Origin of the sequence: Nocardia takedensis NBRC 100417 (genome assembly GCF_000308695.1) — a bacterium.
Taxonomy (GTDB): domain Bacteria; phylum Actinomycetota; class Actinomycetes; order Mycobacteriales; family Mycobacteriaceae; genus Nocardia; species Nocardia takedensis.
In genome coordinates, this window is sequence record NZ_BAGG01000093.1 from 172,588 (window position 1) to 285,080 (window position 112,493).

Below are 112,493 nucleotides of genomic sequence, written 5' to 3' on the forward strand. Positions count from 1 at the left end.
GACCAACAGCGCCAGGGGAATCGAGACGACGAACCAGATGGCGAGAATCAGCAACACTGTAAACATGGCGTGAGGTCCTCCACAACAGTTGGGGGTAGTCCTCTGAGGGGACGAGTACCCGAATGTCGCCGAGGCCACACGCGTGACCCCGGGTCGAACGGAAACCGCCTGCTGCCTCCTCTCTCGCGTTCGTCGTGCTCCTGTCACTCCTGCGTATATCTCCCGCAACCGCCGAAACGCAGCGGCTTCCGCCGGTTCCGGGTGTCGCCGCACCGCCGCACCGCCGCACCGCACCACCCTCACCACGAGGCGGGTGGCACCGCGATCACCGTCAGCGAACCCGGCGCGATCTCGGTGAAACCCGCGTCCCGTACCGCCACCGCCGTGCCCGCGGACACCAGGTCGGTCAGCGCGCGCCACCGGTCACCGTCGGCGTCGCGGACCGCGCAGGCGAAATCCGCTGCCGCCCACCGCCAGGCCGCCTCCGCCGAGACCGCGCCCGCCAGCAGCATGCTCGCGTGCCCGACCTGCGCGGCGGTCTTGCCCAACGTCATCCCCAATGCGGCGTTCACCCACAGCACCGGCAGGTCGGAGGCGGGTGGCCCGGGTTCGTCGTGTTCCAGATCGGTGCCGCCGATCTGCAACCGCTTGATCCGCGGGTCCACCGCGCCGACCGGGCCGGGCACCAGAGCCCGGGCCTGCGCGCCGTCGACTTCGACCGTCACCCCGTCCACCTCGTTGGCCGCCACCCACTGCGCACCCCGCGCCCGCCGCGCGACCTTGCGGATGCGCGACCGCTTCCAGCGCAGGTAGCCCGCCGCCCAGACACCGCCGGGACCGACCCGCTCGTCCAGGCACAGAGCGACCACCGACGACGCCGCCGCGGCCAGCAGCGCACTGCGCGCGGGCGGGTCCGCCTTGGGCAGATGCAACACCATCGGCATGGCCAACACCGCCGCCGGATCCGCGGGATCGCCCAATCCACCGTAACCGCGCGCCAATTCGGCGTGCCGCACCCGGAACCCCGCCGCCCGATCCGCCTCTGTCATCGCCGCCGCGCCGCCCTCGACACCGCTGTCCTCGCCGCTCACGCACTCCACCTCGATCATCACCGGGAACCACCGCGCGAACCCCTGCCGCGCACCCACCATCACAAGCGGACCCATCCTCCGCCGCATTCCCAGCCCCCACCCCGCCCCTCCCCTCGAGTCACCATCGCGCGGCCACGGGTAATCATGGAGCAACCGCGCGGGACGCGGGGCGGTTTCGCCGCCGAAAGTCCGCGAAACGCCGCCTACGACGCGCGAACGTTCACCGTCAGCTCGTAGCGCGGAGTCGCGCCGTCGGGCTTCGCACCCGGCCGGAGCTCGGTCAACACCAGTTCGGTGGTGCCGTTGCGGGCGGCGCGGAAGGCCCATTCGGAGACGCCGGGCTCGCCTTGCGTCGGCTCCGGTCGGTAGTACGGGTCGCCGACCTGGGTCAGAATCCCGACGTCCACCCGCTCGATCCCCCACACCGCCCCCGTCGAGGGATCAGCGGGCAAACGCACCACGAGCCGTTGGTTCACCACCATGTCCAGGGCGGTGCCGTCGGCGAAATAGTCGACCGTGACGCCCGCGGGCGGTTCCACCGGACCGCCGGTCCTCGCCTCGGGACCGCTCTCGACGGAACTGAGCACCGACTCCGCCCGCGAGGCGGAATCCGAGTCGTCGTTCCCGCAGCCGAGCACCGTCGCGCCGACCAGCATCACCAGCAGGACTTTCCGCATCGCGCCTCCGATCGCCGGACCTTCGCTCGTAATGTCCGAGCACAGCAGGTCCCGACCGTCACCGGCGGGGCGACACGCCGATCAGCTGCCGACCAGCGGCACCCGGCGCACCCCGCCGTCCTTGGCGTCGGCGGCTTCGACCTCGTCGCGGGTCACCCCGAGGATGAACAGCACCGCGTCCAGGTACGGATGCGACAGCGCCGCGTCGGCGACCTCGCGCAGCGCGGGTTTGGCGTTGAAGGCGACGCCCAGGCCCGCCGCGTTGAGCATGTCGATGTCGTTGGCGCCGTCGCCGACCGCGACGGTCTGCTCCATCGGCACGCCTGCCTCGGCCGCGAACTTGCGCAGCGCGGTGGCCTTGTAGGCGCGGTCGACGATCTCGCCGACCACGCGGCCGGTCAACCGGCCGTTCTCGATCTCGAGGGTGTTGGCCTGCACGAAATCGAGTTCGAGTTCGTGCGCGAGCGGTTCGATGACCTGGCGGAAGCCGCCGGAGACCACGCCGCAGCGGTAGCCGATGCGGCGCAGCGTGCGGATGGTGGTGCGCGCGCCCGGCGTCAGCGCGATCCGGTCGGCGACCTGCTCGATCACCGATTCGTCGAGCCCTTCGAGGGTGGCCACCCGCTGGCGCAGCGATTCGGCGAAATCGATCTCGCCGCGCATGGCCGCCTCGGTGACCTCCCTGACCTGGTCCTCCACGCCCGCGTGCGCGGCCAGCATCTCGATGACCTCGCCCTGGATCAGCGTGGAGTCCACGTCGAACACGATGAGTCGTTTGGCCCGGCGGGCCAGGCCCGCGCGCTCGACGGCCACGTCGATCTGTTCGGCGACCGCCACCTCGGCCAGCGCGGTGCGCAGGCGGGAGTCGGTGTCCGCGCCGGTGTCGGTGGCCGTGACCATCAACTCCATCCCCGTGACCGGGTAGTCGGCGACGCCGCGGATGGTGTCGATATTGGCCCCGAGCGCGGCCAACTGCCGGGAGACGGCGCTGAAGGCCCGCGCGGTGACGGGACTGCCCAGCACCACGACCGCGTGCGTGGACAGCGGTGGGCGGCCGATGCGCGCGTCGACCTCGACGTAGACCGCCATCCCGACGGTGTTCATCGCCTCTTCGAGTTCGTCCTGCAACGATTCGGGATCGCCGGGGCAGGTGACGAGCACGCCGAGGGTGAGGTGGCCGCGGATAACGACCTGTTCGATGTCGAGCAGGCTGACCTGGTGGCGCGACATCGCGGTCAGCAGGACCGAGGTCACGCCGGGCCGGTCCGGCCCGGTCACGGTGACGAGGACGATGGTGCCGGTCAAGTCGATGTGCTCCAAGTCTGTACCGCCCTCCTGTGCCGCGTCGCCGTTGCCGCTACCGCCGTGGGGCTTGCTACCTCATCACATGAGTGTGCACCCGCCGGATGACCAGCGGGTGCACACTCGTCGCGAGAATCCTAGTGGGCGTGCCCTACTTGGCGGCGACCGCCTTCTCCTCGGGCGCGTGCGCCTTGGTGCCCCAGCCCACGTGCGCCTCGGCGCGCATGCGCTCGACCATGTGCGGGTAGTGCAACTCGAAGGCAGGCCGCTCGGAGCGGATCCGCGGCAGTTCGTAGAAGTTGTGCCGCGGCGGCGGGCAGGTGGTGGCCCATTCCAGCGAGTTGCCGTAACCCCACGGGTCGTCCACGGTGACCACTTCGCCGTAGCGGTAGCTCTTGAAGATGTTCCAGATGAACGGCAGCATCGAGGCGCCGAGCACGAACGCGCCGATGGTGGACACCGTGTTCAGCGTGGTGAACCCGTCGGAGGGCAGGTAGTCGGCGTAGCGGCGCGGCATACCTTCCGCACCCAGCCAGTGCTGCACCAGGAACGTGGTGTGGAAGCCGATGAAGGTGGCCCAGAAGTGCCACTTGGCCAGGCGTTCGTCGACCATGCGCCCGGTGATCTTCGGGAACCAGAAGTAGATGCCCGCGAAGGTGGCGAACACGATGGTGCCGAAGAGCACGTAGTGGAAGTGGGCGACCACGAAGTAGGAGTCGGTGACGTGGAAGTCCAGCGGCGGGGAGGCCAGGATGACGCCGGACAGACCGCCGAAGAGGAAGGTCACCAGGAAGCCCAGCGACCACAGCATCGGTGACTCGAAGGTCAGCTGGCCGCGCCACATCGTGCCGATCCAGTTGAAGAACTTCACGCCGGTCGGCACCGCGATGAGGAAGGTCATGAACGAGAAGTAGGGCAGCAGCACCGCGCCGGTGGCGTACATGTGGTGCGCCCACACCGCGATCGAGAGCGCCGCGATGCCCAGCGTCGCGTAGACCAGGGTGGTGTAGCCGAAGATCGGCTTGCGGGAGAAGACCGGGAAGATCTCCGAGACGATGCCGAAGAACGGCAGCGCGATGATGTAGACCTCGGGATGGCCGAAGAACCAGAACAGGTGCTGGTAGAGCAGGATGCCGCCGGTGGCCGGGTCGTAGATGTGGCCGCCCAGGTGACGGTCGTAGGCCAGGCCGAACAACGCGGCGGTCAGCAGCGGGAACGCCAGCAGCACCAGCACGCTGGTGACGGCGATGTTCCAGGTGAAGATCGGCATGCGGAACATGGTCATACCGGGCGCGCGCAGGCAGACCACGGTGGTGAGCATGTTGACGCCGCCGAGGATGGTGCCCAGACCGGAGACCGCCAGGCCCAGGATCCACAGGTCGGTGCCCACGCCCGGGGAGTGCAGGATGTCGGTCAGCGGCACGTAGGCCGTCCAGCCGAAGTCCGCGGCGCCGCCGGGGGTGACGAAGCCCGCGGTCGCCATGCTCGCGCCGAACAGGTACAGCCAGTAGCTGAAGGCGTTCAGGCGCGGGAAGGCGACGTCGGGTGCGCCGATCTGCAACGGCAGCACGATGTTGGCGAAGCCGAAGACGATCGCGGTCGCGTAGAACAGCAGCATGATCGTGCCGTGCATGGTGAACAGCTGGTTGAACTGCTCGGGCGAGAGGAACTGCAGGCCCGGACGCGCCAGTTCGGCGCGCATCAGCAGCGCCATCAGGCCGCCGATGAGGAAGAAGCTCGTCGCGGTCACCAGGTACATGACGCCCAGGACCTTGGGGTCGGTGGTGGTCACCATCTTGTAGAGGAACGAGCCCTTCGGCCCGGTGCGGGCCGGATACGGTCGAGTCGCTTCCAACTGAGGGACTGGTCTGGGCTCTACCGCAGTCACTGATCCTCCTGAAGATGCCTGTAGGTCACTCCGCAGGCTCCGCTGATCGGATCCGTTCCGTGACCGGAACAGACGACAGTTCGCTTGCGCTGTCTGTGATCGTAAACCGTGCGACCTCGACGGTCCGCACTGGTCCTACTCTCTGTCGTATTTCGTTGATGCCACCACGGTATCGGTTCGTGGGCCGATCCGGGCGCGGGCACCGATGAGTTCCGGTGCGCTCGGCCGTCTCCACCGGTAGCAGTACCCCACCACCTGCGAGGAGACAACCCCCATGAGGAGACAGCGATGACGCGACCGCAGCCCGGCGACCCGGTCTGGGTGGAATTGTTCACGGGCGATGTCGAGGAGAGCATCGCCTTCTACACCGAACTGTTCGGGTGGACCGTCGAACGCGGCGGCCCCGAATTCGGCGGCTACCTCACCTTCCGCGAGGGCGGCAAGGTAGTCGCGGGCGGCATGGGCAAGACGCCCGAGAACACCGACGGCCCCGAGCAGTGGACGGTCTACCTCGCCGCCGAGGACGCGAGTCGGACCGTGAGCGCGGCCGAGCGGGCGGGGGCGCAGGTCGTGGTGCCCGCCATGCAGGTCGGGGACCTCGGCGTGATGGCGATCCTGGGCGATCCGGGCGGTGCGGGCGTGGGCGTGTGGCAGGCGCTGGACTTCGGCGGCATCGAGACCGAAGCCCTGGTCGAGGGCGGTCAGTGGCGCGATCACGACGGCGCGCCGTCCTGGTTCGAGTTGCATTCGCGCGACTACGACCGGGTGCTGACCTTCTACAAGGAGGTCTTCGGCTGGCAGGACACCTTCGCCATGCCCGAGCAGGACGGCTTCCGCTACACCACCATCCACTCGACGAGTCCGATGCGGGGCGGGGTCTTCGACGCCTCGGTCCTGCCCGCCGACGCACCGGGCGGGTGGACGGTCTACTTCGGCGCGGACGACGTCGACAAGTCCGTGGCCAGGGTGGTCGAACTCGGCGGTTCGGTCATCGCACCGGCCGAGAACACCCCGTACGGCCGGATGGCCACCGTGGCCGATCCGCGCGGCGTGCGCTTCAGCCTCGGCGGCGATCCCTCCTGATCCCGCGGACCCGCGGGCGCGTGACCTGGCGGGCGGGTGCGGCCTCGGCCGGCACCGCCCTGGTCGCGAGCCCGCGGGCGCGTGACCTGGTGTGCCCGCGGGTTGCCCGGTGGTCGACGCGGCCCGAGCCCCGGCACGCGTCCGCCGGGATGCTCGCCCCGTAGGGCACGCCGGGCGGTGCGCGGCGGCAATGTACCCTCTCCCGCATGTCGGTGAGCGCGCGCGTCCGCATCCGAAACATCTCCTGCGCCTTCCGCCACGGCGCCGCCGTGGCGACAGCGGTCTGCACCGCGCTGCTGGTCACCGGATGCGGTGACCGCCACGACGACGCGAGCACCATCGTGCGCACCACGACGACGATCGCGGGCGCGGGCGTGGTCGGTCTGGAACGCGACACCGCGCTGGCCTGCCCGCTGCCCAGCGCGCCCGATCCGGCGGGCCAGACCAGCGTCACCCACACCGCGGGCGTCACCGAGGTGCCCGCCGACCCGCGCCGGGTCGTCGTGTTGACCACGTCCGCGCTCGACGCGGCCTGTGCGCTGGGGTTGTGGGAGCGCGTGGTCGGCGCGGTGAGCTCCGACGGCCCGCGTCCGCATCCGATGTATCTCGGCTACGGCGTGACGACCATCCCGAGCGTCGGCGTCGGGGCGCCCGATCCGGCGCGCATCGCGGATCTGCGCCCCGACCTGATCCTCGGCGAGACGGCCACGGGCGCGGCGGATTTCGCGACCTTGCAGGCGATCGCGCCGACCGTGCTGGTCGGCACGTCGACCAGTTGGCAGGCCCAGTTCACCGCGTTCGCCGCGGGAATGAACCGCCGCGACGCCGCCGCGACCGCCCTGGCCGGCTACCGCGAACAGGCCCGCGACGTCGGCATCGCGATCGCCGCGAGTCAGAGTCAGGCGTCGGTGCTTCGCTTCACCCCCGACGTGATCCGCATCCAGGGCGAGGACAGTTTCGCGGGCCAGATCCTCGCCGACACCGGGGTGCGCCGCCCCACGGCCCAGCGCGGGCCGTCCACCGACATCGATATCGAGGACCTGGCCACCGAGGCCGAGGGCGACATCATCTACGTCGACTTCGCGGGCGAGGACGGCAAGGAATACGGCGAGCAGGTGCTGCGCGGGGACGACTGGAAGGCACTCGGCGCGGCCTCGGACCGCCGCGTGTTCGCCGTCGAGGACTCGGTCTGGCACGGCAACGGCCTGACCGCCGCCCGTGCCCTGCTGGTCGACCTGCAGGGCACGCTCAACGGCTACGTCACCGACTAGACCGGCACCGCGGGCTTCGACTGCTCGTCCTGTTCGGTGCGCGGGCGCGCCAGCGCGCTGGGCCACCAGATCCGGTCGCCCACGTCCAGGGTCAACGCCGTCACCAGAATCGCGCGCACGATGATGGTGTCGAGCAGCACGCCCACCGCGATCACGATGCCCATCTGCGCGAAGGCCACCACCGGCAGGGTCGCGAACACCGCGAAGGTGCCCGCCAGCACCAGACCGGCCGAGGTGATCACCCCGCCGGTCGCCGCGAGCCCGATCAGCGCGCCCGCCTTGGTGCGGTGCTTGGCCGCTTCCTCGTGGACCCGCGACATCAGGAAGATGTTGTAGTCGATGCCGAGGGCCACCAGGAAGACGAACGCCAGCAGCGGGAGTCCGGCGTCCGCGCCACGGAAGCCGAGCAGGTCGAAGATCCACCGGCTCAGGCCGAGGGCGGCGAAGAACGACAGCACCACCGTGGCGGTGAGCAGGATCGGGGCCAGGATCGAACGCAACAGGATCATCAGGATCACCATGACGATCGCCAGCACCAACGGCACGATGATCCGGTTGTCGTGCGACACCGCGCGTTCCACGTCGAGCAGCACCGCGGTCTGCCCGCCGACCCGCGCGCCTGCGTCCACCTCGTGCACCGCCGCGCGCACCCGGTCGATGGTGGCGTCCGCGGCGGCGCTGTCGGGCGGATCGGACAGCATGCCCTCGAAATAGACCAAGCCCTCGCGCGGGACCGGCGGTGTCACCGAGGCGATGCCCTGGCTGCCGCGCACCGCCGCCACCAGCGCCTCGGTGCGGGCGGCCGAGCCGATGACGATCACCGGGTTGCCCGTGCCCGCGTCGAAATGCCGTTCCAAGACTTCGGTTCCGTCGACCGCCTCGGACTGTCCGACGAAGGAGTCCTTGTTCGCGATGCCGTCGGATTCCAGGCCCACCGCGCCCAGGGTGAGCGCGCCGAGCACGACGGCGGTGACGATCCAGACGGTGCGCGGCCTGCGGGCCACGCCGAAGCCGATCCGCGCCCACACACCGGATTCGGTGTGGTCGGCGGTGCCGAGGCGGGGGTGGCGCGGCCAGAAGATCCAGCGTCCGGCGATGACGAGCAGTGCGGGCAGCAGGGTCAGCATCGCCAACAGCGCGATCGAGATGCCGATGGCGCAGACCGGCCCGATGCCCCTGGTGGAGTTCATCTCCGCGACCAGCAGCGCCAGCATCGCCACGATGACGGTGACGCCGCTGGCCAGCACGGCGGGGCCCGCCCGGTGCAGCGCGACGGCCATCGCCTCGTGTTTGTCGTCGTGGCGGCGCAGTTCTTCCCGATACCGCGCGACCAGCAGCAGCGCGTAGTCGGTGCCGGCGCCGAAGACCAGGACGGTGAGGATCGCCTGGCTCTGGGCGTTCATGGTGAGCCCGAGTTTCGTCGCGCCGTAGACCGCGCTCTGCGCGACCACCAGCGCGAATCCGGCCGCCAGCAGCGGCAGCACCCACAGCATGGGGCCGTAGGTGATCACCAGGATCACCACGACGACACCGGCGGCGGCGTAGAGCAGCAGACCGTCGATCCCCTCGAACGCCTCGCCGAATTCGGCGGCGAAGCCCGCGGGGCCGGTGGCGTGGAAGGACAGTCCCTCGGGTCGTTCCCCGGCGGCGGCGCGGATCTCGGCGACGACCTCGGCGAGCCGATCCCACCCGTCCGAACCCATCTCGATGGGCGCGACGATCTCCACGGCCTGCCCGTCGTCGGACTGCACCGGGCCGAGCACCTGATCGGCGACGACGTGGTCGACCTGTTTCAAGCGCGTCGCGTCGGCGGCCACGGCGAGGCGGTCGGCGTCGGTGATGCCGCCGGGACGTTCGTAGACCAGCACGACGGGCACGTGGTCGCTGTTGCCGAAGGATTCGGCGAGTTTGTAGGCCTGGGTGGATTCGGCGCTGTCCGGCAGCCAGTTGACGCTGTCGTTCTCCTGCGCGCCGCTGAGGCTGCCCGCGAAGGAACCCAGCGCGACCAGCGCGAGGACCCACACGACGAGCACGACCCACTTGCCGCGCCTGCCGGTCAGGGCGCGGGCCGCGCGGCCGAGCGGATGGGTCATGTCGGGATCGGTTGGTGCGGACATCGCCTTGCCCCCTCGTGCTGATGCGGTACGGCGGTATCGTACGTGCGCGCGCGGCCGGAAGGGTGAGTGAAGTCGAGAGTGTGAGGTAGCCCTTACTCAGGTGGGGGCGCATCGTTTTCGGCAAACTTCGGGCGATCCGCGGACACGGCCGGTCCCGCGCGCGCCGAGCCGAACCCCGTGGCGCACAATGGGTTGCCCCGAGCACCTCGACGCACCGCTGTCGACGGGGGTTTGCCCCGGGCGTCAACACTAGGTGTTGGGTTGGTCTGCGAGTCGACCCACAAGGAGTAGTGTTCGGGGCGACGGACCCGCCGGCGCGGGGATTCCGCGAGGACGACGATTCGGGCGTCAGGAACTACTCGGGCGAGAACATCTCGGGCGAAAGGGTGTGGAGGCAGGATGAAGCTCATCGATCGGGTTTCGGCCATCAATTGGAATCGGGTGCCCGACGAGAAGGACGCCGAGGTCTGGGACAGGCTCACCGGCAACTTCTGGCTGCCCGAGAAGGTCCCGGTCTCCAACGACATCCCGTCCTGGAACACCCTGACCCCGGACGAGAAGCAGCTGACCATGCGGGTCTTCACCGGACTCACGCTGCTCGACACCATCCAGGGCACCGTCGGCGCGGTCAGCCTGATCCCCGACGCGCAGACCCCGCACGAAGAAGCGGTGCTCACCAATATCGCGTTCATGGAGTCGGTGCACGCCAAGAGCTACAGCTCGATCTTCTCCACGCTGTGCTCGACCCGCGAGATCGATGACGCGTTCCGCTGGTCGGAGGAGAACCGCAACCTGCAACGCAAGGCCGAGATCGTCCTGGGCTACTACAACGGCGACGATCCGCTCAAGCGCAAGGTCGCCTCCACACTGCTGGAGAGCTTCCTGTTCTACTCCGGGTTCTACCTGCCGATGCACTGGTCCTCGCGGGCCAAATTGACCAACACCGCCGACATGATCCGGCTGATCATCCGCGACGAGGCCGTGCACGGCTACTACATCGGCTACAAGTACCAGCGCGGGCTGGAACTGGTCGGCCAGGCCGAACGCGACGAACTCAAGGACTACACCTTCGAGTTGCTCTTCGAGCTCTACGACAACGAGGTCGAGTACACCCAGGACCTCTACGACGAGGTCGGGCTCACCGAGGACGTCAAGAAGTTCCTGCGCTACAACGCCAACAAGGCGCTGATGAACCTCGGTTACGAGGGCCTGTTCCCCAAGGACGAGACCGAGGTCAACCCGGCGATCCTGTCGGCGCTGTCCCCCAACGCCGACGAGAACCACGACTTCTTCTCCGGTTCCGGGTCCAGCTACGTCATCGGCAAGGCCGTCAACACCGAGGACGAGGACTGGGAATTCTGAGTCGGCGCCGGCGTCCGGGCGGCAGGCCGCCGGGTCCGCCGCCCGGACGAACGCCACCGCCCGGACCGGACGGCGGACTGCCGGCCGAACCGCTCGCGGACCGCTCCCGACGCCGAGGGTGAGATCCACCGCGAGATCGCTGTGAGGTCGCAGGCCGCCCGGGATCGGGTCAGATGCCGAGGACGATCTTGGCGGTGGTGAAGTAGATGATCAGGCCGGTGGCGTCGACCAGGGTGGTCACCATCGGGGCCGACACCACGGCCGGATCGATGCGGAACTTCTTGGCCAGCAACGGCATCGTGCCGCCGATGGTGGCGGCCCACCCGCAGATCAGCACCAAGGTGATGCCGACGACGACGGCGATGCGCGGCCCGACGAACAGCGCGCCGATCAACACCCCCGCCGAGGCCAGCATCGCGCCCAGCACCAGACCGACCCGACATTCCCGCCAGATGACCCGGAACAGGTCCGACCCGCGGACCTCGCCGACCGCGACCGCGCGCACACAGGCCGTGGCGGCCTGCGCGCCCGCGTTGCCGCCCGCGCCGATCAGCAGCGGAATGAACAACGCCAGGTGCGCGGCCTGTTCCAGGGTGCCCTGGAAGAAGTCGGTGACGCTGACGGTGAGGGTGGCCGCGAGCAGCAGCAACAGCAGCCACAGCGCCCGGTAGCGGGCCAACTGGAACACGCCCGCCGCCATGTAGTGCCCGGCCCACGGCGCCGAACCCGCCTGCTTGGCGACGTCCTCGCTGTCGGCGGCCTCGATGACCTCCACCGCGTCGTCGATGGTGAGCAACCCGACCAACCTGTCCTCGCTGTCGACCACCGGCAGGTTGAGGTCGTTGGTCTCGCGCATCAACCGCGCGGCGCGCTCGGCCGAATCGGTGGCGCGCGCGAAAGCCGGTGCGGTGACCACCAATTCGGACACCCCGGTCTCGGGCGTGCTCAGGACCAGTTCGCGCAGTTCCACCACGCCGATGAGCCTGCGTCCGGCGTCGACCACCGGCAGGGTGTAGACCGTCTCGGCGTTGCCGCCCTTGGCGCGCACCGTGAGCAGCGCGTCGGCCACCGTCAGATTGCGTGGCAGCGCAACGACTTCCGGCGTCATGTAGAGCCCGACCGAGCCCTCGGGGTAGCCGAGCAGCGCGGCCGTCATCCGGCGTTCGCGCGGGCTCAGCCCGGCCAGCACCTTCTTGGCGACCTTGGCGGGGGCCTCGTGCAGCATGCGTGCCCGGTCGTCGGGGGCCATGCCCTCCACGAGGTCGCGAAAAGTCTGGTCCCGCAAGCCTTCCAGAATCTGCTGCTGGTCGATGGGTTCGAGTTCCTCGAACACCGCCAGCGCTTTGTCCTTGGGCAGCAGACGGAAGGCCACCCCGGCGCTAACCGCGTCCATGCGGGCCAGTTGATCGGCGATGACGTGCGGCGCGCGGTCGCCGAGCCAGTCCAGCGCGGCGTCGACACGATGGGTTTCGACGATGTCGCGCAGCGATTCGGACAGCGTCGGACGTACTTCGATGAGATCGGTCTGCGACATGGGTGATCCTCAGCACACGGCGGGTGAACAGGGGTGATCGATGACGACGTCACACCGCGAGGCACCACTCGGGACCGGCCGCGACCACGGGCGCGGGAGGAGGAATCGGTCAGGACGAAGGAGCGGTGCCGCGCGGCCTTCGACTGGGAGGTTCACTGCGCATGGCATCCACCTCCTGATCACCGCTGGACGGGCACACCGCCGCAGACTTCCGAATGCGCGCTTCCGGACCCGGGCGCACAACTTCCTCGTGCAGGATACATGCCTACCGGCCACGATTCACACACGCGGGAGCCACGAACCGATTCCGGGGCCGATCTTCATCCCCCGTGCACCCGCCCGACACCCCGCACCGGAACCGCCGCCACCTCGGCCCGCACACCGGGCGCGGCGATCGGTCCGAACGGCAACGGCGTCGGCTCGCGATGTCCACGACCACCGCCCAGGCACCGCGCGCAGGTGTGCAGGAGGGTTACACGCAGCGGGCGTCGAACCGTTGTCCGCGGCGACCGGAGACGGAACAGTTCAGCCCGAGGACGCACGAACCGAGGGAATGCGAGGACGACGAGATGGACACCACCGATCAGTCCCGTTCCGGTTCGCAGGCCGTCCACCGAGCCCGGCGGGTCGAGCACCTGTTGATTCACACCGCGCTGGTTCGTCGCCGCGCGATCGACCTGATGCGGATTCCGCACGGGATCTGTCGCCGCTGAATCCGTGACGCGCGCTCGCGCGTCGTCGAGTACCTCGCGTCGAACGCGAGTCCCCCACCGGGAAATCGTTCCCCACGCTCGTTCCGGCGTCGGCCGCGGCTGTCCGCGGCGCGCCTTCTCGAAGGAAGATCCATGTCCCCCACCGCATCCACGCGGCGTTTCCACCGTATCGCCGCCGCGGCGCTGTCCGTCCTCGCCGGCCTGTCCGTGCTCACCGCCTGCGGCAATTCCGGCACGACCACCACCGCCGACGGCAAGACCGTGCTGCGCTACCAGGGCACCACCGGTCAGGTCACCCCCGTCGAACTGGCCGAGGACCTCGGCTACTTCAGCAAGATCGCGCTGCACTGGGAAGGCGACACCACCAGCGGTCCGGCCAACATCCAGGCCGCCGCCACCAACCAGGTCGAATTCGGCAGCGCCTTCAACGGGGCGGTGGTCAAACTGATCTCCGGTGGCGCGAAGGTGACCTCGGTCCTGAGCTCCTACGGCGCCGACGAACTGTCCTACACGGGCTACTTCGTCCTGGACGGTTCGCCCATCAAGAGCGCGCGCGACCTGATCGGCAAGAAGATCGCGGTCAACACCCTCGGCGCGCACCACGAGTTCATCACCCGCGAATGGCTGCACCAGCAGGGCCTGAGCGAGGACGAGATCAAGCAGGTCCAACTCGTCGTGGTGCCGCCCGCCAACACCGAGGACGCGCTGCGCAAGGGACAGGTCGACGTGGGCACCCTCGGGTCGGTCTTCCGCGAGACCGCCGTCGAGCGCGGCGGCATCCACCCGCTCTACACCGACAAGGCGATCTTCGGCGAATTCGACTACGGCACCTACGTCTTCCGCGACGACTTCCTGGCGAAGAACAAGGACGCGGTGGCCGATTTCGTGCAGGGCACCGCGCGGGCGACGCGCTGGTTGCAGGTGACGCCGCGTGAGGAGGTGGTGGCCCGTTTCCGCACCATCATCGAGAAGCGGCAGCGCAACGAGAACCAGGACCTGCTGAAGTACTGGCGCAGCCCGGGCATCCCGGTGCCGGGAGCCGTGGTCGCGGACAAGGAATTGCAGATCTGGATCGACTGGCTGGTGCGCAACGGCGAGCTGAAGCCCGACCAGTTGAAGGCGGCCGACCTGTTCACCAACGAATTCAACCCCTACGCCAACGGCACCTATCCTCCCGCCGGCGGCCCGAGCGGTGAGGCGGTCGCGAAATGAGCACCACGACGGCGAAACTGGCCCTGAACGGGGTGCGTAAACAGTTCTCCGTGCGCGGCTCCGACGAGCGGTTCACCGCGTTGGACGACATCACCATCGACGTCCGCGAGGGCGAATTCCTGGTGCTGGTCGGCCCCAGCGGTTCCGGCAAGTCGACGCTGCTGGACCTGCTCGGCGGGCTCAGCGAACCCACTGCCGGGCAGATTTTGCTCGACGGCGCGCCGATCACCGGCCCCGGCCTCGACCGCGGCATCGTCTTCCAGCAGTACGCGCTGTTCCCGTGGCGGACCGCACGGGCCAACATCGAGTTCGGCCTGGAAGCCAAGAAGGTGCGGCGCAAGCAGCGCCGCGAGATCGCCGACCGATACCTGGATCTGGTGGGGCTCAGCGGTTTCGGCGACCGCTACCCGCGCGAGCTGTCCGGCGGCATGAAGCAGCGCGTCGCGATCGCGCGCAGCCTGGCCTACGACCCCGAGGTCCTGCTGATGGACGAACCGTTCGCCGCGCTGGACGCCCAGACCAGGGAGTCGCTGCAGGACGAACTGCTGCGCATCTGGCGGGCCACCGGCAAGACCATCCTGTTCATCACCCACGGCATCGACGAAGCGGTCTACCTCGGGCAGCGCGTGGCGGTGCTGACCTCGCGACCGGGCCGCGTCAAAGCGGTCCTCGACGTCGACATCGACCGGGACGGCGGCGTCGACATCCGCTCCACCGAGACCTTCCGCGCCTACCGGCACGAGATCTGGACCCTGCTGCGCTCCGAGGTCGAGCGCGCGCAGGGCCTGGAACGCGCCGCGCTCACCGATCCGTCCGCCGTCGAATCCCGCACCGAGAGGCCGGTCCATGTCTAGCGCAGTGGAACTCATCGACAAGCCCGCACCCGCGATCCTCCGGAAGCCCGAAACGCACACTCCCCCAGTGGAATCAGTGCCACGGTCGCCGGTCGCTGGCCGATACGCGGCCCTCGCCGTCCGGGTCGCCTGGCGAGTGGTCAAACCGCTGATCGCCATCGCCGCCTTCCTCGCGCTGTGGGAGGTCGCACCGAAGATCGGCCTGGTGGACGAGGTGTTCCTGCCGCCGTTCTCCACCGTCGCGCAGGCATTCGCCGACCTGGTCGCCAGTGGCGAGATGTGGACCCACGTCTCGGCGAGCCTGAGCCGGTCGGTGAGCGGATTCGCCATCGCCTTGGCGATCGCCGTGCCCCTCGGCATCGCCATCGCCTGGTACAAGCCGGTCGCCGATCTGCTCAACCCGATCCTGGAACTGTTCCGCAACACCGCCGCGCTGGCGTTGCTGCCGGTGTTCGTGCTGATCCTCGGCATCGGCGAGACCTCCAAGGTAGCGCTGGTGGTCTACGCGAGCACGTTCCCGATCCTGCTCAACACCATCACCGGTGTCCGCACGGTCGACCCGCTGCTGGTGAAATCGGCCACCTCCCTGGGCCTGAGCCCGCTGCGACTGTTCCAGAAGGTCATCCTGCCCGCCGCGATCCCGTCGATCTTCACCGGTCTGCGCATGGCCGCGGCCAGTTCGATCCTGGTGCTGCTCGCGGCCGAGATGGTGGGCGCGCGCGCCGGTCTCGGCTACCTGATCACCGCCGCCCAGCAGAACTTCCAGATCCCGAACATGTACGCGGGAATCCTGGCGATCTCGCTGCTCGGCCTGTCGTTCAACGGTCTGCTCGTCGCCCTGGAACGCCGCTTCTCGCGCTGGCGCGTCGACGCGAACAACTGATCCCCTCGCACAAGGAATACGGAACCTCATGTCCCCAAGGCAATTCCACCTCAACGCGTTTCTCATGGGCGTCGGCCACCACGAGGCCGCCTGGCGGCACCCGCGCACCGACGAACGCGCGGTGCTCGACGTCGCGCACTTCCAAGAACTGGGCCGCATCGCCGAACGCGGCAAACTCGACTCGGTCTTCTTCGCCGACGGTCTCGCGGTCGGACCCAATATCGCCCGCAACACCCTGGCCGTGTTCGAGCCGGTGACGCTGCTGTCGGCGATCGCGTCGGTCACCTCCCGCGTCGGCCTCATCGCGACCGCCTCGACCAGCTACAACGAACCGTTCAACCTCGCCCGCAAATTCGCCTCGCTCGACCACATCAGCCACGGTCGGGCCGGCTGGAACATCGTGACCTCGGCGGGCGCGGACGAGGCGCTCAACTTCGGCTACGACTCGCTGCCCGAGCACGCGCGCCGCTACGATCGGGCCACCGAATTCGTCGAGGTGGCCGTGAAGCTGTGGGACAGTTGGGAATCCGGGGCCATCGTGCTCGATCCCGAACGCGGCGCCTTCGCCGACCCGTCGAAGGTGCACACCGTCGACCACGCGGGCGAGCGGTTCACCGTGCGCGGACCGCTGAACTCCCCGCGCAGCCCGCAGGGCCGTCCGCTGCTGGTGCAGGCCGGATCCTCCGAGGACGGCAAGGATTTCGCGGCCCGCTACGCCGAGGCGGTGTTCACCGCGCAGCGCACCCTCGCCGAAGGGCAGGCGTTCTACCGCGACCTGAAGTCCCGGCCGGCCAAGTACGGGCGCGCGGCCGACGACCTGAAGGTGCTGCCCGGACTCGTGCCCTACATCGCCGACACCGAAGAGCAGGCGTTGGCACTGGAACAGGAGTTCACCGACCTGATCTCCCCCGACTACGCGCTGGGCCAACTGTCGCGGATGCTCGGCGTCGACCTGACCGAACACGCCCTGGACGGCCCGCTGCCGCCGCTGCCCGAGGTCACCGACTTCGAGGGCGGCAAGAGCCGGTTCACGCTGGTCAAGGAATTGGCCGAGAACGAGAACCTGACCGTGCGGCAGCTGATCGGCAAATTGGGCGGCGGACGCGGCCACCGGTCCTTCGCGGGCACCCCGACCCAGATCGCGGACGAATTGCAGAGCTGGTTCGACAACGGCGCGGCCGACGGCTTCAACATCATGCCGCCGTACCTGCCGGGCGGGCTCGAGGACTTCGTCGAGAAGGTCGTGCCGATCCTGCAGGAACGCGGACTGTTCCGCACCGACTACGAATCCGACACCCTGCGCGGACACTACGGCCTGGACCCCGTCCCGGGCCGCGACGCCGAGATCCGCGCCGAAGCGAGCGCATGAGCCGGGGCACGACACCCGAAACCACTGACAGAAGGGTGACATCATGACCGAAATCGACGTTCTCGTCCTCGGCGGCGGTCCCGCGGGAACCTGGGCGGCGCTGAAGGCGGCCACGACCGGCGCGTCGGTCACGTTGGCGGACAAGGGGTTCTGCGGCAGCAGCGGCGCCACCGCCGCGGCGGGCACCGGAATCTGGTACGTGGAACCGGAGGCGGAACTGCGCGAACGGGCGATGGCCAGTCGAGAAGCGCTGGGCGGCTACCTCGCCGACCGCGAGTGGATGGCCCGCGTCCTGGATGAAACCTACGCGCGGGTAGACGAATTGGCCGACCAGGGCCGCTACCCGTTCCCGGTCGGACCGGACGGGCGGTCGCGCCGCACGGGCGTGCAGGGGCCGGAATACATGAAACGCCAACGGCTGCGAGTGCTGCGCGCGGGCGTGCGGGTCTTGGACCACACCCCGGCGCTGGAACTGCTGCGCACCGCCGACGGCAGCGTCGCGGGCGCGCGACTGCACCGACTGGCCGACGGCACGCGCGTCGACATCGCGGCCCGCGCGGTCGTCCTGGCCACCGGCGGCTGCGCGTTCCTGTCGAAAACCCTCGGCTGTGACGTCAACACCGGCGACGGCGCGCTGATGGCCGCCGAAGCGGGCGCGGAACTGTCGGGGATGGAATTCTCCAACGCCTACGCCATCGCGCCGGAGTTCACCTCCGTCACCAAGACGGCCTACTACGGCTTCGCCACCTTCTACCAGCGCGACGGCGCACCGCTGGAAGGGGCGTCGAGCAAAGGCGGACGGTCGGTGATCGCCCGGACCCTGCTCACCGAACCGGTCTACTGCACCCTCGACCGCGCCGACGCCGACCAGCGGCGGGCCATGCGCCTGGGTCAGCCCAACTTCTTCCTCACCTTCGACCGACTCGGCATCGACCCGTTCACCGACCGGTTCCCGATCACGCTGCTGCTCGAGGGCACCGTGCGCGGCACCGGCGGCATCCGGGTCGCCGACACCGACTGCCGCACCGGCGTGCCCGGCCTCTACGTCGCGGGCGACGTCGCCACCCGCGAACTGATCTGCGGCGGTTTCACCGGCGGCGGCAGCCACAACGCGGCGTGGGCGATGTCCTCGGGCAGTTGGGCGGGCGCCGCCGCGGGTCACTACGCCCAGCGACTCGGCCGCGGCTCCGGCGAGCGCAAGCGCGTCGGCGCGGGCGGTGTGGGCCTGCGCCCCACGGGCACCCGCGACGCCGCCCTCACCCACACCGAGATCATCGCCGCCGTCCAGCGCGAAGTCCTGCCCTACGACAAGAACTACCTGCGCCACGGCGACCGCCTGCGCCCCGCCCTCGCCGCGCTCGACGAGGTGTGGCGCTCGGCGCGCGACGGACTCGACCACACCGGCGCCGACCCGTCGAAGGTGCGCTCGGCCGCCGCGATGACCGCGCACGCCCGCTGGATGTACAACGCCGCGCTCGCGCGCACCGAATCGCGCGGCATGGCCCGCCGCGAGGAGTACCCCGACCTCGATCCGGGCCAACACCACCGACTCGTCGTCGGCGGCCTCGACGAGATCTGGACCGCGCCGGAACCGGTGTTCCTGGCCGGGAAACAGCGGGTGTCGGCATGATCGAGGTCGTCTCCGCCGAACGTTGCATCGCCTGCGACAAGTGCGTCGAGGTCTGCCCCACCCACGTGTTCGACCGGGGCGCGGACGGCATCCCGCTGCTAGCGCGCCGCTCGGACTGCCAGACCTGCTTCATGTGCGAGGCGTACTGCCCCGCCGACGCGCTGTTCGTGGCCGCCACCACCACACCGCTGCCGCCCGAGGACCCGCAACTCGACCAGGACTACCTCATCGAGCACGACCTGCTCGGCAGCTACCGGGCGAAACTGGGCTGGGGCGGCGGCCCGCTGGGCGCGCGGTTCGCCATCGGCCCGGAACTGCCCTAGCGCCCGGCTCGCCTACCCTCGGAGTCGGGGACGGCCCTGGTTCGTGGATGCCCGACCACCGTCCACGAATCAGGCCGCGCGCAATCCTTGACCGGGACAGCGGCGACGGCGACAGTGTTCGCGGCCCACGCCGCCGACCGGCGCGGCCCCGGGCCACCACCGCGCTCGAGACCACACTCGGGCCGACACACGAGGAGATAGCTGTGCGCTTCGGCATTTTCGTCCCGCAGGGTTGGCGGCTCGACCTGGTCGGCATCGACCCGGGCGAGCAGTGGGCGGTGATGCGCGGTCTGGCCGAACGCGCCGACGCGAATCCGGCCTGGGAATCGCTGTGGGTCTACGACCACTTCCACACCGTCCCGGTGCCCACCGAGGAGGCCACCCACGAGGCGTGGACACTCATGTCGGCCTTCGCCGCCGCCACCTCGCGCATCCGACTCGGTCAGATGTGTACCGCGATGAGCTATCGAAACCCGGTCTACCTGGCCAAGGTCGCGGCCACCGTCGACCTGATCTCCGGCGGACGCGTCGAGATGGGCATCGGCGGCGGCTGGTACGAACACGAATGGCGCGCCTACGGCTACGGCTTCCCCTCCGCGGGCGACCGCCTGCGCCGCCTCGACGAAGGCGTGCAGATCTTCCGGCAGGCGTGGACGAAGGGCGAAGCGACCCTCGACGGCAAGCACTACCAGGTCGACGGCGCCATCGTGCGCCCGCTGCCGTTGCAGGACGGCGGCATCCCGCTGTGGATCGCGGGCGGCGGCGAGAAGGTCACGCTGAAGATCGCCGCCAAGTACGCCCACTACACCAACTTCAGCGGCGCCCTGGACGAATTCGAGCGCAAATCCGGTCTGCTGCGCGAACACTGCGCGAACGTCGGCACCGACTACGAGGCCATCGTGCGCTCCTCGAACTTCAACGTCGCGATCGGCGCGACCGAAGCCGAGGTGGAGCAGCGTCTGTCCGCCATCGCCGCGCGGATGACCCCGTTCCTGGGCGCGGAAGCCGCCGCGGCCTACGTGGACAACACCTACCGCGGCACCGCGGCCGTCGGCACCCCCGAACAGGTCGTGGAGAACCTGCGCGAGGTCACCGACCTCGGCCTGGCCTACGGCATCTTCAACTTCCCGGAAGCCGCCTACGACACCTCGGGCATCGAACTGTTCGAGCGCGAAGTCATCCCGGCGCTGAGCTGACCGGACCGACCCGCCTGCCGGTGCGCCTCACCGCCAGGCGGGTCGGGCAGTCTTGTGCCAGCGGTCGACGTTCTCGTCGGTGATCCGCTCCTGTGAGCGCACCATCATTCGTTCCAGCACCGCCATGCGCTGCCGCTGCACCAGAACTTCGCGCAACGCCGCACGCACGGTGTCCTGCGGCGTCCCGGTGCCCAACAGCGCGCCGACCACCGCCAGCACACCCTCGTCCACCTCGACCGTCACCTCGGACATCGCACACCTCCCGCACACCGCCCCCCTACCCGGAATCGTAGAACCTCGGGCATATCGCCCGCAGCGGAAGGTGTCTCGAACGAAGAACGGCCTGGTCGGCTGGGTTAGGCTGCGGGAGCCGCGACGGCCCGACAACGGAGGGAGACCGGATGAACGCGTGGCCGAAGGTCGCCTTCGCCGACGCCTTCGTGGTCGAATCCGCCGGGCGAGGGGGCCTGCCACGCTCGCGCTACCTCCCCGCGGGCGTGCTGCCCGTAGTGGACCAGGGTCGCGCCGACATAGCCGGTTACACCGACGACCACGCGCACGGATATCGCGGCGACCTGCCCGTCATCCTGTTCGGCGACCACACCCGCCAGGTCAAATACGTCGACTTCCCGTTCGCGGTGGGAGCCGAAGGCGTCAAAGTGCTGCGGCCACGTCCCGCTTTCGACCCGCGCTACCTGTTCCACGCGGTGCGCGCGCTGCCCCTGCCACACGCGGGCTACGCGCGGCACTTCCGTTTCCTGGAACGAGCCGAGATCCCCGCACCGCCGCCCGACAGCCAGCGCGCGATCGCCGCCGCCCTCGACCGGGTCGACGGCCTGCGCGCCGACCGCCGCCGAAGCCTCACGCTCACCGACGATCTCGCGCGATCATTGTTCGCCGATACCGTCGGCAACCCCGATTCGTGGCCGCACGCGCGACTGGACCAAGTCGCCGACCTGCTCTCGGGCGGCACACTGCCCGCCGGAATTCCCTTCACCGGACAGGACGGCGGCTACCTGCTGCTCAAGGTCGCCGACCTGAACGCCCCCGGCAACGAGACCGCACTCGGCTCGGCGCGCCTGTGGTCGCCCGCCCCCGGCACCAGCGCCACCACCTGCCCGGCGGGCTGTCTGGTCCTCCCGAAACGCGGCGGGGCCATCGCGACCGACAAGAAACGGATCACCGCGCGACCCGCCGTCCTCGACCCCAACCTCATGGGCGTCCGACCGCACGGCGTCGACCTGCGCTACCTGCACGCGTGGTTCCGCGAACTGGATCTGTCCCGGCTGGCCACCGGCAGTTCCGTACCGCAACTGAACAAGAAGGACCTCGCGCCGCTCTCGATTCCGCTGCCCCCGCCCGACCGGCAACGGCGCTTCGCCCGACAGATGATGGCACTGGACCGCGCGGCCGCCGAAGCCCGCGCGCACCTCGCCGAACTCGACGCGCTCGCCGAGTCCGTGCGCGAACGCGCCTTCGAGCACGGCTGGGCGAGTCCCCGCGCCTGACCGCCTACCAGGACGCCCCGATGCCCTGTTCGGTTCCATCGAACAGGGCATCGGGGGCGCCTATTCGCGTTCGACACCGTAGAAGTACAGCAAAGGATCTTCAGCTCGCGTTTGTGTCGCCGCACGCGAATTGCGGACCCCTCGGGAGGGTCAGAGCATGCAGCTGACGCAGCCTTCCACTTCGGTGCCTTCGAGGGCCATCTGGCGCAGGCGGATGTAGTAGAGGGTCTTGATGCCTTTGCGCCAGGCGTAGATCTGGGCTTTGTTGAGGTCGCGGGTGGTGGCGGTGTCCTTGAAGAACAAGGTCAGCGACAGGCCCTGGTCCACGTGCTGGGTGGCCGCGGCGTAGGTGTCGATGATCTTCTCGTAGCCGATCTCGTAGGCGTCCTCGTAGTACTCGAGGTTGTCGTTGTCCATGTAGGGCGCGGGGTAGTAGACGCGCCCGATCTTGCCTTCCTTGCGGATCTCGATCTTCGAGGCGACCGGGTGGATGGAACTGGTCGAGTGGTTGATGTAGGAGATCGAGCCGGTGGGGGGCACGGCTTGCAGGTTCTGGTTGTAGATGCCGTGTTCCATGACCGAGGCTTTGAGCGCGCGCCAGTCGTCCTGGGTGGGGATGTGCACGCCCGCGTCGGCGAACAACTGCCGCACGCGTTCGGTCTTGGGCTCCCACACCTGATCGGTGTACTTGTCGAAGTATTCGCCGCTGGCGTACTTGGATTCGGGGAAGCCGCCGAAGTAGGCGCCGCGCTCGATGGCGATCAGGTTCGAGGCACGGATGGCGTGGTAGACGACGGTGTAGAAGTAGATGTCGGTGAAGTCGATGCCTTCTTCGGACCCGTAGTGCACGCGTTCGCGGGCGAGGTAGCCGTGCAGATTCATCTGCCCGAGCCCGATGGCGTGGGATTCGTTGTTGCCCTGTTCGATCGAGGGCACCGAGTAGATGTGGGTCTGGTCGGAGACGGCGGTGAGCGCGCGGATCGAGGTCTCGATCGTGCGGGCGAAGTCCGGGGAGTCCATCGCCTTGGCGATGTTGAGCGAGCCGAGGTTGCAGGAGATGTCCTTGCCCACCCGGGCGTAGGACAGGTCCTCGTTGAACACCGACGCGGTGGAGACCTGGAGGATCTCCGAGCACAGGTTCGAGTGGGTGATCTTGCCCGCGACGGGGTTGGCCCGGTTCACCGTGTCCTCGAACATGATGTACGGGTAGCCGGACTCGAACTGCAATTCCGCGATCGTCTGGAAGAACTCTCGCGCCTTGATCTTCGACTTGCGGATGCGCTTGTCGTCGACCATCTCGTAGTACTTCTCGGTGACGTCGATATCGGCGAAGGGCTTGCCGTAGATGCGTTCGACGTCGTAGGGCGAGAACAGGTACATGTCCTCGTTCTTCTTCGCCAACTCGAAGGTGATGTCGGGGATGACCACGCCGAGCGAGAGGGTCTTGATGCGGATCTTCTCGTCGGCGTTCTCCCGCTTGGTGTCGAGGAAGCGGTAGATGTCGGGGTGGTGGGCGTGCAGGTAGACCGCGCCCGCGCCCTGACGCGCGCCGAGTTGGTTGGCGTAGGAGAAGGAATCCTCGAGCAGTTTCATGATCGGGATGACCCCGGAGGACTGGTTCTCGATCTTCTTGATCGGCGCGCCGTGCTCGCGGATATTGCTGAGCAGCAGCGCGACGCCCCCGCCGCGCTTGGACAGTTGCAGCGCGGAGTTGATCGAGCGCCCGATGGACTCCATGTTGTCCTCGATGCGCAACAGGAAGCAATTGTGCACCACCGCTCCGCGAATGGTGTACGTATGCGTCCCCTCGACGTGGAGATTGTAGACCTTCTCGGGCCGTTCCTCGGTGATCTCGATCTCGCGGATGCCATAGACGTGACGACCGTGGACGACCTGGTAGGTCGTGCGCTTCGACCCCTTGCGGCCGACGTAGTTCCGGAGATTCTTGTCGACATCGAAGATGAACTCTTCATTCGTCCCGGGAAGCCCCGGCACGAAGAGTTGGCCCGTGAGGTTCCCGGCCTGATTGACGTACTGACGGACCGTGGTGACCACGCCCAATCGCCGGGCGATCAGCTGTATCTGATCGATCAGTGACGGATTCACCAGATCGAGCATCATCCCTCCCGTGGTGACACAACCGTCACCACGGAACAATCCGGCGAGCAGACCCCGTTGGAACTCCTCGTCTGCCGTCAGGACATCGTGGGAGAGCAGCTTCGTCCCGTAGCCGGTGCCGGCCAATGACAGGAGTAGCGATGCGATGATCTTGCTGTTGCAGATCATTCGGACCGAATTGTCCGAGAAGCTCTGGTTCAGGCTGAGATTCGTGGCGAATACTCGCTTGAAGGCTTCCGCCAAGTCGTTCTGGAATACGGTCTCGTGTGCGCCGAGGGTGAAGTGGACCCCGGAGGAAACCACCTTTCCCTGGCTGGAGCGCTTGGACACGTGACCCTCGGCCACATACCAGCCGAGGATCAGTCCGAGATCGTAGGATTCCTCGACCGTTCGCTCGACCGAGACGAAACCTCGACGATGGCGTTGCTTGTTGCGATGCTTGGCATCCACATTCACCTTGTGGATCAGTCCGTCGACCTCTTCGTAGGTTCCCTCACCCACGTGGTCCATCAGGTCGAACGTGCGTCGCTCTCGCGTGGCCAGCGGGGCGGCGGTCACGATGAAGTCCGAAGGATGCACGTCACGAGCGGCCAGCCAGACGAATCCATTGAACGGGTCGGCGCCGTCTCCCTCGATCAGGGTGTCCACATCGCGAGTGGTCCACACCAGAATCGGATGCTCCGGGGTGCATCGAATGGGCACCTTGTGCCCGAAATGCGAAATCGAGATCAGGGCTTCGCTGTTCGGGTTCTCCACGACCTCCTCGACGGTGGCGAAGGAACCATCGTGCGACAGCACACTGTCACCCGGCCGCAATGATTCGATCGCGCGAGGTCCGTCGACGGTGTCCACAGGAGTTCCGGCCGGGAAGCAGCTCACCGGCTCGCCGCGCTGCTTCTTGCCGGAGTTGAGGAAGGTGGGGGTGGCGGGTTGGAAGCGGCCGTCGATGATCTCCTCGACCAGTCGGGTCGCCAGCAGTTCGTCGCCGTCGGCCAGGGTGAGCGCGACCATGACCACGCGGTCCTCGAAGCGCTCGAGGTAGCGCTTACCGTCGAAGGTCTTGAGGGTGTAGGAGGTGTAGTACTTGAACGCGCCGAGGAAGGTGGGGAACCGGAACTTCTTGGCATAGGCCTGCTGGAACAGCTTCTTGATGAACGGACGGTCGTACTTGTCGAGGACTTCGGCCTCGTAGTAGTTCTCGTCGACCAGGTAGTCCAGCTTCTCGTCCAGGTTGTGGAAGAAGACGGTGTTCTGGTTGACGTGCTGCAAGAAGTACTGGCGCGCGGCGGCGCGATCCTTGTCGAACTGGATCTCCCCGTTCGGACCGTACAGGTTCAGCATCGCGTTGAGGGCGTGGTAGTCCAGGGCCTCGTCGGAGTCGACACTGCGAGCCGCGGGCTGCTCTAGACGAGCTGACTTTCCGGTCGGCGCTGTCGTTGCTGTTGCCAAAACAATCCCAATCCCTCTCGGACGCGTTCGACGTCCTGCGCGGTTCCCATCAATTCGAAGCGATACAGGTACGGCACCCCGGCCTTGCGCGAGATCACCTCGCCCGCGGCGCAGTAGGTGTCGCCGAAGTTGGTGTTCCCCGCGGCGATGACCCCGCGCAGCAGGGCCCGGTTGTGCGGGTCGTTGAGGAACTTGGCGACCTGGCGCGGCACGAACTCCTTGTCGGCGCGCTCACCCCCCAGAACGTGCCGACCGCCCCCGTAGGTGGGGACGATCAGCACGTAGGGTTCCTCGACGCGCAGCGAATCGGCGGTGTGCAGCGGTATGCGAGTCGCCGGGAGTCCCAGCTTCCGCACGAAGCGGTGCGTGTTCTCCGAGGCGCTGGAGAAGTAGACCAGCGCGCCGGGGGCGGCGTCGGCGGGTGGCCGCGCGGGCGTCGGATCGTTCACGACTGCCTCCCTCCCCCGGTTCGGAAGGCGAACCGGGCGGTCAGGCCGCCACGGTCGCCAGAGACTTGATGCGGTCGGGCCGGAAGCCGGACCAGTGCTCCTCGCCGGCGACGACGACCGGAGCCGAGAGGTGACCGAGCGCCATGACGTAGTCACGGGCCTCGTCGTTCTCGGAGATATCGATGACTCGGTACTCCACCCCGGCCTTGTCGAGCGCCTTGTAGGTGGCATTGCACTGGACGCAAGCGGGCTTGGTGTACACGGTGACGGTCAATTGATGTCCCTCTCTCCCTATGCCTGATCCACAGCCTGTGATCCGTATGCCGATCGTTTCGAGCGACCCCGCGGGCCGCTGGCGATACATGCTCCGACGTACGCTGCGCAAACTCCTGGATCCGGTGCGGAAAGCCCTGCTCAGCTCCGCGGAGCCGGTCGGTTTCCCGTGTGCTCCGTACCCGTCTTCCAGTGCTCAAGACACTACACCTAGTGGGCGACAGATACCTACAACACGAGATGTTGCGAGTCACAAAGAAGTAATTCCGGTTCGGTAAGTACCAGGACAGTCGATTCGCAAGCCGACACCAGCGTGTCGCAGATCACAATTTCGTGTCGTAGCGTCTTCTCAGCAAACACTCTGGGCTCCCCCGTCACATCCGCCTCCCGATTCCCTCCCGCAGCACTTCGGACACCCGCGCGACACCTGCGCGCCACGTGATCCGGGGCGCACGGAGACTACCCGGCGCGCGCCGCGATCCCCCAAACGCCGACGCCCCCGCTTCCGCGAGGGACGTCGGGGGCGTGCGGGAGGGGTGTCGGTTCAGGCGGAGACCAAGCGCGCGCGGGCGGCCTCGACCAGTTCGGCGACCGCGGCGGCGAGTTGGGTCAGGGCCTCGGCGTCCTCGCGGGGGTGGGCCTCGGCGAAGCGCTCGCCCACCCCGCCGAAGTGCACGGTGGCGTTCTCGACGACGGTCGCGCCCGCCACGCCGAGCGCCTTGACGGTGTCGCCGTGCGCCCACTTGGCCGCGTTCGGGCTGATCGAGGCCGACAGCACCGCCACCGGACGCTCCTTGAGCGCGCCCGCGCCGTAGGGACGCGAGGTCCAGTCGATGGCGTTCTTGAGCACCGCGGAAGTCGTGCCGTTGTATTCGGGGGTGACCAGCAGCAGTCCGTCGGCGGCGGCGACGGCGTCGCGCAGGGCCTGGGCGGCGGCGGGCACCGACCCCGGTACGTCCAGGTCCTCGTTGTAGAAGGGGATCTCGGCGAGGCCGTCGTAGATCGTGACCTCGACACCCTCGGGGACGGTCTGCACCGCGGCCTCGGCCAGTTTGCGGTTGATCGAGGCGGCGCGCAGGCTACCGACGAGTGCGAGGATGCGAGGCTGGCTCATGACGACTCCTGATGTACTGGTTGCGGTATCCGAACTCTGATCCACACTAACCGGACTGCGGTCCGATTCCATTCCCGGGAAAGCCTGAGAGACCTGTGGCATACAGCACACCCGCACCGAGCGACCCCACATCGGCCCGGTCCCTGCTGCGCATCGGCCCCCCGACCGGCGGCACGGAACCCGTCGAACGCGCCGACGCCGCCCGCAACCGACGACTGCTGCTCGACGCCGCCCAACAACTGGTCCGCGAACAAGGCGTCGACGGACTGACCATGGACGCGCTCGCCAAACGGGCAGGCGTCGGCAAGGGGACGGTGTTCCGCCGCTTCGGCAACCGCTCCGGTCTCATGCGCGCCCTGCTCGACCATTCCGAGCGGAAGTACCAGGAGGCGTTCATCTTCGGTCCACCCCCGCTCGGCCCGGGCGCGCCGCCGGTGCAACGCCTGGTCGCCTTCGGCCGCGCCCGACTGCTCGACATCGAGGTCGAGGGTGAACTGCACCGCGAGGCCGAGATCAGCGAGGCGGGCGACCGCTACACCGGCGCGCCCTACACCCTGCTCAAATCGCATGTGCTGCTGCTGTTACGCGAAGCGGGGGTCGAGGGCGATCCGGTCCTGCTCGCCGACGCCTTGCTCGCCCCGCTGGACGCGCCGCTGGTGATGTATCAGATGCGGGTTCTCGGCTACGCCCGCGACCGGATCGGTGACAACTGGGCGACGGTCGTAGCGCGGATCGTCGGGGGCGCGCACCAGTAGAGTGGGCTGCCATGGCCAGCCCTAGCGAATCCTCCCCGGCATCCGACCTCCGCGCGCAGATCATCGCCGAACTGGGCGTCCAGCCATCGATCGATCCGAAGCAGGAGATCATCCGCCGCGTCGAATTCCTCAAGGACTACTTGCGCGCCACGCCCGCACAGGGTTTCGTGCTCGGCATCAGCGGCGGCCAGGACAGCGCGCTGACCGGTCGGCTGTGCCAACTGGCCGCCGAGCAACTGCGCGCCGACGGCGGCGAGGCGACGTTCGTGGCGGTGCGCCTGCCCTACGGCGTGCAGTCCGACGAACTCGACGCCCGGATCGCGATGCGCTTCGTCCAACCGGACCGTTCGGTCGTGGTCAACGTGCGTCCCGGCGTGAACGCGGTGGCGGGCGAGGTCGCCTCGGCGCTGTCGGTGGACAAGTTGCGTGATTTCGTGCGCGGCAACATCAAGGCGCGCGAACGCATGGTCGTGCAGTACGCCCTCGCCGGACAGGAGAACCTGCTGGTGGTCGGCACCGACCACGCGGCCGAGGCGGTCACCGGATTCTTCACCAAACACGGTGACGGCGGCGTCGACCTGACCCCGCTGACCGGTCTCACCAAACGTCAGGGCGCGGCGCTGCTGCGCGAACTCGGCGCGCCCGAGAGCATCTGGAGCAAGGTCCCCACCGCCGATCTCGAGGACGACCGTCCGGCGCTGCCCGACGAGGAGGCGCTGGGGCTGCGCTACGCCGAGATCGACGCCTACCTCGAAGGCGAGGAGGTCACCGCCGAGGTGGCCGCGAAGGTCGAGGAGATCTACCTGCGGACCCGGCACAAGCGCACGGTTCCGGTGACCCCGCTCGAGACTTGGTGGCGCTGAGTCCGTCACGCTCCCGCCACGGCCGACTCGACCTCGGTCAGCCTGCGCAGCAGGAAGCGCCGCGCCTGCTCGTTGTCGGTGGATTCGGCGGCGCGCCGGTAGCATTCGGCCGCTTCGGCCGGTCGACCCGCGCGCCGCAGCAGGTCCGCGCGGGTGGCCCACACCAGGTGCGAACCCGCCAGGCGCGGGTGGTCGGCGACGGCGTCCAGCGCGGTCAGGCCCGCCGCGAAGCCGTCGCGGAAGCCGATCGCGATCGCCCGGTTGACGCGCGGGACCGGTGAGTCGGTGAAGCCGAGCAGTTCGTCGTAGCCCGCGACGACGGCGGGCCAGTCGGTGTCGGCCCAGGTCGGGGCGAGGGCGTGGGCGGCGGCGATGCGCGCCTGGGCGAGATAGGGCCCGGTGCGGCCCGTCTCGGCGGCGGCGATCAGGCGGCGCAGGCCCGCCTCGCGGACCGCGCCGTCCCAGCGGGCGCGGTCCTGCTCCTCCAGCGGAACCAATTCCCCCGCGGGCGAGCGGCGTTCGGCGCGGCGGCTGTCGTTGAGCAGCATCAACGCCAGCAGCGCCGTCACCTCGGAGTCGTCCGGGAGCAGGCCGCACAGCAGTCCGCCCAAGCGGATCGCCTCGTCGCACAGGTCGTCGCGGACGGCCAGCGGACCGGCGGTGGCGAAATACCCCTCGGTGAACACCAGGTAGACGCAGGCCAGCACGGCGGGCACCCGTTCGGGCAGCAGGTGGGCGGGCGGAACCCGCAACGGGATCCCGGCCTGGCGGATCTTCGTCTTCGCGCGCGAGAGACGTTGGGCCACCGTGTGTTCCGGTTGCAGGAAGGCGCGGGCGATCTCGGCGGTGCGCAGGCCGCACACCCATCGCAGGGTCAGCGCCACCCGCGATTGTTCGGACAGCGCCGGGTGGCAGCAGGTGGTGGTACATGTCGCCATCCTTTCCGGGTGTCGGAGGGGACTCGCTCACCCCTCTCTACCAGGACGACGAACGGCCCGCGCCGTTCTCCACATCGCGGGCCGAGGAATTTCCGACGAGTTCGCTCAGCCGCCCGCGAACGGCGGCAGCACATCCACGCGCGGGGTCAGCGCGGCCTTCGGGTCGCGGGTGAGTTCGTCGCCGACCAAGTAGGCGCACACGTTGAGCATGGAGTCCAGATCGGGCCCGTAGGCTCCGGCGAGGGTGACCCGCAGATCCGCGATGGTCGCGCCGGAGGGCAGGTCGAAGGTCTCACGGTCCTTGCCGACCGCGTCGGCGATGGCGGCGAAGTAGCGGATCTCAACCACCGATGGCTCCCATCGTGCGTTCCGGGGGGACGAAACCCGCGGCGTCGATGCCGTGCCCCGCCCATTTGTTCCACATCGCCCCGCGCCAGATCTCGGCGAGTTCGTCGTCGTCGGCGCCCGCACGCATGGCCTCGCGCACGTCGAACTCCTCGTCGCTGAACAGGCACGAGCGCAGCATGCCGTCGGCGGTCAGGCGGGTGCGGTCGCAGCTGTCGCAGAAGGTGCGGGTGACGGTGGCGATGATGCCGACGGTGGCGGGCCCGCCGTCGACGGCCCAGCGTTCGGCGGGGGCCGACGGGTCGGGGCGGCCGACCTCGGTGAGCGAGAACCGCGCGCCGAGCACGTCGAGCAGTTCGGCGGCGGTCACCATCTCCGCGCGCGCCCAGCCGTGGTCGGCGTCGAGCGGCATCTCCTCGATGAAGCGCAGTTCACAGCCCTCGGCCAGGCACCAGGCCAGCAGATCGGCCGCACCGGAGAGGGTTTCGCGCATGAGCACCGCGTTCACCTTGACCGGCGCGAGCCCGGCCTCGTGCGCGGCGCGAATGCCCGCCAGGACCGAGTCGAGGCGATCGCGGCGGGTGAGGCGGGCGAAGCGCAGGCGGTCGACGGTGTCGAGGGAGACGTTGACCCGGCCGAGGCCCGCGGCGGCCAGCGCGCGGGCGCGATGGGCCAGCCCGACCCCGTTGGTGGTGATGGCCAGCGGTGTCAGCGGCACGCGTTCGTGGCAGCCCGCGATGATCTGTTCCAGTTCGCGGCGCACCAGCGGTTCGCCGCCGGTGAAGCGGACCTCGCGCACCCCCAACTCGCGGACGGCCAGCGCGACCAACCGGACGATCTCCTCGGCGGTCAGCAGTTCGTGCTTGGGGATCGGCGGCAGACCCTCCTCGGGCATGCAGTAGGTGCAGCGCAGCGAGCACTTCTCGGTGATCGAGACGCGCAGGTCACGGGCCACGCGCCCGAACCTGTCCACGAGCAGCGGAGTCGCGGGCCGTCCGTCGAGCGAGGGGCGGCCCGATCGCACGGTGGGAATGCCCATCTCGACCAACGTCACCCCCCCATTATGACCATGCCACCCCCGTCCGCCGTGGGCACGCCGCGCCATTGGCGGGTCGGCGATCCTCACGAACGCGCATGTCAGGCGGTGAGTTATCGGTGGGCGACACGGTGCGGGGCGCGGCGATCGGGCGGATAGGCTGGCCGTTATGACTTCCCGGCCCGCCCGCGCCTCGGCACGGTCCGTCGATGAGTATCGCGCCGTCATCGACGGACTGCTGACACCGCTGGCGGACCGACCGGTCGAATCGGTTCCGGTGCCCGAGGCCCTGGGCCGCCTGCTCGCCGCCGACACCCGCGCGCCGGTCGACCTGCCGGTGTTCCGCAATTCGGCCATGGACGGCTACGCCGTGCGCGCCGACTCGGTGGTGGTGGCGCCGGTCACGCTGCCGGTGCGCGGAGTGGTCGCGGCGGGCGATCCCGGACTCGAGCCCCTCGCGCGGGGCACGGCGGTCAAGGTCATGACCGGTGCGCCGCTGCCCCCGGGCGCGGACTGCGTGATCCCCGTCGAGGACACCGACGGCGACGACGCCGCCGTGACGGTGCGGCGCGGGCGCACGGCGGGCGAATTCGTCCGGGAACCGGGCACCGACGTGCGGGCGGGCGACCGACTCGTGGCCGCGGGCACGCTGCTCGCGCCCCGGCACATCGCCGCGCTGGCCGCGGTCGGACTCGCCCAGGTCGACGTGCGCGTCACGGTCCGCGCGGCCGTGCTCAGCACGGGTGACGAACTCGTGCCCGCTGGTCAGCCCCTGCGCCCCGGCCAGATCTACAACTCCAACGGGATCGCGCTGGCCGCCGCGCTGCGGGCCGACGGCGTCACCGTCGTCTCGGTCGCGCACAGTTCCGACGACCCGGCCGTCTTCGGCGAACTGCTCTCCGCCGCAACGCGATCCGCCGATCTGGTGCTCACCACCGGCGGGGTGTCGCAGGGCGATTTCGAGGTCGTCAAGGAGGTGCTGGGCGCGCGCGGCGGCACTTTCGGCTCGGTGGCGATGCAGCCCGGCGGACCGCAGGGGCTGACGGTGCTCGACGGAGTGCCGGTGCTCAGTTTCCCGGGCAATCCGGTGAGCACGATGGTCTCCTACGAGGTCTTCGCCCGCCCCGTCCTGCGCGCGCTGGCCGGTCTGCCGCCGGTGCCCGAGTACGACACCGTGCTGACCGAGCCCATCCGCTCGCCCGCCGGACGCCGCCAATTCCTGCGCGGACGGCGCACCCCCGCGGGCGTGGAATCGGTGTCGGGGCCGGGTTCGCACCTGGTCGCCGGGATGGCCGCGGCCGACCTGCTCATCGACGTGCCCGCCGAAGCCACCGAGCTGCCCGCGGGCGCGCCGGTGCGCGTGCGGGAGCTGTGAGAGGCTTCGCGCCGGATCGTCGAATTGTGCCAGGGTGGAAGATATGAGTGAGTTGTCGCATGTCGACGGCGAGGGCCGAGCCCGCATGGTCGATGTGAGCACCAAAGCCGAGACCGCGCGGATCGCGGTCGCCGCGGGGGAACTGCGGACCACGGCCCGGGTGATCGCCTTGGTCCGCGCCGAGGACATGCCCAAGGCCGATGTCCTGTCCACCGCCAGGATCGCCGGGATCACCGGCGCGAAGAAGACCTCCGAACTGATTCCGCTGTGCCACCAATTGGCACTGTCCTCGGTCAAGATCGAATTCGGTTTCACCGAGGACACCATCACCATCGAGGCGACCGCGAAGACCAAAGGCCCGACCGGCGTCGAGATGGAGGCGCTGACCGCCGTGGCGGTGGCAGGCTTGACCCTGCACGACATGGTCAAGGCCGTCGATCCGACGGCGACGATGAACAACGTGCGGTTGCTGGCCAAGGAAGGCGGCAAGCACGGGCACTGGGAACGGCCGGTGCCGGAGCCCGCCTCGGCCGTGGACGAGATCGTCGGGGTCCCGACGGCCGAATTCCTCGACACCGCCGGTCTCGACACCGCCCCGGGCGACGTCGCGGCCCCCAGCGCGAACCCTGTCCCGAACGACGACGCGGCCGGCGCGGACCTGGACGACGAGGAGATCCGCGCGGGCGAGGACTACCCCGAGGACGCACCGCTCCGCACCGCGGCCGTAGTCGTCGCCTCGACCGGCGCCGCGGCGGGCACCCGCGCGGACACCACCGGCCCGACCCTGGTGGAATGGCTTGCCGGACTGGGTTTCTCGGTGCGCGGACCGCTGGTCTACGCCGATGCCGACATCGCGATCGGCCTGGCCGACGCCCTGCACCTGTCGCCGTCGCTGGTCGTCACGACCGGCGGCACGGGCGCGTCGCCGACCGACGCCACCCCGGAAGCCACCTTGGCCGTGCTGGACCGCGAACTGCCCGGCGTGGCCGAGGCGATCCGGCAGCGCGGCACGGCGAAGTTCCCGCTGGCCGCGCTCAGCCGCGGAGTCGCGGGGTTGGCCGGACGGTCGGTGGTGGTCAATCTTCCCGGATCGCCGGGCGGCGTCGCCGACGGAACGGCGGTGTTGGAACCGCTGCTCGATCACTTGATCGCGCAGGTGGCCGGAGGCGGAACGCATGACCATTCGTGAGGACGCGCTGGTGCGCGTCGCCCGGATCAGCGATCGGGCGCTGGACCCGACCGAAGTCGAGTCGGCGGTCAGCGGCCCCGAACACGGCGCGGTGGTGGTGTTCACCGGCAAGGTGCGCGACCACGACGGCGGCCAGGCGGTCAGCGCCCTGGAGTACTCCGCGCACCCGGAGGCCGAGCGGTTCCTGCGCACCTGCTGCGAGCAGGTCGCGGCGACGTCGCGACTGCCGGTGGCGGCCGTGCACCGGGTGGGTCCGCTGACCATCGGGGATCTGGCGATCGTGGTCGCGGTCGCCGCCCCGCACCGAGCCGAGGCTTTCCGCGTTTGCGCGGAATTGGTGGATCGCATCAAACTGGAGGTGCCGATCTGGAAACGTCAGCAATTCACCGATGGATTGTCCGAATGGGTCAATGCGTGTGGTCATTGACCATTCCGTGACGTGATTCCGGTGCCGGATCGATACGGTCGGGCTAGCGTTGCCGCCCGAGGTGTTCGTCCGGTCGTGCCGCAGGAGGACGCGTGGGAACCGATCAAATATCGCTGCACCGCTTCGTGATCTCGCAACTCAGCGCGGCCGGACTGGATCGGGAGAAGTTGATCCGGGAAACGGGTCTACCCGAGTGGACGTTGGCCGACGGCGAGGTGCACCTGCCGTCGCAGACCTTCTCCCGACTGTGGGAACTGGGCGAACACGGACTCAACGATCCCAACGTCGCCCTCGAGGTGGCCCGGCGCTACGAACTGCCCAGCCTCGGCCTCTACGACTACCTGTTCTCCACCGCGCCCACCGTCGGGGCCGGTCTGGCGACTTGCGGTCCCTATGTCGCGGCGGTCACCACCAACCACCGCTTCGACCTGATCGCGGACAACGAGCGCGAGACCAGCCTCTACCTGGAGATGATCGACGGCGAGGGCCGCGGCCGCGACATGACCCAACTGTGGGGCCTGTCGGCGGTGCTGAGCCGGGCACGCCGCGCGCTGGACGGCCCGTTCGCGCCGGTGCGGGTCTCGCTGCGCCAGCGCGCGCCGCAGCGCTGGGACACCTTCGCCGAGGTCTTCGGGACGACCGATATCGAATTCGAGGCGGACAAGGACGCGATGACCTTCCGCGGCGAGGATATGGACCGCCCGCTGCGCACCGCCGATCCGGTGCTGGCCGTCGTCCTGCGTCCGCTGGCCGACGCGCTGCCCCCGCCCCCGCCGCTGGCGGGCGCCTGGCCCAAACGGGTCGCCGACGCGCTGGCCGAGGCCCTCGACGACGGCGACGCCGGTCTCGATCAGGTCGCGCGCCGCTTGGCGACCAGTCCGCGCACCTTGCAACGCCGGTTGATGGAGGCCGGGACCACCTGGCGCAAAGAACTCGACCGGGCCCGCGACGTCAAATTGCGGCAGGCCACCCTCGCGGGTCCGCTGAGCCGGGCGCGCCAAGCGCGTCTGCTCGGCTATTCCGACGCGGGTGCGGTGCGACGCGCGGCACGTCGTTGGGCCGCGGCCGACCCCGCCGGGCACGCCGAACATCACCACTGACGGCACCCCGGAAGCGAACCCCCTCAGACCCGTAGGAACGTGGCGGCGATCCGCCAGAAGGTCGCGTCCTCGATCGTGCGAAAATCCCAGCTGTCGGCGATGTCGCGGGTCGCGGCGACGATGGCCGGAACGTCGAAATCCTCGCGCGTCGCGGTTCCCTTGGCCTCGAGAGCGGCGATGACATACGCCGTCGCGCTCTCACAGGTTTCGGTCACGGCTTTCTCCCATCGGTCACAGAACTGAACAGCGAATTCGGTTCTCGGGCCCCGACCCGGCGGCGCGCCTGCGCGACGGCTCCGATGTGGGCGTCGGCGCGGCGGACCTGATGTCAGTCTTGTTGTCCGGTCGCGGCCGGCAAAGCGCCGAACGCGCCGGCTTCGGCGCAAACGCGCCAATCCCGCCGAATGGACACGGTGAGGTCACGACGCGCGGGATCCGCTAGTGCGGCGTGTACCGCCAGACGCCCAGCATCGCAGCGGATTCCAGCGGGCGCTCGCCCGTGTGCACCGTTTCGCCCAGTCGCGCCGTCGCCTTGTCCTCGGCCATTCCCGCGCCGATGAGAACCAGGCTGCTGACCCGCTGTTCGCCGCGCCCCCACGGACCGGGTTCGAAGACGATGTGGCGGCCGACCAGGTGCACGACGAAGCGCCGACGTTCCTCGGCGACGTCGAAGGCGACAACGCCTTTGGCGCGGAACAGGCCGTCGGGCGGGTCTTCGAGGAATTCCACGAAGCGGCGCGGATCGAGCGGCTCGGCGCTGGTGAACGAGACGCTGGTGTACTCGTCGTGCAGATGGGCGTGGTCTTCGTCGCCGCTGTCGTGGTCGTGCAGCAGGTCCTCGAAGCTCAACTGTTCGGCGACGGTACTCGACGCGCGGGTCGGCGGATCGAACAGCAGGCCCGGGTCGACGCGCCCGAAACTGGTGGCGTAGACGGGCACTTGGCCGATCTCGGCGGCGAGTCCGGCACGCAGATCCGCCAGCTCCGCGGGCGGCAGCCGGTCGGCTTTGTTGAGCACCACCAGATCCGCCAGGCGCAGATGGCCGCCGAGTTCGGGATGACGGGCGCGACTGGCCGGGAACTGTTCGGCGTCCACCACTTCCACCAGACCGCCGTAGCGGAGGCGCGGATTGTCGCTGGCGAGCACCATCCTGATCAGATTGCGCGGTTCGGCCAGTCCGCTGGCCTCCACCACGATGACGTCGATGCGGGCCTTGGGCTGGGCCAGCCGCTCGAACAGGTCGTCGAGTTCGTTGACGTCGACCGCGCAGCACACGCACCCGTTGCTCAGCGAGACCGTCGCGTCGACTTGGCCCGCCACCAGCATCGCGTCGATGTTGACGGCGCCGAAGTCGTTGACCACCACCCCGATCCGGGTGCCGCGGTTGTCGCGCAGCAGGTGGTTGAGCAAGGTCGTCTTCCCCGAACCGAGGAAGCCGGCCACGATCAGCACGGGAATCTGCTCGGACACGCCGACCACCCTAACGGGCGGAGCCGGACACCCGAGGGGGTGTCCGGCTCCGCGCGCCCGGGCGGGGAGGCGACCTATTCCTTCGGCCCGAGCACGGCTCCGGCCAGGGTGTAGGCCAGGTTGATCAGTTCCGCGGAGATCGCGTCCTCGCCCAGGCCCAATGCCTTGGCCAGCGGCAGCAGCAGATCGCCGATGGTCGCGAGCAGGGCCGGGTCGGCCGTGCCCGGTGTGTCGGTCCCCGGCGTGGCCTGCTTGCCGGGGGCGGTGCGGAACTGGCTCGGGGTACCCGCGCCGGGGGTCGTGGCACCGGGGGTCGCAGCCTGCGGTGCGGCGGCGGGCGAGTCCTGGGCCGACCCGGAGGCCGCCGGATTCGCGGTCAGCAGGTAGCCGACCACACCGGTGGTGAGGGCGATCGCGTGCCGTAGTTGACCGTCCGGGGATTCCAGGACCGCGGCGTCGGCGGGATCGGTGCCGTTGCCCATCTCCAGGAAGACGTTGGGTACCCGGGTCAGGGCCGGGCCCGCGATGTCGTTCCTGGTCTGCAAGCCGTCCTGGACGCCCGCGTAGTTCGCGGAGTGGAAACCGGCCTGCACGTAGGCGTCGCGCACCGCGCGGGTCGCGGCCAGGCCGGCACCGGACTGCACCCGGTCGGCTTCGGCGTCGGGGATCGGCAGTTGCGGCACGATCAGGTGGAAGCCGTTCGAGCCGGCGGGCGCGCCGTCGGCGTGGATGCTGACCGCGACGGCCGCGCCCGAGGCGTTGGCGGCGGCGGCCCGCTCGTTCACGCAGCCGCCCCAGCCGTTGTCGTCCTGGCGGCTGAGCACGACGCGCGCGCCGAGGCTCTCCAGCGAGGATTTGACGAGTTGGGCGACGTTCCAGGTGATCGTGTGCTCGGGGATGCCGTTGAGGGTGGTCATCCCGGTGGTCTGGCAGTCCTTGGTGCCGCCGCGGCCGTTGTCGACCTGGCGGGCCAAGTTCTCCCCGTGGCCGGAGCCCTGGTGGCCGGGGTCGAGGAAGATCGTCCGTCCGGCGAGTTTGGTGGACATGTCCGGCGCGGCCGGGTCGGCGTGCGCGGCGGCGGGCAGGACCGCGGACGCGGCGACCACGACCGCGGCGGTGACGGCGGCGCGCAGGCCGGTCTTGATACTGGTTGTCTTCATGTGCGGTGTCGGCGCCCCGGAACGGAGCACCCCTCCCTTCCCATAAGTAACACCAGACCCAGAAGTCGACTTTCGCAACAGGCGGACTCGTGTGCAAGCCGCGTGATCGAACCGTTAGTGCACTGAAACGCAGGTCGCGCCCGATCGGGCGCCCGTCGGAGGCTCCGGGGCGGCCGGAGCGACATCCGAGGGAAGGATAGACGCCGTCACCGTCCGCCGTCCCGCTTTTACCCCAACGCGCTTTCGGCTTCAATGTGACGAACATCTCTGATTCACCAGCGACGGGCACGTCGGCTCTGGTAGACACAGCCGCACGGAGAACGTGATCTCCCCCGGTCACCGCACGGTCGGCGACCGATCGCAACGGCGCGAGGAGAGGACCACGGTATGCGCGCGGTCGAATTCGCAGCCGCGGCGGCCATCGCCGCCGCGCTCACCCTGCCCGGTACCGGACCCGCGGCGGCCGCACCCGCCACCGCCATACCCGGCGACGGCGTCTATCTGGTCGGCATCGACATCCAGCCCGGATGGTACGAATCCGCGGGAACGCCCGACCCGGCGAACGGGTGCGACTACCGACGGCTGTGGAAAGTCGAGGGCGACAACACCGACATGAACTACATCATCGGCAACGACTTCACCCGCGCGAGCCCGGTCCGCGCGCAGATCGACCCGACCGACGTCGCCTTCCGCACCGTCGGCTGCGGGTCGTGGCGGATGATCCCGGCGCCGCCGCCCACCCCGCTGTTCCAACTCTGGCTGCCGCCCGCCCGCTGACCGTTCACCCCGCGCCCGCCGCTCGCTAGGGTCGGCCCATGACGAGGACCAGGATTCTGATCACGGGGGCCAGCGCGGGGCTCGGGGCGCAGATGGCGCGGGTGTTCGCGGCCGACGGGCGCGATCTGGCGCTGTGCGCGCGTCGACTGGACGCGCTCGAGGCGCTGCGCGCGGAACTGCTGTCGGCGCACCCGGGGATCACGGTCGCGGTCCGCGCGCTCGACGTGGACGACCACGACGCGGTGCCACGGGTGTTCGACGAACTGCGCGCGGAGTTGGGCGGACTGGACCGGGTGATCGTCAACGCGGGGATCGGGAAGGGCGCGCGGATCGGGACGGGGCGGGCGCGGGCCAACCTGGCGACCGCGACCACCAATTTCGTCAGCGCGCTCGCGCAGGCCGAGGCGGCGACGCGGATCTTCCGCGAGCAGAACTCCGGACATCTGGTGCTGGTGTCCTCGATGAGCGCCGTGCGCGGGCTACCCGGACCGAAAGCCGCCTATTCGGCGAGCAAAGCCGGCTTGGCAGCGCTGGGCGAGGCGCTGGCGGTCGACTTCGCGGGCACCCCCCTCGCGGTCACGACGCTGCTGCCCGGCTTCATCGCCACCGACATGTCGGCCGCGGCGGGCGACGCCAAGTTGGTCGTGCCGCTGGAGAAGGGGGTGGCCTCGATGGTCGCCGCGATCGAGAAGGAACGCGCGCGGGCCTGCGTGCCGGGGTGGCCGTGGCGGCTGTTCGATGTGGTGCTGCCCCGACTTCCGCGCGCGGCGATCGCCCGCCTCGGCTGACGGCGAACTCGCGGCGAATTACACGGCAGAAATTCAGAGTGGAATTGTCGCGCATGTCACAAAAATGGAAGCTGAAAGTTAGCTCGATGTCCGAGTTAACGATTTCCTAACGCGATTCACTTCGATTTGACGCATTCCTTGCGGGGTGTGTTACCTCCTCGTAATACGGGGCGACCAGTCTTCGTACAGGTTCATTCCACGAACCGCGCCGGCTAGCGCCCACCCGGGCCGAGAGGTGCTCCACCCGCTGAGGAAAGTGTTCGAGTACATGAAGCTCCAGAAGTTCGCCGCTACATCTGCCCTGGTCATCGCCGCTGTCGGCATCACGAGCGCTACCGCGTACGCCGAACCCGCCCCGGCGCCCGCCCCCGGTTCGACCATCCAGACCGAGGTCATGCCCGGCATCCACTACACCGCCAACATCGTGGACAGCTCCGTGGTGCTGAAGACCGACGCCGGATCGCTGACCACCCAGGGCAGCCAATTCCAGGTGTTGGACGGGCAGGGAAATCTGGTTGCCGGAATGCCGCTGACCTACCTCAAGGACGGTAAGGAATGGCCGATCGCCGCCCAGATCGACGGAAATACGGCGACCTTCACCCCCAGTGTCGACCCCGCTGACGCCAAGCCCGCGACCATGTTGCAGCCGGTCGCCGCGCAGGAGATCGGCGGCGCCGACTTCAACACCGCGCTGAGCACCGCGGCCACCCAGTTCGGTCTGGCCACCGGTATCGGCACCCTCGTCGGCACCGTGATCGGCGCCTCGCTGGGTTGTGTGGCGGGCGCGATCATCGGCGCGCCGCTGGTCGTGCCGACCTTCCTGGCGGGCCCGCTCGGCCTGTGCCTGACCGGCGCCGCGGTCGGCATCACCTTCGGCGCGGCCGCGGGCATGATCGCCATCGGCGTCCCGGTCGGCATCGCCAGCGCCATCCAGTTCTACAACGCGGTCTACGGGGCCTGATCCCCCGCGATGCCCGGCGTGCGACTTCGGTCCACGCCGGGCATCCCGCTTTAAGGCCTCTTTAAGTCGCTGTCAAGGCCCCCAGGGCATGGTTTGTCTCAGCCCCGGGAGGCCTGCCCCAGGAGGGGGGAGCAGGACCCGGGGCGCTCGCGTTAGGATCGCACCCGCCGGCCGGAAGGGACACCATGCAGATCCACGCCTATCCCACCGACGCGCGGGTCCCGGTGGATCTCGCCGAAGCGCATCGGGTCACCGAACGCCATCTCACCGATCCTCGCGATCTCCCCGTCGGAATCACCAGGGTCGTCACCGAATTCGCGGCGGGCTTCACCGTGGTCGCCGTCCGGCACGCGAAACCCGATCTGCCCGAATCGTTTCCGCCCTCGGTCGTGCACGGGTCGGTGTGCGTGATCGACCGGGACACCGGCGCGGTCTCCTACTGGCCGACCTATCCCGCCGAGGTCGTCGCCGCGATGTACACCGAATTCCTGCGCACCGGCGAACTCGTCGTCGCGACCGACTGGCCCGATCCCGACGCCCCCGAGCAGACCGCCGCGCCGGCCGACCCCGCGAGCGAAGACCTGGTCATCGACTACAGTCTGCGCGACTGACTCCGCACGAAGTGCTCGCTTTTCGATCGGATTCCCGAAACCGCTGGTCGGCGCGGTCGGTCACGGGTGACGGAAGTAGTTGACGATCATCCTGGTCACGCCGCGCACGAATCGGTCGCGCGGGATGTCGGGCCGATCGAGCAGGTAGCGGACGGTCAGGTGTTCGACCGTGCGCACCAGCAGCCACGCGGCGGTCTCGGTCTCGACGTCGTCGCCGGGGGTGAAACCGCGCAGCGTCAGCGCGGCGCGGGTGAGTTCGCCGATCTGTTCCTCGAAGGCCACGACGGTGTCGCCGACGCTGAGCCGAGGGGTCTGCTCGATGACCGCGCGCAACAGCTCGGGATGATCGCCGAGCGCGTCGAGCAGCACCGAGATCGATTGGCGCACCGCAACTTCCGGTGACGCGGTGAGGTTGGCCACGACGTGCGCGCGCACCCGGTCGGCGACCTCGTTCTGGTAGCGCTCGATGACCGCGCCGATGACGGCGTCCTTGTTCGGGAAGTACTGGTACAGCGAGCCGGGGCTGATGCCCGCCTCCTCGGCGATGCGATTGGTGGAGGCGCCGTCGTAGCCGTGCGCGATGAGCACGCGCTGACCCGCGTCCACGATGCGGCGGACCATCTCTCGCGACCGCTGCTGGCGCGGAATCTTGCGCAGGTCCGGGCGGGATCGGGCGGACATGGCGGTCAGAACGCGAATTGAATGCGAGCGAATATTCGTGTCACCATGCGATCCATGGTGACACAGCAGCCGACCGAATCCGCATCCGCGCAGGTAGCGGGGCTATCGAGCGAAAGTCCACACCCCTACGACTACTACTATCGCGAGGGGATGGCGTTGCGTCCGCCGCCGTCGCGCGCGGTGCCCTCGCCCCTGTGGTTGCCCACGCGCCGGGCGATGCTCTCGCCGTGGCTGGAGGTGCGCGAGACACCGGTGTCCACACCGCGATCGCGGCTGATGGCCGATCACCTGTGGCAGGGCGACGAACCCATGGACGCCGTCGTGGCCGCCTTCGGGCGGGTGGGCGGTGCGGCGGGCCGCGAAATGCTCGATCGCGCGCTCGCGCACGGCATCGAGACGGTGCCCGAGGCGCCCGCGGAACTGGTGGCGCTGTTCGAGCGACTGGACACCCCGCCGTCCTGGTACGACGCGCGGATCTGGGAACGGGGGCGGCGACTGTGGATCAACGCCTCCACCGCGGGCAAGCTCGCGATGGTCACCCAGGATTTCATGGGCACCTTCGTGGGGGCGGAGGTCGCCTCGGCGACCGGGGCGACCGCGCGCTACCTGCGCGACCCGTATCGCCGGAATCTGGAGACCACCAACTGGTTCCGCACCATGACCGAGTCCGAGGCGCTGGACCGCTGGTCGCGGACCTTCCAGGACACGGTCCGGGTGCGACTGATGCACTCCCAGGTGCGCGCCGGGCTGCGCAAGTCGTGGGGCACGGCGCATTTCGCCGCCAACGGCAATCCGATCTCCAACGCGACGATGATGGGCGCGGCGGTGACCTTCGGCCTGACGCCGCTGTGCTTCGACCACGCCAACGGCAGGCGCGCGCGTACCGAGGATCTGGACGCGGTGATGCACTACTGGGCCTACATAGCCCACGTCTTCGGGGTGACCGAGGAGTTGATCCCGCGTACCGCTCTCGAGGGCATGCAGATGGTGGACTTCATGGTCGGCACCGCCGGGGTCGCCCCGGAGTGGACCGAGAAGTTGGCGCGCGCGGCCACCGCCTCCTTCGGTGGCGAGCGCCGCCGCGACCGGATCGCGGTGCTGGCCACCGCGCCCGCGTTGGGCGCGATGGCCGCGCTCAGCAGTCCGGAGCTGGTCCGGCAGTTGTTGCGCGGCACGTCTTTACAGGATGTGCCGCTGCGTCCCTGGCTGGGGATCGCGACTCGGATCGCCCGACTGGAGGTGCGCCTGCGCGCGCTGACCGACCGACTGCCGCTGCGTGAGGCGCGACTCGCGCGCAGGGCCCGCCGTGACGATCCGGTCTGGCGGTGGCAGGCGTGGCTCGCCCGACGGTCGGCGGCCAAGGCGGGCGTGTACGGCACGCCCTACGACCAGCACGACGGCTCCGCGAGCGGACAGGTGAGCAGGCGTCCCGCGCGCTGACGCGCCCGCTCACTCCACCGGGAGGTGGCGGATGGATTCACCGCCCTTGGCGTGGTGCAGGCGTCCCAGACGGCTGTCGAGCAGGTGCGCCAAGGCGTCGGCGGCGCCGGTGTAGGCGTCCTCGACCGTGTCGGCGCGGTGGGTCACCGCGAGCGGGGGTTGACCGGTGGCGCGCGCCTCGAGCACGCACTGCTTGTCGTCGGGGCCGCCCTTGTTCGCGTTCTGATCGCTGAGGTGGGCGTCCACCCGGGTGAGCTGGGGCTCGAAGCGCCCGAGGACGTCCTCGACCCGCTCGCTCGCCCGCTGGATCAGGTCTTCGCCGCCGTGGATGTTGCTGTCGGTGTTGATCTGGACCCGCACGCGTATCTCCGTTCCGTAGGTGGCTCGCGGTGACCGAGTACCCCGCGTGATCGAGTTCTCACGCGAAGATCACCCGGGTTCAGGCTTTGGCGGGCAGCACCGATTCGGGCGTGTCGAGGGAGGGCACCTCGGTGCCGCGCAGCGAGGTGCCCGCGGTCTCGCGCAGGAACGACCAGGCCACCAAGCCGATCAGCGACGCGCCGACCATGTAGAGCGCCGGGAACAGCGACCATCCGGTCGATTCGATGACGGCCTCGTTGACCAGCGGCGCGGTGCCGCCGAAGGCCGCGGTGGAAACGTTGTAGGCCAGGGCGAATCCGGCGTAGCGCACGTGGGTGGGGAAGATCGCCGGGAAGGTCGAACTGATGGTGGACAACTGCGGCACGTAGAGCAGGCCCAGCACCACGAATCCGACGATGGCCCACACCGTGCCCTGCCCCATCAGCCAATACATCGGCACCGCGAGGACGGCCAGGCCGACCAGCGAGATCAGCCACATCGGCCTGCGCCCGACCCGGTCGGACACCCCGCCGAAGAACGGCAGCACCAGCATCATGACCACTTGGCCGATCAGCATCATGGCGGTCGTCGCCGACTCGCCCATGCCGATGGTCTTCTCCAGGTAGGTCGGCTGATAGGTCAGCAGCGTGTAGTTCACGACGTTGAGCGCGACGACCAGACCGGCCAGGGTGAGGGTTTCGCGGCGGTAGGTGGTCAGCAACTCGCGCAGGCCCGAGGGCGGACGCGGTTCCTCGGCGACCTCCTCGAAGACCGGGGATTCGTCGAGGCGGGCGCGCAGATACCAGCCCGTCAGGCCGAGCGGGACGGCGAGCAGGAACGGGATGCGCCAGCCCCAGTCGTGCATGGCGTCCGAGCCGAGGGCCAACTGGCAGGCCAGCACGACCGCCGAGCCGCCGACGAAGCCCGCCAAGGTGCCGAATTCCAGGAAGCTGCCGAAGAATCCGCGTTTGCGGTCGCTCGCGCATTCGGCCAGATAGGTGGCCGCGCCGCCGTATTCGCCGCCGGTCGAGAAGCCCTGCACGACCCGCAGCGCGATGAGCAGGATCGGCGCGGCGACGCCGATGCTCGAGTGGGTGGGCAGCAGGCCGATCGCGCCGGTCGCGGCGGCCATGAGCAGGATCGTGGTGGCCAGGACCACCTTGCGGCCGACCCGGTCGCCCAGCGGCCCCCACACCATGCCGCCGAGCGGGCGCAGGACGAACGAGACCGCGAAGCCGAGCATGGTGCCCAGGGTGCCGAGATCGCCGGGGAAGAAGGCGTCGGTGAGGTAGGTGGCGGTGGCCGCGTAGACGCCGTAGTCGAACCATTCGGTCGCGTTGCCCATGGCCGAGGCGGCGACCGAGCGACGCAGCGGATGCGGCAACTCCGCGGATTTGTCGGCCATGTGCGTTTCCTCCTCCGGCCCGCCCCCGCGGACCTCGTTGGTTGCGGCCGGACCGCGGAGGCGTTTCCCGTTTACCGACACGAAACGGACCGATACCCGGTTTCGCGCCGCCGCAAACCCTCGGTGCGGCCCGTACGCCGAGTTCGCACCGCGCGCCACCTGCACAGACGCGACGCATTGTGATCCAGGACACACTACCCTGCCGAGGCAGCGATCGCGCCGGTCCGTCCGATCAGAGCGGTGTCACATACGCGCCGGAGATCCCGCCGTCGACGAGGAACTGCGAGGCGGTGATGAAGGAGGCGTCGTCACTGGCGAGGAAGGCCACCGCCGCGGCGATCTCCTCCGGCGCGGCGAAGCGGCCCAGCGGGATGTGCACCAACCTGCGGGCCGCCCGCTCCGGATCGGCGGCGAACAGTTCGCGCAGCAACGGGGTGTCCACCGGTCCCGGACACAGGGCGTTGACCCGGATGCCCTGCCGGGCGAACTGAACGCCCAGTTCGCGACTCATCGCCAGGACGCCGCCTTTGGAGGCGGTGTAGGAGATCTGCGAGGTCGCCGCGCCCATCACCGCCACGAACGACGCCGTGTTGATCACCGAACCGCGCCCCCGCTCGAGCATCCGCTCGATGGCGTACTTGCTGCACAGGTAGACCGAGGTCAGGTTGACCTCCTGAACCCGACGCCAGGCCGCGATGTCGGTGGTCAGGATCGAATCGTCCTCCGGCGGTGAGATTCCCGCGTTGTTGAAGGCGATGTCGACCCCGCCGTGGGTCTCGGCGGCGGTCGCGAACAGCGCCCGCACCTGCTCCTCGTCGGTGACGTCGACCTCCACGAAGGTGCCCGAGACCTCCTGGGCGGCCGCCGAACCGGCCGCGGCGTCGATATCGGCGACGACGACTTTCGCGCCCTCGGCGGCGAACCGGCGCACGGTGGCCAGACCGATGCCGCTGCCGCCGCCGGTCACCACGGCGACTCGATCCTGTAAGCGCTGCAACGCCTCTCCTTCCGGAACGGGGACAGATCAGGTGGCGAGGAAAACGTTCTTGGTCTCGGTGAAGGCCAGCGCCGCGTCCGGGCCGAGTTCGCGGCCCAGCCCCGACTGCTTGTAGCCGCCGAACGGCGTCCAGTACCGCACCGAGGAGTGCGAGTTGACCGACAGGTTGCCCGCCTCCACCGCGCGCGAGACCCGCAGCGCGCGACCCAGATCGTTGGTCCAGATCGAGCCGGACAGACCGTAGTCGGTGGCATTGGCCAGCGCGATCGCCTCGGCCTCGTCCTCGAACGCCACGACGGCCACTACCGGTCCGAACACCTCCTCGGTGAGGAGGCGGTCGCGCGGGTCCTGCGGCAGCACCACCGTCGGCGGATACCAGAAGCCGGGCCCCGACGGCGCGGTACCGGTGAAGGCGATCCGGGTGTCCGGTTCGACGAAGGCGGCGACCCGGTCGCGGTGCGCGGCGGAGATCAGCGGCCCCATCTCGGTGCTCTCGTCGGCGGGATCGCCCACCCGCACACCGGCGACGGCCGGTTCGAGCAGTTCCAGGAAGCGGTCGAAGACGCCGCGCTGCACCAGGATTCGCGAGCGCGCGCAGCAGTCCTGGCCCGCGTTGTCGAAGACGCCGTAGGGCGCGGTGGCCGCGGCCCGTTCCAGGTCGGCGTCGGCGAAGACGATGTTGGCGCTCTTGCCGCCCAGTTCCAGGGTGACCCGCTTCACCTGCGCCGCGCAGCCCGCCATGATCTGCTTGCCGACGCCGGTGGACCCGGTGAACACCACCTTGCGGACGGCCGGATGGGTCACGAATCGCTGTCCGACCACCGCCCCGCGACCGGGCACGATCTGCAACACCCCTTCGGGCAGACCCGCGCGCAGGGCCAGTTCACCCAGTCGCAGCGCGGTCAGCGGGGTCAGTTCGGCCGGTTTGAGCACGACCGTGTTGCCCGCGGCCAGGGCGGGGCCGAAACCCCACGCGGCGATCGGCATCGGGAAGTTCCACGGCACGATGATCCCGACGACGCCCAGCGGTTCCTGGAAGGTGATGTTCACCCCGTCCGCCACCGGAATCTGGCTGCCCGACAACCGTTCCGGCATGCCCGCCGCGAAATGCAACACGTCGCGGACATTGCCCGCCTCCCAGCGGGCGTTGCCGATGGTGTGGCCCGCGTTGCGCACCTCGAGGCCCGCGAGATGTTCCAGGTCGGCGTCCACCTCCTCGGCGAAGCGGCGCAGCAGGCGGGCGCGGTCGCCGGGGGCCAGCGCGCGCCAGGCGGGGCCCGCCGCGACGGCACGCGCGATGGCCGCGTCGGCCGCGGCGTCGTCGGCGAGTTCGACGTGGGTGAGCACCGCCTCGGTCGCCGGGTCGATCACCGGTGCCGTCGTCATCGATTCCGCTCCTCTGTTCGGGTCTCGGTTCGGGCGCGGGCCGCGCCGACCAAGGCGCGCATCAACCGGTCGTCGGCGTCGTCGGCCTCGGGATGCCACTGCACCCCGAGCAGGAAGGTACCGCCGTCGGCGTACTCGACGCCTTCGACGGTCCCGTCGGCGGCGTGCGCGGTGGCCGCCAGGCCCGCGCCCAGCACGTCGATCGCCTGATGGTGGTGGCAGTGCGCGGTCAACCCCGGCCCGACGACGCCCGCGAGCGCACTGCCCGGCGTCGTGCGGACCTCGACGGGGGTGAACGCACCGGGACCGCCGGAATGCCCCTCGTGCCCGACCCGGTCCGGCAGGTGCGCGATCAGGGTTCCGCCGAGGGCGACGTTCACCAGTTGCAGACCGCGGCAGACGGCGAGCACCGGCAGTCCGGCCGCCCGCGCCAGCCGGAACATCTCGAACTCGGACTCGTCGCGGTCGGGGCGGGTGTAGCCGAGGGCGGGATCGGCGACCCCGCCGTAGCGGGCCGGATCGATGTCCGCGCCGCCGGTCAACACCAAGCCGTCGAGACGCTCGAGCAGTTCCGGGCGGGCCGGGCCGACCGGCGGCAGCAGCACCGGGATGCCGCCCGCGCGGCGGACCAGCGCGACATAGCTGTGGTGCAGGACCGCACTCGGGGTGTCCCACGACCCGAACACCGTGCGCTCGACATAGGTGGGCAGCCCGATGACCGGCCACGGCGCGGACCGGTCACAGGCGTTCGAAGCCACGCACGCGCTCCCAGTCGGTGACGGCGGCGTCGAACGCCGCGAGTTCCACGCGCGCCGCGTTGCGATAGTGGTCGACCACGTCGTCGCCGAAAGCGGCGCGCGCGGGGCGGGATTCGCCGAACAGGTCGGCGGCCTCGCGCAGGGTGGACGGCACCCTAGGTCGCTGTGAACGGTAGGCGTCGCCCTGGAATTCCGGTTCCAGCGGCAGCGCGTGGTCGATGCCGTGCAGTCCGGCGGCGATGACGGCCGCGACCGCCAGATACGGGTTCACGTCACCGCCCGGTATCCGGTTCTCCATCCGCAGCGACTCACCCGCCCCGACCACCCGCAGCGCGCAGGTGCGGTTGTCCACACCCCAGGCCAGTGCCGTCGGCGCGAAACTACCCGCGACGAACCGCTTGTAGGAGTTGATGTTCGGGGCCAGCAGGTAGGTGAATTCGCGCAGACAGTCCAGTTGGCCCGCCAGGAAGTGGCGCATCAGCTCCGAAGTGCCCGCGGGCCCGTCGCCCGCGAAGACCGGCGCGCCCTCGGTGTCGCGCAGACTCAGGTGGATGTGGCAGGAATTGCCTTCGCGTTCGTTGTATTTCGCCATGAAGGTCAGGCTGCGACCTTCCTGCGCGGCGATCTCCTTGGCGCCGTTCTTGTAGACGCTGTGGTTGTCGCAGGTGATCAGCGCTTCGTCGTAGCGGAAGGCGATCTCGTGCTGTCCCGGATTGCACTCGCCCTTGGCCGACTCGACATACAGTCCGGCCCCGGACATCTCGTTGCGGATGCGGCGCAGCAGCGGTTCCAGCCGTGCGGTGCCCAGCAGCGAATAGTCGACGTTGTACTGGTTGGCCGGGGTGAGACCGCGGTAGCCGCGGTCGAAGGCCGCCTCGTAGCTGTCGTCGAAGACCAGGAATTCCAGTTCGGTGCCGACGTAGGCGCGCAGTCCGCGTTCGGCGAGCCGGTCGAGTTGGGCGCGCAGCACCTGCCGCGGCGAAACCCGCAGCGGTTCCCCCTCGGGCCGCACCCGCTGCACGTCGCACAGGACCAGCGCGGTCCCGGGCCACCACGGGATCCGCCGCAGCGTGGCGAGGTCGGGGCGCAGCACCAGGTCGCCGTAGCCGCTGTCCCAGGAGGAGTCGCGGTAGCCGTCGACGGTGTTCATCTCCACGTCGACCGCGAGCAGGTAGTCGCACGCCTCGGTCCCGTGGCCGAGCACTTCTTCGAGGAAGTAGCGCGCCGAGCAGCGTTTGCCCTGTAATCGACCCTGCATGTCGGTCATCGCGACCAGGACCGTGTCCAGTTCGGCCGACTCGATCTGTTCGCGCAACTGCGCGGGCCCCAGCATCCCCGTGCGCATCAGCGGCCCCTCTCGGCGTCACAACGGTGCCAACGCTAGATCACATCGCGGCCGCACGCCCCCGGACACGCGAAACCCGCCGGTCCCCGCACCGGACGGACGCGGTGCGGGCGGCGGCGGGTCGAGGGGCTCGGCGGGTCAGAGGACGTGCCAGGCCTGCAACAGGTAGGTCACGTTGCTCGCGATGTTGGTCACGACATTGGCCAGGTCGAGGGCGGCCGAGCCGAAATCGATGAGGTCGTTCACCGGATTCCTCCAGGGGGTATAAAGCTATTACCGGGAAATAACTCGACGCCCACCGAACGAGTTCGGTGGGCGTCGAGTGAAAGTCTGGCTATTGCTCAGACCGCGGCGTGACTCAGAGGTACGCGCCACACACGGGCCACGCGCCGGGGCCCTGGCCTTCCAGCACGTTCTCGGCCACGCGGATCTGCTCCTCGCGGCTGGCGTTCTCCGGCGAGCCGGAGCCGCCGTAGGCCGCCCAGGTGCTCGGGGTGAACTGCAGGCCACCGGAGAAGCCGTTGCCGGTGTTGATGCCCCAGTCGCCGCCGCTCTCGCACTGGGCGACAGCGTCCCAGTTGTTGCCGGAAGCGGAAGCGTTACCCGCGGTCAGGCCCAACGGGACGGCGACGAGCGCGCCGACGATGGAGGCGATGCCGAGGGTACGGGTGCTGATGTTACGGATATGCGACATGCGAGATATTCCTGCCTGCGCCCTGCCGACCCGATGCGGTGGAACTTCGTCCGGGTCCCTGCCCCCAGGTTGTGTCGGGGATTCTCGAACCGCGGGGCAGGTTTACGGTGTTCGGCGATTCGAGTGTGGAGTCCAAGCTCGGTTATCCGGGCTGAGAACGACGGTAACGGAACATTCGCGATAGATCACGCCCCGATAACGAGCACGCCGACTTGACCGCACGGTCAGAAATCCACCATCGACGCAGTTCGTCTGCCGGATTCACTGAATGACATTTCTGTCGTTATACCGCCGTTATGTGAAGGAGATCACGGTGAAATAGTGACCCCGGTCGCGTTCAAGGCCCCGCCGGAGGGGGAACGCGGGCGCGCGGTGGCCCGCCGCGGACCCCCTTGCGCGCCGGCGGCCGACCCTGATCCCATAGCGGCGACGCTCTACACCTCGGAGGCCCCGTGCTGTCGCTGCAAGAGATATCGGACCGGATGGAGATCCAGGACCTCATGGTCCGCTACTCCCACGCCGTCGACACCCGACAGTGGGATCTGCTCGACGAGGTGTTCACCGCCGACGCCCACATCGACTACTCGGCGATGGGCGGATCGGCGGGCGACCTCGCCGCGACCAAGGACTTCCTGGCCCAGGTCATGCCGACCTTCCCGGCCTTCCAGCACCTGGTGACCAACTCGGCCGTCACGATCGAGGGCGACACCGCCACCGCGCGCAGCATCTGCCACAACCCGATGCTCGCGCCCGGCCAGGACGGCGCGCAGACCCTCATGCTGTGCGGGTTGTGGTACCTCGACACCTTCGTCCGCGTGGACGGCGCGTGGCGGATCGCGCGCCGTGTCGAGGAGAAGAGCTACATGTTCCTGGTCACCGGAGTCTCGGCCTGATCGGGGACCGCCGGTCTCGTCAGCGCCTGCGCAAGGTGATCGGCACCCCGTCCTTCGGGTACGGCAGCGCGCTCATCTGCCACGGCATCTCGTAGTCCGCCGGGAAATCCCAGTCGTAGTGGCACAGCATCGTGTGCAGCATGGCCTTGACCTCGTACATCGCGAAGTACATGCCGATGCACTTGTGCACGCCCGCACCGAAGGGCATCCACGCGTATCGGTGCGACTTGTCCTCGCGACGGTCGGGCCCGAACCGATCGGGGTCGAACTTCCACGGATCGGTCCAGTACTCGGGCAGGAAGTGGTTGGCGACCGCGCCGAGCATGACATTGGTCCCGGCGGGCACGTAATACCCGGCGATCTCGGTGTCCTTGACGGCTTTGCGCATGATGAACGGCACCGGCGCGATGATCCGCATGGACTCCTTGATGACCAGATCCAGCGAGGTCAGGCCGTCCAGCCCGGCGAAGTCGAGCCGGTCCGCGCCCAGGGCCAGCGATTCCTCGCGCGCCCGCCGCTGCCACTGCGGATGCTTGCCCAGGAAGTAGGAGGCCACCGTCGCGGCGGTCGTCGAGGTGTCGTGGGCGGCCAGCAGCAGGAAGATCATGTGGTCGATGACCTTCTCGTCGCTGAAGCGCTGCCCCTCCTGGCTCTCGATGTGACACAGCACCGAGAAGAAGTCCGTGCCCTCGTCGGCGCGTTTGGCGGGCAGCATGTTCGCGAAGTACGCCTCGAGTTCACGACGGCCGCGCAGTCCGGCCTTCCAGCGACTGCCCGGCGCGGGGAACCGGATCGGTGACTCGGCGGCCAGCAGCATGGCCGTGAACGCCGCGGCCAGCCGGTCGGCCTCCGGCCCGAGTCGCACGCCCATGAACACGTCGGCGGCGATGTCCATCGAGAGTTGTTTGATCGAGGGATACAGCTTGATCGGCGCGCCGCCCCACCGCCCGATCCGCTGGTCGACCAGTTCGGCGATGCGGTCGAAGTAGCTGCGCAGCCGGGCGGGGGTGAACGCCTGCTGCATGATGCGCCGGTCCATGCGGTGCTCGTCGAAGTCGAGCAGCAGCAGTCCGCCGTGGAAGAACGGGTCGATGAGGTCCTTCTGCCCGGTGACGAAGGCGCGGTCGCGGTTGGACAGGATCGAGTCGATCGCCTCGCCGCCCGCGGCCAGCACCATGTTGCGGCCGAAGCTGCGGCTGTAGGCCATCTTGCCGAACCGCTGGACCACGTCGAGGGTGTAGGCCGAGCCGTAGTGCAGCGCCTGGATGGAGTCGCCGATCCAGGGCAGTCCGCGTCCGCCGGGCACCGCGGCCAGCCCGCTGCCGGGCGGTGGCGGGGCGAGGATGCCGCGTCGCTGCGGTAGATGCCGCACGGCACGGTCGAGCAGGCCGTTCGGCATCTCGACCAGTGTTCCGTTCTCGGGGAACCGGGACTTGCGGGTGTGGAGTGCCACCATGGCAGTTCTCCTCTATCGGTGAATCATCGGACACCGTCCCGACACGCGGATTCGGTGTGGTCGAGCAGCAGCGGCACCAGATGCCCGCGCGCGAAGGCCCTGGCCTGGTCGGGACCGTCCAGCGCGATGCCGCGCGCCGGGGTGAGCAGGAACGACAGCACGACGCGGACCGCCAGTTCGCCGACGGCCTGCAATTGGGCGGGCGTGCGATCCTCGAGCGCGTCGCGGGAGAGTTGGACCGCCAGGAACGCGGCCCCGGTGTCGATCAGCGCGCCCGCGTCGGTGGTCAGATAGGGCAGCAGCGAGTCGGGTTCGATCTGCATCAGCCGGTTCAGCAGCACGTTCGCGCCGAGGTAGGCCGAGGAGAACACGAAGCCCTCGACGAGTTTGTCGGGCATCGGCGCGAAGCGGGCCATCTCGGCTTCCAGGGCGGTGAGGAAACGGCCCATCTCGCGCAGGATGACGGCTTCGACGATGTCGTCCTTGCCCTGGAAGTACCGGTAGAGGGTGACGCGCGCCAGCCGGGAACGGCGGGTGATGTCCTCGACGGTGGTGCGTTTGATGCCGACGGTCTCGAACTGGGTGAGGGCCGCGTCGAGGATGCGCTCCGCGGTGCCCGCGGGAGCCGGTGCGCCCGCGGAGGTGACCGCGCGCGCGAGCATGCCATCGTGCGCCATTGCCAACTCCCATCCCGTCTACCAGGGGAATGGAACAAACATACGTCCGCTGTCTCGTCGTTCTGGGCGTTTTCGCGAAATTGGTGTGAGGTAGACCACTCGAAGATTCATTGTGCACAATTTAATTGCTGACTACCGTTGGCTCCGACAGCGAAAGCAGCACAGTCGAAGGAGACGGAGATGAACGTCCTCTACACCGCCGAGGCCCTCGCCACCGGTGACGGCCGCAACGGACACGCCCGCACCACCGACGGCCGCGTCGACGTGGACCTGGCCGCCCCGAAGGAACTCGGCGGCAGCGGTGAAGGCACCAACCCCGAACAACTCTTCGCGGCCGGCTACGCCGCCTGCTTCCACTCCGCGCTGCGCCTGGTCGGCAAATCCGCCGACGCCGACATCAGCGACTCCGCCGTCGGCGCCAAAGTCGGCCTCGGGTCCAACGACCAAGGCGGCTTCGAGCTCACCGTGACCCTCGAGGTCACGCTGCCGCACCTGTCCCGCGAACAGGCCCAGTCGCTGGCCGACAAGGCCCACGAGGTCTGCCCCTACTCCAACGCCACCCGCGGCAACATCGCCGTCGACGTCGTCGTCGCGGAGGACTGAGCATGCGCGCGGTCACGATGGAATCCTTCGGCGAACCGAAGGACGTGCTCGCCGCCGCCGAACGGCCCGCGCCCGAACCCGGCGCGGGCGAGGTCCTGCTCGAACTGATCCTCGCCCCGATCCACAACCACGACCTGGCGACCGTGCGCGGCGTCTACGGTTACCGCCCGCCGCTGCCCGCGATCCCCGGCACCGAGGCGGTCGGCCGGGTCGTGGCGCTCGGCCCGGACGTCACCGCCGTGACGATCGGTCAGCGGGTCAGCGTGTCCGGCATCCACGAGGCGTGGGCCGACCGGTTCCTGGCGCGCGCCGACAAGGTCGTGCCGCTGCCGGAGGAGGTCACCGACGAGACCGCCGCCCAACTGCTCGCCATGCCGTTGAGCGCGCTGATGCTGCTCGAGGACCTACGCCTGGAAGCCGGTGACCGCATCGTGGTCAACGCGGCCAACGGCGCGATCGGGCGACTGCTGAACGTGCTCGCCCCGCAGCGCGGCGTGCACGTGGTCAACCTGGTGCGCGGCCCGGCCTCGGTCGAGGCGCTGACCGCCTTCGGCGCGAAGACCGTCTACGACACAGAGGCCGAGGGCTGGCTCGACCAAGCCCGTCGCGACGCCGAGGACGCGCCGATCGCGCGCGCCGTCGACCAGATCGGCGGCCCCGCGGCCGACCACCTGCTGTCGCTGTTGGCTCCCGGCGGCGAGTTGATCTCCTTCGGCGCGCTGTCCGGCAAGCCGATCACCCTCAACCCCGGCCCGCTGATCTTCAAACAGGCCGTGGTCAAGGGCTTCTGGGGTTCGCGGCGCGCCGAGAACACCTCCCCCGCCGACCTCGGACGGCTGATCCGCGAACTGGTCACCCTCGCCGCGGACGGCACATTGACCCTCGATGTCGAGGAGGTCTACCCGCTGGACTCGGTGGCCGAGGCCGTCACGGCGGCCGAGCGGCGCGGTCGCGCGGCGAAGATCGCGCTCGCCGGCCCCGCTCGCTGAGCCGAAACTCGAACGGCCCGCACGCGTTTCGACGCGCGCGGGCCGTTCGAGTGCGGGCCGTTCGGCGGTGCGACGCGGCGGAGCGCCGTCCGCCGTGACGGTGGTCAGGGCTCGAGAACGACCTTGCCCGGTCCGCGTCCGTGCTCCATCTCCCGCTGCGCGTCGGCCGCGTCGGCCAGCGCGAAAACCCGTGCGGGACCGGGCAACCGGAATTCGCCCGCCGCCACCCGCGCGGCGACCTGTTCGGCGAGCGCGACCGGGCGCGGGCCCGCGCCGGTGCTGGAGAAGGTGACGCCGAGTTCGGCGGCGGCCGGATCGGCGATGGTGACGATACGGTCCACCCCGCCGCGCAGGTCGATCGCGTCGGGCAGCGCTCCGCGGCCTGCCGCGTCGAACACCGCGTCGACCCCGGGGACCAGTGCCCGGACCCGGTCGGCGAGGCCGGGGCCGTAAGTGGTGGGCAGCGCGCCCAATTCGGCGACCAGGTCCTGATTGGCCGGCGAGGCGGTGCCCACGACCCGCACCCCGTCGGCGGCGGCCAGTTGGACGGCCATCGAGCCGACCGCCCCGGAGGCGCCGGTGACCAGCAGCGTCTGCCCCGCGCCGAGGTCGAGCATCTCGAGGACGCGGGCGGCGGTGCTCACCGCGACGGGCAGCGCCGCCGCGTCGGCCCAGCTCAGCTTCTCCGGTTTGCGAGCCAGGGCGACGCCGAGCGTGTATTCGGCGTACCCGCCGGAGCGCACCCACCCGAACACCTCGTCGCCGACGGCGAATCCGGTGGCTTCCGGGCCGAGCGCGTCCACGACGCCCGCGATCTCGCTGCCGGGATACTGCGGGAACCGCGGTTCACCGAAAACCAGTGCGCCGGAACGGATCTTCCAATCCGCCGGGTTGACGCCCGCCGCCCGCACCGCGACGCGGATCTCCGCGCCCGCGGGTTCCGGGGTCGGCACGTCGATCGGTTCGAGCACCTCGGGGCCGCCGTAGGCGGAGAACGCGATGGCGCGCATGGCACCTGCCTTTCCTGGCCGTCGCCGGATGGTCGAGATCAACGATAGGCGAATCCGTCGCGCGCCCGGACACCGCACACAATCGACCAAGCAATTGCTTGGTATGGTCGGGAGACAGGTCGAGCGGAGGTGGGCGATGGACGACTTCGGGCGCCGCGGCGGCGCGGCGCTGGTCCTCGGGGCCAGCGGCGGTCTCGGTCGAGCCGTGGCCGGGCTGCTCCTCGAACGCGGCAGCGACCTCGCCCTGACCTACCACCGCGACCCTGCCCCGCTCGACCCGCTGCGCGCCGCCGCCGAGACCGCGGGCCGCACCGCGCGCGCCTGGCGACTCGACCTCACCGACGCCGAACGGACCGCCGAGGTGGTCGCCGAGGCCGCCGCCGCGCTCGGCGGCCTGCACACCCTGGTCTACGCGGCCGGACCGCACGTGCCGATGGTGCACCTGAGCCGCGTCGCCCCGGCCGACCTGGATCGGCAACTGCGCGTCGACACCGCCGGATTCTTCGCCGCCGTGCACGCGGCACTGCCCTATCTGCGCGCCACGCACGGGTCGGTGGTGGCCGTGACCACCGCCGCCACCACCAGATTCGCGGTGCGCGACGGACTCTCGGCCGCGCCCAAGGCCGCCGTGGAGACCCTGATCCGCGGCATCGCCGCCGAGGAGGGCCGCTTCGGCGTGCGGGCCAACTGCGTGGGTCCGGGCATGACCACCGCGGGGATGGCCGAACGGTTGATCGGCAACGGCGACCTCGACGAACGCGCCCTGGACACGGCGCGCGGCAACATCGCCCTGCGCCGCTTCGGCGACGCCGCCGACATCGCCGAGGCCGTCTGTTTCCTGGCCAGCGACCGCGCCGGCTACATCACCGGCCAGAAACTCGACGTCGACGGCGGCTACGGGGTGTAGGCGGGACAGTCACCGCGTGTCCGCTCGGTGATCGGCGACCGCGCGCCGATAGTGGGTCCGATGGCTACCGACGAGCACGAGACGAAGCCCGCGCCCGACCTGCCGCTCATCGCGATCGGGGTGCTCAGCGTGGCGGGCCTGGTGGGCTGGGCCGCTCTCGGCTCGGACGGCTTCGAATCCGCCTCCGACGCCGCGTTGCGCTGGGTGATCGGCAATTTCGACTGGTTGTTCGTGGTCGCCGCCGACCTGTTCCTGGTGCTGTGCGTACTGATCGCGGTCAGCCGCTTCGGCCGCATCCGCTTGGGCGCCGACGACGCCGAACCGGAATTCGGCAACCTCGCCTGGATCGCCATGATGTTCAGCGCGGGCATGGGAATCGGCCTGATGTTCTACGGGGTCGGCGAACCGCTGCAACACTACGTCGACCCGCCGCCCTCGACGGGCGTCGCACCGCGGTCCGCGGCCGCCGCCAACACCGCGTTGCAGTTCTCGCTGTTCCACTGGACGTTCATGCCGTGGGCGATCTACGGCGTGGTCGGACTCGCGTTGGCCTACGCGGGTTTCCGCAAAGGCCGCGGCAACCGACTCTCCGCGGCCTTCGTGCCGCTGCTCGGCGAACGCGGGGCGGCGGGATGGCCCGGCAAGGCGATCGATCTGCTCGCCGTGTTCGCCACCGTCTTCGGCACCGCGACCAGCCTCGGACTGGGCGCGTTGCAGGTGTCGAAAGGACTGAACCTGACCTTCGGCACCCCCGACAGCGTCACCGTGCAGTTGATCGTCATCGGGGCGCTCGGGGCCGCGTTCGTGGCCTCGGCGTTCTCCGGTCTGCACCGCGGCGTGAAATGGCTGTCCACGGTGAACGTGGTGCTGGCCGCACTGCTCATGGTGTTCGTCTTCGTGCTCGGCCCGACCGTGCACGTCCTGGACACCATCCCCGCCGCGATCGGGGACTACCTGTTCACTCTGCTGCCCATGTCGACCAGGACCGCCGCCAACGCCGACCCGGACTGGATGGGCCGGTGGACCATCTTCTACTGGGCGTGGTGGATGTCGTGGGCGCCGTTCGTCGGCACCTTCATCGCGCGGATCTCCAAGGGCCGCACCGTCCGCGAGTTCCTGATCGGCGTGCTGCTGGTGCCCAGCGGTGTCACGGTGCTGTGGTTCTGTGTCATGGGCGGCAGCGCGATCCGGGTCAGCGCCACCGGCGCCGCCGATCTGACCGCCGACGCCGCCGACGCGGAAGCCGCGCTGTTCGGCATGCTCGACGCCCTCCCGCTCGGCGCGCTCACCTCGCTGATCTCGGTGGTGCTGATCATGCTGTACTTCATCACCAGCGCGGATTCGGCGTCCCTGGTGATGGGCTCGCTGACCAGCGGCGGATCGCTGCACCCGCCGTCGTGGCTGGTGGTCACCTGGGGCGTCTCGATGGGCGCGGTCGCGGCGGTGCTGCTGGTCGCGGGCGGCCTGGACTCGTTGCAGACCGCGACGATCCTGGTCGCCCTGCCGTTCGTGCTGGTGATGGTGGCGCTGTGCTGGGCGCTGGTCAAGGAATTGCGTGTCGATCCCGGTGCGGGCAAACGGCCCGGCACAGCACCGCACGGCCTGCGCGACGCGGTGCGCACGATGGTCGGCGAGGAGATCGGCGAGCGCGCAGCACAGGCGAAGCGACGCACCGACTCCTGATCGGCGCCACGCCCTCGACCGGGCGGGTCGCGCGGACAGCGGGTATCGTCCGAACGGTACGTGGCCGTACTCGCCCGTGCTGTTACCGCCGCCCGCGACGCCCGGGGCGGGCCGCGAGACGGCGTTACCGATTCATCGAAGATCACTGAGAAGGAGCGCGCTTTGGAGGTCCTCGAGTCACTGCGTGGCGATGCCGACCCGGTCGCCCACATCCACGCCCTCGTCGGACAGCGCTTCCGCATTCTCGCGCCGTACCGGGTCGGCCGCGAGAAGGTCAGGGAATACGCCCGCGCGGTGCAGAACTTCCATCCGACCCACTGGGACGAGGACACCGCCGCCGCCTACGGCTACCCGGCCCTGCTCGCCCCGCCCACCTTCACCTGCCTGCTGATGGGCGGTGTCCAGCAGGCCATGACGGATCTGCTCGTCGGCCTGAACCTGACCACGACGGTGCAGACCGACCAGGTGATGAACTACCACCGGCCGATCCTGGTCGGCGACGAACTCACCAGCAACATCTCGCTGCACTCGTTCCGGCGGGCCTTCGGCGGCGACATGATCGTCATCGAGAACCTGATCACCAACCAGCACGACGAGGTGGTGCTCACCGCGCACACCTCGGTGATCTCGCGCGCCGACGCCGAGGCCGAGGACACCTCGATCCTGGACCGGGTCGCCACGATCGGCCGCCAGGATTTCACGCCGCCGGTGGAGATCGAGCGGTGGAGCGCGCCGCTGCCGATCCCCGATCCGGGGCCGGCCGGGCCGCGCGGACGGACCGTCGACTCGGTCGCGGCGGGCGAGGATCTGCCCGGCGACACGGTCCGCCTGACCCTGGGCGATCTGGTGAACTACGCGGGGGTCTCCGGTGACCCGAACCCGATCCACTTCCATTCCGAGACGGCGCGACTCGTCGGTCTGGAACACGGCGTGGTCGCGCACGGCATGCTGACGATGGCGCTGGGCGCGGGCTACGTCACCAACTGGCTCGACGATCCCGGTGCGCTGGTGCGGTATTCGGTGCGGATGACCAGCCCCGTGTACGTCGGCATGGACGACCGCAGCAACGTCGAGTTCCAGGGCCGGGTCAAATCCGTCGACCGCGAAGCGGGCACCGCGACCATCGCGCTGACCGCCACCCACGACGGCAAGAAGATCTTCGGCCGCGCCACTGCCGTGGTCCGCCTGGGCCGAACCGCTTCGGCCTGAACCGGATTCGTCGCGCCCCGGCTCAGGCCGGGGCCACCGCGGCGAGCGGGTCGGTGGTCGGCTGCGGCGATCCGCCCGCCGGTTCGAGGGTGAGCGCCAGGGTGTCGGTGGGTTGGTAGGCGGTCACCAAGGCGGGCGCACCGGTGGCCACCGTATCCAGCACACCCGCCGAGCGCGGCGTGCCGTCCGGCGGGATCAGCCACAGCTGATAGGCGCGTCCCGGGCCGGGGTCGGCGACCTCGTCGAACGTCACGCCCGCCGCGGCCAAGCGCTCGGAGGTGTAGACGGTCAGCGTTCCGCCGGTCGCGACGGGCACGGTCCGACTGCGGGTGTCCGGTTGCTCGAGGACGATCTCGGCGGTGACGGTGTCATCGCGTTCCTCGGTGCGGTTCGCCACCACCGCGACCGTCGCGCCGACCGCGACGACCACCGCCGCCGCGGCGGCCGCCACCAGCCATCGGCCGCGGCCCGCACGCGGGGCGGGGCGGGCGGGCAGCGGTTCGGTGCCGGTCCGGGTGCGCGGATGCTCGGCGACCGTCCGCAGCACCGCCGCCTCCAGGTCCGCGGGCGGGGGCACCGCGTCGACCACGGTCATCGCGGCCAAGGTCTCGCGCAGGGCGCGCACGGTCGAGGTGAATTCGGCGGCGGTGTCCGCGTCCGCCGCGCGCAGCGAGTTCTCCACCGCGCGGCGTTCCAGATCGTCCAGCGCGTCCAGCGCGTACGGAAAAGCCATGTCCGGGAGGTCTCGCAGATCTCCGCTGGTCATTCGATGCCACCTCCCGACAAACAGCCCGCCAACCGTTTGAGCCCGTCCCTGATCCGGCTCTTGACCGTGGGCAACGGGATCGACAGGTGGTCGGCCACCTCAGGATAGGTACGCCCACTGTAATAGGCCAGGGCGACCGCCTCGCGCTGACGCTCGGTCAGCGTGCCGAGGCAGTCCAGCACCGCCTGGGTCTCGGCCCGTTGGTCGACGGCCTCGGCGACCACGTCGTGGTCGCGGCCCAGATGTTTGTGCCCGTAGGCCAGGTCGCGGCTGCCCGCGGCCTGTTCGCGGCGCACCCGGTCGACCGCGCGGCGGTGGGTGAGCGTCATCAGCCAACCCATCGGGCTCGACAGCGCCGGGTCGTAGCGATCCGAGAGCGTCCACACCTGGAGGTAGACCTCCTGGGTGATCTCCTCGGCGGTGGCGTGCGCGCGCAGGATGCGCACCGCGAGCCCGAACACGCGGTGGCTGGTGGCGCGGTAGAAGTCGGTGAAGGCATCCCGATCGCCGGTGGAGATCGCGGTCAGCTGGTCGACCAGGACCCGCGTGTGCTCGGCGACCTCACCGGAGCGACCGTTTCCACAGGCGGGCCCGGCCCCATGGTCGAGGCGGACGATCGGATCGTCCGGTTCCTCGGTCATCCGCGCGGCTCGAACGGGCCGCGGGACGAACGGGACACGGGGCAGATCGGCAGCGGAAGCACGTCGAACTCGACTCCTGACGAGGGTGGGGGTCTCGCGTCTGATCGGCTGTCACGTTACGCGGTGCGCGCCGCGCATCGGCTCCGAACGGCCGTGCCGCGCGGCGTCCGCAGGTCAGGCGACCCGACTCGCGGCGGGCTCGGCCAGCGCCTGTTCGCGCAGCTTCTTGAGGGTCCTGGTCAGGATGCGCGAGACCTGCATCTGCGACACCCCGAGGCGGTCGGCGATCTGGGCTTGGGTCCGGTTCTCGAAGAACCGCCACACCAGGACCTGCCGTTCCCGTTCGGGCAGCGCCGCCAGCAGCGGACGCACCGCGAGCGCGTCCTCGAGCAGTCGGTAGGAGGGCTCCTCGCGGCCGAGGGTGTCGGCGATCGACGGGCGGGTCTGCTCGTCGGAGGAGTTCGACGTCGCGTCCAGGGAATTGGTCTGGTAAGCGTTGGCGGCCATGATCGCCTGGGTGACCTCGACGACCTCGAGATCGAGTTCGGCGGCGATCTCGCGGGCGGTGGGCATGCGCCCGAGCTTCTGCGAGAGCGCTTCGATGGCCGGGCGGACCTGCGCTTGGACCTCTTTGGCTCGCCGGGGCACGCGTAAGGCCCAGGTCCCGTCGCGGAAGTGGCGACGCACCGAGCCCATGATCGTCGGCACCGCGAAGGACAGGAACGACGCGCCGCGTTCGACGTCGAAGCGGTCGACGGCCTGCACCAAGCCCAGCCGCGCGACCTGGAGCAGGTCGTCGAAATCCTCACCGCGCCCGGAGAACTTGCGGGCGATGTGCTCGGCGAGCGGCAGGCAGCGCTCCACGATCTGGGTGCGCACGCTCGCCCGGTGCGGGTCGTCGGCGGCGAGTGCGGCCAACTTCTCGAACCACGGTTCGATGTTGTCGTAGCTGGCGGTCCCGAACACGTCCCGTGACGTGTCGTCCGCACCTGTCGTCGTCCTGCTCATCCGAAATCCCTCGCTCCATCTCGGTTCGGCGACGCCCGGATACCCGGGCGCACACCATCGACACCCCCGAATTCCGAAAAATTTCGATCGGGTCGCGGAACCGGGTCGCATCCGCCCGGAAACGCACCGCCGCGGCCCGCCCGGGTGTGGAATGGACCCCATGAAACGGACCGCGATCATCCTGGGGAGTTGTGTCCTGGCCGCGCTGTCGGCCCTGGCCGCGCCGCGCGCGCACGCCGCCGACACCTGTCCCGGCGCCGGACAGCCGACGATTCCCGCCGCCGCGATCCCCGGCGCGCTCGAGGGGCTCACGGTCGACGCGCGCGGACGCGCCTTCACCACCGACCTGACCGCGGGCCGCGTCTACCGCATCGACGCGCCGGGTGCCACGCCGGTCGTGGTGGCCACGGTGCCCAGCGGCGGGGCCGGCGGGCTGGCCTGGACACCGGACGGGCGACTGCTGGTCGGTTACGGCGCGGACCCGCGGGTCTTCCAGGGTGACGCGCTGCGGGCCGCGGGCATCGTCGCGGTCGATCCGGACACCGGCGCGCTCACCCCGTACGCCTCGGGCCTGAGCGCCGCCAACGGACTGGACGTCGCAGCCGACGGAATCGCCTACGCCACCAACGACTTCGCGAGTTTCGTCGGCCGGGTCTACCCGAACGGCGCGGTACAAGCCGACTGGACCCGCTTCCCCAGCGCGAACGGCGCGGTGCTCGGCGGCGACGACGCCTACCTCTACGTCTCGCGCACCTTCAGCGATCCGGGCGTGAGCCGCATCCCGATCGCGAATCCCGCGGCCCCGCAGTCACTGCTGGACCTGCGCGGCGCGGACGCCCTCGGCGCACCGGACGGGTTGACGCTGGACTCCGCCGAACGGCCGGTGGTGCCGCTCAACCCGTCGGGGCAGATCATCCGGATCGACGCCCCGCAGCGGTATTGCGTTCTCGGCGGCGGCAATCCGGCGACCAGCGTGCTCACCTACGGGCGCGGCGACACCGGTTTCTCGGCGGGCCGGTTGTTCGGCGCGACGTTCACCGGGCAGGTCTACGAGATCCCCGGCGGATTCGACCCGAACGCCCGCACCGCGACCCCCTGACCGCTCAGGAGGGCGCGGTGATCCTGGTGATGGCGACCGTGCCGTCGCCCGCGGCGGCCACGGTGACGAACTGCCGGTAGGTCCGCACCACCGAATCGGGGCGCGATTCGGTGATCACCACGTCGAACCGGCCGTCGGCCAACGGCGTGATCAGCACGCAGTGCTGGGTGCCCGGCGGCACCGAGGCCGCGCCCGCGCCGATCACCTCGGCCGTGGGCAGCCCCGCGTCCGGGGTGGTGAGCATGCGCGCCCGCTCCCCCGACCGGCTGACGTAATAGGCGTGCTGGAAGGCCAGGATGACCTCGGGCCCGTTGGCGTTGGAGCCGACCCCGTTGCCGCGCACCACTTGTTCGGTGCGGGTCGGTTCGCAGCCGGGACCGCCGCCCAGGATCGGATCGGCGGCGGTCGCGGCCTGGCGCGGCGCGGTGCTGACCGAGGTGTAGACCAGGACCACCGCGACCGCGGCCACCGAACCGACGACGGCGGCCGACCCGACGAGCACCGAGCGGGTCCGGTTGCGGCGCGGGGGCGGGCGGCGGCGCTTGCCGTTGCGCAACGGCGGCAGCGTGCGCGGCGGCGGCAACGCCCCCGATGCCGGTAGCATCCCCGGCCACAGCGGAGCCGCGGCGGCGGCCGTGCGCCGTCGACCCGCGGTGCCGGTGCGCAGCGCTCCGACGACCCGCCGTGGTTCGGACGTGTTCGACGACATCATGAGTTCGCCGCACCCCCTTTGCCGGCGCCCCGAGGGCGACTCCGGGCTCCACTTCAATGCTGTTGGGCTCTAACAACATTGCATACCCCACGGATTATGGCTCGCGAATGGCCCAGGAGCCACCGCTCGGCCGGGCCAATCTCCCCGCTCGGCGTGTCCCGCGAATCCGGTTCCTCGGCGGGTCTACTCGCCGCGACGGGCCTTGGCGCGCCGTTTGCCCTCGTGCATCGCCTGTACCCGCGCGACCGGGATGGTGTGGCCCTCGGCGACCAGATCGTCCGGAAGTGTCTGCGGCGCGGGCAGCGACGCGGCCCACGGATCGTCGCCCGCCACGAGCGCCGGCGCGCTGCGGACCGTGAAATCGGCGGGCACGACATCATCGAGATCGGCCCATGCCACCGGGAACGACACCGTCGTCCCCGGCCGGACCCGCGGGCTGTAGGCGGTGACGACCGTCGCGCCGCCGGCCCGGGTGGAATCGAGGAAGACCTTGCCGTGCCGGTCCTCGAGGAGGAACGCCGTCGTCGCGAGCGCGGGGTCGAGGCGTTCGGCGCGGGCGGCGACGGCCCTGGTCGCCGCGGCGGCGTCCTCGATCGGCACCCCCGGCACGAGGGGGACGATGATGTGCACGCCCTTGGATCCACTGGTCTTGACCGCGCCGTCGAGTCCGTCGGCGTTCAGCGCGGCGCGGATCAGGTGCGCGGCCCGCACGGCGAGCCCGAAATCCGCCTCCGGCGGGGGATCGATGTCCAGGACCAGATGGGTCGGCCCCTGGTCGTGGTCGGCGAGCAGCAGCGTGGTGTGGTACTCGACCGCGCGCTGGTTGCCGAACCACAGCAGCGTCGGCAGATCCTCGCACAGCGCGTAGGAGATCTCCCGCCGCGAGGTGTCGGCCCACAGGTTCACCCGCCGCACGAAATCGGGCGTGTACTTCGGCAGATTCTTCTGCACGAACGGTTCCTGACCCGGCCGCACCCGCACGACCGACAGCGGGCGTCCGGTCAGCGTGCGGATCATCGGTTCGGCGACCGCCTCGAGGTAGTCGAGCAGATCCCGCTTGGTGGCCTGCGCCCCGTCGAACAACGACTGATCCAGATTGGTCAGCTCGACCCCCGACCGAACCTCCGCGGCGCCCATGCCCCAACCCTGCCCGTCGCGCACCGCGCGGTCAACGCCGACGCGTTCGGGGCTCATCCGAGCGGCGATCTGATCCGAATCAGAAAGGTAGACACCTACCCCTAGGAAATGAGATCCCATGACCGATCCGAAGTCCGGCAAGCACCGCCGCCGCAGCCCACGGCGCACCGCTTCCTTCCTGGTGGCGGGTGCGGTGCCGGTGGCCGTTGCGATAGCGGCCGCGCCGGCGTTCGCCACACCCGGCGGGACCGCGTTCGTCGTCGACGAGGAACCGGCCGCGCCCGCGCCCGAGAACGCCGCGCCGCCGGTCACCACGATCCGGGTCGGCGACATCGAGGTCGGTAGGCCCGATTTCGTCCCGCCCGACATCGCCCAGCAGATCAACGACACCGCGCAGGGCATGGAGGACCAACTCTCCGACGGCCTGGACGCGGCGGGCGTCGACCACGCCCGGTCGGACCGCATCGCCGAGGACGTCATCGGCGCGGCGGCGATCGGCGCGAGCGTCGGGTCGACGCTGTCGAGCCCGATCGCGGCGACCAGCGCGATGATCGGCGCGGCGACCGGCGTGATCGTCGGTTTCCCGTTCCTGCCCATCGGTCTGGTCATCGGCCCGGTGGTGTGCGGGGCGATCGGCTACGCCGTGATCGCGGCCCCCGCGATGGCGATCGGCGCGGGCATCGGCGGCGTGGTCGGCGCGATCGAGGGTGCGATGGCGCCGCTGCCCGACCAGGGCGCGCCGCAACCGGGCGCACCGGCGGTCTGAGCGGGCCGGTCCCGGGTCGCGACGACCGGGACCACCCGATCAGCGCGGGGTGACGGTGGTGGGCAGACTCGCGAAGCCGCGGTTGTTGGAGGAGTGGATGCGTACCGCCCGCTCCTCGTCGATCTCGTAATCGGCCACCGACGCGACGATCTCGCGCAACGCGACCCGCAGTTCCAGCAGGCCGAGGTTCGATCCGAGGCAGTGGTGGCGACCGCTGCCGAACACCAGCGAGGCCCCGGTGTCGCGGTCCAGGTCGAATCGGTCGGGTTCGGCGAAGACCTCGGGGTCCCGATTGGCCGATCCGGTCAACAGCGCGATGCGGGCGCCCGCGGGCACCGTCACCCCGTGCAACTCGAATTCCTCGGTGGCCGTGCGCGGGTGCAGTTGGTTGGTGGAGTCCCAGCGCATCGACTCCGCGATCCAGTCGTCGATCCGGCCGTCGAGCGCCTCACGGCGCTGGTCGGGGTGCTTGGCTCCCGCGTACCAGATATTGCCGAGGGTGAGCATCGTCGTCTCGATGCCCGCGCCCACCAGCAGGATCAGCACGCCGACGATCTCCTGCGGGGTGAGCTTGTCCTCGCCGTCGGCGGCGGCGAGCAGACCGGAGAGCAGATCGTCGCGAGGGTCCTCGGCACGGGCGATGGTCAGCTCGGTGTAGTAGCCGACCATCGCGCCGATCGCCTGCATCGCCTCGGGCCGCAGGTCGGTCGACTCCTCGTCGGTGTACATGATCTCCATGCCGAGCCTGCGCAGCATGTCCCGGTCGGCCTCCGGCACACCCACCAGTTCGGAGATCACCTCGGTCGGGAACGGGCCCGCGAATTCCGTCATCAGGTCGAAGCTGCCGCGCTCGACCAGCGGAGCCCACAGTTCCTTGGCCAGCGTGCGCAGCCGCGGTTCCAGCCCGAGCACCCGGTTCTGGGTGAACGCGCGCACCACCAGGCCGCGCATCCGGGTGTGCTTGGGCGGGTCCATGGCGACGAAGGAGAACATCTGCTCGGCCTGCGGGCCCCAGAACGCCGGTTCCATGCGTAGACCGTTGGCGCTGGAGAAGCGGGTGGAGTCGCGCAGGGCCGCGAGGATGTCGGCGTGGCGGCTCAGTGCCCAGAAATCATCGGTTTCGTTACGGAACACCGGGGCCTGTTCGCGCAGCCTGGCATAGTACGGGTACGGATCGCGGTGGACATCGAAATCATAGGGGCTGTACTGCAACGGCACGATACGGCCTTCCGTGGAACACGAGTCGGGCTGACACGACGACATTAGTCGAGAAGAATTGAGGGCGTGGTGAACTCGGAATCAGCACGGGAGCGTTTCGACATCTCGAAACCGCATCCCGCGCGCCGCTACGACTATTGGCTCGGCGGCAAGGACAATTACCCCGCTGACCGGGAGTCCGCCGACGCCGTCGCCGAGGGATTTCCCACGGTGCGCCTGGCCGCGGTGGAGAATCGCAGTTTCCTGCGGCGAGCGGTGACGTTCCTGTCGACGGAAATGGGCGTACGGCAATATCTCGACATCGGCGCCGGACTGCCCACGGCGGGCAACGTGCACGAGATCGCCCAGGACATCGCGCCGGAATCGCGCATCGTCTACGTCGACAACGATCCGATCGTGCTGCTGCACGGCCGCGAACTGCTCGACAGCTCCCCCGAGGGCGCCACCGCCTACGTCGACGCCGACCTGCGCGAACCCCGCCAGATCCTCGACGCCCCCGAACTGCACGAAGTGCTGGACCTGAGCAAGCCCGTCGCCCTGATGCTGGTCGCGGTCCTGCACTTCATCACCGACAACGACGAGGCGTACCGACTGGTGCGCACCCTCTACGAGGCGCTACCCAGCGGCAGCTACGTGGTGCTCTCGCACGGCACCAACGATTTCCTGACCGCCGAGGACCTGGCCGAGAGCGACGCCGCGAACCTGCGCAGCGGCGTCCCGTTCCGGCTGCGCTCGACCGCCGAGTTCACCGCGTTCTTCGACGGACTGGACCTGGTGCCGCCCGCGATCACCTCCGTCATCCACTGGCGACCGGATTCCTGGCGTCCGCATCCGCGCGCCGAAGCGGTGTCGATGCTCGCGGGTGTGGCCCGAATCCCCTGAGGGTCAACGAATCCCGGGTGTGCGCGGATCGTCGCCGACGCAGCCGAGTACGAAGCAGCCCGGCGGCCAGTCGGCCACCGGCCTGCCCAGCGGCTGACCGAGGCAGCTCACCGGCCCGCACCCCGGATAGGCGTCGGGCCCGATCCCGAACGCGGCCAGCGCGGCCGTCGGATCCGAGATCATCGGATCGGCGAGGGCGACATCGGGTTGGCGGACGTAGGGGCCGGGATCGGCCAGCGTCGGGTCGCGGAAGGCGGCCGCGGTGGCGCGCAGCATGTCGTGCGGGAAGGACACCGAACCGCCGGGCACCGTCACCCCGGTCCAGCTGACCAGCAGCCCCAGACTCGGGACGATGAAATTGTCCTGCCGCAGCATCCCCGACATCTGCACCGCGTCGGCGGGCAGTCCGGGGAACAGCGCCGCGCAACCGGGACCGTTGACCACGAACAGGAATCCGTAGCACGGGTTGGCGGCGGTGGGTTCGGTCGCGCGGGCCAGGTAGTCGGCGGACAGGACCTGCCGCTCGCCCCATGCGCCGCGGTTGAGCACGAGCAAGCCGAGTTTGACGAAATCGTCGGGCGGCAGCAGCAGGTGGGCGTACCCGTAGGTGTTGCCGCTGCGGTCGCGCGCCCAGTGGTAGTGGTCGGCGTCGATCCCCAACGGGGAGAACAGTTCCCGCTGCGCGAACTGTTGCAGATCCTCGCCGATCGCGCGTTGGACGACGTAGGCGAGCAGGTCGACGGCGCGCTGACTGTAGCGCCAGACGGTGCCCTGCGGATGTTCGATCGGCATGGCCAGCGCCTGCGCCACCACGTTCGGGTCGAGGCCGACCAACCCGGTGACGCCCTCCGAGGCGACCGCCACCTTCATCCCGGAGGTCTCGGTCAGCAGACTGCGGACGGTGATCGCGCGGTGTGCGTCGTCGCCGAGTCCCTCGGGCAGGTAGTGGCCGATCGGATCGTCGAGCGCCAGGTGACCGCGGTCGACGGCCAGTCCGGTCACCAACGACACCACGCTCTTGGTGACGCTCCACATGTTCCACGCCTGGCCGCCGGTCTCCGCGCTGCGCGGACCGCTGGCGATCAGACAGTTGTTGCGCACCACCCGCACGGTGCGCCGGGTCGGGTCCGAGGCGAAGGCGACCGCGGCCCGCAGGGCGGCGGCGTCGAAGCCGACCTCCTCGGGCGTCGCCGTCTCGAGGTCCTGCCCCGCGCCCACCGCACAGGTCCGCAAGGGCGGCGGGGCCGCCGCGCTCTCGCCGGGGTCGACGAGCCCCCCGAAGGCCATCACCGCCGCCGCGATCGTCGCGACGGCCCTGCCCACACCACGAAAAACCACCCAGTCCTCCGCTCTCGACGCGCTCACCTGCGACATCGAGTGGAGATCGGGGCGCATTACGCCCGCGCGGCCCCCCAATCACAGTGGCGGGGATTCCTATGGCAGGCGGTCAGTCCCGGTGCGCGGCGTCGTACCAGCGGTACGGAACAGTCCAGTCCCACCGGACCTCCTCGGCCTCGGCCTCCTCGCGCAGGCATTCCTGATAGCAGTGCATCGAGCCGCCGACGGTCGCTCCGTACAGCAACAGGCCACGGCGCACATGCCGCCAGAGCGGACGTAGAGAGATACGTCGCCACATCGCCGACCTCCTCGACCTCGGTGCGGTCACGATACCGGCGCGGCACAGCGCGCGTACCGGAATCGCAACGATCGAGGGCGGAAAGAATCAATTGATTCGAAATCCCGACGCGCCGCGCTCCGGTGGCCGATAAAGTCACCCACGATGCGCCCATTCGAAAAGCCGAGTTCGATCCGCGACGGATCACTCGTCCCCCAGAGGATCCGATGCATTCGGTGAGGTAGGAGACGCATCGCCCTACACAGCGACTCCGGTCGCGGAAAGGGGTTGATATGAGCGTCGCATTTCCACGCATTCGGGCCGCCCGGTGGATCGCCTCCGCCGTCCTCGCGGTCGCGGCACTGTCCTCGACAGCGGTCGCCCAAGCCGAACCACTGTGGCCGGGTGGTCCCGACATCCCCGGCGTCCCCGCACTGCCCCCCGTCCCGGCCATACCGGGGTTGCCCGTTCCGCCGCCCGCCCCCGTCTACGCCCCTTGTTCGGCCGACGCGCGGTTCTGTCTGCGTCTGTCCACCAACGAGGGTTGGTTGATGGAGGACGGCAAGGTCACCTACGGGCCGACCCCGATCTCCCACGGCCGACCCGGTTACGAGACACCGCCGGGCCGCTTCCGGGTGGCGTTCAAGCGCGAGGACCACTGGAGCACGATGCACAACGCTCCGATGAAATGGGCGGTGTTCTTCAACGGCGATATCGCGACCCATATCGGGCCGATCGAAGAACAGTCGCACGGGTGTATCCGAATGACTCCGGAAGGCGCCGAGGCGACCTACAATCACCTGTCCCCGGGAGATGTCGTCGAAGTCGTGGAATGATTTCCGCAATTTCCGGAACACCGTGACCGGATCGAATCCGGCGCGATACCGGAAAGCGGTTCCGCCACTATTTCCCGAGAATTCCGCAATTCCCGTGGAAAGGAGCAGACCGTGCGCCGCGCCCGTTGGCTGATCGTCGTGCTGCTGGGCGCGGCCACGGCCTGCGGCGCCGAGGAGACACCGGTTCCGCCCGAAGCGCCCCCGGGACCACCGCCGGTCCAGGCCGTGGTTCTCACCATCGACGGCGCCGACTACAGTCGACTGCCGCCGATCACCCCCGGCGCGGTGATCACCGTCGTCAACAACGATCTGGTGCGCCACAGCGTCACCAGCGGGCGTCCCGGCCTGTTCGACGAGCAGATCGAACCGGGCGCCTCGCTGACCTTCCTGGCACCGGAGGAGATCGGTTCGCATCCCTTCCACTGCCGCTACCACGCCTTCATGGAAGGTTGGCTCAGCATCCGCTCCTGATCCCGGAGCTATGGTGGACCCGTGGGCGTTTTCGGAGAGATGTTCCCCGGCAAGAAACTCACCGACGAGAGCGGCGAGTCCGGCGACGGGCAGCCCCACCGCCCCGCGGTGGAACTCGACCTCGACGCCGGTGTCATCCGCCTGTCCGCCCCGCCCGAGGGCGACCCGGAACCCGATCCCGAGTAGCCACCGGCCGATGCCAGGCCCGCCTCCCCCTCGCGACCGCTGGACCAGGGACGCCCCGACCGAACCGGTCAGCACTCAGGTCGACGCCAAGGCCGCGAGTTTCGCGGTGAGCACGGTGCGTTCGCGGTCGTTGCCGCACAGCGTTACCGCGCGTTCCAGTTCGGTGCGGGCCTCCTCCGGCCGACCGAGGCGGATGAGCAGTTCGCCGCGCACGCCGGGCAGCAGGTGCGAACCGGCGAAGGCCGATTCGGCGGCCAAGGCGTCGACCAACGGCAGGGCGGCGGCCGGGCCGCGGGCCATGGAGACGGCGACGGCCCGGTTCAACGCGACCACCGGTGACGGGGTCAACCGGTCCAGCGCCTCGTAGAGCAGCACGATGCGCTCCCAGTCGGTCTCGGCGACCGACGGTGCGACGGCATGGCATTCGGCGATGGCGGCCTGCAAACCGTAGGCCCCCAACCCGCGTCCTTGCTCGATCGCCTTCGCCAATGCCGCGCGGCCACGCGCGATGGCCGCGCGGTCCCAGCGCCTGCGGTCCTGGTGCTCGAGCAGGATCGGTTCGCCGTCGGGGCCGGTGCGGGCGGGGAACCGGGCGGCGGTCAGTTCCAGCAGCGCCAGCAGACTCAGCACCTCGGGTTCGGTCGGGACCAGATGCGCCAGGACCCGGGCCAGCCGCTGCGCTTCCCCGGCCAGGTCGAAGCGGATCAGCTCACCGCCCGAACTGGCCGAGGAGCCCTCGGTGAAGATCAGGTAGACGACGCTGAGCACCGAGCCGAGGCGAGCCGACCGCTCGGCGGCCGACGGCGGTTCGAACGGCACTCCCGCCGCGCCGAGCGTCTTCTTGGCGCGGGTGATGCGGGCCTGCACGGTCGCGGTGGGCGTCAGGAACGCGCGGGCGATCTCGTCGCTGGTGAGACCGCCGACCACACGCAGGGTCAACGCGACCCGAGCCTCCCGCGACAGCACCGGATGGCAGGAGATGAAGATCAGCGTCAACACGTCGTCATCGATGCGATCGGGATCCCACAGCACCGCCTCGGGATCGTCCGCGACCGGGTCGGCGCCGCTGAGCGCGCCGCCTTCGCCGAGGTCGCGGGCCATCGCGGCGTAGCGCTCGTCCAGCGACGCGCGCCGGCGGAAGGCATCGATGGCGCGGCGACGCCCGACCGTCAGCAGCCACCCCGCCGGATTGCGGGGCGCTCCTTCGCGCGGCCAGGTCACCAGCGCCTCGGCCAGCGCCTCCTGCGCCAAGTCCTCGGCCAGCGCGAAATCGCCGGTGTAGCGCGCGAGCGCGCCGACGATCCGCGCCGACTCGATCCGCCACACGGCGGCGACGGCGTCACGCCCGGTCGGATCAGCCATCGCCGCGTTCCGGGCTCAGAGCTGACCGGTGGCCTCGCGCCACGCCCGTTCCTTCTGGATCCACACGTTGTCCTGGGGGAATTCGTCGATGGTGGTGACCCGCCGGATCTCGGTCTTGAGGCCGGGGCCCGACAGCGGCGCGCGCTTGGCCCACTCGATCGCCTCCTCCTTCGACGCGACGTTGAGGATGTAGAAACCGTTGAACAGTTCCTTGGTCTCACCGTAGGGCCCGTCGGTGACGACGGGGGTCTCCGAGGAGTGGTCGATCACCACACCGTCGGCGGCGTCGTCGAGTCCTTCGGCGGCGACCAGCACGCCCGCGCGGATCAGTTCGTCGTTGAAACGCCCGATGGTCTCGAGCATCTGGTCGAAGTCGATCTCGCCCATGCTCGCGAACGCCTCGTCGGTGGCACGCATGACCAGCATGTACTTCATGGTTGTCTCCCTGGTTGGCCGGGTCTCGTTCGGACCCTCTCACACCTGGGTCGAACGGAAGCCACCGCGGATCGACACCGCCGGAGAATTTCTTTCGAAGATTTTTTCCGGGGCGCGGGCGGGGCCGGAGCGACCCCACCCGGCGCACTCAGTCGAAGACCTTCGGCAGGCCGTCGGAGACCGCGTCGGGGAACCGCGGTCCGCGCTTGTTCAGGAACGCCTCGACGCCTTCGGCCACGTCGGCGGACTGCCCGCGCAGGAAGATCGCCCGCGATTCGACGCGGTGCGCGGCCTCGGGGGATTCCGCGCCGAGCATGCTCCACAGCATCTTCCTGGTCAGCGCGACCGAGACGGGCGCGCTGTCGGAGATCAGGCCGTGCGCGATCTCGAGGGCGCGCTCGAGCAGGTCCTCGGCGGGCACGATCTCGCGGATCAGGCCGCGCTCGAGCGCCTCGGGCGCTTCGATCATCCGCCCGCTGACCGCCCATTCCACGGCGGTGCCGATGCCGACCACGCGCGGCAGGAACCACGACGAGCAGGCTTCGGGCACGAGGCCGCGCCGGGTGAAGACGAAGCCGAAGCGGGCCTTGTCGGAGGCGATGCGGACATCGGCGGGCAGCGTGCTGGTCACGCCGACACCGACGGCCGGGCCGTTGATGGCGGCCACGACGGGCTTGAGCGAGTTGTAGATCCGCAGCGACACCTCGCCGCCGGAGTCGGGCGGCGCCTCACCGGATTCGGCCGCTTCGGCGAAGAAGGTCTGCGCCCCCATGGACAGGTCCGCGCCCGCGCAGTAGGCGCGACCGGAACCGGTGAGGACCACCGCGCGCACGCTGTCGTCGGCGTCGCAGGCGTCGAAGGCCGCGATCAGTTCGTCGCGCATCTGGAGGGTGAAGGCGTTGAGTTTGTCGGGCCGGTGCAGTCGCACGATCGCGACCGGTCCGCGCCGTTCGAGCAGGACGACCGGTTCGAGGGCCGTCTCCTGCGCGCTCATCGGGCCGCGCCGATGCGTTCGACCAGGTCACGCCCGTGGCGCACCCCGATCCCCGGTAGCCGACCTGAAACAAAGAGATACATACTGTGGCACCCTATCTTCCGTGACCTCCCCCGCGAACGGTCCGGGAAGGTCGGACGACAGCGGTCCGCACCGAGCGGTCCCGCCGTATCGCAGCAGGACCCGAGAATATCGACCGGGCCCGCGCCGAGCTATGAGGTCGAGCGCGGAAAATCCGGCCCGGTCGCGCCGCGGACCCACCACCCGCCGCATCCGCGCCTCCGTCCCGATCGCCGCCTCGGCGCGAGGCTATGCTGAGTGCCCTCTCGCTGTCGAGGTCAGCGATCGTCCCTTCCAGGAGTGCGCCATCACCGCCCCGTCGAAACTCGCGCACCGCGCCGCGGACCCGGCACGAAACCCTCGGGTGCGCGCGGGTGCCTAACAACGAGTTCGGGGATTTCCAGACACCGCCCGCGCTGGCCGCGGCCTGTTTGGCGGCGTTGGGCGTGCCGGCCGACGCGCGGGTCCTCGAACCGACCTGCGGGGTGGGCGCGTTCCTCGCCGCGGCGGCGCGACTGGCCCCCCACTCCGAACGGGTCGGCATCGAGATCCAGCCCGAGTACGCGACCCTCGCGCGCGAGCACGCGACGGTGTTGGTGGACAACATCTTCCACCTGCGCCCGGCCGAGGACGTGCGGTGGTCCGGCGACGGCCCGCTGTTGGTCGTCGGCAATCCGCCGTGGGTGACCTCCGCCGAACTGAACCGGATGGACTCGACCAATCTGCCGGAGAAGCAGAACTTCAAAGGCGCGCGCGGCCTGGACGCGATCCTCGGCTCCGCGAATTTCGACGTCGGCGAATACATCATCCTCAAACTGCTCGACGAATTCCGCGCCGAGCCGTTCACCCTCGCGATGCTGTGCAAGACCCAGGTGGCCCGCAACGTCGTGGAATACGCGGCGGCGGCCCGACTTCCGCTGACCGAGGCGGCGATCTTCCGCATCGACGCGCCGCGCTGGTTCGACGCCAACGTCGACGCCTGCTGGTTCGTGGCACGCTGCGATCCGCACGGCCCGCCCGACTACACCGCCGCCGTCCACCCCGATCTCGGCTCGGCCGCCGCCCGCCGATTCGGCGTGGTCGACGGCCGCATGGTCGCCGACGTCGAGGAATACCGCGCGCTGCGCGACGCCGACGGCCGGTGCCCGTTCGAGTGGCGTTCCGGACTCAAACACGACGCGGCAGCCGTCTTCGAGCTCACCGCCGCCCCCGAGCCGACCACCCGCGCGGGCACGGTCCTCGACCTGGAAGCGGACTACTTGTTTCCGTTCCTCAAGAGCACCGACGTGTTCCGCGGCCGACAGGACACGCTGCGTCGCTGGGTGGTGGTGCCGCAGCGGTTCTTCGGCGAGGACACCGCCCACCTGGCGGAGTCCGCGCCGAAACTGTGGACCTACCTCACCGCCAACGGCGACCTGCTCGACGGCCGGAAGTCCTCGATCTACCGCAATCGCCCGCGTTTCAGCGTCTTCGGACACGGCGACTACACCTTCGCCCCCTACAAGGTCGCGGTGTCGGGCCTGCACAAGCAACCGGTCTTCCGGCTCGTCGCGCCGCTGGAGGGTAAACCCGTCGTCCTGGACGACACCTGCTATTTCCTGCCCTTCCAGGACGGGTGGGAAGCCGCCCTCGCCTGGGCGCTGCTCGGCAGTCCCGCCTGCGCGCAGCTCATCGAGTCGCTGGTCTTCTGGGACGCCAAACGCCCGCTGACCAAGAAACTGCTCGCCCGACTCGACCTGAATTCGCTGCCGGTGGACACCGGCGAGGTGCTGGCCGCCGCGTACGAGGAAGCCGCGCGACTGGGGATCGAGGTGAGCGCGCCGCCCACCTCGCCGCTGACGATCCTGGGCGGGGCACCCGCCATCTGATATCCGATCGCCGGGTGACATGCCCGGCTCCGGTTGGCCGCGCCCCTCGCCCCGACCCGCGCGTCCGTCGACTCGTCGTCGCGTGCTGGACTCTAGAGCACGGACTTCAAGTCCTCGACCAGCGCGTCGGTGACCTCGGCCGCGCTGTCGGCGAGGAAGAAGTGCCCGCCCTCGAACCACCTGGTGCGGATCGGCCGATCCGTGTACCGCTGCCACTCGGCCAGTTCCTCGGGCGAGGTCTGCGGGTCGGCGCGACCGCCGTAGACGAACGTCGGAACCCCGACGCGCGCATCGGGTTCCACCCGGTAGTCCTCGATCGCCCGGTAGTCCGCGCGCAAAGCGGGCAGCACGAGTTCGCGCAGGTCGGCGTCGGTGCGCAACCGCTCGTCGCTGCCGCCGAGGCTCACCACGTAATCCACGAACGCCGTTTCGCTCAGGTCGCTGGCCCGCTGGGTCCGCACCAGGCCGGGCGCGCGCCGCCCGGAGGCGATCAGACCCAGCACCGAATCCGGTGCGGACTCTTGCAACCGCAGCGTCAACTCGAACCCCAACGCGGCCCCCATGCTGTGCCCGAAGATCACCAGCGGTCCACCGCCCCAATGCCGATGGAGTTCGTCGGCCAGCGTCTTCAGATCGGTGAAGGGCGTCTCCCGATAGCGGTCGAGGCGGCCGGGATACTGCGCGGCGACGACGTCGACCGGGCAGTCCACCTGCGCCAAGCGGGTCGCCAGCGGACTGAAGTAGTGCGCCGTCCCGCCCGCGAAAGGCAAGCACAGCAACGTCGTCCCGCGTACGGGACCGGTGGACAGACGCCTCAGCCAGTCGCCCGGGCTTCCGGTCGACGCGGGCGTGCGAGCAGGCTCGGTGTTCACCGCTTCCACTGTGCGCCATGATCGCCCGTCGCGGCACCCCTAGAATTGCGCCGCCTCGAATTCCGCCCCCCAACGAGACGTAGGTCACGATCGGCGACCGGATTCGCCGCGGAACCACGGTCCGCCCGTACTTCCCGGCTCCCAGGACTCCGACCAGTCCCAGAGCGGTTGCAGCGCCTCGCTCAACCCCACCCCGACCGCCGTGAGTTCGTAGGCCCCCTTGGGACCGTGCTTCTCGATCAGCCCGACCGTCTGCAACTGCTGCAAGCGGTTGGACAGCATGCTCGACGAACAGTTGCCCATCCGTCGACGCAACTCCAAGAACCCCAGCGGCCCCGGTTCCAGCTCCCACACGATGCGCAACACCCACCGCTGCCCCAACACCTCGATCGCCGTCCGGATCGGGGCGTGGCCGGGGTCGTCCGGTCCGTTTGCGCTTCTCATTCCGAAGCACGATAGTTGGTTCTCATTCAGAAGCACTCACCGAAGGAGACGAGGATCGCATGCACGGACCGAACTCGAACGCGCACCGGATCGTGCTGGTCACCGGCGCTTCGCGAGGCGTCGGCGCGGCGACAGCGCGGCTACTGGCCGCACCCGGCACCCACGTCCTGGTCAACTACCGGGAGAAGGTCAAGCGCGCGCAGACCGTGGTCGACGCCGTGATCGCCGCGGGCGGCAGCGCCTCGGCCGTGGCCGCCGACTTGGCCGACCCGGAACAGGTCACCGCCATGCTCGAACACGTCCGGACCCGCTTCGGCCGCCTGGACGCGCTGATCCTCAACGCCTCCGGCGGCCTGGAACGCGACGCCGACCCCGGCTACGCCCTGCGCCTGAACCGCGACGCACAGGTCCACCTCGCCGCGAGCGCGCTGCCGCTGATGGCCGCCGGCGGGCGCGTCGTCTTCGTCACCAGCCACCAGGCCCACTTCCACGCCCAGGGCCGAGCGCTGCCCGAGGGATACCAGCCGATCGCGCTCAGCAAACGCGCGGGCGAAGACGCCCTGCGCGCCCTCATCCCCGAATTCCTCGCCCACGACCTGGGATTCGTCGTCGTCTCCGGCGACATGATCGACGGCACCATCATCGTGCGCCTCCTGGAACGCCGCGACGCCGAGGCGGTCGCCACCCGCCGCTCCCACGGCCCCCTGCCCACCCTCGACGAATTCGCCGCGGCCATCGTCGGCGCGCTCGACGTCCCCGCCGCACCGGGCCACACCGTCTACGTCGGCGGCCACGACTACCTCACCGCCCCGGCCGCCCGACCTGCGGAATCGGTGACCGGATCGTTCTGAAACGCCACCGTTCGGCGGCGTACACTTCGTCTGTGATCGGCGTCATGGACGGCGGGTCCCCGATCACCCGGCCCGCCGTTCGTGCCGAGACACGGAGTTGCGTCGCATTTCCTCCCGAACGGAAAAGAGGCTGCTCGTGACCGAGAACGATATCGTCGGCCCGATCGACTACCTGGTCGTGGAATTCCCCGCGGATCGCCCGCCGGACGGTTCGGCCCTGCCCCTGCTGCGCGATCTGGTCGACCGCGATATCATCCGCGTCCTGGATCTGGCTTTCGTCCACAAAGGCCAAGACGGCACCGTCGCGGGCATCGACATCACCGAGGTCGGCCTGCGCGGCGACCTGGACATCACGCTGTTCGCGGAGGCCAATTCAGGCCTGCTCGACGACGCCGACCGCGACGCGGCGGGCGGCGCGATCGAACCGGGATGCTCGGCCGCCATCCTCCTCTACGAGAATCGGTGGGCCGCCCCGTTCGCCGCCGCCCTGCACAGCAGGGGCGCGCAGGTGGTGGCCTCGGGTCGGATCCCGATCGACGCCCTGCTGTCCTCCCTCGAACTCCTCGAAACCCAGAGCTGACCCCGTCGACCGAACCAGGAGAACCTCATGCCCGGATTGCTCAGGGGAGTCGCCCGCACCGCGATGGTCGCGGGCACCGCGACCGCCGTCTCCAATCGGGTCTCACGCCGCCAAGGCCGACGCTGGGCCGCCGAGGAGCAACCCCGCTACGCCCCCGAACCGACCTACGCGCCGCCGCCCCAGCCCACCGCGGCCGAGGCTCCCGATCGCGTCACCGCCCTCCGACAACTCGCCGACCTGCGGTCCCAGGGCGTGTTGACCGAGGCCGAATTCGAGAACGAGAAGGCGCGGATCCTCGCCTCCTGACGGTCCCACACACCGAGACCCAGCACGGCGATCATCGCCACGACCAACCTGACCAGTGTTTTCATCAGAGCCCTCCCCGTTAGCGACGCTGCCGCAGGCAACCTACAATCAGCCGGTAGCGACGTCAATCCCGAAACGACGTGCCGCGCAGCGCAATCGATCGACACGCCGCGCGGTCGCCATTCATAGCCGGGCGGGAATTCTGCAAGACCGGTCACATTCCGGTTGTAGCGCCGGGGAATCCGACGATATGCAGGCGACATCGAGGATTTCCAGGAAGGCGGACCCATGGCCGGGAAACATCGCGCGGTGAGTGAGCAAGGCAAACTCCTGCGGGGAATTCCGATCGCCGTCGCGGTGCCCGCGGTCATCGCCCTCGGCGGCGTGGGTACCGCCCACGCCCAGGACGCTCCGGTGTCGGCGACCGAGTTCGGCCCCGAGGTCCACCAGTCGACCTTCGATCTCCAGCGCGCGCAGGTCACGGCCTACACGCCCACCCTCGCCGAGTCCCAGGTCGCTGCTTACACGCCCGCCGTCGAGTCGCCGCTCGACGCTCCGTCGGCCGCCGTCCGCGCGACGCAGGTCGCACCGCTCACCGAGGCCGCGCCGATCGCGCAGTCCACACCGATCGCGCAGGCCACACCGATCGCGAGCGTGAACGAGAACGCGACGGCGATCGGCCAGACCGCGGGCCAGATCCTCGGCGGACTGTCCGGCGCGCTCATCGGCGGCGCGGCGGGCGCGGTGCTCACCGCACCGACCGGTATCGCGGTGCCGGTGGGCGTGGTCGCGGGCGGTGTCATCGGCGGCGTGATCGGCACCTACGCGGGGTACTACGCGGGCACCTTCGTCGGTTCCGAGATCGCGAACCAACTGCCGCAGATCGTGCCGAACATCCTTCCCTGATCCGGATTCTTTCCCGATCTCAGATCGAGCCGAGGGCGATCACCAGCGCGATCACCATCGCACAGGCGACGATCACCGCGGTGAGGGCCGAGACCGACAGGAGCACGACGCCCGCGGTCAGTGTCGAGACGATCAGACTCGCCAGCCAGGCGGTCCCGAGTTCGATTTTCGGCGGACGGAGGGACGGGGGTGTTCTCACAGCCATGATGCGTGGTCTCCCGTACTCATGGTGACCGGTCCGCGATCCGCCTCGGCAGTATCCGGATTTTCAACGGTGGCCGGGTATTCCGGCGCGACTCGACACCGCGGAACGCGTCGATCACCCGTCCGCACGGCAAGGCCGCCAGTCCGATACAGCGTGTCCACCTGATCGAACGCCTCGCCGGCGGAGCACTGCCTACTTCACTGTTCTATCAGTCTCGGACATCGGAGAACAAGCCTGTTCACGTAGTTAACTAGAAAGTAGCTATGCGTAACATAGGGTCCGCGGTCGCACTCTCCGACATTCCGCCCGGTCACCGCCGGAAAATGCGCTCAGAAACCGTTCGACCACGCCACGACCGGTCCTCGAACGAGCCAGCGAATTACACGCACGTCATCGTGTACTCGCATTTGCTCGATGGCCTGATCTCACCAGCCGTGCACGGAGAACGGACTCCCGCCGACGATGTGCGCGACGGCGGCGCGACAGTAGTCGATCATCCGATCGGGCAGCGCGTCGACCGCGAACCAGGCCAGCTCGTCACACTTGTCCGGCTCCCGATTCACCGGCTCGCCCGACCAGGCGCGCGCCGTGAAGAAGAACGCCACGCGTCCGCCGGACGACGCGTTGTGCAGCACATGACTGAACATCAGATCCGCCGGCGTGACCGCGACGCCGACCTCCTCCGCGGCCTCCCGGATCACCGCGTCGACCACGGATTCGCCCGCCTCCAGATGCCCGCTCGGCAGATGCCAGGCGCCGTCCTCGAAGCCGGTGTTGCGCCGTCGACCGAACAACACCTCGTCGCCGCGCCGCAACAACAGGTGGACATCGCCCACCACCGTGTGACGAGGGGAGCCGACCTGCTGAGCCGCGACGGGCACGCTGTTCATGCGCAGATTCCTTCACCTGGATCCGGACAGACCACGGGCACTACGGGAGCGGAACGGGAACGGCCGACAGCCGCGCTCCCGCTCAGATCCTAGGCCCTGTAGTACCCACCGGCACGGCGAAATCCACCTCGCACCATCGTCCGACTCAACGGTGCCCCGCCGCCAGGTTCACACCGAACCCGACCACCACCGCCCCGGTGACGGCGTCGACTCGGCGACACACCGAATCCCGGCTCAACCACGACTTCGCCAGACCGGCCGCGCCGATGATCACGGTGAACCACAGCATGCCCTCGACGTTGTGCACGAGCGCGAGCACACATCCCATCACCAGCGGCGGCACACCGTCCGGCAGGAACTGCGGCAGCATCGCCACATAGAACACCCCGACCTTCGGATTCAGCAGATTGGTCCCGACACCCCTGGCCCACGCCCCGACCAGGCCGGTCGGCCCCGCCTCCACCGTGGCTTCCGGCAACGCGGCGCCACGCCGGAACCCTTCGCGAATCATCCCCACCCCCATCCACACCAGATAGATCGCCCCGACCACCCGCAGCACCGCATACCCCAGCTCCGAAGCCGTGAACAGCACCGAAACCCCCGCGGCCGCCGCGATCCCTCAGAGCAACGTGCCGGACCCGATCCCCAAGGCAGTGACGAACGCGTACCGCCGCCCCCGACTCACCGCCGCCCGCAGGACGAGCGCGGTATCCAACCCCGGAACGACTGTGAGCAGACCGGCGACAACCGCGAACGACAACAGACTGTGCCCCATAGCCCAACCCTAGCCAGCCCGCAAAACCCGCTCCCCCCAAACGCCTCTCGGCTCTCCTACGATCGGGTGCGGCTTCGATCGCTAGGGCAACAACTGCATCTCGTAGGCCCACCCGATGAAACTCTCGACTTTGGGCAGCCGCATCCCCGTGGCGAGAAGGTCCGCGTAGATCTGTTCGGCGGTGTCGGAGTCGACGTCATCCAGCGTCTTGCGCGCTTCGGCGATGATCCACAGGGACGTCACGAATCGCACCGCCCGCCGACGGGCTTGGGCGCGTGCGTCGCCGTCATCGATCACCGCCACCATGCCCCGGTGCACCGCGCAGGCGAGCACCGCGCATTCCCCCAGGTTCTTGCGCGGCCCATCCCCTTTCGCCGAGGGCATGTCGACCTTGATATCGAGCTGCGTGATCGCTTCCTCGGTGGTCAACACCCCGAGTTCGACCCACGAAAGGTCCGTGATCGCCGGAATGTCGTAGCCGCGGGCGCGTCCGTCCTCGATCTCACCGTGCACGGTGTCGGGGATCAGGATCAGCCCCTGCGGAGCCAAGCGACGCAGTACGTCTTCACGGCGGGCGCGACAGAAATGGGTGAAGGTCGACGTGTCCATCACCCAGCGGCCCCCCGGCGTCGTCACAGGCTCGCGTAGTCGGCGGCCGTCTCCGCCCGCTGCGGCGGTAGCTCGTCCTCGGCGAGCCCGCCACGCAGCAGTTCCACCGCTCTCGCCGCGGTCATCCTACGATCCACGTAGGCGTCTACGATCGCGGCCGTCAGGGTGGGCGACACCGACGGCGCGCGCAGTTCGTCGGAGTCGCGGATGATCGCCAACTTGGCGAATTCGCCTGCCACCGGGATGCGTCCTTCCATCGAGCGATATTCGTGGTCGCTGACCAGGCCAAGGTTGCGCAGATGCAGAATCACCGCCGACCACGACAACTTGTAGGCGCCTGCGACACGGATGGTTCGGTCGCGCGCCGAATCGGCCCGATGGTCGCGCCACAGTTGCGTGATCCCCGACCGGGGCGCGAGAAGGTGGGCGGCGAACGAGTTGATCATTCGCTCGGCATCGATGGCCGCGGCATCGTAGGCGTCGCCGAACAGCCAGTGTCCGAGCTCGTGCGCCAACGACATCCGGCGGCGTCCCTGCTTGGCGTCTCCATCGATGACCGCTGCGGCGCAACCCGGTTCGACCTCCACGAGTGCGCCGTCCGCTCCGCCCCCGCCGAGCGGAAGAGAGCAGGAGAACAGCCCGAACACTTCGGCGAGGCGCGCCAGCTCGTGCAGCGGTTCGCAGCCGACCCCGAGGCGTTCGCGGACCTCGCCCGCGACATGTTCGCAGTCGGCGTGCGACCGCGGCGGACGCCAAGTCGGGCGCTCGGTGACAGCGGTGATCACGCCCGTTTTCACCAGGGCAGCGACATCACCGGCGAAGAGCTCGAGCGCCCGGTCGAGCCGAGCGGTGGACTCGTGCGTGGGCGCGGCCCCCGCGCGACGACTGACCACCGACGGCAAGGGGTCGCGGACGAACCAGGCCAAGGGCGTGTCGAGCGCGGCGGCCAGGTCCACGAGTTCGACGGCCGACACCTTGCGCTCGCCCTTCTCGATCCGCCCGAGCGCCGTACGTTCGATGCCGACCCGATTGGCGAGATGGTCCTGTGTCAGGTCGAGACTCTTCCGCGCGGCCGCGATCCGCTCGCCGAGTACCTTGCCGTCCATATGTGCGATTTTCCCACATCGCGTGCTCGGACACCAGAAGCCGCGCACTCACCTGGCGATCGTCATTCGTCGGGCGTGTCGCGGGGCGGGAGGATGGGTTCGACGTCCGCGTCGCCGCCCTGTTCGATGTGGCGGCCGCGGGCCAGTTCGGCGTCGAATTTCGCGCCGAGCAGGATCGCCACGTTCGACAGCCACATCCACACCAGGAACACGACCGCGCCGGCGAGCGAGCCGTAGACCTTGTTGTAGGAGTCGAAATGGGTTGCGTAGAAGGCGAAGCCGACCGACGCGGCGATCCACAGCGCGACCGCGAGCACGCTGCCCGGGGTGAGCCACCGCAGTCCCGGCTGACGGGCGTTCGGCGCGGCCCAATACAGCAGGGCGATGACCACGCTCACCAACAGCGCCAGCACCGGCCACTTCAAGATCCCCCACGCGGTTACCGCGGCGGGCCCGAACCCCAACCATCGCCCCGCGACCTCGGCGAGCTGCCCGCTGACCAGCACCCCGCCCGCGCACAACACGACCAGCACCACCAGCGCGATGGTCAGGCCGATCTGCAACGGCACCGTCTTCCACAGCGGACGGCCTTCCTCGGCGTCGTAGACCGCGTTCACCGCGCGCACGAACGCCCCGATATACCCCGACGCCGACCACAACGCGATCACCAGACCCGCGATCGCCGCGGGCCCCGCCAGCGACCGCGCGCTCTGCAACTCCTCGAGCACCTGCACCGACGCCGAATTGTCGCCGCCGTAACCGAGTTCGGTGATCGTGTCGATCAGCGACCGCGTCGCCGACGGCCCCGCCAACCCCAGCAGCGCCGACACCACCACCACGCCCGGGAACAGCGAGATCACGCTGTAGTAGGTCAGACCGGCGGCACGATCGGTCAGATCGTCGTTCCACAAAGCGCTCACCGTGCGCCGCGACACGGCCCACCACGTGCCGCGCCGCAACGCCCAAGGGTTGCGAATCCGCTCGGACCCACCGACACCCGTCACCGCGATCTGCGTCATCACCCCGACCTCCCGACTCCCGCCCGAAATACCCGACACCCAGCGGAGCAAACGAACCGCCGGCCCGTGGACTCGCCCACATGCCGCCGCTTGCTCCGGGCGCGCCCCCGTCGTGTTCCCCGCGTCTCCGGCGCCGGTCGCGCTTCGGGCAGCATGAACCGATGGTGCGAGCACTCCTGGACGTCGAGATCACCGAACTTCTGCAAGCCGACACCGTCGCCCGCCTGGCGACCATCGACCCCGACGGCTACCCCCACGTCACCCCGATCTGGTTCCTCTGGACCGCCGACGCGTTCCATTTCACCAGCTACCGCGACCGACCCCACCTCGACCGCATTCACGCCGACCCCCGCGTCGGCCTGGTCATCGACATCGAAGACGAACTCCGCGCCGACGGCGAACGCCCGAACCGCCAGGTCCGCGTCACCGGCGACGCCGTCCTCACCCCCGACACCGACTACCTCTGGACCGATCGCATCCGGGCCAAGTACCTCGGTGCCGCAGGCGACCGCCCGCGGAACCGCGAACGAATCCTGATCACCGTGCGACCACGCGAAATCGTCGCGGTCGCGAGCGTCTGACAGCCGAGGGTTCCAGAGCATCGCGATTCGTTTGCCAGAATCCCATTCTTCCGAGTGTGTGTATCGGCGCGCACGTGACCGAGGATACGAAGGACTACTCCAGCCGCCTCTGGACCGGTACTTCACCTTCGTGCGGTGCGCACTGCACGGAATAAACGTCCGCCTCTCGCGCCGGGGCGTCGGAATGCGCGGCGAACTACGGCGGGATAGCGAAGTAGCCTGGGGCCCATAACAACTCCCAGTAGCGTCAGGCCGAGCCAAGGCCGAACATGGGGAGTCAGTGTCCGGATGCGTCCTTCGTCGTCGTACTCGATCAGAATCGCGTCGCCGATCCGTACTCCCAGGACGCGAGCATCGGCGACGGCGACAGCCGTGTTCCCCTCGCGAATTCGATGACGCCAGGTCAACCCGGACAGTGCGGGCAGCAGGATCGAAAACAGCACCCGCAGATCGTCGTGGCCGCGAAAGACCGCTCGCCCCGCCAGTGGCGAGACCAGTGCGGCGTCGGGGGCCAAAGTGGCGATCACGGCGTCGACGTCGCCCGCCTCGGTCGCGGCGCAGAATGTTGAGACCACGTCATTGGTCGTCAAGGTCGCCCCTTCGGTCGAGCTGTCGCCGCCTCCGTCTGGACCATCGAGTTTCCCGAGCCTGCCGCACGCGGCCATCAGGGTCCGCTGCGGCAGCCGCTGTCGTCGCGATTCACAACTCCGGTCGGTCCCGCCAGGCTACGCGTGGGATCGATCCGACTCTGGGAGGGCTGGAACGGCGGGCCCTCCGCCTGCTCGTTCACGCCAACAACGATCGGCGCGCTCACCCTTCCTGACGGCATAGACCTGGGGCCGCTTCGACCGCGGCTGCGCTCGGTCATCGGCACCAAGGATCGCAAGGTCGGACGGGCTTCGGCGGAACGGTCCCGCCACCTCTTTGCAGGACTCCCGCGCCGCCGGACAGTTGTCCGCCAACGGTTCCGAGTATTCGTTACCCGGCCGTCACCGCAAGGATGCCGGGCCGTCTCGGCGATCCGGTTGAGTCGCGCGCAACACGATGGCGATCGAGAGGGCGAATCATGGTTTCGGGACAAGCAATTCGACAGGACTGGACGGAGGCGTCGGTTCCCGACTGCACCGGACGCGTCGCCGTGGTGACCGGGGCGAACAGCGGCATCGGCTTCCAGACCGCGCGAATCCTGGCGGCGCGCGGCGCGCGGGTCGTGCTGATGTGCCGTGACCTCGACAAGGGCGCGGCGGCCATCGCACGTATTCGACAGGACACACCCGACGCCGAATTGTCCTCGGTGGCATTGGACCTGCTGTCACTGTCCGCGATTCGCGAGGCAGCGGACCGCGTCCGCGCCGAACACCCCCGAATCGACCTGCTGTTCAACAACGCGGGAACCACGTTCACCCAGCGCACCACCTCGGCGGACGGATTCGAGGCCACCCTCGCCACCAACCATCTGGGCCCGTTCGCGTTCACAGGTCTGCTGCTCGACCGGCTCGCTCCGGTGCCGAATTCCCGGATCGTGACGGTGAGCAGCCTGACCTACAAACTCGGCCCGCTCGACCTCGACGATCTCCAGTCCGAGCGCGGCCGCTACCGCAACATGCGCGTGTACGGCCGCTCGAAACTGGCCAATCTGCTGTTCACCCTCGAACTCCAGCGCCGCCTCGCCGCCGCGGGCGCGCCCACCCTCGCCACCGCCGCGCATCCCGGCTCCGCACACACCTCCTTCGGCGACCACATGGGCCCGCTGTCGCGCCGCCTGAACTCCGGCGCACTGCGCCCCCTCGCGGCCTGGACCCAACAGCCCGCCGACCGAGCCGCACTCCCATCCTTGCGCGCCGCCCTCGACCCCGAGGTCTCCGGCGGCGACTTCTTCGGCCCCTCGGGCTGGGGCGAATTCAAGGGCTACCCGGTACTTTCCGAGATCGCCCCGAACGTGATCGACCCGCAGGCGCAGGAACAGCTCTGGCTCGAATCCGAACGCCTGACGGGAGTGGTCTACGACTTCGAGTCCGCTGTACACGGATCGGCCACCGAGGAACCCAGTCACCTCCCACTGTCCACCCCGGCCGGGTAATCCCGAACAGCACCTCCACGTGTCAGCCCTGGACGACTCCCTCTCGAGGCTTGGACCTGGCCCCTTCGGCTAACGACCACCACGCAACCGCTGGCGGCTGTATCGCTCATGGTTGAACTAGCCTGGGTGGTGAGTACGTTCCCGGGTGACTGCTGTAGGAGGAGCTGTGGATGCCCGCGGTGAACAGCGGCTGACGGCTGAGGAGTTCCTGGCTGCGGACCCCGGAGACCTCGCCGCGCGGTTCGGCGGGCCATTCGAGCTGGTGGATGGTCTCGTGGTGCGCTGTCAAGCGCAGAGTCGAGCCCATGACCGGGTGATCCACCGACTCCGACGGGCGCTCGAGGACGCGCACACACCGAACGAACCGTGCCTTGATACCGAGTCCGACACTCCCGTCCGTTTCCCCGACGCCGACGGCGCGCCCGCGGATCGGCGAGCGAACTTCCGGTTCCCCGATCTCATGGTCATCGACTGCGGCCGATGGGATGCCACGACGGTCCTGTCACACATCCGCATGGTCGTCGAAGTGGTCTCCCCCGACAGCATCGGCGACGACACCGAATACAAGCGGAAGCTGTACGCCCGCTCGGGTATTCCGGTGTATCTCGTCATTCACTTCGCCGATGATCGGGAAACCGTCGAGCGTATCGACGAGTTCCGTCTCGACTGGTCCAACAAGCGGTACGCGCTGCACCACGAGCATTGGGACGAACTCGTCGTGGAGGAGCCGATCAAGATGCAGCTATCGTTCACCGACATCGACGGAGTGCGCCGCGAGGAGTGACCGGCTGCTCGAAATCGAACCAGTAATGCGGAGAGAGCCGAGCAGACATTTGCCCGGTATCGATTCATGCGTCGATCTATTGGCCGAACGATCGGCAAGCCCTGATCGGACGACCTCACCCCTTGCCGACATCGCCGCCCACATCTCCGCCAGCGGCAGCGATCATGGCCGCAGAACTCTTGATCAAGATCGTCAGCCGCACGCCGCCATTCCGACGGGTCAACTCTTGGCGGAGAAACAAAAGACCAGGTCCACACACTGTGGACCTGGTCTTTTGTCGGGTGGAGCTAAGGGGACTCGAACCCCTGACCCCCACACTGCCAGTGTGGTGCGCTACCAGCTGCGCCATAGCCCCGGATGTTCGCGCTCGGTTTCCCTCGCGCTTGAAGAAAGTTACACCACGGGCACGTCGGCCTCCAAATCGACTGGACAGAGGCTTGGCGGGGCGGCGGGCACGGGTTAGGATCGAACACATGTTCGATGACAATCGGATCTCCCTCATGGACTTCGGGGCCATGAGTGACGAAGGGTTGGTCGAGGCGTTGCGGCGGGCGCACGGGGCCGTGGCCGTGGCGCAGGCGGCGGAGGTGTTCGCGGCGCGGGAGCTGTATCGGCGGCGGCGGGCGGAGAATGTGCAGCCCGGGCCCGACGGGGTGCGGGCGGGTGAGTTCGCGGTCTCGGAGGTCGCGGTGGCCCTGCACACCGACGAGGCGACGGCGGGGGCGCTGATCGATATCGGGTTGGCGTTGGAGGAGTCGCTGCCGCAGACGCGGCGGGCGTTCGCGGCCGGGTGGTTGGATCTGGCGAAGGTGCGGGTGATCGTGGATTGCACACGGTCGCTGGCGACGGGGGTGGTCGACGTGGTCGAGCAGCGGTTGATCGACAGCGCCTCGCGCAGTGATCCGCGGCGGCTGCGGCAGACGGCGCGGCGGTGGGTGGCGCGGGTCGATCCCGGTGGGGCGCGGCGGCGGCGTGAACTGCGGCAGGACGAGCGGGATGTGCGGATCAGGGCGGTCCAGGACGGGATGGCGGTGTTCGACGGGTTGCTGCCCGCCGTCGGGGCGCAGACGGTGGGGATGCGATTGCGGGAGATGAGTTTGCAGGTGTGCCAACACGATCCGCGCGGCATGCCGCAGCGACGCGCGGACGCGCTGGTGGCGTTGGCGGACGGGTCGGGGCGGTTGCGCTGCCGGTGCGAACGCGGACCGCGGTGTCGGGTCGCGCGAGTGCCGGTGGACACGCCGCGTCGGGCTCTGGTCCAGGTCGGGGTGTCGGCGGAGACGTTGCTGGGGTTGCGGGACGATCCGGCTCAGCTGGCCGGGCACGGGCCGATCGACGCGGCGCTTGCGCGAGCGATCGCGGGGCACGCGCGGTTCCAGGTGGTGCCCGAACGAGAGGCATCAGAAGAACGATCGGACGCGCCGCGCACCTCGGTCTCGCGGCGACCGCCGAGTCCCGGACGGCAGCCGTCCGTTCCCGCCTCCGGCCGTGACCTCTCGGCGGGAAGTCCGACGGACCAGGGCGCGATCAGGCCCGGTACGGAATCGCGCCCGAGGGTTTCGGCACGGGAGACCCGGGCGTTGGACGGGCAGTGCCGCTTTCCGGGCTGCGTGGTTCCCGGCGCGGAAGCCGAGACGGCCCGTCTCGACGGCTTCGTGACGCTCTGCTCGCGTCATCTGCGCCTGAGCACCGCGACGGGGTGGCGGGTCGGCCGCGACGGTGAGCGGGTGCGCTGGACGGCGCCGACCGGCGATTCGCACACCACGACGCGCGAGGGTGCGCGATACCTGTTCCCCCACAACGACACCGGTGCGATGACCCGGGACCGCGTGGGGGACAGGCCGCGGGCGGAGGAGTTGTGTTTCCCGCTGGCGGGTCATGTGCCCACGCACCGGCAGTTGTCGCGGTCGTCGCCGGAGGACGACCTGCCCGAACGGCGCTGATCACAGCGCGGCGCGGTCCGCTGCCCGGTTCGAATGAGGGGGATCTGGCATCGGACCGCGCGTTCGCGCGTCAGCGGGCGGTTTCGACCACCCAGTTCTCGTTGTTGACGTCGAGGCGGGTGGGTCCGGCGAAGACCGCCGGGGTGGCGGCTTTGCCGTCGAGCAGACCGTTGAGTTGGTCGAGCGCTGCTTTGGCGTGGGTGCGGGCGGCTTCGACGCGGGCGCCGGTGGCGACGCACTGCACGGTCTCCTCCCCCGCGCCCGCGTCGCGGGCCAGGTCGGCCAGTTGCTGGTTGGTGAGGTCGCCGCCTTCGTCGGGCTGATCGGTGACGAACAGTTTCTCGTGGAAGGCGGCGTAGACGGGGCCGGACCCGGCTTCGGCGACGCATTCGTTGGCGGCGATGGCGCGGGTCGAGTAGTCCTTGCTGCTGGACTTGGGGTCGAGGAAGTTCACGAACCGGTAGCGCACGGCGAGCGCGCCCTCGTCGACGGCCTGGGCGAGTTCCTGGGAGTAGACGCGCTCGACCTCGCCGCAGGCGGGGCACATCGGGTCCTCGTAGAGGTCGATCGTCTTCTTCGCGTCGACGCGGCCGAGTTGCACCGCCCCGTCGGGCGCGAGCACCGACACCACCGCGGGATTGCGCACCACGCCGTAGCCGTCGTTGCGGACCTCGGCCTCGTCGCGGGTCCAGCGCATCACCAGGATCACGACGAGCGCGATCAGCACCACGGCGACCGCGCCGAGGGCGTAGGTGGTGGTGCTGGACATGGGCCGCGGCGTGTACTTCTGCGGGGATTCGCTCACCCTGACCACTTTGCCGGCACCCCGGCGCGGCGGACCCCGATGGGCGGTGTGTCCGGCCGGGTCAACTGGTCCGCCGGATCGCGGCGTCGGCGATGCGGTGCAGCGCCGCGATGACCGGCGGCGGAAAGGGCGCGTCGGCCAGGGCGGCGGCGGCCTGTTCGGCGCGCGCGGCGATCATGGCCTCGACGCGCGGTTTCGCGGTCGCGGACAGGAGGTCGCGGCAGACGGCGGCGGTGTCCTCGTCGAGGTCGGGATCGCCGAGCGCGGTGCGCAGGCGGTGCGCGTCGGCCGGGGTCGCGTGTTCCAGGGCCAGCGCGATCAGGGCGGTGTGTTTGCCCTCGCGCAGATCCTCCAGATTGGATTTGCCGCTGCGCGACGGGTCACCGAAGACGCCGAGCAGATCGTCGCGCAACTGGAACGCCTCGCCGACCGGGCGCGCGTAGGCGCTCAGGGCGGCGCGCACCTCGCGGTTCGCGTCCCCGAGTGCCGCGCCGAGTAGCAGCGGACGTTCGCAGGTGTAGGCGACGGTCTTGTAGCGCACGATCCGCATCGCCCGTTCCAGGTCGGCGTCGGGTCGGGCGGTGGCGAGCAGGTCCAGGTATTGGCCGTACATGACCTCGGCGCGCATCGAGTCCAGGACGGGCAGGGCGGCGGTGAGCTGGGCGGGGGTGAGCCCGGCGGTGTGCAGGAGTTCGGCGGCCCACACCATGGTCAGGTCGCCGAGGACGATGGCCGCGTCGACGCCGAACCGGTCCGGGTCGGGCCGGTCGCGGTGCCGTGCGCTCAGCGCCCGGTGGACGGTGGGGCGGTCGCGCCGGGTGTCACTGGCGTCGATGATGTCGTCGTGGATGAGGACCGCGGCGTGGAACAGTTCCAGCGACGCCGCGGCCCGCACGACGGGTGCGGGCGCGTCCAGGTCGGCCGCCGCCGACCAGCCCAGCACGCACAGCACCGGCCGGAGGCGTTTGCCGCCGGCGAACAGGAACTCCTCGAGGGTGTCGATGACTTCGTCCGGAAGTCGCCGTGCCGCACCGCTTCCGGCCTTGGCGCGCACGAAGGAGGTCAGCGCCGCGTCGATCCGGGCGCGCACCGCGTCCAGGTCGGGGACGTGCGCGGGAAGGGTGAGGGTGGTCATCGGGGCACCGCGCTCTCATCGGTGGGGGTGAGCAGGCCGTCGATCCGCACCGCGCCGGTGCCGAGACCGGACGGGCGCAGCAGGGCGGTCAGGCGTTGCTGTCTCGGCACGGTCTCGCGAGCGCCGGGACGGTAGCGGGCGTCGAGTTCCCTCTCGGTGTAGCGGCCGGTCTGCTCGTGCCAGTGCGCGATCGCGGCCATCCAGTCGCGCAGTTCGGCGACGCGGCGGTCCAGCGTCTCGCGGGCGAGTTGTCCGAGGTCGGACTCCGCGTAGAGGGTGGGCAGATCGGTGGCGACGATGCGGTCGAACTGTTCGATCCGCGCGGTCATCAGATCCGCGACCATGTCGATCGCCTCGTCGTTGCCGCATTCGAAGAAGGTGCGCAGGACTCGGACGCCGTTGTGTAGATCGCCCTCGTACTCCGTCTCCTTGCGGTAGGAGAACAGGTCGTTGAGCAGCGTGGCGTAGTCGGTGGCGGTGTTCTCCAGGTCGCGCAGGGTCTGCGCGCGGTAGACCTCGGGCGGCACCAGGTCGCCGTGCGAGAGGCGCGACATCGTCTTGGTCAGGTCCGATCCGAAAGTGCGCCTGCGCATCTCGAAGTAGTCGACCGGGTCGGGGATGCGGTCGACCACGTCGTTGGCGACCTCCCATTCGCAGCCTTCGACCAGGTGCATGACCGAGGTGTGCAGTTCCAGGCGCTGCGAGGCGTTCAGGTCGCCCGCGGTGCGCCGCCACAGGTCGGCCAGTCCGCGTTCCAAGGTGTTGACGGCCGGCGGCGACGGGGAGTCGTCAAGGGGCATGAACAGCGCGAAGCGCTCGGTCTGCGCGGCCGCGGCGGCGAGGTCGCGGCGACGGCCGAAGACCTGCGGGTAGTAGTCGTCGAGGTAGGTGCCCCAGGCCAGCCACGCGGCGGAGTTGTCGAGTTCCTCGACGGTCGCGTCGGGGTCCATGCCCGCCGAGCACAGCGCGAAGTCGAACTGGCGCAGGTCGTTCGGCGTCCACAGCGGCATCCCGCCCAGCGCGGGCACGGGTTCGTGCAGCCCGATCGACTCCCCCCAGGCCAGCAGGGTGCGCCGCGCCGAATCCAGCAGCGGGTTCAGCCGCAGCGGGTAGGGCATCGCGACCGCGGGTGGCGGCGTCGGGCCCACCGACTCGAAGCGGGTGTGCACGAGACCGCGGGTCCGCACGTGTTCGGCGCGCGAGGACGGGCGCGGCAACCGCGTCACCGCCGAACCGATGCCGGGCAGCGCGCCGTCCGTGCCCGCGGCCGCGCCGCCCTTGTTCATGTAGCGACTCGACCGCAGATGCCATTCGTGACCGCCCGCCTGCCAGTCCTGCAACCCCTTGGCGTAGGCGTAGACGGCCATCTGCTCGGAGATCTCGACCGTCTCGCGGGCGAACAGCGCAGGGACCTCGGTCAGCGCGGTGTGCTCGAACTGTTGCAGCCGCGAGGTCAGCAGGTCGTTGACCAGGTCGGCCGCGCGCTGGGTGTCGCAGCCGATGAACCGCTCCACCACCAGCACCGCGTTCGCGTTCTCCCCTTCCGAACGCACCTCGCGTTCGTAGGAGAACAGGTCGTTGCGCAGGTGCACGGCGTCGGCGAAGGTGTCGCGCAACACCTCCAGCGGCCTGGTCGCCGCGAGATGATCGGGGATCTCCGCGCCCACGGCGTGCTCGACCAGTCCGGCCGACCACGGCGCGCCGCCGACCTGCCTGCGCATCTCGATGTATTCGATCGGATTGGCCACCCGGCCTTCGTTGATGTTGGCCAGTTCCCAGCGCGACTCCTCGAGCAGCGCTCTGGTGGTCTCGGCGAAACGCCGCCGCCAATCCTTCGACATGGTGGGCACGGTGCGCGTCCACAGGTCGGCCAGGCCGAGTTCGACGGGGTTGGTCGGTTCGGGCATCGGTTCGTCCGACAGCGGCATGAACGCGCGCAACCGGTCCAGGTAGTCCTTCGCGCCGACGGTGTCGCGGGTGCGTTTGAACAGTTCCAGGAAATGGTCGTCGAAGTAGAACACCCAGACGTACCAGTCGGTGATCAGCGCCAATTCGCGGGCGTCGCAGTCGGGATGGGTGTAGGCGCACAGCAAACCGTAGTCGTGCCGCTCGAGATCGGTCGCGTCCCAGATGTGATGGCCGGACTGCTCGGCGAAGAACCCCATCTCGGCCGCCCACCGCCGTGTGTGCGCACGCGCGGAATCCAGGTGCGGATTGAGCCGGGCCGGGTACGGCATGTAGAACTCGGGAAGCTCGAAGGGCTGCACGGTATCTCCTGTTCTCGACATGTCGGTCACCGGTTCCGGTGCGAGACCAGATGGGCGAGGGTGATCAGATCCGCGGCGCGGGCGGGGTCGGCGAGGTTGTCGACGGCGGCGCGCACGTGCCGTTCGGCGTCGAGCAGCGCCCGGCGTCGGCCACCCGCCGACTCCACCAACCGCGCGACCCGCTCGGTGTCGACGGCGGCGCCCGTCTCGTAGACGGCGGCCAGTTCCGAGGCGGCGGAGGTGCCCGAACCGAGCGCCGCGAGCACGGGCAGGGACATGCTGCGGCGGGCCAGATCCCGGGCGGGTTTCCCGGTGACGCCCGGATCGCCCCAGATCCCCATGAGATCGTCGACGAACTGGAAGGCCATCCCGAGATCCCGGCCGAACGCGGTCATCCCGGCGACGGTGTCGGCGTCCGCGCCCGCGCACAGCGCGCCCAGGGCGCAGGCGCACCCCATCAGCGAGCCGGTCTTGGCCATCGCCATACGCCCGTAGGCACCGAGGTCGACGCGCACGCCGGGCCCGGAACGGCAGTCCTCGTGCTGGCCGCGGCACATCTCGATGACGGTCAGTTCGATCTCGGCGACCGCGGCGGCGGCCACCGCGGCCGACAGTCCGCCCACCAGCGTGCGCACGGCCAGCGCGTGCAATGCGTCGCCGAGCAGGATGGCGTCGGCCGGACTCCACACCGTCCACACCGCCGGGCGACCGCGACGGTTGCGGTCGCCGTCCATGACGTCGTCGTGCAGCAGCGTGAAGTTGTGCACCAGTTCGACGGCGGCCGCGGCGGCGACGGCGGCGCGTGGCGGCGCGCCGCAGGCGGTGGCGGCGCTGACCGTCAGCGCCGGACGCAGCGCCTTGCCCGCGCGCGCCGAGACCGGTGCGCCCTCGGCATCGCACCAGCCGAAGTGGTAGCCGCCCATGGCGCGCAGCGGTTCGGGCAGGGTGGCGACCGCCTCCCGCAGCGCGGGTTCGTACAGAACCCGGGTGCGCGCGAGGATCGCCTCGGCGCGCTCGGTCGCCGAATCGGTCGAAGTCGTTGCGGGAACTGCCGATTCACTCATCATTGGTCCTCATCTCGAAGGGCCTGACCTGCCACGGGGCGAACACGGCGGCACGGATCCGGGGGATCCACCGCGCCGCGGGGACGAGCGAGCCGAACGAAGAACCGGAGACCGACTGCCTGCGAACCTCGGTTATTCGAACGAATTAACCTACGGGACAGCACATTCCGAACGGGTTAGATGGTAGGGCCGCGGACCCGGTTATCGCGTGGGAAACCCCGAACATCCCGTTCGGTCCGCTCCGCGGATGGTTACGACACGAACACGATCGAATCTCGCTGCGGCAACAGCGAGTACGGCCCGGCGACGCAATCCGCGTCAGTGGTGCGCGGGCCGGTCCGCGCACCCTTCGGGCGAGGTGGCATGCGCCTTCCCGGCGGCCTCACGGCCGACTCCCTCGACGGCGGCGTCCGCGGAAACGGAGCCCTCCGGGGCGGAGTCCGGTGACGAGGAGTCCCGGCCGGTACCGTATTCGCGCCACGCGGAATCCGCGGACGCGCTCTCGGTGACGGCCGCGGACGCGCTCTCGGTGACGGTCACCGCGTCGGCGAAGGATTCGGCGTCGGCCCGGGTCTCGGCGTCGGCGACGGTCTCGAGCAGAACCGGGCGGTCCCGGCGCAAGGGTTCGGGCACCACTGCCCAGTACAGCGCGGCCAGCGCCAGCAGCGCGCCGGTGACGGGCAGCGCTACGCCGAAGGAGGTCCGTTCGGCCAGCGCGCCGATCGCGATCGGCCCGATGACGGTGCCGAGGTCGGCGGCCATCTGGAAGCCGGCGAGCACGGGTCCGCCGCGTGCCTTGGGGCCGATGATGTCGGCCAGCGCGGCCTGCTGGGCGGGGGTGAGCATGCCCGACCCGATGCCCGCGACCACCGAGGTGCCCAGCAGCCAGACCAGATTCGGCGAGTAGCCCAGGCCCGCGGTGCCCACCGCGCAGATCAGCGCGCCCGCCACCAGGAACGGTTTGCGCCCCCAGCGATCCGACAGTCCGCCCGCCCAGAACAGCACCGCCACATTGCCCGCGGCGAACGCCGTCAGCGCGACGCCCGCCATCCCGGAGGGCTGGTCGAGCACCTCCACCACCAGCAGCGGCACCAGCGCCATCCGCACGCCGAAGATGGCCGCGCCGTTGGCGAAGTTCGACCACAGCACCGCCCGGTACTCCGGCCGCCGCAGCGCCGCGGTGAAACTCATCAGACGCAGTTCCCCCGACAGTTCGGGGGCCGCGAGTCGGGAGTTGCGCAGACTCAGGTGCACCGCGAGCGTGGTGATCAGCAGCGCGACCGCGTAGATCACGAACGGCGCGCGCAACCCGAGGCCGGCCAGTCCGCCGCCGACCAGCGGACCGCTGACCGACCCCACCAGGAAACTCGTCGACCACAGGCTCGACACCCGACCGCGCTGATCGGACGGCGCGATCCGGATCAGCAGCGCCAGCGAGGACACCGTGAACATGGTCGACCCGATACCGCCGACCGAGCGCAACACCAGCAATTGCCAATAGGTCTGGGCCAGGGCGCTCGCCCCGGTGGAGGCCGCCACGATCAGCAGACCGCCCAGGTAGACGCGGCGTTCGCCGAGGCGCTGCACCAACCGTCCGCTGACCGGCGCGAACAGCAGTCGCATGGCCGCGAACGCGCTGACGATCGCCGAGGCCGCCGCCACGCCCACGCCGAAACCGCGGGCGAACTGCGGCAGCACCGGTGCGACCAGGCCGAATCCGATCGCGATGACGAACGCCGCGCCGACCAGCACCCAGATCTCGCCGGGCAGCGCCCGAGCGCCGCCGGGCCTACTCACCCGTCAGCGCCTGCCCCACCAACTCCTGCGCGGCCGCCTGGACCCGGACCAGGTGGTCGGGACCGTGGAACGACTCGGCGTAGATCTTGTACTTGTCCTCGGTGCCGGAGGGCCGCGCCGCGAACCAGGCGTTCTCGGTGGTGACCTTCAGCCCGCCCAGCGGCGCGCCGTTGCCGCGCGCCCGGGTGAGCACGGCGGTGATCGGTTCGTCGGCGATCTCGGTGGAGGTGATCATGTCCGGTGTCAACTTCGCCAGCAGTGCTTTCTGTTCCGCGGTGGCCGCGGCGTCGATGCGGGCGTAGGCGGGAGCGCCGTAGCGACGCTCGAGTTCGACGTAGCGGGCCGAGGGACTCTGCCCGGTGACCGCGGCCACCTCGGCGGCCAGCAGGGCCAGCAGGATGCCGTCCTTGTCGGTGGTCCACACGCTGCCGTCGTGGCGCAGGAACGACGCGCCCGCGCTCTCCTCGCCGCCGAAGGCGAGACTGCCGCTGAACAGGCCGGGCACGAAATACTTGAAACCGACCGGCACCTCGTGCACGTCGCGGCCCAGCACCCCGACGACGCGGTCGATCATCGAGGAGGTGACCACCGTCTTGCCGATCTTGGTCAGCGCGTCCCAGCCCATCCGGTTCGCGATCAGGTACTCGATCGCGACCGCGAGGAAGTGGTTGGGATTCATCAGCCCGCCGTCGGGGGTGACGATGCCGTGGCGGTCGGCGTCGGCGTCGTTGCCGGTGGAGATGTCGTAGTCGTCCTTGATCGCGACCAACCCGGCCATCGCGTAGCGCGAGGACGGGTCCATGCGGATCTGCCCGTCGCTGTCGAGGGTCATGAACCGCCAGGTCGGGTCGACGAACGGGTTGACGACCTCGATCTCGAGGTCGTAGCGCTGGCCGATCTCCTCCCAGTAGTCCACGCTGGCGCCGCCCATCGGGTCGGCGCCGAGGCGGATGCCCGCGCCCCGGATCGCGTCCAGGTTCAACACATTGGGCAGGTCGGTGATGTAGTGGTCGAGGTAGTCGTAGCGCTGCACGCTCGACTTCATCGCCGCGCCGAGTGTGACCCGCTCGACCCCCGCGAGTCCGCCGCGCAGCAGTTCGTTGGCGCGCGCGGCGATCGCGTCGGTGGCCTTGGTGTCGGCCGGGCCGCCGTGCGGCGGGTTGTATTTGAAGCCGCCGTCGCGGGGCGGATTGTGCGAGGGTGTGACCACGATGCCGTCGGCCTGATGCCTGGTGCCGCCGCGATTGTGGCGCAGCACAGCGTGACTGAGCGCGGGCGTCGGGGTGTAGCGGTCGCGGGAGTCGATGATCGCGGTGACGCCGTTGCCCGCGAGCACCTCGAGCGCCGTCGTCCACGCGGGTTCGGACAGCGCGTGGGTGTCACGGGCCAGGTAGACCGGGCCGGTGATGTCGCGGGTGGCGCGGTATTCCACGATCGCCTGGGTGATCGCCAGGATGTGCGCCTCGTTGAACGCCGCGTCCAGACTCGACCCGCGATGGCCGGAGGTGCCGAACGCCACCCGCTGGCCCGGGTCCTCGGGATCGGGCACGCGGCTGTAGTACGCCGTCACCAGGTGCGCGATGTCTTCGAGGTCGGTGGGCCGTGCGGGACGCCCGGCTCGATCATGGGCCATGCTCGGGTCTCCCTTCCGTGTCGGCTGCGCCCGGCTCGTCATCAGGATCATGTCCGCGACCGCCCGGTCGCGTCGTCGAGCGCGCCGAGCCCCGCCGAACCGACAATGTTAACGGTCGCGGTCCCGGACGGCAGCGCCGCCCGGAAACAGCTGCCGACGGGGCGATCCGCGCGGCGGGATCGTTCGTGCGCCCTCGCGACCCGCATGCCTGACCCCTTCCGTGAGCGTTCCAGGTTATCGGTCCCCCGGGGGACGCCGCGCGCCCCCGCGACCGCCGCACCGGATTCGAGCAGTCTACGAATCGCACGCCGGTGTGGCGAAAAACCGGTGCGCGGTCGGGCGCGACGAACCCGGCCCCGGGTGCGATCATGATCGGTGCAGTCGGCGTCGAGCCGACCGCCGTCGGTTCGACTCTATCGGTCGGCCGCCGGACCGATCCGCGCCGGGACGCGACGCGAATCCTCCGCGGTCCCGATCGGCGCGGGCCGACGGCCCCTCGACGATCCACGATCCACGACGGTTCCTCATGTCCCATCCATTCCCTCACCCATTCCGGGAGCGATTCATGGCGGCACGACAGCCCGACACCACCGCGGCGCGACGACCCGCGCGCACACCGTCGACCGACGGAACGCGGCTACGACGGGCACCTTCGACACGGGGGCTACGGCGACTGGCCGCGGCGGCGTTGTCGGCGGCCGCGTTCGGCGTCGCCTTCGCCGCCCCGGCGCCCGCCGCGCCGCTCTACCCGACTCCGGACCCGGACGCTTTCTACTGGGCCCCACCGGATCTCGCGAACTTCCAGCCCGGCGACGTCGTGCGCAGTCGCGTGGTCTCGGCCGCGGCCTTCCCCGGTGCGACCGCCTGGCAGTTGCTGTTCCGCACCACCGATTCGCAGAACGCGCCGATCGCCGCGGTCACCACGGTGCTCGTCCCGCCGGGCGGGGGGAACAACCGTCCGCTGGTCTCCTACCAGCCCTTCGTGAATTCGCTGGGCACCCGGTGCGCGCCCTCGCACACCCTGTTCGACGGCGGTCTCCAGGAAGCGCCCGCGCTGAACGTGCTGCTCGCGCGCGGATGGGCGTTGGCCGTGCCCGATCACCTCGGCCCCACCAGCGCCTACGGCGCCGCCAAACTGGGCGGTCGCATCACCCTCGACGGCGTCCGCGCGGCCAAGCGTTTCCAGCCCGCGGGGCTGGCGGGCAGTCCGGTCGGGATGGCGGGCTATTCCGGCGGCGGCATGGCCACCGGGTTCGCGGCGGCGCTGGCCCCGGAGTACGCACCGGAACTGCCGATCGTCGGCGTCGCGCAGGGCGGCGTCCCGGTCAACATCGGCAAGCTCGCCCTGGAGGTGGGCGGTACGCCGAATCCGTTGTTCGGCTTGGGTTTCGCCGCCGCGATGGGCTTGGAACGGGAGTATCCGGACCAGTTGGTGATGGATCGCATCCTGAATCCGCAAGGCGCGGCGCTGCGGGCCCGACTGGTGAACGCGTGCACCGAGGAGATCATCGCCGCCGGCGCGAACCGCAGCTTCGACGAGGTGTTCACCGGCGGGATGGAGGCCGACGACACCACCGTGCGCATCCTGCACGAGAACAGCCTCGAAACCTTCCCCGGCGTGCCGCGCACCCCGGTCTACCAGTGGCACGGCGCGGCGGATCAGGTGAGTCCCGCTCTGGTGCGCGAGGTTTCGGGCCGCTACTGCGCCTCGGGCACGCCCGTGCAGTTGGACATGATCCCGGGCGCCGACCACGCCTCCGCCATGCTCCAAGGCATTCCGCGCGCCTTCGACTACCTCGGCGACCGATTCGCGGGCGCGCCCGCGCCGACCAACTGCTGAGACCGCCGACGAGGCAGCGCCCGCGTCGAGTGACGCGGGCGCTGCCTGTCGAGCCGTAATTATCTCTCGGAGAGCAGTTCTCAGTGCGCGAGCACCGGCTCTCCTTCGGCGGGCACGGGCGCTTTGTTCGGCAGCAGCACCGCGGCCAACGCGGCGCCGACGACGAAGATCGCGGTGGCCCACCAGAAGCTGGTCGTGTAGCTCTCGATCTGCGCCTGGGCCAATGCGGTCGGATCGGTCGGGCGCGAGGCCAGGTAGTCCGAGGCGGCCGAGGCGGCGATGGTGCTCAGCAGCGCGGTGCCGATGGAGCCGCCGACCTGCTGGCTGGTGTTGATCATCGCCGAGGCCACGCCCGCGTCCTCGTGCTGGACCGCCGAGGTCGCGCCCTGGAAGGCGGTGGACATCGCACCGCCCAGCCCCAGACCCATGAGGATCAGCGCGGGCAGCACATGGGTGACGTAGGCGGTGTCCAGCCCGATGCTGGTCAGCCAGCCCATGCCCGCGGCGGCGATCAGGAAGCCCGCCGTCACCACGACCTTCGGTCCCACGCGCGGCAGGATCAGCGACGGGGTGGTGGTGGAGGACACGATCATCGCGGCCACCATCGGCAGGAAGGCCAGACCGGTGGTGATCGGGGTGTAGCCCAGGCTCAGCTGCAAGTAGTAGGTCAGGAACAGGAAGATGGCGAACATCCCGATGCCCATCACGAACACCGTCATGTAGGAGCCGCCGCGGGTGCGGTCGAGCAGGATGCGCATCGGCAGCAGCGGGTGGGCGACCTTGGTCTCGACGACGACGAACACGGCCAGCAGCGCGGCGCCGCCCAGCAGGAACGCCAGGGTGACCGGGTTGGTCCAACTGGTGGTCTCGGCGTGGGAGAAGCCGTAGACGATGCCGAACAGCGCGGCGGTGACCACGGCGGTGCCGGGGATGTCGAGTTCGGGCCGCTGGGTGACCGTGTGCTTGGCCAGCAGCGCGACCGCGCCGACCAGTGCCACGGCGGCGAAGAGCAGGTTGACGAACATCACCCAGCGCCACGAGGCCCATTCGGTGAGCATGCCGCCCAGCAGCAGGCCCAGCGCGCCGCCGGTGCCCGCGACCGCGCCGAAGATGCCGAAGGCTTTCGCGCGTTCGGCGGGTTCGGTGAAGGTGACCGTCAGCAGTGAGAGCGCGGCGGGGGCGAGCAGCGCGCCGAAGACGCCTTGGCCGACGCGGGCCGCGACGAGCATCTCGAAACTGGTGGCCGCGCCGCCGAGGGCGGAGGCGACCGCGAAGCCGATCAGGCCGACGATGAAGGTGTTGCGGCGGCCGAACAGGTCGCTGAGGCGGCCGCCGAGTAGCAGCAGGCTGCCGAAGGCCAGCGCGTAGCCGGTGACGACCCACTGCCGGTCGGCGGCGCCGAAGCCGAGGTCGAGTTGGGCGGCGGGCAGGGCGATGTTCACGACGGTCGCGTCCAGCACGACCATCAACTGGGCGACGCCGAGCACGGCGAGCACCCACCAGCGCAGGGCGTGCGAGCCCCGCTTGTCGGACTTCTTCTCGATGGTCGGGGGCGCTGCCCCCTGATCGATGGCGGTAGTCATAGGTCCCCTCTATGTCTGTGCGCGGCTTTGGACTCTTGGCTTATACGGAGATACCATCTCCGCTTATACATCGACGATAACAGAAGAACGGAGGTACTACCTCCGCTTAATCCCGGTCGTTGGTAACATGTCGGTGTGAATCACGCCACGGCCCCCGCACCGCCCCGCCGCCTGCGTGCCGATGCCGCTCGCAATCAGCAGCGCATCGTCGCTGCCGCGCGCGAACTGTTCGCCGATCACGGCTTGGAGATCACCCTCGACGACGTCGCCGAACGCGCGGGCGTCGGCGTCGGCACGGTCTACCGCCGCTTCGCGAACAAGAAGGAACTGATCGCCGAGGTCTTCGAGCAGAACGTCGCGGAATTCGCGGCCGCCGCCGAGGAGGCCGCCCGCCACGACGACGCCTGGCTCGGCCTGGTCCAGTTCTTCGAGTACGCGTGTCGACACCTGGCCACCAACCGCGGCTTCAGCGAGGTCATGCTCGAACTCGAAGAGGACGACGTCGACCGGTTCGCCTCGGTGCGCGATCGGATGAAGCCCACCATCGCCGGCGTGATCGAACGGGCCGCCGCCGCGGGCGCGCTGGCCCCCGGGGTGGAGGCCAGCGATTTCTTCGCCCTGATCCACATGGTCGACGCCATCGCGGAGTTCTCCAAACCGGTGAATCCCGCTACCTGGCAACGGTATATGGCCATCGCGCTCAACGGCGTCCGCTCGGATTCGGTGCCGCGCCGCGAGTTGACCGCGCCCCCGTTGACCGACGACGAGGTCGACCAAGCCAAAACGCACACATGCGTGGGCCGTCGACGCTGATTCCGCGCCACCCCGGGAGCCCGGGCCAACTTCCCGCTACGAAATTCGCCAACCGGTGGCGCGGGTCACCCGCCGTGACCTAATGTTGGTCAAATGACCAACTGGGTGAACTGGGCGGGCGATCAACGGTGCGCGCCCGCGACCGTCGCCTCACCGCGCGACCTCGCCGAAGTCTCGGGCGTGCTGACCGAGGCCGCCGCGCGCGGCAGCACCGTCCGCGTCGCCGGAGCGGGGCATTCCTTCACCGACGCCGTACTCACCGACGGCGTGCTGATGGATCTGTCGCGGATGAACCGGATCCTCGACATCGACGGCTCGACCGGACTGGTCCGCGTCCAGGGCGGCCTCACCCTCGACGCCGCGAGCGCGGCCCTGCACACCGCCGGACTGGCCTTCCCCAACCTCGGCGACATCGACGTGCAGACCATCGCCGGAGCCACCGCGACCGGCACCCACGGCACCGGCGCGCGCCTGCCCAACCTCTCGGCCGCCGTCGAATCGGTGCAGGTCGCCCTGGCCGACGGCACCCACGTCGAACTCGACGCCGCGAGCGATCCGGACGGGTGGCGCGCCGCGCGGGTCAGCGTGGGCGCGCTCGGCGTGGTCACCGCGATGACCTTGCGCATGGTGCCCTCTTTCGTCCTCGAGGGCGTCGAGCGACCCGTTCCCGTCGAGGAGGTCCTCGCGGACCTGGACTCCTACCTCGACGACAACGACCACTTCGAGTTCTACATGTTCGCCCACAGTCCGATCGCGATGACCAAGCGCAACAACGTGGTCGACCTGGTCGAACAACCGCGCGGCAAGGCGGTGGACTGGCTCGCCGACATCCTGTTGTCCAACCACACCTTCGACGCGCTGTGCAGGCTGGGCCGCGTCCAACCGCGGCTGATCCCGTGGATCCACCGCGGCGCGGCGCACGCGGGCAGCTACCGCCGTCAGGTCGATCGCTCCTACCGGGTCTTCGCCTCCCCCAGGCTGTTCCGGTTCACCGAGATGGAATACGCCGTCCCGCGCGAACATTCGGTCGACGCGATCCGCGAGATCAAGGAATTGACCAAGCGTTTCCACGTCACCATGCCGATCGAGGTCCGCTGGGTCGCACCCGACGACGCGCTCCTCTCGCCCGCTGGCGGACGCGAGACCTGCTACATCGCCGTGCACCAGTTCCGCGGCGCGGAATGGGAACCGTATTTCCGTGCCTGCGAGCAGGTCTTCGACCGCTACGCCGGCCGACCGCACTGGGGCAAACGGCACTTCCAGACCGCCGCGACCTTGCGCGAGCGCTACCCGGACTGGGAGCGTTTCGCCGCGGTGCGCCGCCGCCTCGACCCGAGCGGCCTGTTCGCCAACGACTACGTGCACCGGGTGCTGGGCCGGCTCGACTGAACCGACCGGTTCTCAGCCCGCGACGTCTTCCCGCGCGGCCAGCAGTTCGGCGACCAACCGCGGCACGGCCGCGCCGATCGGTTCCCGCACGACCTCGGTGGCGATCGAATCGTAGGGCGTGGGTTCGTTGTTGACGATGATCAGATCCGCGCCGTTGCGCACCGCGATCGCGCACATCGAGGCGGCGGGTTCGACCTGCAACGAGGTGCCGATGGCGAAGAACAGGTCGCTGGTCTCGGCCGTCAGCGTCGCCTTCAGCATGCTGCGCGGTTCCATCTGCTGCCCGAACATCACCACCCCGGCCTTGAGGACGCCGCCGCAGTCCGGGCAGGGCGGATCGGCTTCGCCCGCGGCCACGCGGTCCAACGCGGCGGCCATACTCGTGGCGTAGTCGCATTCGACACACACGACGTCGAACATGTTGCCGTGGATCTCGATCACCCGATCGACCGAGGAACCGGCGCGCTGGTGCAGGCGGTCGATGTTCTGGGTGATGATCGTGACCGCGCGGCCCGCCTTCTCGAGATCGGCGAGCGCGCGATGGGCCGCGTTGGGTTCGGCCCGCCAGGCGGGGTTGTCGCGGCGGGCGAGCCAGGAGCGCTGCCGGAGTTCGGGGTCGGCCAGGTAGTTGTCGTAGGTCGACATCAGTTCGGCGATCGGGTCTTCGGTCCAGACTCCGCGCGGGCCGCGGAAGTCGGGAATGCCGGAATCGGTGGAGATGCCCGCGCCGGTCAGTACGCCGATCCTGCCCCGCCGTTCGCGCCACTCGCTCGTCATACTGTCGAGGGTAGGTGCGGTGGCCGGTCTCAGCCGGCGATCTTCGTCCATACCAGACAGAGAAGATGAGACGTTGCTATGCTAATTATCTCATCTTCCTTACCTCGGTAGATCAAAGGAGATCGCAATGACCGCGTCCACCGCAGTCGAGACCATCGAGGCGCGCGACCTGCCGCCCCGCCGTCCCTTCGGACCCGGATCGCGGATGTGGGACGAGACCGGCCTGGTCACCTTCTCCCTGACCGCCGGAGCCGCGTTCCTGCTCCAGACCATGGAACCCACCATCTCCGCGGTGGTCGACAAGCACTCCACCTTCCGCACCGATCCCACCGGCCGCGCCCTGCGCAGCCTCGCCTCGGTGATGATGTGGGTCTACGCGGGCGAGGAAGGCGTCGCCGAAGCCGACCGCCTGCGGTCCATGCACGCCACGCTCAACACCACCACCCCCGACGGCGTGCGCCACACCGCCCTGTCCAGCGGCCCGTGGGCCTGGGTGCTGCACACCGGCACCTTCGCCTTCACCACCAACTCCAAGTACTTCGCGCGCACCCCGCTCACCGAACAGGACAAGCAGGACTACTACGCCGAGGCGGTCCAACTGCTGCGCAACTTCTCCGTGCCGCCCAAGGAGATTCCCGAGGACTTCGCCGCCTTCGAGAAGTACTTCCAGGACATGCTGGAGAACCACCTGGTCGCCACCGACACCGCGCGCGACTACCTGCGCACCATCCGCTCGGTCGGCGCGCCCAAGCAGCTACCCCGCGCCCTGGTCCCCGTCTGGCGGGCCGCCGTCGCGCCGATCGGCAAGCTCCAGCACTTCGTCACCATCGGCACCACACCCGAGATCGCCCGGCAGAAGCTGGGACTCGAGTGGACCGAGGAGGACGAGCGCAAGCTGAAGATCATCGGCCGCGTCATCGCCTACGGCCTGCCCCTGCTGCCCGAACGCCTGCGCTACTTCCCCATCGCCTACGAAGCCCGCCGCCTCGAACGCGACCGCGCCCGCCTGCGCGCGGTCATCACCAAGCGCCCGATCTGAGCCGCCCGCCCGTTCAGGGACACGCTCGGGACGCTCCCGTCGCCGCACCGCGCACCGATGTCCGGTGCGCGGTGCGGTTTTTCGAGCGCACCCCCTCCCACCAGCGCGGCAATCGCGGGGCAACCGTCGCCGATCGGGCCCAAGCGGCGTCAGAGGTGCCCGTCCCGAACGGCCGTATGTCCGTATCCCTTACGCTACGACAGCGTTTCGGCACCGACCGGGCGTCACGGCACACCCCTGGTTCGTTCGTTCTCCACACCGAAAGGCGCTCGATGGCCCACACACCCAGTGTGCTTTTCGTCTGCGTACGCAATGCCGGCTCCTCACCCATGGCCGCCGGATTCCTCACCGCGCTCGCGGGCGAGCGCATCGAAGCCCGTACCGCCGGCAGCGACCCCGCGGGCGCACTCGATCCCGTCGCCGTCGCCGCCATGGCCGAGGTCGGTATCGACATCTCCGGCGCGACCCCCAAGGGGCTCACCGACGAAGCCGTCGGCCTGTCCGACGTGGTCGTCACCATGGGCTGCGGCGAAGCCTGCCCGTACTTTCCCGGCATCAGCTACCGCGACTGGGTCGTCCCCGACCCGACCGGGCAGAGCATCGAGGTCGTCCGCACGGTCCGCGACCGGATCCGCATCCTGGTCGAGAACCTCATCGCCGAACTGGTTCCCGCGCCCACGCACTGACTGTCCGATTCGTTCAAGACGGACCGCGACGGCCCCGCCTACGCTGCCGGTATGACTCCACAACTGGACTTCATCGGCATCGTCGTCTCCGACATGGCCGCCTCGCTGACCTTCTACCGCCGCCTCGGCCTGGAATTCCCGGCGGGCGCCGAGCAGGCCCCGCACGCCGAGGCCACCACCGCGAGCGGCGTCCGTCTCGCCCTCGACACCGAGGACACCGTGCGCTCATTCCACCCCGAGTGGACCGCCCCGCGTGACGCGGGCCGCGTCGCCCTCGCCTTCCGCTGCGCCGATCCCGCCGAGGTCGACGCGGTCTACGCCGACCTGACCGGCGCGGGCTACCGCGGCGAACTGAAGCCGTGGGACGCGCCGTGGGGGCAGCGCTACGCGGTCGTCAACGATCCCGACGGCAACGGCATCGACCTCTACGCCGCACTCGGGTAGGGCCCCGCTAGATACCGAGCAGCAGACCGAGCGGCATGCCCGCCAGGGACCGCACCTCCCGGGACAGATGGGCCTGGTCGGCGAATCCGGTGACGGCGGCGACCTCGGCGGGCGCGGTCCCGTTGCGCGCCAACGCGACCGCGCGGCGAAAGCGCAGGATGCGGGCGAGCGTCTTGGGACCGTAGCCGAAGGCCGCCAGCGAGCGGCGGTGCAGCAGGCGCGCGTGCAGGCCGGTGCGCTCGACCGTCTGGGCCACCGTCAGGCCCGCGTTCGCCGCGGCGACGATGCCGCGCAGCACCGGGTCCGGCGGGTCCGTCGCGGCGGCCCGCTCCAGCGCCACCGCCTCGAGCGCGCCGAGCCTGTCCCGCGCGTCGTCGATGGACTCGGTCAGCGCGCGCACCCGCGCCGCGGGCCACAGGTCGGCGAGCGCCACCCGACGGTCGCGCAACTCCTCGGCGGGCACACCCAACAACGCGGGCGCGGTGCCCGGGTAGAAGCGGATGCCGGCGAACTCGGCCCCGACCGGGGCCTCCGGCTGGAACGCCGTGGTGTCCGGCCCGGCCACGACCAGCGCGCCCGAGCGCCACATCAGGTCGATACAGCCGTCCGGCAGCACCGGAACACGCGCGTCACCGGGAGCCAGGGTGCGCTGCCACAGCACCGCGCCGGGCAGGCGCGAATCCCGCTCCCGATAGGCCGTCGTCGCCGTCCGCACACCCCGAGGCTACCCAGCGCGGCGGTCGGGCGATCAGTTCGGGATCGGGGTCACCCCGCGCGGGGCGACCAGCACCTCCCGCTGCCCCTCCGCGGGCAGGCGCGCACCGGTGTCCTTGCACGCGACACTCACCTCGGCGGCGGGCGGTGAGGAGAACGTCCACAGGGTGACCCACTCCGTACCGCCGATTTCCTCGCGCTTCTTCAGGTCCGAGGAACGCAGATCCTCATTGCGGCCGGAGCCGTCGGTTACCGTGCAGCGCAATCCCGTCAGCGCGTCACCCCACCCGGCGGGCGCTTTGATGTCCATGACGGCGTCGGCGGGCACGACGACCGTTCCCGACTGCCCCACCGGAATCCGCGTCCCGGCCGAAGCGGGCGGCGCGGGTTCGGCGACGGGCTCCGGCGGCGGGGGCTGCGGAGCCTCGACGGTGGTCGGCGCCGCCGTGACGGACGAGGTCACGGCCGCTTCGGAAGAATCGTCGCCGGAACAGCCCGCGACGGTGGCGGCCAGCACCAGAGGCGCCGCCATCCAGAACAGTCTCACAGGTCAACCCTTCGTCGAGCCCGCGCGGGCGCGCGCGGGCCGGATCAGCGATCGAACACAGCGAAAAACGTCTTGCGCGAAGAACAATACAGGGGCACGAAATGCGCAATTGATCGGCAAATGAAATCCGTGCGCGCGCGGTAATTCCCACTCGAACACGGATCGGGAACGGGGACTAGGATCTCGCGGGTGTCGCGACAGTGCCGTCGCCACCCATTTCCGGTCGCCTTTGTCTTGGAGAACCCTAGATGACGTTCACCGTCGCATTCCACACTCTCGACGTCCCCACCCCGGACGGAGCCGCGGACGCGTACCTGGCCCATCCCGACGACGGCCGCGCCCACCCGGGCGTGCTGTTGTTCATGGACGCCTTCGGCCTGCGTCCGTGGTTGCGGGAGATGATCGAGACGATCGCCGCGCGGGGTTACACGGTGCTCGCGCCGAATCTGTTCCATCGCACCGGCCCGGCCCCGGTGCTGCCCGTCCCGGATTTCACCGAACCGGGCGCGCGCGAAAAGTTCTTCGCCGACCTCGAACCCGTGCGCAAGGCGCTCACCCCGGAACTGGCGCTGCGTGACGCGGGCGCCTACCTGAACTGGCTCACCGGTTCCGAACTCGTCGTTCCGGGCGGGATCGGTGTGACCGGCTACTGCCTGGGCGGGCGCCTCGCGCTGCGCGTCGCCGGGGAATTCGGGCCCGCGATCGCGGCCGCGGCGAGCTTCCACGGCGGTTTCCTCGCCGCCGAGGAGATGTCCGACAGCCCGCACCACACCGCCGAGCGCATCGAGGCCGAGGTTTTCCTGGCGCACGCCGAGAACGACCATTCCATGCCCGCCGAGCAGATCGCGGTGCTGGACAAGGCGCTGGCGAGCGCCGGGGTCGAATTCACCTCGGTCGTGTATCCCGGTGCGGCGCACGGCTTCACGATGCAGGACATTCCGACCTGGAACGCCGAGGCCTACGAGCGGCACCTGAGCGACCTGTTCGCCTTGCTCGAGCGGAACCTGTCCACCGAAGCGGCCTGACCACCGGCCGCCCGACCCGAAGGACCGCGATGACACCGACCGCGCACCGGGCGATGACCCACGCCGAGGTCGAGGAGGCCGCCGCACGGGTGGCGGGCCGGGTACGGCCGGTGGTCCTCGCCCCCGGCGAAGCCGATTCCTTCGAGTCGATCCTCGCCCTCGAATTCCTCCAGCACACCGGCTCCTTCAAGGCCAGGGGCGCGCTGAATTTCCTGCTGTGGCACCGGGATCGGGAGCTGTTGCCCGAGGCGGGCGTCACCATCGCCTCGGGCGGCAACGCCGGCCTGGCCTGCGCGTGGGCGGCGCGCTCGCTCGGGATCGCGGCCACGGTGTTCCTGCCCGCCACCGCGCCGCCGGTGAAGGTGGCCCGACTGCGCGACTACGGCGCGCGGGTCCGACTGGTCGGCACGCACTACGCCGACGCGGCCGCGGCCTGCGCGGAATTCGCGGGCGAGAGCGGCGCGCTGGCCTCGCACGCCTACGACCACCCCCTCATCGCCGCGGGCGCGGGCACCCTGCTGACCGAGATCCACCGGCTCCGACCGGATCTGGACACGGTGGTCGTCGCGGTCGGCGGCGGCGGACTGTTCGCGGGGATCGCCACCACGGCGGCCCAGCACGGCATCCGCACGGTGGGGGTGGAACCCGCGCACTGTCGCGCGTTGGACGCCGCCCTGGCGGCGGGCCATCCCGTCGACGTCGAGGTCGATTCGGTGGCCGCGGACTCCCTCGGGGCGCACCGGGCCACCGACCTGGCCGTCGCCGCCGCCGCCCGGAAAGGTTCCGCCCGAACCGTTCTCGTCGAGGACGCCGCGATCGTGGCGGCCCGCCGCGCGCTGTGGGCGCGCCACCGACTCGCCGTCGAATTCGGCGCGGCCACCGCCCTGGCCGCGCTCGACGGCGACGAGCCCGCTTACCGGCCGGAACCGGGCGAACGGGTGTGCGTGGTGCTCTGCGGCGCCAACACCGACCCCGCCGACCTCGCGGGCGACCTCCCCGCGCCCTAGGTGCCGACCACCGCGTTCATGATGGTGCCCGCGCTGGTGGCCACCACGCCGCCGATCATGGCCCCGGCCACCATCTTCGGCGACTGGAGGCCGCCGCCGGACCACTTCTCCCACGCGAAACGCCCGCCCGCGTAGGTGATCGCGGCGATGCCGGACAGCAGCACGAACCAGGTCAGGTAGCGGATCAGTTGCAGGATCTTGTCGGCCAGCGGCGGCGCCTCCGGGGTGGGGTTGCCCACCTGCGCGAACACCGTGCCGTACATGTCGTGTGCCGTCGCGAGAACGATGCTCACAGTGCTACCCCTCATTCCGATGCCGACCGACAGTTCGAGAACGCCGTAGGCGATCGTACCGGTGCCGCACCGGAATCGTTGCGGGGCAGCCGTGTTCAGCGCGCCGCGCAGCCGTTCGCGGCGAACTCCGCGGCGGCGACCAGATCCGTGCGCGGGTAGTAGGCCCCCATCCCGGCCGCCGGGTCGTCCTGCGGCGCGAACTGGATGGCCTCGGCGAAATCCGGGGCGGGCAGCATGTTCCGCATCAGCAGCAACGTCGCGGCGCGCGTGGTCGGCAACCACGCGACGCCGCAGTCGAGGCGCGCGTTCGCCGGGCGGTCGGCGGGATCGGAGACCACGACGGTGAATTCGCCCTTCGCGTCCACCGGGATCTCGTCGTCCACCACGCAGGCCGCCACGCGGGTGCTGAACACCTCGTTTGCGCACAGCGACCAATACCGCAGATCCGACACGGTCATTCGCGGTTGTCCCGCGACGGTGGCCGGGGTGCCGGGCAGTGTCGCCCTGACCACCGCGACCTGTCCGGCCGCGGGCGCGACCCGCGAGGCGAGATAGGTGTTGTCCGGGTTGGCGAAGACGCCGTTGCCGCTGGTCCTGGCCCAGGTCCGGTAATCGGCGCCACGCAGCGCGGCGGGCAGCGAGATCCCGCTGCCCGCGTGGATTCCGTTCGGATCGACCACCTGATCCGAGGTCTGGCACGGCGGCAGCGTCCGCGGGCCGCCGGGGCCCTCGACGGTGAACTCCGGCAGTCCCGCACCGCCGAGCGGGTCCAGACCGGCATCGGGACGGTAGACGCGGTAGAGCACGACCGCGAGCCCCGCGTCCGCGTAGAGGGTGTTCGGTTCGGGGCGTTCCGGGCGCGGACCGGGTTTGACGCGCACCGTGTAGGCGCGGTCGGTCGCGGTGCGCTCCGCGCCCGGCCGGAACGGGTTGACGCTGCCCGCGTCGGGTTCGATGGCGAGATCGTTGAGCCCGTCCAGCGTCTGCGAGCCGCGGTAGCTGGTGAAGGAGAGGTAGCGACCGTGCGGGAAGGTCCCGCGCAGCGTGAGCCCCTCGGCGGGCAGCGCGGGCACCGCCGTCATCCAGTAGTTGGCGAAGGTGTCCGGCAGCGCGACGTTGACCGTGTCCGCGCCGATGCGCCTGCTCCATCCGCAGTCGAAGACCGGTTCGGCGTGCGCGACGCCGTCGCGCGGCATCGGCACGACCGCCGCGCCGACCAACGCGATGAGAACGACCAGACCTCGCAGCAGCCTTGTGATCACGCGGACAGTATGCCCGCTCGGTTCCGAGAAACCCCCGATGGCTTCTCAGCGAACTCTCATCGAACCGGTGGGCTGGTCTCAGGAAACCTTCGTCTAATGGTCACAGCTGCCCCGCCCGGGAACACCTCTCCCGGGCGTCGGGCAGCGCCACTCACCGGCAAGCGCGCGGCGATCCGCCGCCACTCACTGCGGAACGGGACGTGCCGCCTCCACCGCCGGAATCGACTCCACCACGGGCGTCCGCGCCGGCGTGGGCTCGGCCGCGCGGACCACGGCCCGCCTGGTCGCCACCAACGACAACAAAACCAGCAGCACGCTCAACCAGACGTAGGTGTCCCCGATGACGTGCTGCGTGGCGGTCCACCGCGATTCGCGCTCGTCCCCGCCGGGCAGCCAGTTCTGCGGCCCGTAGTAGAAGACCCACGCGGTCGCCGCCGTGACGACGTACCAGAGCAGCGCGCGCCGTACCGGCAGGCGAGTCGCGTAGCCGACCATCGCGAACAGCGCGGGCGCGATCCAGATCCAGTGGTGCGACCACGAGATCGGCGACACCAACAACGTGAAGACCGCGTTGATGGCCAGCGCCAGCGCGGGCAGATCGGCGGCGCGGCGCATCGCCACGACCACCAGGACCAGCAGCGCCGCTCCCAGCGTCAACCACA

General features: G+C 69.7%; 113 protein-coding genes, 1 tRNA gene and 1 pseudogene (1 of these 115 running past the window's edge). 52 read left to right on the plus strand and 63 right to left on the minus strand.

Annotation, left to right across the window (positions count from 1 at the left end):
* Positions 1 to 299: 299 nt before the first annotated feature.
* From ON30_RS19785 to ctaD, 4 genes are all read right to left on the minus strand, one after another.
* Entirely contained in the window at positions 300 to 1,049 is a 750-nt protein-coding gene (locus ON30_RS19785; RefSeq protein WP_040709261.1) for a peptidyl-tRNA hydrolase, read from the minus strand.
* Positions 1,050 to 1,294: 245 nt separating this feature from the next.
* Entirely contained in the window at positions 1,295 to 1,768 is a 474-nt protein-coding gene (locus ON30_RS19790) for a protease inhibitor I42 family protein (RefSeq protein ID WP_040708977.1), read from the minus strand.
* Between the two features lie 81 nt (positions 1,769 to 1,849).
* Entirely contained in the window at positions 1,850 to 3,073 is a 1,224-nt protein-coding gene (gene serB / locus ON30_RS19795) for a phosphoserine phosphatase SerB (RefSeq protein ID WP_051029548.1), read from the minus strand.
* 148 nt (positions 3,074 to 3,221) lie between these two features.
* Positions 3,222 to 4,958: an aa3-type cytochrome oxidase subunit I gene (gene ctaD, locus ON30_RS19800; RefSeq protein WP_040708979.1), complete on the minus strand. Its 1,737-nt coding sequence runs from the start codon at positions 4,956 to 4,958 to the stop codon at positions 3,222 to 3,224.
* 288 nt (positions 4,959 to 5,246) lie between these two features.
* On the opposite strand from ctaD, the gene ON30_RS19805 reads away from it, so the two are divergent.
* Together ON30_RS19805 and ON30_RS19810 are read left to right on the plus strand one after the other, a co-directional pair.
* Positions 5,247 to 6,041 carry a VOC family protein gene (locus ON30_RS19805; protein ID WP_040708980.1) on the plus strand — a complete coding sequence of 265 codons (795 nt, stop codon included), beginning with the start codon at positions 5,247 to 5,249 and terminating at the stop codon, positions 6,039 to 6,041.
* A gap of 206 nt (positions 6,042 to 6,247) precedes the next feature.
* Complete coding sequence (locus tag ON30_RS19810; protein ID WP_040708982.1) at positions 6,248 to 7,312, plus strand: ABC transporter substrate-binding protein; 1,065 nt, start codon at positions 6,248 to 6,250, stop codon at positions 7,310 to 7,312.
* On the opposite strand, the gene ON30_RS19815 is transcribed toward ON30_RS19810, so the two are convergent.
* Positions 7,309 to 9,429, minus strand: a complete 2,121-nt coding sequence (locus ON30_RS19815) for an MMPL family transporter (protein WP_063719914.1) — start codon at positions 9,427 to 9,429, stop codon at positions 7,309 to 7,311. The genes ON30_RS19810 and ON30_RS19815 overlap by 4 nt on opposite strands.
* A gap of 399 nt (positions 9,430 to 9,828) precedes the next feature.
* Here ON30_RS19815 and nrdF point away from each other — a divergent pair, with 399 nt between their 5' ends.
* Positions 9,829 to 10,791: a class 1b ribonucleoside-diphosphate reductase subunit beta gene (gene nrdF / locus ON30_RS19820; protein WP_040708986.1), complete on the plus strand. Its 963-nt coding sequence runs from the start codon at positions 9,829 to 9,831 to the stop codon at positions 10,789 to 10,791.
* A gap of 169 nt (positions 10,792 to 10,960) precedes the next feature.
* Here nrdF and mgtE read toward each other — a convergent pair whose 3' ends face one another.
* Positions 10,961 to 12,325: a magnesium transporter gene (gene mgtE / locus ON30_RS19825; RefSeq protein ID WP_040708987.1), complete on the minus strand. Its 1,365-nt coding sequence runs from the start codon at positions 12,323 to 12,325 to the stop codon at positions 10,961 to 10,963.
* A gap of 569 nt (positions 12,326 to 12,894) precedes the next feature.
* Here mgtE and ON30_RS39270 point away from each other — a divergent pair.
* From ON30_RS39270 to ON30_RS19865, 8 genes are all read left to right on the plus strand, one after another.
* Entirely contained in the window at positions 12,895 to 13,038 is a 144-nt protein-coding gene (locus ON30_RS39270; RefSeq protein WP_157183781.1) for a hypothetical protein, read from the plus strand.
* A 132-nt stretch (positions 13,039 to 13,170) separates the two neighbouring features.
* On the plus strand, positions 13,171 to 14,250 hold the full coding sequence (locus tag ON30_RS19835) for an ABC transporter substrate-binding protein (RefSeq protein ID WP_040708991.1): 1,080 nt from the start codon (positions 13,171 to 13,173) through the stop codon (positions 14,248 to 14,250).
* Complete coding sequence (locus tag ON30_RS19840) at positions 14,247 to 15,104, plus strand: ABC transporter ATP-binding protein (RefSeq protein ID WP_040708992.1); 858 nt, start codon at positions 14,247 to 14,249, stop codon at positions 15,102 to 15,104. The genes ON30_RS19835 and ON30_RS19840 overlap by 4 nt, the downstream gene beginning before the upstream one ends.
* A complete protein-coding gene (locus ON30_RS19845; RefSeq protein WP_040708993.1) occupies positions 15,097 to 15,987 on the plus strand; it encodes an ABC transporter permease in 891 nt (296 codons plus the stop codon). The genes ON30_RS19840 and ON30_RS19845 overlap by 8 nt, the downstream gene beginning before the upstream one ends.
* Positions 15,988 to 16,015: 28 nt before the next feature.
* Positions 16,016 to 17,356: an LLM class flavin-dependent oxidoreductase gene (locus ON30_RS19850; protein WP_040708996.1), complete on the plus strand. Its 1,341-nt coding sequence runs from the start codon at positions 16,016 to 16,018 to the stop codon at positions 17,354 to 17,356.
* Between the two features lie 43 nt (positions 17,357 to 17,399).
* Positions 17,400 to 18,986: an FAD-dependent oxidoreductase gene (locus tag ON30_RS19855; protein ID WP_040708997.1), complete on the plus strand. Its 1,587-nt coding sequence runs from the start codon at positions 17,400 to 17,402 to the stop codon at positions 18,984 to 18,986.
* On the plus strand, positions 18,983 to 19,309 hold the full coding sequence (locus ON30_RS19860; protein WP_040709000.1) for a 4Fe-4S dicluster domain-containing protein: 327 nt from the start codon (positions 18,983 to 18,985) through the stop codon (positions 19,307 to 19,309). The genes ON30_RS19855 and ON30_RS19860 overlap by 4 nt, the downstream gene beginning before the upstream one ends.
* Positions 19,310 to 19,512: 203 nt before the next feature.
* On the plus strand, positions 19,513 to 20,505 hold the full coding sequence (locus tag ON30_RS19865; protein ID WP_040709001.1) for an LLM class F420-dependent oxidoreductase: 993 nt from the start codon (positions 19,513 to 19,515) through the stop codon (positions 20,503 to 20,505).
* A gap of 27 nt (positions 20,506 to 20,532) precedes the next feature.
* Here the strand turns inward: ON30_RS19865 and ON30_RS19870 are convergent, their stop codons facing one another.
* Entirely contained in the window at positions 20,533 to 20,757 is a 225-nt protein-coding gene (locus ON30_RS19870; RefSeq protein ID WP_040709004.1) for a hypothetical protein, read from the minus strand.
* Between the two features lie 149 nt (positions 20,758 to 20,906).
* Here ON30_RS19870 and ON30_RS36245 point away from each other — a divergent pair, with 149 nt between their 5' ends.
* On the plus strand, positions 20,907 to 22,013 hold the full coding sequence (locus ON30_RS36245; protein ID WP_051029549.1) for a restriction endonuclease subunit S domain-containing protein: 1,107 nt from the start codon (positions 20,907 to 20,909) through the stop codon (positions 22,011 to 22,013).
* A 150-nt stretch (positions 22,014 to 22,163) separates the two neighbouring features.
* Here ON30_RS36245 and nrdE read toward each other — a convergent pair whose 3' ends face one another.
* The 4 genes from nrdE to ON30_RS19895 all read right to left on the minus strand — a co-directional run bounded on the left by nrdE (position 22,164) and on the right by ON30_RS19895 (position 27,416).
* Positions 22,164 to 25,496, minus strand: a complete 3,333-nt coding sequence (nrdE, locus tag ON30_RS42305; protein WP_281004740.1) for a class 1b ribonucleoside-diphosphate reductase subunit alpha — start codon at positions 25,494 to 25,496, stop codon at positions 22,164 to 22,166.
* A 38-nt stretch (positions 25,497 to 25,534) separates the two neighbouring features.
* A complete protein-coding gene (gene nrdI, locus ON30_RS19885) occupies positions 25,535 to 26,029 on the minus strand; it encodes a class Ib ribonucleoside-diphosphate reductase assembly flavoprotein NrdI (RefSeq protein ID WP_051029551.1) in 495 nt (164 codons plus the stop codon).
* Between the two features lie 40 nt (positions 26,030 to 26,069).
* Positions 26,070 to 26,303, minus strand: coding sequence for a glutaredoxin-like protein NrdH (nrdH, locus tag ON30_RS19890; RefSeq protein WP_040709007.1), 234 nt, complete (start codon positions 26,301 to 26,303; stop codon positions 26,070 to 26,072).
* Between the two features lie 543 nt (positions 26,304 to 26,846).
* The gene (locus ON30_RS19895; protein WP_040709008.1) at positions 26,847 to 27,416 is read right to left on the minus strand and encodes an NAD(P)H-dependent oxidoreductase; all 570 of its coding nucleotides are present in this window, start codon (positions 27,414 to 27,416) and stop codon (positions 26,847 to 26,849) included.
* A gap of 143 nt (positions 27,417 to 27,559) precedes the next feature.
* On the opposite strand from ON30_RS19895, the gene ON30_RS19900 reads away from it, so the two are divergent.
* Positions 27,560 to 28,171: a TetR/AcrR family transcriptional regulator gene (locus ON30_RS19900; protein WP_051029644.1), complete on the plus strand. Its 612-nt coding sequence runs from the start codon at positions 27,560 to 27,562 to the stop codon at positions 28,169 to 28,171.
* Between the two features lie 11 nt (positions 28,172 to 28,182).
* Positions 28,183 to 29,034: an NAD(+) synthase gene (gene nadE, locus ON30_RS19905; RefSeq protein ID WP_040709009.1), complete on the plus strand. Its 852-nt coding sequence runs from the start codon at positions 28,183 to 28,185 to the stop codon at positions 29,032 to 29,034.
* 5 nt (positions 29,035 to 29,039) lie between these two features.
* Here the strand turns inward: nadE and ON30_RS19910 are convergent.
* The 3 genes and pseudogenes from ON30_RS19910 to moaA all read right to left on the minus strand — a co-directional run.
* A pseudogene (locus ON30_RS19910) lies at positions 29,040 to 29,954 on the minus strand (RNA polymerase sigma factor); the annotation flags it as partial.
* 123 nt (positions 29,955 to 30,077) lie between these two features.
* Entirely contained in the window at positions 30,078 to 30,320 is a 243-nt protein-coding gene (locus ON30_RS19915) for a MoaD/ThiS family protein (protein WP_040709011.1), read from the minus strand.
* Positions 30,313 to 31,371, minus strand: coding sequence for a GTP 3',8-cyclase MoaA (gene moaA / locus ON30_RS19920; protein ID WP_040709012.1), 1,059 nt, complete (start codon positions 31,369 to 31,371; stop codon positions 30,313 to 30,315). The genes ON30_RS19915 and moaA overlap by 8 nt, the downstream gene beginning before the upstream one ends.
* Before the next feature lie 151 nt (positions 31,372 to 31,522).
* Here moaA and ON30_RS19925 point away from each other — a divergent pair, with 151 nt between their 5' ends.
* From ON30_RS19925 to ON30_RS19940, 4 genes are all read left to right on the plus strand, one after another.
* Entirely contained in the window at positions 31,523 to 32,728 is a 1,206-nt protein-coding gene (locus ON30_RS19925; RefSeq protein WP_040709013.1) for a molybdopterin molybdotransferase MoeA, read from the plus strand.
* Positions 32,729 to 32,771: 43 nt separating this feature from the next.
* On the plus strand, positions 32,772 to 33,917 hold the full coding sequence (moaCB, locus tag ON30_RS19930) for a bifunctional molybdenum cofactor biosynthesis protein MoaC/MoaB (protein ID WP_040709014.1): 1,146 nt from the start codon (positions 32,772 to 32,774) through the stop codon (positions 33,915 to 33,917).
* Complete coding sequence (locus tag ON30_RS19935) at positions 33,904 to 34,344, plus strand: molybdenum cofactor biosynthesis protein MoaE (RefSeq protein WP_040709015.1); 441 nt, start codon at positions 33,904 to 33,906, stop codon at positions 34,342 to 34,344. The genes moaCB and ON30_RS19935 overlap by 14 nt, the downstream gene beginning before the upstream one ends.
* A 92-nt stretch (positions 34,345 to 34,436) precedes the next feature.
* The gene (locus tag ON30_RS19940) at positions 34,437 to 35,444 is read left to right on the plus strand and encodes an AraC family transcriptional regulator ligand-binding domain-containing protein (RefSeq protein ID WP_040709016.1); all 1,008 of its coding nucleotides are present in this window, start codon (positions 34,437 to 34,439) and stop codon (positions 35,442 to 35,444) included.
* Between the two features lie 23 nt (positions 35,445 to 35,467).
* Here the strand turns inward: ON30_RS19940 and ON30_RS19945 are convergent, their stop codons facing one another.
* The 3 genes from ON30_RS19945 to ON30_RS19955 all read right to left on the minus strand — a co-directional run bounded on the left by ON30_RS19945 (position 35,468) and on the right by ON30_RS19955 (position 38,074).
* Entirely contained in the window at positions 35,468 to 35,659 is a 192-nt protein-coding gene (locus ON30_RS19945) for a hypothetical protein (protein ID WP_040709017.1), read from the minus strand.
* Positions 35,660 to 35,882: 223 nt separating this feature from the next.
* Positions 35,883 to 36,914, minus strand: coding sequence for a CobW family GTP-binding protein (locus ON30_RS19950; protein ID WP_040709272.1), 1,032 nt, complete (start codon positions 36,912 to 36,914; stop codon positions 35,883 to 35,885).
* Positions 36,915 to 36,988: 74 nt separating this feature from the next.
* Positions 36,989 to 38,074 (minus strand): N-acetylmuramoyl-L-alanine amidase, encoded by a 1,086-nt coding sequence (locus ON30_RS19955; protein ID WP_040709018.1) that lies wholly within the window; start codon positions 38,072 to 38,074, stop codon positions 36,989 to 36,991.
* 387 nt (positions 38,075 to 38,461) lie between these two features.
* Here ON30_RS19955 and ON30_RS19960 point away from each other — a divergent pair, with 387 nt between their 5' ends.
* The 4 genes from ON30_RS19960 (at position 38,462) to ON30_RS19975 (ending at position 41,211) form a co-directional block, all read left to right on the plus strand.
* A complete protein-coding gene (locus ON30_RS19960; RefSeq protein WP_051029552.1) occupies positions 38,462 to 38,851 on the plus strand; it encodes an Rv1352/Rv1906c domain-containing protein in 390 nt (129 codons plus the stop codon).
* Positions 38,852 to 38,889: 38 nt separating this feature from the next.
* Complete coding sequence (locus tag ON30_RS19965) at positions 38,890 to 39,639, plus strand: SDR family oxidoreductase (RefSeq protein WP_040709019.1); 750 nt, start codon at positions 38,890 to 38,892, stop codon at positions 39,637 to 39,639.
* A gap of 268 nt (positions 39,640 to 39,907) precedes the next feature.
* Complete coding sequence (locus ON30_RS19970) at positions 39,908 to 40,600, plus strand: DUF8020 domain-containing protein (protein ID WP_051029646.1); 693 nt, start codon at positions 39,908 to 39,910, stop codon at positions 40,598 to 40,600.
* Positions 40,601 to 40,785: 185 nt separating this feature from the next.
* On the plus strand, positions 40,786 to 41,211 hold the full coding sequence (locus tag ON30_RS19975; protein ID WP_040709020.1) for an SUKH-4 family immunity protein: 426 nt from the start codon (positions 40,786 to 40,788) through the stop codon (positions 41,209 to 41,211).
* A gap of 60 nt (positions 41,212 to 41,271) precedes the next feature.
* Here ON30_RS19975 and ON30_RS19980 read toward each other — a convergent pair whose 3' ends face one another.
* Positions 41,272 to 41,892, minus strand: a complete 621-nt coding sequence (locus tag ON30_RS19980) for a TetR/AcrR family transcriptional regulator (RefSeq protein ID WP_051029555.1) — start codon at positions 41,890 to 41,892, stop codon at positions 41,272 to 41,274.
* 54 nt (positions 41,893 to 41,946) lie between these two features.
* Here ON30_RS19980 and ON30_RS19985 point away from each other — a divergent pair, with 54 nt between their 5' ends.
* On the plus strand, positions 41,947 to 43,332 hold the full coding sequence (locus ON30_RS19985) for an oxygenase MpaB family protein (RefSeq protein ID WP_063719915.1): 1,386 nt from the start codon (positions 41,947 to 41,949) through the stop codon (positions 43,330 to 43,332).
* Between the two features lie 9 nt (positions 43,333 to 43,341).
* Here ON30_RS19985 and ON30_RS19990 read toward each other — a convergent pair whose 3' ends face one another.
* The 7 genes from ON30_RS19990 to ON30_RS20020 form a co-directional block, all read right to left on the minus strand.
* Complete coding sequence (locus tag ON30_RS19990) at positions 43,342 to 43,692, minus strand: HPF/RaiA family ribosome-associated protein (protein WP_040709021.1); 351 nt, start codon at positions 43,690 to 43,692, stop codon at positions 43,342 to 43,344.
* 79 nt (positions 43,693 to 43,771) lie between these two features.
* Positions 43,772 to 45,097, minus strand: a complete 1,326-nt coding sequence (locus ON30_RS19995) for an MFS transporter (RefSeq protein WP_083911533.1) — start codon at positions 45,095 to 45,097, stop codon at positions 43,772 to 43,774.
* Positions 45,098 to 45,329: 232 nt separating this feature from the next.
* Positions 45,330 to 46,094 (minus strand): 3-oxoacyl-ACP reductase, encoded by a 765-nt coding sequence (locus ON30_RS20000; protein WP_040709022.1) that lies wholly within the window; start codon positions 46,092 to 46,094, stop codon positions 45,330 to 45,332.
* Positions 46,095 to 46,121: 27 nt separating this feature from the next.
* Complete coding sequence (locus tag ON30_RS20005; protein ID WP_040709023.1) at positions 46,122 to 47,480, minus strand: aldehyde dehydrogenase family protein; 1,359 nt, start codon at positions 47,478 to 47,480, stop codon at positions 46,122 to 46,124.
* Complete coding sequence (locus ON30_RS20010; RefSeq protein WP_040709024.1) at positions 47,477 to 48,238, minus strand: gamma-glutamyl-gamma-aminobutyrate hydrolase family protein; 762 nt, start codon at positions 48,236 to 48,238, stop codon at positions 47,477 to 47,479. Before ON30_RS20010 ends, ON30_RS20005 begins: the two co-directional genes overlap by 4 nt.
* The gene (locus ON30_RS20015) at positions 48,219 to 49,583 is read right to left on the minus strand and encodes a glutamine synthetase family protein (RefSeq protein WP_245554129.1); all 1,365 of its coding nucleotides are present in this window, start codon (positions 49,581 to 49,583) and stop codon (positions 48,219 to 48,221) included. Before ON30_RS20015 ends, ON30_RS20010 begins: the two co-directional genes overlap by 20 nt.
* Positions 49,584 to 49,941: 358 nt before the next feature.
* Positions 49,942 to 50,277 (minus strand): transglycosylase family protein, encoded by a 336-nt coding sequence (locus ON30_RS20020; protein WP_040709025.1) that lies wholly within the window; start codon positions 50,275 to 50,277, stop codon positions 49,942 to 49,944.
* Between the two features lie 452 nt (positions 50,278 to 50,729).
* Here ON30_RS20020 and ON30_RS20025 point away from each other — a divergent pair, with 452 nt between their 5' ends.
* Positions 50,730 to 51,170: a nuclear transport factor 2 family protein gene (locus ON30_RS20025; RefSeq protein WP_040709026.1), complete on the plus strand. Its 441-nt coding sequence runs from the start codon at positions 50,730 to 50,732 to the stop codon at positions 51,168 to 51,170.
* Positions 51,171 to 51,189: 19 nt separating this feature from the next.
* Here ON30_RS20025 and ON30_RS20030 read toward each other — a convergent pair whose 3' ends face one another.
* Both ON30_RS20030 and ON30_RS20035 read right to left on the minus strand, forming a co-directional pair.
* Positions 51,190 to 52,626 (minus strand): cytochrome P450, encoded by a 1,437-nt coding sequence (locus ON30_RS20030; RefSeq protein ID WP_040709027.1) that lies wholly within the window; start codon positions 52,624 to 52,626, stop codon positions 51,190 to 51,192.
* A 23-nt stretch (positions 52,627 to 52,649) separates the two neighbouring features.
* Positions 52,650 to 53,303: a TetR/AcrR family transcriptional regulator gene (locus ON30_RS20035; protein ID WP_051029558.1), complete on the minus strand. Its 654-nt coding sequence runs from the start codon at positions 53,301 to 53,303 to the stop codon at positions 52,650 to 52,652.
* 180 nt (positions 53,304 to 53,483) lie between these two features.
* On the opposite strand from ON30_RS20035, the gene ON30_RS20040 reads away from it, so the two are divergent.
* A complete protein-coding gene (locus ON30_RS20040; RefSeq protein WP_040709028.1) occupies positions 53,484 to 53,906 on the plus strand; it encodes an organic hydroperoxide resistance protein in 423 nt (140 codons plus the stop codon).
* Positions 53,907 to 53,908: 2 nt separating this feature from the next.
* Positions 53,909 to 54,895: a zinc-binding dehydrogenase gene (locus tag ON30_RS20045; RefSeq protein WP_040709029.1), complete on the plus strand. Its 987-nt coding sequence runs from the start codon at positions 53,909 to 53,911 to the stop codon at positions 54,893 to 54,895.
* Between the two features lie 104 nt (positions 54,896 to 54,999).
* On the opposite strand, the gene ON30_RS20050 is transcribed toward ON30_RS20045, so the two are convergent.
* Positions 55,000 to 55,905, minus strand: a complete 906-nt coding sequence (locus ON30_RS20050; protein ID WP_040709030.1) for an NADP-dependent oxidoreductase — start codon at positions 55,903 to 55,905, stop codon at positions 55,000 to 55,002.
* A 136-nt stretch (positions 55,906 to 56,041) separates the two neighbouring features.
* Between ON30_RS20050 and ON30_RS20055 the strand changes: the two genes are divergently transcribed.
* The 3 genes from ON30_RS20055 (at position 56,042) to ON30_RS20065 (ending at position 59,704) form a co-directional block, all read left to right on the plus strand.
* Positions 56,042 to 56,812, plus strand: coding sequence for an SDR family NAD(P)-dependent oxidoreductase (locus tag ON30_RS20055; protein WP_040709284.1), 771 nt, complete (start codon positions 56,042 to 56,044; stop codon positions 56,810 to 56,812).
* A 60-nt stretch (positions 56,813 to 56,872) separates the two neighbouring features.
* Complete coding sequence (locus ON30_RS20060) at positions 56,873 to 58,495, plus strand: BCCT family transporter (RefSeq protein WP_040709031.1); 1,623 nt, start codon at positions 56,873 to 56,875, stop codon at positions 58,493 to 58,495.
* 162 nt (positions 58,496 to 58,657) lie between these two features.
* Positions 58,658 to 59,704 (plus strand): fused (3R)-hydroxyacyl-ACP dehydratase subunits HadA/HadB, encoded by a 1,047-nt coding sequence (locus ON30_RS20065; protein ID WP_040709032.1) that lies wholly within the window; start codon positions 58,658 to 58,660, stop codon positions 59,702 to 59,704.
* Positions 59,705 to 59,726: 22 nt separating this feature from the next.
* On the opposite strand, the gene ON30_RS20070 is transcribed toward ON30_RS20065, so the two are convergent.
* From ON30_RS20070 to ON30_RS20080, 3 genes are all read right to left on the minus strand, one after another.
* A complete protein-coding gene (locus tag ON30_RS20070; RefSeq protein ID WP_083911534.1) occupies positions 59,727 to 60,470 on the minus strand; it encodes an anti-sigma factor in 744 nt (247 codons plus the stop codon).
* Positions 60,467 to 61,111 (minus strand): ECF RNA polymerase sigma factor SigK, encoded by a 645-nt coding sequence (gene sigK, locus ON30_RS20075; protein ID WP_040709033.1) that lies wholly within the window; start codon positions 61,109 to 61,111, stop codon positions 60,467 to 60,469. The genes ON30_RS20070 and sigK overlap by 4 nt, the downstream gene beginning before the upstream one ends.
* 174 nt (positions 61,112 to 61,285) lie before the next feature.
* A complete protein-coding gene (locus ON30_RS20080) occupies positions 61,286 to 62,119 on the minus strand; it encodes an RNA polymerase sigma factor SigF (protein ID WP_051029561.1) in 834 nt (277 codons plus the stop codon).
* A 160-nt stretch (positions 62,120 to 62,279) separates the two neighbouring features.
* On the opposite strand from ON30_RS20080, the gene ON30_RS20085 reads away from it, so the two are divergent.
* Complete coding sequence (locus ON30_RS20085; protein WP_040709288.1) at positions 62,280 to 63,218, plus strand: SMP-30/gluconolactonase/LRE family protein; 939 nt, start codon at positions 62,280 to 62,282, stop codon at positions 63,216 to 63,218.
* 4 nt (positions 63,219 to 63,222) lie between these two features.
* Here the strand turns inward: ON30_RS20085 and ON30_RS20090 are convergent, their stop codons facing one another.
* On the minus strand, positions 63,223 to 63,930 hold the full coding sequence (locus ON30_RS20090) for a DUF8176 domain-containing protein (RefSeq protein ID WP_245554130.1): 708 nt from the start codon (positions 63,928 to 63,930) through the stop codon (positions 63,223 to 63,225).
* Between the two features lie 183 nt (positions 63,931 to 64,113).
* Complete coding sequence (locus ON30_RS20095; RefSeq protein WP_040709291.1) at positions 64,114 to 65,067, minus strand: DNA polymerase domain-containing protein; 954 nt, start codon at positions 65,065 to 65,067, stop codon at positions 64,114 to 64,116.
* Between the two features lie 118 nt (positions 65,068 to 65,185).
* On the opposite strand from ON30_RS20095, the gene ON30_RS20100 reads away from it, so the two are divergent.
* Positions 65,186 to 65,833: a hypothetical protein gene (locus tag ON30_RS20100; RefSeq protein ID WP_051029564.1), complete on the plus strand. Its 648-nt coding sequence runs from the start codon at positions 65,186 to 65,188 to the stop codon at positions 65,831 to 65,833.
* Positions 65,834 to 65,872: 39 nt separating this feature from the next.
* Here ON30_RS20100 and ON30_RS20105 read toward each other — a convergent pair whose 3' ends face one another.
* Positions 65,873 to 67,051, minus strand: a complete 1,179-nt coding sequence (locus ON30_RS20105) for a cytochrome P450 (RefSeq protein WP_040709037.1) — start codon at positions 67,049 to 67,051, stop codon at positions 65,873 to 65,875.
* 66 nt (positions 67,052 to 67,117) lie between these two features.
* Here ON30_RS20105 and ON30_RS20110 point away from each other — a divergent pair, with 66 nt between their 5' ends.
* Positions 67,118 to 67,933, plus strand: coding sequence for an SAM-dependent methyltransferase (locus ON30_RS20110; RefSeq protein ID WP_245554131.1), 816 nt, complete (start codon positions 67,118 to 67,120; stop codon positions 67,931 to 67,933).
* A gap of 3 nt (positions 67,934 to 67,936) precedes the next feature.
* Here the strand turns inward: ON30_RS20110 and ON30_RS20115 are convergent, their stop codons facing one another.
* Together ON30_RS20115 and ON30_RS39275 are read right to left on the minus strand one after the other, a co-directional pair.
* Entirely contained in the window at positions 67,937 to 69,271 is a 1,335-nt protein-coding gene (locus ON30_RS20115; RefSeq protein WP_040709038.1) for a serine hydrolase domain-containing protein, read from the minus strand.
* A 109-nt stretch (positions 69,272 to 69,380) separates the two neighbouring features.
* A complete protein-coding gene (locus tag ON30_RS39275) occupies positions 69,381 to 69,569 on the minus strand; it encodes a hypothetical protein (RefSeq protein WP_157183782.1) in 189 nt (62 codons plus the stop codon).
* A gap of 272 nt (positions 69,570 to 69,841) precedes the next feature.
* On the opposite strand from ON30_RS39275, the gene ON30_RS20120 reads away from it, so the two are divergent.
* From ON30_RS20120 to ON30_RS40150, 3 genes are all read left to right on the plus strand, one after another.
* Entirely contained in the window at positions 69,842 to 70,384 is a 543-nt protein-coding gene (locus ON30_RS20120) for a L,D-transpeptidase (RefSeq protein ID WP_051029566.1), read from the plus strand.
* A 111-nt stretch (positions 70,385 to 70,495) separates the two neighbouring features.
* Entirely contained in the window at positions 70,496 to 70,855 is a 360-nt protein-coding gene (locus tag ON30_RS36250; protein ID WP_051029568.1) for a cupredoxin domain-containing protein, read from the plus strand.
* A 21-nt stretch (positions 70,856 to 70,876) separates the two neighbouring features.
* The gene (locus tag ON30_RS40150; protein WP_169334929.1) at positions 70,877 to 71,041 is read left to right on the plus strand and encodes a hypothetical protein; all 165 of its coding nucleotides are present in this window, start codon (positions 70,877 to 70,879) and stop codon (positions 71,039 to 71,041) included.
* Between the two features lie 75 nt (positions 71,042 to 71,116).
* Here ON30_RS40150 and ON30_RS20130 read toward each other — a convergent pair whose 3' ends face one another.
* From ON30_RS20130 to ON30_RS20140, 3 genes are all read right to left on the minus strand, one after another.
* On the minus strand, positions 71,117 to 72,403 hold the full coding sequence (locus ON30_RS20130) for an RNA polymerase sigma factor (protein WP_040709040.1): 1,287 nt from the start codon (positions 72,401 to 72,403) through the stop codon (positions 71,117 to 71,119).
* 15 nt (positions 72,404 to 72,418) lie between these two features.
* Positions 72,419 to 72,838 (minus strand): YciI family protein, encoded by a 420-nt coding sequence (locus tag ON30_RS20135; RefSeq protein ID WP_040709042.1) that lies wholly within the window; start codon positions 72,836 to 72,838, stop codon positions 72,419 to 72,421.
* Between the two features lie 148 nt (positions 72,839 to 72,986).
* On the minus strand, positions 72,987 to 73,832 hold the full coding sequence (locus ON30_RS20140; RefSeq protein ID WP_040709043.1) for an enoyl-CoA hydratase-related protein: 846 nt from the start codon (positions 73,830 to 73,832) through the stop codon (positions 72,987 to 72,989).
* 434 nt (positions 73,833 to 74,266) lie between these two features.
* On the opposite strand from ON30_RS20140, the gene ON30_RS20150 reads away from it, so the two are divergent.
* Positions 74,267 to 75,760 (plus strand): SAM-dependent methyltransferase, encoded by a 1,494-nt coding sequence (locus ON30_RS20150; RefSeq protein ID WP_051029571.1) that lies wholly within the window; start codon positions 74,267 to 74,269, stop codon positions 75,758 to 75,760.
* 92 nt (positions 75,761 to 75,852) lie between these two features.
* Here the strand turns inward: ON30_RS20150 and ON30_RS20155 are convergent, their stop codons facing one another.
* Together ON30_RS20155 and ON30_RS20160 are read right to left on the minus strand one after the other, a co-directional pair.
* The gene (locus ON30_RS20155) at positions 75,853 to 76,632 is read right to left on the minus strand and encodes a thioesterase II family protein (protein ID WP_051029651.1); all 780 of its coding nucleotides are present in this window, start codon (positions 76,630 to 76,632) and stop codon (positions 75,853 to 75,855) included.
* Between the two features lie 84 nt (positions 76,633 to 76,716).
* Positions 76,717 to 77,076, minus strand: coding sequence for a winged helix-turn-helix transcriptional regulator (locus ON30_RS20160; protein ID WP_040709046.1), 360 nt, complete (start codon positions 77,074 to 77,076; stop codon positions 76,717 to 76,719).
* 59 nt (positions 77,077 to 77,135) lie between these two features.
* Between ON30_RS20160 and ON30_RS20165 the strand changes: the two genes are divergently transcribed.
* The 4 genes from ON30_RS20165 to ON30_RS20180 all read left to right on the plus strand — a co-directional run bounded on the left by ON30_RS20165 (position 77,136) and on the right by ON30_RS20180 (position 79,719).
* Positions 77,136 to 77,927: an SDR family oxidoreductase gene (locus ON30_RS20165; protein ID WP_040709047.1), complete on the plus strand. Its 792-nt coding sequence runs from the start codon at positions 77,136 to 77,138 to the stop codon at positions 77,925 to 77,927.
* Between the two features lie 136 nt (positions 77,928 to 78,063).
* Positions 78,064 to 78,507, plus strand: a complete 444-nt coding sequence (locus tag ON30_RS20170; protein ID WP_040709048.1) for a DUF6325 family protein — start codon at positions 78,064 to 78,066, stop codon at positions 78,505 to 78,507.
* A gap of 27 nt (positions 78,508 to 78,534) precedes the next feature.
* Positions 78,535 to 78,813: an SHOCT domain-containing protein gene (locus tag ON30_RS20175; RefSeq protein WP_040709049.1), complete on the plus strand. Its 279-nt coding sequence runs from the start codon at positions 78,535 to 78,537 to the stop codon at positions 78,811 to 78,813.
* Positions 78,814 to 79,122: 309 nt separating this feature from the next.
* Entirely contained in the window at positions 79,123 to 79,719 is a 597-nt protein-coding gene (locus tag ON30_RS20180) for a hypothetical protein (RefSeq protein WP_157183783.1), read from the plus strand.
* A 19-nt stretch (positions 79,720 to 79,738) separates the two neighbouring features.
* Here ON30_RS20180 and ON30_RS20185 read toward each other — a convergent pair whose 3' ends face one another.
* The 7 genes from ON30_RS20185 to ON30_RS20210 form a co-directional block, all read right to left on the minus strand.
* Positions 79,739 to 79,924 carry a hypothetical protein gene (locus tag ON30_RS20185; RefSeq protein ID WP_157183784.1) on the minus strand — a complete coding sequence of 62 codons (186 nt, stop codon included), beginning with the start codon at positions 79,922 to 79,924 and terminating at the stop codon, positions 79,739 to 79,741.
* Between the two features lie 425 nt (positions 79,925 to 80,349).
* Entirely contained in the window at positions 80,350 to 80,814 is a 465-nt protein-coding gene (locus ON30_RS20190) for an NUDIX hydrolase (RefSeq protein WP_051029573.1), read from the minus strand.
* A 145-nt stretch (positions 80,815 to 80,959) separates the two neighbouring features.
* Positions 80,960 to 81,430: a LysE family translocator gene (locus ON30_RS20195; protein WP_281004741.1), complete on the minus strand. Its 471-nt coding sequence runs from the start codon at positions 81,428 to 81,430 to the stop codon at positions 80,960 to 80,962.
* 3 nt (positions 81,431 to 81,433) lie between these two features.
* Positions 81,434 to 81,589: a hypothetical protein gene (locus ON30_RS40670; RefSeq protein WP_218006288.1), complete on the minus strand. Its 156-nt coding sequence runs from the start codon at positions 81,587 to 81,589 to the stop codon at positions 81,434 to 81,436.
* 81 nt (positions 81,590 to 81,670) lie between these two features.
* Positions 81,671 to 82,198: a PIN domain-containing protein gene (locus ON30_RS20200; protein ID WP_040709052.1), complete on the minus strand. Its 528-nt coding sequence runs from the start codon at positions 82,196 to 82,198 to the stop codon at positions 81,671 to 81,673.
* Between the two features lie 23 nt (positions 82,199 to 82,221).
* On the minus strand, positions 82,222 to 83,304 hold the full coding sequence (locus tag ON30_RS20205) for a helix-turn-helix domain-containing protein (RefSeq protein ID WP_040709053.1): 1,083 nt from the start codon (positions 83,302 to 83,304) through the stop codon (positions 82,222 to 82,224).
* Positions 83,305 to 83,366: 62 nt separating this feature from the next.
* The gene (locus ON30_RS20210; protein WP_051029576.1) at positions 83,367 to 84,323 is read right to left on the minus strand and encodes a YihY/virulence factor BrkB family protein; all 957 of its coding nucleotides are present in this window, start codon (positions 84,321 to 84,323) and stop codon (positions 83,367 to 83,369) included.
* 161 nt (positions 84,324 to 84,484) lie between these two features.
* Between ON30_RS20210 and ON30_RS20215 the strand changes: the two genes are divergently transcribed.
* Positions 84,485 to 84,904 carry a pyridoxamine 5'-phosphate oxidase family protein gene (locus tag ON30_RS20215; protein WP_040709055.1) on the plus strand — a complete coding sequence of 140 codons (420 nt, stop codon included), beginning with the start codon at positions 84,485 to 84,487 and terminating at the stop codon, positions 84,902 to 84,904.
* Between the two features lie 122 nt (positions 84,905 to 85,026).
* On the opposite strand, the gene ON30_RS37625 is transcribed toward ON30_RS20215, so the two are convergent.
* Positions 85,027 to 85,494 (minus strand): nuclear transport factor 2 family protein, encoded by a 468-nt coding sequence (locus ON30_RS37625; RefSeq protein ID WP_083911557.1) that lies wholly within the window; start codon positions 85,492 to 85,494, stop codon positions 85,027 to 85,029.
* Between the two features lie 476 nt (positions 85,495 to 85,970).
* On the opposite strand from ON30_RS37625, the gene ON30_RS20220 reads away from it, so the two are divergent.
* Positions 85,971 to 86,984, plus strand: coding sequence for an oxidoreductase (locus ON30_RS20220; protein WP_051029578.1), 1,014 nt, complete (start codon positions 85,971 to 85,973; stop codon positions 86,982 to 86,984).
* Between the two features lie 166 nt (positions 86,985 to 87,150).
* Entirely contained in the window at positions 87,151 to 87,768 is a 618-nt protein-coding gene (locus tag ON30_RS20225; protein ID WP_040709057.1) for a Uma2 family endonuclease, read from the plus strand.
* A gap of 282 nt (positions 87,769 to 88,050) precedes the next feature.
* Here ON30_RS20225 and ON30_RS20230 read toward each other — a convergent pair.
* Positions 88,051 to 88,123, minus strand: a tRNA-Ala gene (locus ON30_RS20230).
* Positions 88,124 to 88,241: 118 nt separating this feature from the next.
* On the opposite strand from ON30_RS20230, the gene ON30_RS20235 reads away from it, so the two are divergent.
* Positions 88,242 to 89,711, plus strand: coding sequence for a DUF222 domain-containing protein (locus ON30_RS20235; protein WP_040709059.1), 1,470 nt, complete (start codon positions 88,242 to 88,244; stop codon positions 89,709 to 89,711).
* Between the two features lie 70 nt (positions 89,712 to 89,781).
* Here the strand turns inward: ON30_RS20235 and ON30_RS20240 are convergent, their stop codons facing one another.
* From ON30_RS20240 to pgm, 6 genes are all read right to left on the minus strand, one after another.
* Complete coding sequence (locus ON30_RS20240) at positions 89,782 to 90,480, minus strand: DsbA family protein (RefSeq protein ID WP_051029583.1); 699 nt, start codon at positions 90,478 to 90,480, stop codon at positions 89,782 to 89,784.
* A gap of 97 nt (positions 90,481 to 90,577) precedes the next feature.
* On the minus strand, positions 90,578 to 91,651 hold the full coding sequence (locus ON30_RS20245) for a polyprenyl synthetase family protein (protein ID WP_040709061.1): 1,074 nt from the start codon (positions 91,649 to 91,651) through the stop codon (positions 90,578 to 90,580).
* Positions 91,648 to 93,918: a terpene synthase family protein gene (locus tag ON30_RS20250; protein WP_051029585.1), complete on the minus strand. Its 2,271-nt coding sequence runs from the start codon at positions 93,916 to 93,918 to the stop codon at positions 91,648 to 91,650. The genes ON30_RS20245 and ON30_RS20250 overlap by 4 nt, the downstream gene beginning before the upstream one ends.
* A 26-nt stretch (positions 93,919 to 93,944) precedes the next feature.
* A complete protein-coding gene (locus ON30_RS20255; protein WP_040709063.1) occupies positions 93,945 to 94,982 on the minus strand; it encodes a polyprenyl synthetase family protein in 1,038 nt (345 codons plus the stop codon).
* A gap of 318 nt (positions 94,983 to 95,300) precedes the next feature.
* The gene (locus ON30_RS20260; RefSeq protein ID WP_083911537.1) at positions 95,301 to 96,779 is read right to left on the minus strand and encodes an MFS transporter; all 1,479 of its coding nucleotides are present in this window, start codon (positions 96,777 to 96,779) and stop codon (positions 95,301 to 95,303) included.
* Positions 96,772 to 98,412, minus strand: coding sequence for a phosphoglucomutase (alpha-D-glucose-1,6-bisphosphate-dependent) (gene pgm, locus ON30_RS20265; RefSeq protein WP_040709064.1), 1,641 nt, complete (start codon positions 98,410 to 98,412; stop codon positions 96,772 to 96,774). Before pgm ends, ON30_RS20260 begins: the two co-directional genes overlap by 8 nt.
* Positions 98,413 to 98,977: 565 nt before the next feature.
* Between pgm and ON30_RS20270 the strand changes: the two genes are divergently transcribed.
* Positions 98,978 to 100,252, plus strand: a complete 1,275-nt coding sequence (locus ON30_RS20270; RefSeq protein WP_083911538.1) for a lipase family protein — start codon at positions 98,978 to 98,980, stop codon at positions 100,250 to 100,252.
* A gap of 80 nt (positions 100,253 to 100,332) precedes the next feature.
* Here the strand turns inward: ON30_RS20270 and ON30_RS20275 are convergent, their stop codons facing one another.
* The gene (locus ON30_RS20275) at positions 100,333 to 101,835 is read right to left on the minus strand and encodes an MFS transporter (RefSeq protein WP_040709065.1); all 1,503 of its coding nucleotides are present in this window, start codon (positions 101,833 to 101,835) and stop codon (positions 100,333 to 100,335) included.
* Positions 101,836 to 101,970: 135 nt separating this feature from the next.
* Between ON30_RS20275 and ON30_RS20280 the strand changes: the two genes are divergently transcribed.
* Together ON30_RS20280 and ON30_RS20285 are read left to right on the plus strand one after the other, a co-directional pair.
* Positions 101,971 to 102,648 (plus strand): TetR/AcrR family transcriptional regulator, encoded by a 678-nt coding sequence (locus ON30_RS20280; RefSeq protein ID WP_040709066.1) that lies wholly within the window; start codon positions 101,971 to 101,973, stop codon positions 102,646 to 102,648.
* Positions 102,649 to 102,741: 93 nt separating this feature from the next.
* On the plus strand, positions 102,742 to 104,037 hold the full coding sequence (locus ON30_RS20285; protein ID WP_040709068.1) for a D-arabinono-1,4-lactone oxidase: 1,296 nt from the start codon (positions 102,742 to 102,744) through the stop codon (positions 104,035 to 104,037).
* Between the two features lie 12 nt (positions 104,038 to 104,049).
* Here the strand turns inward: ON30_RS20285 and ON30_RS20290 are convergent, their stop codons facing one another.
* A complete protein-coding gene (locus tag ON30_RS20290; protein WP_040709069.1) occupies positions 104,050 to 104,814 on the minus strand; it encodes an SIR2 family NAD-dependent protein deacylase in 765 nt (254 codons plus the stop codon).
* Between the two features lie 127 nt (positions 104,815 to 104,941).
* Between ON30_RS20290 and ON30_RS20295 the strand changes: the two genes are divergently transcribed.
* The 3 genes from ON30_RS20295 (at position 104,942) to ON30_RS20305 (ending at position 106,983) form a co-directional block, all read left to right on the plus strand.
* Positions 104,942 to 105,853, plus strand: a complete 912-nt coding sequence (locus ON30_RS20295; protein WP_040709070.1) for an oxygenase MpaB family protein — start codon at positions 104,942 to 104,944, stop codon at positions 105,851 to 105,853.
* Between the two features lie 272 nt (positions 105,854 to 106,125).
* Positions 106,126 to 106,539: an arsenate reductase ArsC gene (locus tag ON30_RS20300; RefSeq protein WP_040709072.1), complete on the plus strand. Its 414-nt coding sequence runs from the start codon at positions 106,126 to 106,128 to the stop codon at positions 106,537 to 106,539.
* Between the two features lie 51 nt (positions 106,540 to 106,590).
* The gene (locus ON30_RS20305) at positions 106,591 to 106,983 is read left to right on the plus strand and encodes a VOC family protein (protein WP_040709073.1); all 393 of its coding nucleotides are present in this window, start codon (positions 106,591 to 106,593) and stop codon (positions 106,981 to 106,983) included.
* 7 nt (positions 106,984 to 106,990) lie between these two features.
* Here ON30_RS20305 and ON30_RS20310 read toward each other — a convergent pair whose 3' ends face one another.
* Both ON30_RS20310 and ON30_RS20315 read right to left on the minus strand, forming a co-directional pair.
* A complete protein-coding gene (locus tag ON30_RS20310) occupies positions 106,991 to 107,698 on the minus strand; it encodes a DUF6597 domain-containing transcriptional factor (protein ID WP_040709074.1) in 708 nt (235 codons plus the stop codon).
* Positions 107,699 to 107,731: 33 nt separating this feature from the next.
* Complete coding sequence (locus ON30_RS20315) at positions 107,732 to 108,229, minus strand: hypothetical protein (RefSeq protein ID WP_157183786.1); 498 nt, start codon at positions 108,227 to 108,229, stop codon at positions 107,732 to 107,734.
* Between the two features lie 263 nt (positions 108,230 to 108,492).
* Here ON30_RS20315 and ON30_RS20320 point away from each other — a divergent pair, with 263 nt between their 5' ends.
* On the plus strand, positions 108,493 to 109,269 hold the full coding sequence (locus tag ON30_RS20320) for a dienelactone hydrolase family protein (RefSeq protein ID WP_040709076.1): 777 nt from the start codon (positions 108,493 to 108,495) through the stop codon (positions 109,267 to 109,269).
* A gap of 29 nt (positions 109,270 to 109,298) precedes the next feature.
* Positions 109,299 to 110,276, plus strand: coding sequence for a serine/threonine dehydratase (locus tag ON30_RS20325; RefSeq protein WP_040709078.1), 978 nt, complete (start codon positions 109,299 to 109,301; stop codon positions 110,274 to 110,276).
* Here ON30_RS20325 and ON30_RS20330 read toward each other — a convergent pair.
* The 3 genes from ON30_RS20330 to ON30_RS20340 all read right to left on the minus strand — a co-directional run.
* The gene (locus ON30_RS20330; RefSeq protein ID WP_085999370.1) at positions 110,273 to 110,539 is read right to left on the minus strand and encodes a hypothetical protein; all 267 of its coding nucleotides are present in this window, start codon (positions 110,537 to 110,539) and stop codon (positions 110,273 to 110,275) included. The genes ON30_RS20325 and ON30_RS20330 overlap by 4 nt on opposite strands.
* A 125-nt stretch (positions 110,540 to 110,664) precedes the next feature.
* The gene (locus ON30_RS20335; protein ID WP_040709081.1) at positions 110,665 to 111,831 is read right to left on the minus strand and encodes a hypothetical protein; all 1,167 of its coding nucleotides are present in this window, start codon (positions 111,829 to 111,831) and stop codon (positions 110,665 to 110,667) included.
* 183 nt (positions 111,832 to 112,014) lie between these two features.
* Positions 112,015 to 112,493, minus strand: the 3' portion of a protein-coding gene (locus tag ON30_RS20340; protein WP_083911539.1) for a glycosyltransferase 87 family protein. 835 nt of this gene lie beyond the right edge of the window; only the last 479 of its 1,314 coding nucleotides appear in the window; its start codon lies beyond the right edge, outside the window; its stop codon occupies positions 112,015 to 112,017.

Coding starts and splice junctions, on each gene's coding strand:
- ON30_RS19860 (WP_040709000.1), top strand. CDS start 18,983: ATGATCGAGGTCGTCTCCGCCGAACGTTGCATCGCCTGCGACAAGTGC.
- ON30_RS20090 (WP_245554130.1), bottom strand. CDS start 63,930: ATGATGTCGTCGAACACGTCCGAACCACGGCGGGTCGTCGGAGCGCTG.
- ON30_RS19810 (WP_040708982.1), top strand. CDS start 6,248: ATGTCGGTGAGCGCGCGCGTCCGCATCCGAAACATCTCCTGCGCCTTC.
- ON30_RS20315 (WP_157183786.1), bottom strand. CDS start 108,229: ATGGCGGCGCCTCTGGTGCTGGCCGCCACCGTCGCGGGCTGTTCCGGC.
- ON30_RS20015 (WP_245554129.1), bottom strand. CDS start 49,583: ATGCGCACGGGGATGCTGGGGCCCGCGCAGTTGCGCGAACAGATCGAG.
- ON30_RS20035 (WP_051029558.1), bottom strand. CDS start 53,303: ATGGCGCACGATGGCATGCTCGCGCGCGCGGTCACCTCCGCGGGCGCA.
- ON30_RS36245 (WP_051029549.1), top strand. CDS start 20,907: ATGAACGCGTGGCCGAAGGTCGCCTTCGCCGACGCCTTCGTGGTCGAA.
- ON30_RS19995 (WP_083911533.1), bottom strand. CDS start 45,097: ATGGCCGACAAATCCGCGGAGTTGCCGCATCCGCTGCGTCGCTCGGTC.
- ON30_RS20295 (WP_040709070.1), top strand. CDS start 104,942: ATGACCGCGTCCACCGCAGTCGAGACCATCGAGGCGCGCGACCTGCCG.
- ON30_RS19955 (WP_040709018.1), bottom strand. CDS start 38,074: ATGAAGACAACCAGTATCAAGACCGGCCTGCGCGCCGCCGTCACCGCC.
- ON30_RS19925 (WP_040709013.1), top strand. CDS start 31,523: ATGACTTCCCGGCCCGCCCGCGCCTCGGCACGGTCCGTCGATGAGTAT.
- ON30_RS20185 (WP_157183784.1), bottom strand. CDS start 79,924: ATGGCTGTGAGAACACCCCCGTCCCTCCGTCCGCCGAAAATCGAACTC.
- mgtE (WP_040708987.1), bottom strand. CDS start 12,325: ATGTCGCAGACCGATCTCATCGAAGTACGTCCGACGCTGTCCGAATCG.
- ON30_RS20080 (WP_051029561.1), bottom strand. CDS start 62,119: ATGAGCAGGACGACGACAGGTGCGGACGACACGTCACGGGACGTGTTC.
- ON30_RS19985 (WP_063719915.1), top strand. CDS start 41,947: ATGGTGACACAGCAGCCGACCGAATCCGCATCCGCGCAGGTAGCGGGG.
- ON30_RS20100 (WP_051029564.1), top strand. CDS start 65,186: ATGACCGATCCGAAGTCCGGCAAGCACCGCCGCCGCAGCCCACGGCGC.
- ON30_RS20135 (WP_040709042.1), bottom strand. CDS start 72,838: ATGAAGTACATGCTGGTCATGCGTGCCACCGACGAGGCGTTCGCGAGC.
- ON30_RS19835 (WP_040708991.1), top strand. CDS start 13,171: ATGTCCCCCACCGCATCCACGCGGCGTTTCCACCGTATCGCCGCCGCG.
- ON30_RS20005 (WP_040709023.1), bottom strand. CDS start 47,480: ATGACGACGGCACCGGTGATCGACCCGGCGACCGAGGCGGTGCTCACC.
- ON30_RS20255 (WP_040709063.1), bottom strand. CDS start 94,982: ATGAGTGAATCGGCAGTTCCCGCAACGACTTCGACCGATTCGGCGACC.
- ON30_RS20055 (WP_040709284.1), top strand. CDS start 56,042: ATGGACGACTTCGGGCGCCGCGGCGGCGCGGCGCTGGTCCTCGGGGCC.
- ON30_RS19840 (WP_040708992.1), top strand. CDS start 14,247: ATGAGCACCACGACGGCGAAACTGGCCCTGAACGGGGTGCGTAAACAG.
- ON30_RS19790 (WP_040708977.1), bottom strand. CDS start 1,768: ATGCGGAAAGTCCTGCTGGTGATGCTGGTCGGCGCGACGGTGCTCGGC.
- ON30_RS20320 (WP_040709076.1), top strand. CDS start 108,493: ATGACGTTCACCGTCGCATTCCACACTCTCGACGTCCCCACCCCGGAC.
- ON30_RS19870 (WP_040709004.1), bottom strand. CDS start 20,757: ATGTCCGAGGTGACGGTCGAGGTGGACGAGGGTGTGCTGGCGGTGGTC.
- ON30_RS19960 (WP_051029552.1), top strand. CDS start 38,462: ATGCGCGCGGTCGAATTCGCAGCCGCGGCGGCCATCGCCGCCGCGCTC.
- ON30_RS20160 (WP_040709046.1), bottom strand. CDS start 77,076: ATGAGAAGCGCAAACGGACCGGACGACCCCGGCCACGCCCCGATCCGG.
- ON30_RS20285 (WP_040709068.1), top strand. CDS start 102,742: ATGACCAACTGGGTGAACTGGGCGGGCGATCAACGGTGCGCGCCCGCG.
- ON30_RS19805 (WP_040708980.1), top strand. CDS start 5,247: ATGACGCGACCGCAGCCCGGCGACCCGGTCTGGGTGGAATTGTTCACG.
- ON30_RS19935 (WP_040709015.1), top strand. CDS start 33,904: ATGACCATTCGTGAGGACGCGCTGGTGCGCGTCGCCCGGATCAGCGAT.
- ON30_RS19855 (WP_040708997.1), top strand. CDS start 17,400: ATGACCGAAATCGACGTTCTCGTCCTCGGCGGCGGTCCCGCGGGAACC.
- ON30_RS19845 (WP_040708993.1), top strand. CDS start 15,097: ATGTCTAGCGCAGTGGAACTCATCGACAAGCCCGCACCCGCGATCCTC.
- ON30_RS20240 (WP_051029583.1), bottom strand. CDS start 90,480: ATGTCCAGCACCACCACCTACGCCCTCGGCGCGGTCGCCGTGGTGCTG.
- nrdF (WP_040708986.1), top strand. CDS start 9,829: ATGAAGCTCATCGATCGGGTTTCGGCCATCAATTGGAATCGGGTGCCC.
- ON30_RS20325 (WP_040709078.1), top strand. CDS start 109,299: ATGACACCGACCGCGCACCGGGCGATGACCCACGCCGAGGTCGAGGAG.
- ON30_RS20205 (WP_040709053.1), bottom strand. CDS start 83,304: ATGGACGGCAAGGTACTCGGCGAGCGGATCGCGGCCGCGCGGAAGAGT.
- nadE (WP_040709009.1), top strand. CDS start 28,183: ATGGCCAGCCCTAGCGAATCCTCCCCGGCATCCGACCTCCGCGCGCAG.
- pgm (WP_040709064.1), bottom strand. CDS start 98,412: ATGGCCCATGATCGAGCCGGGCGTCCCGCACGGCCCACCGACCTCGAA.
- ON30_RS40670 (WP_218006288.1), bottom strand. CDS start 81,589: ATGGGGCACAGTCTGTTGTCGTTCGCGGTTGTCGCCGGTCTGCTCACA.
- ON30_RS20200 (WP_040709052.1), bottom strand. CDS start 82,198: ATGGACACGTCGACCTTCACCCATTTCTGTCGCGCCCGCCGTGAAGAC.
- ON30_RS20305 (WP_040709073.1), top strand. CDS start 106,591: ATGACTCCACAACTGGACTTCATCGGCATCGTCGTCTCCGACATGGCC.
- ON30_RS20220 (WP_051029578.1), top strand. CDS start 85,971: ATGGTTTCGGGACAAGCAATTCGACAGGACTGGACGGAGGCGTCGGTT.
- ON30_RS20130 (WP_040709040.1), bottom strand. CDS start 72,403: ATGGCTGATCCGACCGGGCGTGACGCCGTCGCCGCCGTGTGGCGGATC.
- ON30_RS19850 (WP_040708996.1), top strand. CDS start 16,016: ATGTCCCCAAGGCAATTCCACCTCAACGCGTTTCTCATGGGCGTCGGC.
- ON30_RS20045 (WP_040709029.1), top strand. CDS start 53,909: ATGCGCGCGGTCACGATGGAATCCTTCGGCGAACCGAAGGACGTGCTC.
- ON30_RS19895 (WP_040709008.1), bottom strand. CDS start 27,416: ATGAGCCAGCCTCGCATCCTCGCACTCGTCGGTAGCCTGCGCGCCGCC.
- ON30_RS19815 (WP_063719914.1), bottom strand. CDS start 9,429: ATGTCCGCACCAACCGATCCCGACATGACCCATCCGCTCGGCCGCGCG.
- moaCB (WP_040709014.1), top strand. CDS start 32,772: ATGAGTGAGTTGTCGCATGTCGACGGCGAGGGCCGAGCCCGCATGGTC.
- ON30_RS20270 (WP_083911538.1), top strand. CDS start 98,978: ATGGCGGCACGACAGCCCGACACCACCGCGGCGCGACGACCCGCGCGC.
- sigK (WP_040709033.1), bottom strand. CDS start 61,111: ATGACCGAGGAACCGGACGATCCGATCGTCCGCCTCGACCATGGGGCC.
- ON30_RS39270 (WP_157183781.1), top strand. CDS start 12,895: ATGGACACCACCGATCAGTCCCGTTCCGGTTCGCAGGCCGTCCACCGA.
- ON30_RS20165 (WP_040709047.1), top strand. CDS start 77,136: ATGCACGGACCGAACTCGAACGCGCACCGGATCGTGCTGGTCACCGGC.
- ON30_RS20190 (WP_051029573.1), bottom strand. CDS start 80,814: ATGAACAGCGTGCCCGTCGCGGCTCAGCAGGTCGGCTCCCCTCGTCAC.
- ON30_RS20215 (WP_040709055.1), top strand. CDS start 84,485: ATGGTGCGAGCACTCCTGGACGTCGAGATCACCGAACTTCTGCAAGCC.
- ON30_RS20040 (WP_040709028.1), top strand. CDS start 53,484: ATGAACGTCCTCTACACCGCCGAGGCCCTCGCCACCGGTGACGGCCGC.
- ON30_RS20050 (WP_040709030.1), bottom strand. CDS start 55,905: ATGCGCGCCATCGCGTTCTCCGCCTACGGCGGCCCCGAGGTGCTCGAA.
- ON30_RS19975 (WP_040709020.1), top strand. CDS start 40,786: ATGCAGATCCACGCCTATCCCACCGACGCGCGGGTCCCGGTGGATCTC.
- ON30_RS19785 (WP_040709261.1), bottom strand. CDS start 1,049: ATGACAGAGGCGGATCGGGCGGCGGGGTTCCGGGTGCGGCACGCCGAA.
- ON30_RS20060 (WP_040709031.1), top strand. CDS start 56,873: ATGGCTACCGACGAGCACGAGACGAAGCCCGCGCCCGACCTGCCGCTC.
- ON30_RS39275 (WP_157183782.1), bottom strand. CDS start 69,569: ATGTGGCGACGTATCTCTCTACGTCCGCTCTGGCGGCATGTGCGCCGT.
- ON30_RS20140 (WP_040709043.1), bottom strand. CDS start 73,832: ATGAGCGCGCAGGAGACGGCCCTCGAACCGGTCGTCCTGCTCGAACGG.
- ON30_RS20330 (WP_085999370.1), bottom strand. CDS start 110,539: ATGTACGGCACGGTGTTCGCGCAGGTGGGCAACCCCACCCCGGAGGCG.
- ON30_RS20210 (WP_051029576.1), bottom strand. CDS start 84,323: ATGACGCAGATCGCGGTGACGGGTGTCGGTGGGTCCGAGCGGATTCGC.
- ON30_RS20235 (WP_040709059.1), top strand. CDS start 88,242: ATGTTCGATGACAATCGGATCTCCCTCATGGACTTCGGGGCCATGAGT.
- ON30_RS20085 (WP_040709288.1), top strand. CDS start 62,280: ATGAAACGGACCGCGATCATCCTGGGGAGTTGTGTCCTGGCCGCGCTG.
- ON30_RS20030 (WP_040709027.1), bottom strand. CDS start 52,626: ATGGTGGCACTCCACACCCGCAAGTCCCGGTTCCCCGAGAACGGAACA.
- ON30_RS20290 (WP_040709069.1), bottom strand. CDS start 104,814: ATGACGAGCGAGTGGCGCGAACGGCGGGGCAGGATCGGCGTACTGACC.
- ON30_RS20120 (WP_051029566.1), top strand. CDS start 69,842: ATGAGCGTCGCATTTCCACGCATTCGGGCCGCCCGGTGGATCGCCTCC.
- ON30_RS19970 (WP_051029646.1), top strand. CDS start 39,908: ATGAAGCTCCAGAAGTTCGCCGCTACATCTGCCCTGGTCATCGCCGCT.
- ON30_RS19980 (WP_051029555.1), bottom strand. CDS start 41,892: ATGTCCGCCCGATCCCGCCCGGACCTGCGCAAGATTCCGCGCCAGCAG.
- ON30_RS20275 (WP_040709065.1), bottom strand. CDS start 101,835: ATGACTACCGCCATCGATCAGGGGGCAGCGCCCCCGACCATCGAGAAG.
- ON30_RS20300 (WP_040709072.1), top strand. CDS start 106,126: ATGGCCCACACACCCAGTGTGCTTTTCGTCTGCGTACGCAATGCCGGC.
- ON30_RS20020 (WP_040709025.1), bottom strand. CDS start 50,277: ATGTCGCATATCCGTAACATCAGCACCCGTACCCTCGGCATCGCCTCC.
- ON30_RS20070 (WP_083911534.1), bottom strand. CDS start 60,470: ATGACCAGCGGAGATCTGCGAGACCTCCCGGACATGGCTTTTCCGTAC.
- ON30_RS20245 (WP_040709061.1), bottom strand. CDS start 91,651: ATGACCACCCTCACCCTTCCCGCGCACGTCCCCGACCTGGACGCGGTG.
- ON30_RS20175 (WP_040709049.1), top strand. CDS start 78,535: ATGCCCGGATTGCTCAGGGGAGTCGCCCGCACCGCGATGGTCGCGGGC.
- ON30_RS20095 (WP_040709291.1), bottom strand. CDS start 65,067: ATGGGCGCCGCGGAGGTTCGGTCGGGGGTCGAGCTGACCAATCTGGAT.
- ON30_RS19965 (WP_040709019.1), top strand. CDS start 38,890: ATGACGAGGACCAGGATTCTGATCACGGGGGCCAGCGCGGGGCTCGGG.